The 114,579-nt window shown below is 64.5% G+C and carries 98 protein-coding genes, 4 tRNA genes and 1 riboswitch (1 of these 103 only partly in view); of the genes, 65 read left to right on the top strand and 37 right to left on the bottom strand.

Annotated features, from left to right (window positions below):
* The 5 genes from AC1DSF_RS03760 to AC1DSF_RS03740 form a co-directional block, all read left to right on the top strand.
* On the top strand, nt 1-73 hold the 3' portion of the coding sequence (locus AC1DSF_RS03760) for an MFS transporter (protein WP_478144589.1). 1,265 nt of this gene lie to the left of the window's left edge; only the last 73 of its 1,338 coding nucleotides appear in the window; its start codon lies beyond the left edge, outside the window; its stop codon occupies nt 71-73.
* Nucleotides 74-124: 51 nt separating this feature from the next.
* Complete coding sequence (locus tag AC1DSF_RS03755; RefSeq protein ID WP_478123539.1) at nt 125-1,165, top strand: aromatic ring-hydroxylating dioxygenase subunit alpha; 1,041 nt, start codon at nt 125-127, stop codon at nt 1,163-1,165.
* Nucleotides 1,162-2,127, top strand: a complete 966-nt coding sequence (locus AC1DSF_RS03750) for a PDR/VanB family oxidoreductase (RefSeq protein ID WP_478123538.1) — start codon at nt 1,162-1,164, stop codon at nt 2,125-2,127. The genes AC1DSF_RS03755 and AC1DSF_RS03750 overlap by 4 nt, the downstream gene beginning before the upstream one ends.
* Nucleotides 2,128-2,176: 49 nt before the next feature.
* On the top strand, nt 2,177-2,644 hold the full coding sequence (locus AC1DSF_RS03745; RefSeq protein WP_478123537.1) for a MarR family winged helix-turn-helix transcriptional regulator: 468 nt from the start codon (nt 2,177-2,179) through the stop codon (nt 2,642-2,644).
* 70 nt (nt 2,645-2,714) lie between these two features.
* Nucleotides 2,715-4,283, top strand: coding sequence for a fatty acyl-CoA synthetase (locus AC1DSF_RS03740; RefSeq protein WP_478123536.1), 1,569 nt, complete (start codon nt 2,715-2,717; stop codon nt 4,281-4,283).
* Here the strand turns inward: AC1DSF_RS03740 and AC1DSF_RS03735 are convergent.
* From AC1DSF_RS03735 to AC1DSF_RS03715, 5 genes are all read right to left on the bottom strand, one after another.
* The gene (locus tag AC1DSF_RS03735) at nt 4,256-4,447 is read right to left on the bottom strand and encodes a hypothetical protein (protein ID WP_478123535.1); all 192 of its coding nucleotides are present in this window, start codon (nt 4,445-4,447) and stop codon (nt 4,256-4,258) included. The genes AC1DSF_RS03740 and AC1DSF_RS03735 overlap by 28 nt on opposite strands.
* A 117-nt stretch (nt 4,448-4,564) precedes the next feature.
* Nucleotides 4,565-5,371 carry a PPK2 family polyphosphate kinase gene (locus AC1DSF_RS03730; RefSeq protein WP_478123534.1) on the bottom strand — a complete coding sequence of 269 codons (807 nt, stop codon included), beginning with the start codon at nt 5,369-5,371 and terminating at the stop codon, nt 4,565-4,567.
* 59 nt (nt 5,372-5,430) lie between these two features.
* Nucleotides 5,431-5,853: an RNA-binding S4 domain-containing protein gene (locus tag AC1DSF_RS03725; protein ID WP_478123533.1), complete on the bottom strand. Its 423-nt coding sequence runs from the start codon at nt 5,851-5,853 to the stop codon at nt 5,431-5,433.
* Between the two features lie 15 nt (nt 5,854-5,868).
* On the bottom strand, nt 5,869-7,281 hold the full coding sequence (locus tag AC1DSF_RS03720) for a sensor histidine kinase (RefSeq protein WP_478123532.1): 1,413 nt from the start codon (nt 7,279-7,281) through the stop codon (nt 5,869-5,871).
* Nucleotides 7,278-7,958 carry a response regulator gene (locus AC1DSF_RS03715; RefSeq protein ID WP_478123531.1) on the bottom strand — a complete coding sequence of 227 codons (681 nt, stop codon included), beginning with the start codon at nt 7,956-7,958 and terminating at the stop codon, nt 7,278-7,280. Before AC1DSF_RS03715 ends, AC1DSF_RS03720 begins: the two co-directional genes overlap by 4 nt.
* Before the next feature lie 110 nt (nt 7,959-8,068).
* On the opposite strand from AC1DSF_RS03715, the gene AC1DSF_RS03710 reads away from it, so the two are divergent.
* Genes AC1DSF_RS03710 through AC1DSF_RS03700 form a run of 3 tightly spaced genes read left to right on the top strand, consistent with a single transcriptional unit; the run spans nt 8,069 to nt 11,056 of the window.
* A complete protein-coding gene (locus AC1DSF_RS03710; RefSeq protein ID WP_478123530.1) occupies nt 8,069-9,028 on the top strand; it encodes a Bug family tripartite tricarboxylate transporter substrate binding protein in 960 nt (319 codons plus the stop codon).
* Nucleotides 9,029-9,030: 2 nt separating this feature from the next.
* Entirely contained in the window at nt 9,031-9,564 is a 534-nt protein-coding gene (locus AC1DSF_RS03705) for a tripartite tricarboxylate transporter TctB family protein (protein WP_478123529.1), read from the top strand.
* 1 nt (nt 9,565) lies between these two features.
* On the top strand, nt 9,566-11,056 hold the full coding sequence (locus AC1DSF_RS03700; protein WP_478123528.1) for a tripartite tricarboxylate transporter permease: 1,491 nt from the start codon (nt 9,566-9,568) through the stop codon (nt 11,054-11,056).
* A gap of 73 nt (nt 11,057-11,129) precedes the next feature.
* On the opposite strand, the gene AC1DSF_RS03695 is transcribed toward AC1DSF_RS03700, so the two are convergent.
* A complete protein-coding gene (locus tag AC1DSF_RS03695; protein WP_478123527.1) occupies nt 11,130-11,570 on the bottom strand; it encodes a hypothetical protein in 441 nt (146 codons plus the stop codon).
* Nucleotides 11,571-11,747: 177 nt separating this feature from the next.
* On the opposite strand from AC1DSF_RS03695, the gene AC1DSF_RS03690 reads away from it, so the two are divergent.
* Complete coding sequence (locus AC1DSF_RS03690) at nt 11,748-12,452, top strand: Crp/Fnr family transcriptional regulator (RefSeq protein ID WP_478123526.1); 705 nt, start codon at nt 11,748-11,750, stop codon at nt 12,450-12,452.
* A gap of 22 nt (nt 12,453-12,474) precedes the next feature.
* On the opposite strand, the gene AC1DSF_RS03685 is transcribed toward AC1DSF_RS03690, so the two are convergent.
* The 4 genes from AC1DSF_RS03685 to AC1DSF_RS03670 are packed head-to-tail and all read right to left on the bottom strand — an operon-like array spanning nt 12,475 to nt 18,712.
* On the bottom strand, nt 12,475-12,912 hold the full coding sequence (locus AC1DSF_RS03685; protein WP_478123525.1) for a hypothetical protein: 438 nt from the start codon (nt 12,910-12,912) through the stop codon (nt 12,475-12,477).
* On the bottom strand, nt 12,909-16,031 hold the full coding sequence (locus tag AC1DSF_RS03680; protein ID WP_478123524.1) for an efflux RND transporter permease subunit: 3,123 nt from the start codon (nt 16,029-16,031) through the stop codon (nt 12,909-12,911). The genes AC1DSF_RS03685 and AC1DSF_RS03680 overlap by 4 nt, the downstream gene beginning before the upstream one ends.
* Before the next feature lie 12 nt (nt 16,032-16,043).
* The gene (locus AC1DSF_RS03675; RefSeq protein ID WP_478123523.1) at nt 16,044-17,210 is read right to left on the bottom strand and encodes an efflux RND transporter periplasmic adaptor subunit; all 1,167 of its coding nucleotides are present in this window, start codon (nt 17,208-17,210) and stop codon (nt 16,044-16,046) included.
* Nucleotides 17,207-18,712, bottom strand: a complete 1,506-nt coding sequence (locus tag AC1DSF_RS03670; RefSeq protein WP_478123522.1) for an efflux transporter outer membrane subunit — start codon at nt 18,710-18,712, stop codon at nt 17,207-17,209. The genes AC1DSF_RS03675 and AC1DSF_RS03670 overlap by 4 nt, the downstream gene beginning before the upstream one ends.
* 198 nt (nt 18,713-18,910) lie before the next feature.
* Between AC1DSF_RS03670 and AC1DSF_RS03665 the strand changes: the two genes are divergently transcribed.
* The 8 genes from AC1DSF_RS03665 to AC1DSF_RS03630 all read left to right on the top strand — a co-directional run bounded on the left by AC1DSF_RS03665 (nt 18,911) and on the right by AC1DSF_RS03630 (nt 26,978).
* Entirely contained in the window at nt 18,911-20,440 is a 1,530-nt protein-coding gene (locus tag AC1DSF_RS03665; RefSeq protein ID WP_478123521.1) for a sigma-54 interaction domain-containing protein, read from the top strand.
* A gap of 219 nt (nt 20,441-20,659) precedes the next feature.
* Entirely contained in the window at nt 20,660-21,856 is a 1,197-nt protein-coding gene (locus tag AC1DSF_RS03660; protein ID WP_478123520.1) for a substrate-binding domain-containing protein, read from the top strand.
* Nucleotides 21,857-22,010: 154 nt separating this feature from the next.
* A complete protein-coding gene (locus tag AC1DSF_RS03655; protein WP_478123519.1) occupies nt 22,011-22,775 on the top strand; it encodes an ABC transporter ATP-binding protein in 765 nt (254 codons plus the stop codon).
* The gene (locus AC1DSF_RS03650; RefSeq protein ID WP_478182347.1) at nt 22,772-23,497 is read left to right on the top strand and encodes an ABC transporter ATP-binding protein; all 726 of its coding nucleotides are present in this window, start codon (nt 22,772-22,774) and stop codon (nt 23,495-23,497) included. Before AC1DSF_RS03655 ends, AC1DSF_RS03650 begins: the two co-directional genes overlap by 4 nt.
* On the top strand, nt 23,494-24,474 hold the full coding sequence (locus AC1DSF_RS03645; protein ID WP_478123517.1) for a branched-chain amino acid ABC transporter permease: 981 nt from the start codon (nt 23,494-23,496) through the stop codon (nt 24,472-24,474). The genes AC1DSF_RS03650 and AC1DSF_RS03645 overlap by 4 nt, the downstream gene beginning before the upstream one ends.
* A gap of 10 nt (nt 24,475-24,484) precedes the next feature.
* Nucleotides 24,485-25,549, top strand: a complete 1,065-nt coding sequence (locus tag AC1DSF_RS03640; protein WP_478144599.1) for a branched-chain amino acid ABC transporter permease — start codon at nt 24,485-24,487, stop codon at nt 25,547-25,549.
* Nucleotides 25,546-26,421: an alpha/beta fold hydrolase gene (locus AC1DSF_RS03635; protein ID WP_478182346.1), complete on the top strand. Its 876-nt coding sequence runs from the start codon at nt 25,546-25,548 to the stop codon at nt 26,419-26,421. The genes AC1DSF_RS03640 and AC1DSF_RS03635 overlap by 4 nt, the downstream gene beginning before the upstream one ends.
* 50 nt (nt 26,422-26,471) lie before the next feature.
* Nucleotides 26,472-26,978: a DUF1993 domain-containing protein gene (locus tag AC1DSF_RS03630; protein ID WP_478182345.1), complete on the top strand. Its 507-nt coding sequence runs from the start codon at nt 26,472-26,474 to the stop codon at nt 26,976-26,978.
* A 5-nt stretch (nt 26,979-26,983) separates the two neighbouring features.
* On the opposite strand, the gene hemH is transcribed toward AC1DSF_RS03630, so the two are convergent.
* Complete coding sequence (gene hemH, locus AC1DSF_RS03625; protein ID WP_478182344.1) at nt 26,984-28,015, bottom strand: ferrochelatase; 1,032 nt, start codon at nt 28,013-28,015, stop codon at nt 26,984-26,986.
* Between the two features lie 15 nt (nt 28,016-28,030).
* On the opposite strand from hemH, the gene AC1DSF_RS03620 reads away from it, so the two are divergent.
* Nucleotides 28,031-28,771, top strand: a complete 741-nt coding sequence (locus AC1DSF_RS03620; protein ID WP_478123512.1) for an HAD family hydrolase — start codon at nt 28,031-28,033, stop codon at nt 28,769-28,771.
* Between the two features lie 11 nt (nt 28,772-28,782).
* Here the strand turns inward: AC1DSF_RS03620 and AC1DSF_RS03615 are convergent, their stop codons facing one another.
* From AC1DSF_RS03615 to AC1DSF_RS03600, 4 genes are all read right to left on the bottom strand, one after another.
* Entirely contained in the window at nt 28,783-29,352 is a 570-nt protein-coding gene (locus AC1DSF_RS03615; protein WP_478123511.1) for a hypothetical protein, read from the bottom strand.
* Complete coding sequence (locus AC1DSF_RS03610; protein WP_478123977.1) at nt 29,352-30,023, bottom strand: C39 family peptidase; 672 nt, start codon at nt 30,021-30,023, stop codon at nt 29,352-29,354. Before AC1DSF_RS03610 ends, AC1DSF_RS03615 begins: the two co-directional genes overlap by 1 nt.
* Nucleotides 30,024-30,042: 19 nt before the next feature.
* On the bottom strand, nt 30,043-30,411 hold the full coding sequence (locus AC1DSF_RS03605; RefSeq protein WP_478182343.1) for a hypothetical protein: 369 nt from the start codon (nt 30,409-30,411) through the stop codon (nt 30,043-30,045).
* A 92-nt stretch (nt 30,412-30,503) separates the two neighbouring features.
* A complete protein-coding gene (locus AC1DSF_RS03600) occupies nt 30,504-31,904 on the bottom strand; it encodes a hypothetical protein (RefSeq protein ID WP_478182342.1) in 1,401 nt (466 codons plus the stop codon).
* A 566-nt stretch (nt 31,905-32,470) separates the two neighbouring features.
* Between AC1DSF_RS03600 and AC1DSF_RS03595 the strand changes: the two genes are divergently transcribed.
* Together AC1DSF_RS03595 and AC1DSF_RS03590 are read left to right on the top strand one after the other, a co-directional pair.
* Nucleotides 32,471-33,841: an acetate kinase gene (locus tag AC1DSF_RS03595; RefSeq protein WP_478123508.1), complete on the top strand. Its 1,371-nt coding sequence runs from the start codon at nt 32,471-32,473 to the stop codon at nt 33,839-33,841.
* 17 nt (nt 33,842-33,858) lie between these two features.
* Complete coding sequence (locus AC1DSF_RS03590) at nt 33,859-35,361, top strand: sigma-54 dependent transcriptional regulator (RefSeq protein WP_478123507.1); 1,503 nt, start codon at nt 33,859-33,861, stop codon at nt 35,359-35,361.
* A gap of 21 nt (nt 35,362-35,382) precedes the next feature.
* Here AC1DSF_RS03590 and hpnE read toward each other — a convergent pair whose 3' ends face one another.
* The 3 genes from hpnE to hpnC all read right to left on the bottom strand — a co-directional run bounded on the left by hpnE (nt 35,383) and on the right by hpnC (nt 38,684).
* Entirely contained in the window at nt 35,383-36,666 is a 1,284-nt protein-coding gene (gene hpnE / locus AC1DSF_RS03585) for a hydroxysqualene dehydroxylase HpnE (protein WP_478123506.1), read from the bottom strand.
* 268 nt (nt 36,667-36,934) lie between these two features.
* A complete protein-coding gene (hpnD, locus tag AC1DSF_RS03580) occupies nt 36,935-37,774 on the bottom strand; it encodes a presqualene diphosphate synthase HpnD (protein ID WP_478123505.1) in 840 nt (279 codons plus the stop codon).
* Between the two features lie 13 nt (nt 37,775-37,787).
* Entirely contained in the window at nt 37,788-38,684 is an 897-nt protein-coding gene (hpnC, locus tag AC1DSF_RS03575) for a squalene synthase HpnC (protein ID WP_478123504.1), read from the bottom strand.
* Nucleotides 38,685-38,756: 72 nt separating this feature from the next.
* Here hpnC and AC1DSF_RS03570 point away from each other — a divergent pair, with 72 nt between their 5' ends.
* From AC1DSF_RS03570 to AC1DSF_RS03510, 13 genes are all read left to right on the top strand, one after another.
* Complete coding sequence (locus AC1DSF_RS03570; protein WP_478123503.1) at nt 38,757-40,670, top strand: potassium transporter Kup; 1,914 nt, start codon at nt 38,757-38,759, stop codon at nt 40,668-40,670.
* Between the two features lie 117 nt (nt 40,671-40,787).
* Nucleotides 40,788-41,954, top strand: a complete 1,167-nt coding sequence (locus tag AC1DSF_RS03565) for an efflux RND transporter periplasmic adaptor subunit (protein ID WP_478123502.1) — start codon at nt 40,788-40,790, stop codon at nt 41,952-41,954.
* Between the two features lie 10 nt (nt 41,955-41,964).
* On the top strand, nt 41,965-45,147 hold the full coding sequence (locus tag AC1DSF_RS03560) for an efflux RND transporter permease subunit (protein ID WP_478123501.1): 3,183 nt from the start codon (nt 41,965-41,967) through the stop codon (nt 45,145-45,147).
* Between the two features lie 114 nt (nt 45,148-45,261).
* Nucleotides 45,262-45,348: transfer RNA gene (locus AC1DSF_RS03555), tRNA-Leu, on the top strand.
* A gap of 33 nt (nt 45,349-45,381) precedes the next feature.
* A complete protein-coding gene (gene tig / locus AC1DSF_RS03550) occupies nt 45,382-46,695 on the top strand; it encodes a trigger factor (RefSeq protein ID WP_478182341.1) in 1,314 nt (437 codons plus the stop codon).
* A 99-nt stretch (nt 46,696-46,794) separates the two neighbouring features.
* Complete coding sequence (clpP, locus tag AC1DSF_RS03545; RefSeq protein WP_478123499.1) at nt 46,795-47,403, top strand: ATP-dependent Clp endopeptidase proteolytic subunit ClpP; 609 nt, start codon at nt 46,795-46,797, stop codon at nt 47,401-47,403.
* Between the two features lie 104 nt (nt 47,404-47,507).
* The gene (gene clpX / locus AC1DSF_RS03540) at nt 47,508-48,773 is read left to right on the top strand and encodes an ATP-dependent Clp protease ATP-binding subunit ClpX (protein WP_478123498.1); all 1,266 of its coding nucleotides are present in this window, start codon (nt 47,508-47,510) and stop codon (nt 48,771-48,773) included.
* A gap of 118 nt (nt 48,774-48,891) precedes the next feature.
* Nucleotides 48,892-51,333 (top strand): endopeptidase La, encoded by a 2,442-nt coding sequence (gene lon / locus AC1DSF_RS03535; protein WP_478123497.1) that lies wholly within the window; start codon nt 48,892-48,894, stop codon nt 51,331-51,333.
* Nucleotides 51,334-51,395: 62 nt separating this feature from the next.
* A tRNA-Gly gene (locus tag AC1DSF_RS03530) sits at nt 51,396-51,471 on the top strand.
* A 76-nt stretch (nt 51,472-51,547) separates the two neighbouring features.
* Nucleotides 51,548-51,621, top strand: a tRNA-Cys gene (locus AC1DSF_RS03525).
* 85 nt (nt 51,622-51,706) lie between these two features.
* Nucleotides 51,707-51,799, top strand: a tRNA-Leu gene (locus tag AC1DSF_RS03520).
* Nucleotides 51,800-51,821: 22 nt separating this feature from the next.
* Nucleotides 51,822-52,454, top strand: a complete 633-nt coding sequence (locus tag AC1DSF_RS03515; RefSeq protein ID WP_478123496.1) for a DUF6806 family protein — start codon at nt 51,822-51,824, stop codon at nt 52,452-52,454.
* Between the two features lie 95 nt (nt 52,455-52,549).
* On the top strand, nt 52,550-53,848 hold the full coding sequence (locus AC1DSF_RS03510) for an MFS transporter (RefSeq protein WP_478123495.1): 1,299 nt from the start codon (nt 52,550-52,552) through the stop codon (nt 53,846-53,848).
* Here the strand turns inward: AC1DSF_RS03510 and AC1DSF_RS03505 are convergent, their stop codons facing one another.
* The 6 genes from AC1DSF_RS03505 to proV form a co-directional block, all read right to left on the bottom strand.
* Nucleotides 53,849-54,610, bottom strand: coding sequence for a PA3715 family protein (locus AC1DSF_RS03505; protein WP_478123494.1), 762 nt, complete (start codon nt 54,608-54,610; stop codon nt 53,849-53,851).
* Between the two features lie 12 nt (nt 54,611-54,622).
* Complete coding sequence (murI, locus tag AC1DSF_RS03500; RefSeq protein ID WP_478123493.1) at nt 54,623-55,477, bottom strand: glutamate racemase; 855 nt, start codon at nt 55,475-55,477, stop codon at nt 54,623-54,625.
* On the bottom strand, nt 55,474-57,027 hold the full coding sequence (locus AC1DSF_RS03495; protein ID WP_478123492.1) for a fumarate hydratase: 1,554 nt from the start codon (nt 57,025-57,027) through the stop codon (nt 55,474-55,476). The genes murI and AC1DSF_RS03495 overlap by 4 nt, the downstream gene beginning before the upstream one ends.
* Before the next feature lie 73 nt (nt 57,028-57,100).
* A complete protein-coding gene (proX, locus tag AC1DSF_RS03490) occupies nt 57,101-58,069 on the bottom strand; it encodes a glycine betaine/L-proline ABC transporter substrate-binding protein ProX (RefSeq protein ID WP_478123976.1) in 969 nt (322 codons plus the stop codon).
* A gap of 62 nt (nt 58,070-58,131) precedes the next feature.
* Nucleotides 58,132-59,301, bottom strand: coding sequence for a glycine betaine/L-proline ABC transporter permease ProW (proW, locus tag AC1DSF_RS03485; protein ID WP_478123491.1), 1,170 nt, complete (start codon nt 59,299-59,301; stop codon nt 58,132-58,134).
* Between the two features lie 17 nt (nt 59,302-59,318).
* A complete protein-coding gene (gene proV, locus AC1DSF_RS03480; RefSeq protein WP_478123490.1) occupies nt 59,319-60,569 on the bottom strand; it encodes a glycine betaine/L-proline ABC transporter ATP-binding protein ProV in 1,251 nt (416 codons plus the stop codon).
* 410 nt (nt 60,570-60,979) lie between these two features.
* On the opposite strand from proV, the gene fumC reads away from it, so the two are divergent.
* Entirely contained in the window at nt 60,980-62,377 is a 1,398-nt protein-coding gene (gene fumC / locus AC1DSF_RS03475; protein WP_478123489.1) for a class II fumarate hydratase, read from the top strand.
* Between the two features lie 49 nt (nt 62,378-62,426).
* On the opposite strand, the gene AC1DSF_RS03470 is transcribed toward fumC, so the two are convergent.
* The gene (locus AC1DSF_RS03470; RefSeq protein WP_478123488.1) at nt 62,427-63,047 is read right to left on the bottom strand and encodes a YqhA family protein; all 621 of its coding nucleotides are present in this window, start codon (nt 63,045-63,047) and stop codon (nt 62,427-62,429) included.
* A 199-nt stretch (nt 63,048-63,246) separates the two neighbouring features.
* Here AC1DSF_RS03470 and acs point away from each other — a divergent pair, with 199 nt between their 5' ends.
* Complete coding sequence (gene acs / locus AC1DSF_RS03465) at nt 63,247-65,241, top strand: acetate--CoA ligase (RefSeq protein ID WP_478123487.1); 1,995 nt, start codon at nt 63,247-63,249, stop codon at nt 65,239-65,241.
* A gap of 53 nt (nt 65,242-65,294) precedes the next feature.
* Entirely contained in the window at nt 65,295-65,801 is a 507-nt protein-coding gene (locus tag AC1DSF_RS03460) for a LapA family protein (RefSeq protein ID WP_478123486.1), read from the top strand.
* Nucleotides 65,802-65,822: 21 nt separating this feature from the next.
* On the opposite strand, the gene AC1DSF_RS03455 is transcribed toward AC1DSF_RS03460, so the two are convergent.
* Nucleotides 65,823-66,128, bottom strand: coding sequence for a c-type cytochrome (locus AC1DSF_RS03455; RefSeq protein ID WP_478123485.1), 306 nt, complete (start codon nt 66,126-66,128; stop codon nt 65,823-65,825).
* A 103-nt stretch (nt 66,129-66,231) separates the two neighbouring features.
* Here AC1DSF_RS03455 and AC1DSF_RS03450 point away from each other — a divergent pair, with 103 nt between their 5' ends.
* On the top strand, nt 66,232-66,468 hold the full coding sequence (locus AC1DSF_RS03450) for a TIGR04438 family Trp-rich protein (RefSeq protein ID WP_478123975.1): 237 nt from the start codon (nt 66,232-66,234) through the stop codon (nt 66,466-66,468).
* Between the two features lie 148 nt (nt 66,469-66,616).
* On the opposite strand, the gene ilvD is transcribed toward AC1DSF_RS03450, so the two are convergent.
* Complete coding sequence (gene ilvD / locus AC1DSF_RS03445) at nt 66,617-68,311, bottom strand: dihydroxy-acid dehydratase (protein WP_478182340.1); 1,695 nt, start codon at nt 68,309-68,311, stop codon at nt 66,617-66,619.
* A 96-nt stretch (nt 68,312-68,407) separates the two neighbouring features.
* On the opposite strand from ilvD, the gene AC1DSF_RS03440 reads away from it, so the two are divergent.
* From AC1DSF_RS03440 to AC1DSF_RS03410, 7 genes are all read left to right on the top strand, one after another.
* The gene (locus AC1DSF_RS03440; protein ID WP_478123483.1) at nt 68,408-69,352 is read left to right on the top strand and encodes a LysR family transcriptional regulator; all 945 of its coding nucleotides are present in this window, start codon (nt 68,408-68,410) and stop codon (nt 69,350-69,352) included.
* A gap of 16 nt (nt 69,353-69,368) precedes the next feature.
* Entirely contained in the window at nt 69,369-70,196 is an 828-nt protein-coding gene (gene lgt / locus AC1DSF_RS03435) for a prolipoprotein diacylglyceryl transferase (RefSeq protein WP_478123482.1), read from the top strand.
* A 195-nt stretch (nt 70,197-70,391) separates the two neighbouring features.
* Nucleotides 70,392-72,233 (top strand): serine/threonine protein kinase, encoded by a 1,842-nt coding sequence (locus tag AC1DSF_RS03430; protein WP_478182339.1) that lies wholly within the window; start codon nt 70,392-70,394, stop codon nt 72,231-72,233.
* Nucleotides 72,230-73,417 (top strand): OmpA family protein, encoded by a 1,188-nt coding sequence (locus tag AC1DSF_RS03425; RefSeq protein WP_478123480.1) that lies wholly within the window; start codon nt 72,230-72,232, stop codon nt 73,415-73,417. Before AC1DSF_RS03430 ends, AC1DSF_RS03425 begins: the two co-directional genes overlap by 4 nt.
* 119 nt (nt 73,418-73,536) lie before the next feature.
* Nucleotides 73,537-74,967: a malonyl-CoA decarboxylase gene (locus AC1DSF_RS03420; RefSeq protein WP_478123479.1), complete on the top strand. Its 1,431-nt coding sequence runs from the start codon at nt 73,537-73,539 to the stop codon at nt 74,965-74,967.
* Nucleotides 74,968-75,005: 38 nt separating this feature from the next.
* A complete protein-coding gene (locus tag AC1DSF_RS03415; RefSeq protein WP_478123478.1) occupies nt 75,006-75,791 on the top strand; it encodes an enoyl-CoA hydratase/isomerase family protein in 786 nt (261 codons plus the stop codon).
* Between the two features lie 7 nt (nt 75,792-75,798).
* Complete coding sequence (locus AC1DSF_RS03410) at nt 75,799-77,355, top strand: malonate--CoA ligase (protein ID WP_478123477.1); 1,557 nt, start codon at nt 75,799-75,801, stop codon at nt 77,353-77,355.
* A gap of 41 nt (nt 77,356-77,396) precedes the next feature.
* Here AC1DSF_RS03410 and AC1DSF_RS03405 read toward each other — a convergent pair whose 3' ends face one another.
* The 3 genes from AC1DSF_RS03405 to AC1DSF_RS03395 form a co-directional block, all read right to left on the bottom strand.
* Complete coding sequence (locus AC1DSF_RS03405; protein WP_478123476.1) at nt 77,397-77,822, bottom strand: universal stress protein; 426 nt, start codon at nt 77,820-77,822, stop codon at nt 77,397-77,399.
* Between the two features lie 346 nt (nt 77,823-78,168).
* Nucleotides 78,169-78,507 carry a cell division protein ZapA gene (locus tag AC1DSF_RS03400; protein WP_478123475.1) on the bottom strand — a complete coding sequence of 113 codons (339 nt, stop codon included), beginning with the start codon at nt 78,505-78,507 and terminating at the stop codon, nt 78,169-78,171.
* On the bottom strand, nt 78,507-78,731 hold the full coding sequence (locus AC1DSF_RS03395) for a DUF904 domain-containing protein (protein WP_478123474.1): 225 nt from the start codon (nt 78,729-78,731) through the stop codon (nt 78,507-78,509). Before AC1DSF_RS03395 ends, AC1DSF_RS03400 begins: the two co-directional genes overlap by 1 nt.
* Before the next feature lie 35 nt (nt 78,732-78,766).
* A riboswitch (cobalamin riboswitch) is annotated at nt 78,767-79,006 on the top strand.
* A 182-nt stretch (nt 79,007-79,188) separates the two neighbouring features.
* Here AC1DSF_RS03395 and AC1DSF_RS03390 point away from each other — a divergent pair.
* The 8 genes from AC1DSF_RS03390 to AC1DSF_RS03355 are packed head-to-tail and all read left to right on the top strand — an operon-like array spanning nt 79,189 to nt 86,745.
* Nucleotides 79,189-80,970, top strand: a complete 1,782-nt coding sequence (locus AC1DSF_RS03390; protein WP_478182338.1) for a TonB-dependent receptor domain-containing protein — start codon at nt 79,189-79,191, stop codon at nt 80,968-80,970.
* Complete coding sequence (locus tag AC1DSF_RS03385) at nt 80,967-81,539, top strand: bifunctional adenosylcobinamide kinase/adenosylcobinamide-phosphate guanylyltransferase (RefSeq protein WP_478182337.1); 573 nt, start codon at nt 80,967-80,969, stop codon at nt 81,537-81,539. Before AC1DSF_RS03390 ends, AC1DSF_RS03385 begins: the two co-directional genes overlap by 4 nt.
* Nucleotides 81,536-82,399, top strand: a complete 864-nt coding sequence (locus tag AC1DSF_RS03380) for an ABC transporter substrate-binding protein (RefSeq protein ID WP_478123471.1) — start codon at nt 81,536-81,538, stop codon at nt 82,397-82,399. The genes AC1DSF_RS03385 and AC1DSF_RS03380 overlap by 4 nt, the downstream gene beginning before the upstream one ends.
* 16 nt (nt 82,400-82,415) lie before the next feature.
* Entirely contained in the window at nt 82,416-83,420 is a 1,005-nt protein-coding gene (locus tag AC1DSF_RS03375) for a FecCD family ABC transporter permease (RefSeq protein WP_478182336.1), read from the top strand.
* Nucleotides 83,420-84,208, top strand: a complete 789-nt coding sequence (locus tag AC1DSF_RS03370; protein ID WP_478182335.1) for an ABC transporter ATP-binding protein — start codon at nt 83,420-83,422, stop codon at nt 84,206-84,208. Before AC1DSF_RS03375 ends, AC1DSF_RS03370 begins: the two co-directional genes overlap by 1 nt.
* A 17-nt stretch (nt 84,209-84,225) precedes the next feature.
* The gene (gene cobO / locus AC1DSF_RS03365) at nt 84,226-84,795 is read left to right on the top strand and encodes a cob(I)yrinic acid a,c-diamide adenosyltransferase (RefSeq protein WP_478182334.1); all 570 of its coding nucleotides are present in this window, start codon (nt 84,226-84,228) and stop codon (nt 84,793-84,795) included.
* Between the two features lie 19 nt (nt 84,796-84,814).
* A complete protein-coding gene (cbiB, locus tag AC1DSF_RS03360; protein ID WP_478182333.1) occupies nt 84,815-85,759 on the top strand; it encodes an adenosylcobinamide-phosphate synthase CbiB in 945 nt (314 codons plus the stop codon).
* Nucleotides 85,756-86,745, top strand: a complete 990-nt coding sequence (locus tag AC1DSF_RS03355) for an aminotransferase class I/II-fold pyridoxal phosphate-dependent enzyme (RefSeq protein WP_478182332.1) — start codon at nt 85,756-85,758, stop codon at nt 86,743-86,745. The genes cbiB and AC1DSF_RS03355 overlap by 4 nt, the downstream gene beginning before the upstream one ends.
* Nucleotides 86,746-86,862: 117 nt before the next feature.
* Here AC1DSF_RS03355 and iaaH read toward each other — a convergent pair whose 3' ends face one another.
* From iaaH to AC1DSF_RS03335, 4 genes are all read right to left on the bottom strand, one after another.
* A complete protein-coding gene (gene iaaH, locus AC1DSF_RS03350; protein WP_478144626.1) occupies nt 86,863-88,386 on the bottom strand; it encodes an indoleacetamide hydrolase in 1,524 nt (507 codons plus the stop codon).
* A 96-nt stretch (nt 88,387-88,482) separates the two neighbouring features.
* Nucleotides 88,483-89,259 (bottom strand): alpha/beta hydrolase family protein, encoded by a 777-nt coding sequence (locus tag AC1DSF_RS03345; protein WP_478123464.1) that lies wholly within the window; start codon nt 89,257-89,259, stop codon nt 88,483-88,485.
* The gene (locus AC1DSF_RS03340; protein WP_478144627.1) at nt 89,243-90,400 is read right to left on the bottom strand and encodes a DUF3182 family protein; all 1,158 of its coding nucleotides are present in this window, start codon (nt 90,398-90,400) and stop codon (nt 89,243-89,245) included. Before AC1DSF_RS03340 ends, AC1DSF_RS03345 begins: the two co-directional genes overlap by 17 nt.
* Nucleotides 90,401-90,519: 119 nt before the next feature.
* Nucleotides 90,520-91,434 (bottom strand): LysR family transcriptional regulator, encoded by a 915-nt coding sequence (locus AC1DSF_RS03335; protein ID WP_478123462.1) that lies wholly within the window; start codon nt 91,432-91,434, stop codon nt 90,520-90,522.
* Between the two features lie 180 nt (nt 91,435-91,614).
* Between AC1DSF_RS03335 and AC1DSF_RS03330 the strand changes: the two genes are divergently transcribed.
* The 8 genes from AC1DSF_RS03330 to AC1DSF_RS03295 all read left to right on the top strand — a co-directional run bounded on the left by AC1DSF_RS03330 (nt 91,615) and on the right by AC1DSF_RS03295 (nt 102,682).
* Nucleotides 91,615-92,475 (top strand): alpha/beta hydrolase, encoded by an 861-nt coding sequence (locus AC1DSF_RS03330; protein WP_478123461.1) that lies wholly within the window; start codon nt 91,615-91,617, stop codon nt 92,473-92,475.
* Between the two features lie 244 nt (nt 92,476-92,719).
* Nucleotides 92,720-93,961, top strand: a complete 1,242-nt coding sequence (locus AC1DSF_RS03325) for an efflux RND transporter periplasmic adaptor subunit (RefSeq protein WP_478123460.1) — start codon at nt 92,720-92,722, stop codon at nt 93,959-93,961.
* A gap of 25 nt (nt 93,962-93,986) precedes the next feature.
* Complete coding sequence (locus AC1DSF_RS03320; protein WP_478123459.1) at nt 93,987-97,229, top strand: efflux RND transporter permease subunit; 3,243 nt, start codon at nt 93,987-93,989, stop codon at nt 97,227-97,229.
* Between the two features lie 2 nt (nt 97,230-97,231).
* The gene (locus AC1DSF_RS03315; RefSeq protein ID WP_478182331.1) at nt 97,232-98,707 is read left to right on the top strand and encodes an efflux transporter outer membrane subunit; all 1,476 of its coding nucleotides are present in this window, start codon (nt 97,232-97,234) and stop codon (nt 98,705-98,707) included.
* A gap of 54 nt (nt 98,708-98,761) precedes the next feature.
* Nucleotides 98,762-100,231 (top strand): cobyric acid synthase, encoded by a 1,470-nt coding sequence (locus AC1DSF_RS03310; RefSeq protein WP_478182330.1) that lies wholly within the window; start codon nt 98,762-98,764, stop codon nt 100,229-100,231.
* A gap of 4 nt (nt 100,232-100,235) precedes the next feature.
* Nucleotides 100,236-101,279 (top strand): nicotinate-nucleotide--dimethylbenzimidazole phosphoribosyltransferase, encoded by a 1,044-nt coding sequence (gene cobT / locus AC1DSF_RS03305; protein WP_478123456.1) that lies wholly within the window; start codon nt 100,236-100,238, stop codon nt 101,277-101,279.
* Nucleotides 101,276-102,073 (top strand): adenosylcobinamide-GDP ribazoletransferase, encoded by a 798-nt coding sequence (locus tag AC1DSF_RS03300; protein WP_478123455.1) that lies wholly within the window; start codon nt 101,276-101,278, stop codon nt 102,071-102,073. Before cobT ends, AC1DSF_RS03300 begins: the two co-directional genes overlap by 4 nt.
* A 12-nt stretch (nt 102,074-102,085) precedes the next feature.
* Nucleotides 102,086-102,682: a histidine phosphatase family protein gene (locus AC1DSF_RS03295; RefSeq protein ID WP_478123454.1), complete on the top strand. Its 597-nt coding sequence runs from the start codon at nt 102,086-102,088 to the stop codon at nt 102,680-102,682.
* On the opposite strand, the gene nth is transcribed toward AC1DSF_RS03295, so the two are convergent.
* Both nth and AC1DSF_RS03285 read right to left on the bottom strand, forming a co-directional pair.
* Entirely contained in the window at nt 102,655-103,293 is a 639-nt protein-coding gene (gene nth, locus AC1DSF_RS03290; protein WP_478123453.1) for an endonuclease III, read from the bottom strand. The genes AC1DSF_RS03295 and nth overlap by 28 nt on opposite strands.
* A 219-nt stretch (nt 103,294-103,512) precedes the next feature.
* The gene (locus AC1DSF_RS03285; RefSeq protein WP_478123452.1) at nt 103,513-104,217 is read right to left on the bottom strand and encodes a response regulator; all 705 of its coding nucleotides are present in this window, start codon (nt 104,215-104,217) and stop codon (nt 103,513-103,515) included.
* Between the two features lie 395 nt (nt 104,218-104,612).
* Here AC1DSF_RS03285 and AC1DSF_RS03280 point away from each other — a divergent pair, with 395 nt between their 5' ends.
* The 3 genes from AC1DSF_RS03280 to AC1DSF_RS03270 all read left to right on the top strand — a co-directional run bounded on the left by AC1DSF_RS03280 (nt 104,613) and on the right by AC1DSF_RS03270 (nt 110,577).
* Complete coding sequence (locus AC1DSF_RS03280; protein ID WP_478123451.1) at nt 104,613-106,958, top strand: type I secretion system permease/ATPase; 2,346 nt, start codon at nt 104,613-104,615, stop codon at nt 106,956-106,958.
* The gene (locus AC1DSF_RS03275) at nt 106,955-108,199 is read left to right on the top strand and encodes an HlyD family type I secretion periplasmic adaptor subunit (RefSeq protein WP_478123450.1); all 1,245 of its coding nucleotides are present in this window, start codon (nt 106,955-106,957) and stop codon (nt 108,197-108,199) included. Before AC1DSF_RS03280 ends, AC1DSF_RS03275 begins: the two co-directional genes overlap by 4 nt.
* 1,058 nt (nt 108,200-109,257) lie before the next feature.
* Nucleotides 109,258-110,577 (top strand): TolC family protein, encoded by a 1,320-nt coding sequence (locus AC1DSF_RS03270; RefSeq protein WP_478123974.1) that lies wholly within the window; start codon nt 109,258-109,260, stop codon nt 110,575-110,577.
* 397 nt (nt 110,578-110,974) lie between these two features.
* Here AC1DSF_RS03270 and AC1DSF_RS03265 read toward each other — a convergent pair whose 3' ends face one another.
* Nucleotides 110,975-111,538, bottom strand: coding sequence for a hypothetical protein (locus AC1DSF_RS03265; protein ID WP_478123449.1), 564 nt, complete (start codon nt 111,536-111,538; stop codon nt 110,975-110,977).
* A gap of 28 nt (nt 111,539-111,566) precedes the next feature.
* On the opposite strand from AC1DSF_RS03265, the gene AC1DSF_RS03260 reads away from it, so the two are divergent.
* Complete coding sequence (locus AC1DSF_RS03260; RefSeq protein ID WP_478182329.1) at nt 111,567-114,293, top strand: hypothetical protein; 2,727 nt, start codon at nt 111,567-111,569, stop codon at nt 114,291-114,293.
* Nucleotides 114,290-114,579, top strand: a 290-nt coding sequence (locus tag AC1DSF_RS03255) for an Ig-like domain-containing protein (RefSeq protein ID WP_478182328.1), incomplete at its 3' end; no start/stop codon positions are given. The genes AC1DSF_RS03260 and AC1DSF_RS03255, both read left to right, overlap by 4 nt.

Raw genomic sequence — 114,579 nt, 5'->3', positions numbered from 1 at the left:
GACGGTCTCGGTGCTTGCACTTCGGCGCGGTGCCGCGCCGCGCCAGCCGGGCGACGTGATCCCCGCGCACTGAAGCCGCGCTCCGAACGCTTTTCCCGTACCCCACAGCACAAGGAGTTCCCACATGTTCCCCAAGAACAACTGGTACGTTGCCTGCTCGGGCAGCGAAATCGATGACAAGCCTCTGGGTCGCAAGATCTGCGGCGAAAACCTGGTTCTCTACCGCGCTATCGAGGGCAAGGCCACGGCGCTGGAAGATTTCTGCCCCCACCGCGGCGCTCCGCTGTCGCTGGGTCAGGTGGTCGAAGGAAAGCTCGTCTGCGGCTATCACGGCCTCGAAATGGGCTGTGACGGCAAGACCATTGCCATGCCCGGGCAGCGCGTTCGCGGATTTCCCGCGATCCGGACTTTTCCGGTGATCGAGCGCTATGGCTTCGTCTGGGTGTGGCCGGGCGATCCGGCACTCGCCGATGCGGCCAAGCTGCATCACCTCGAATGGGCCGAGAGCCCCGATTGGGCGTACGGCGGAGGACTGTTCCACATCAATTGCGACTACCGCCTGATGATCGACAACCTGATGGATCTGACGCACGAGACTTACGTGCATTCCACCAGCATCGGCCAAAAGGAAATCGACGAGACGCCCACCACGACCAAGGTCGAGGGCGACATGGTCGTCACCAGCCGGTTCATGGAAAACATTTCCGCGCCACCCTTCTGGCGGATGGCCCTGCGCGGCAATCACCTCGCCGACGACGTGCCGGTCGATCGCTGGCAAATCTGCCGCTTCACGCCGCCGAGCCATGTCATGATCGAAGTCGGCGTCGCGCATGCGGGTAAGGGCGGCTACAACGCGGACCCGGCGCACAAGGTGTCCAGCATCGTCGTGGACTTCATCACGCCCGAAACCGAGACTTCGCACTGGTACTTCTGGGGCATGGCGCGCAACTTCCAGCCGCACGACAAGGCGCTGACCGCCTCCATCCGCGACGGCCAGCACAAGATCTTCAGCGAAGACCTGGAGATGCTCGAATCGCAGCAACGCAATCATCTCGCCTACCCGGATCGGCAGTTGCTCAAGCTCAACATCGACGCCGGGGGAGTGCAATCGCGTCGCGTGCTCGATCGATTGATGGCGGAGGAACGCCAGGCGGTGACGTCATGAATGCCGCTGAACTGGAGGTGCGCATCGCGCGCAAGCAGACGGAGGCGGTCGACATTTGCACTTTCGAACTGGTGCAAGCGGATGGTCGACCGCTGCCGGCGTTTTCGGCGGGCTCGCACATTGACGTGAATATGCCCGGCGGCGTCACGCGACAGTATTCGCTGTGCAATGACCCGCGCGAAAGCCATCGCTACCTGATCGGCGTTTTGCGCGATCCCGCTTCGCGGGGCGGCTCGCGGACCATGCACGACGCGATGCAAGAGGGCGCTTCTCTGCGTATCAGTGCGCCGAAGAACCACTTTCCGCTTGCCAACGGTGCCACGCACAGTGTGCTGATTGCAGGCGGGATCGGCGTGACGCCCATTCTGTGCATGGCCGAGCGGCTGGCCATGACGGGTGGCTCTTTCGAGATGCACTATTGCACCCGGTCGCGCGAGCGGACGGCGTTCGTCGACAGGATCGGGCAATCGAGTTTCGCCTCGCAGGTTCAGTTTCACTTCGACGATGGCGATGCTTCGCAGAAGCTCGCACTCGGGCCCTTGGTCGGCACGCCGAAAGCGGGCGTACACCTGTATGTCTGCGGCCCAAAGGGATTCATGGATTGGGTACTCGACGCCGCACGCACCGCGGGATGGCCGGCCGAGCAACTCCACTATGAATTCTTCTCGGCCGAGATCGCCAAGTCGGATGCCGACGCGTCGTTCGAAGTCAAGCTGGCGAGTTCGGGTCGCGTGGTGACCGTGCCCAAGGACCAGACGGTGGTACAGGCGCTGGCTGCCATCGGCGTGGAGGTCGCGACTTCCTGCGAGCAGGGCGTGTGCGGCACCTGCCTCACACGAGTCCTCGAAGGGGAGCCGGACCACAAGGACATGTACCTCACGCCGGAAGAGCAAGCGGCCAACGACCAGTTCACGCCCTGTTGCTCTCGGTCCCGTTCGCCGATGCTGGTGCTCGATTTGTAGAGCAGAAACAGCATTCGATAATGGCGAGTTAAGTACTACGTTCGCCATCATGCAGTGCAAAGTATCCAATGCTGTCGAGATCGATCTGAATGACCAGCCGGGCCATCTGATCCGTCGCGCGCACCAGATCTCGGTGTCGGTCTTCTACGAAACGCTGGGGCGTGAAGTGACCCCGGTGCAATACGCGGTGATGCGCACCCTGCAGAACAACCCCGGCATCGATCAGGTCACGTTGGCCCAGCAGGTTGCGCTGGACACGTCCAGCGCCGCCGATATCGCGGTACGTCTCGAGGGCAAGGGCTGGATCTCGCGCAAGTTGCTGGCGCGAGGCCAGCGCGAACTGCGGCTGACCGAGCTCGGCGAAAGTCTCCTGGCCCAGATGGTGCCGGGCATGCAGGAGATGCAGAACGAACTCCTTGGCATGCTCACCGAAGAAGAGCGGCGCGACTTCATGCAGCTCCTGAGCAAGTTCGTCACGGTCAACAACGACCGAAGCCGCGCGCCGATGCGGACCTAGCAATACACCTATCTGGCGATGGCGTCGAACGGGCACTATCCTCGCGGTGACCCGCCCAAGGAGACGCCCGATGACTCATGAGACAGCCCGCCGCCAGACGCTGGCCGACCTTTTGCGACGCAGCGCGAGGCGCGAGCCCGGCAAACTGGCGATTGCCTGCGGCACCACGCGGTGGACCTATGCGGAGTTCGATGCCATTTGCAGCCGGGTGGCCAGCGGCCTCGCACAACAAGGGGTGGGCAAGGGTGCCCGTGTGGCGGTCCTCGCCCGAAACTCGCACGCATTCGCGGCCCTTCGCTTCGCGCTGGCACGACTCGGCGCGGTGCTGGTGCCGATCAACTTCATGCTGAAGGCCGATGAAGTGGCGTACATCCTGCGGCATGCCGGGGCCTCTCTTCTGGCCACCGATTCCGGCTTGGCCGGCCTGGCGCGCGAAGCCGCGGCGCTCGACACCTCCGTGGGTGAGTTTCTCTGGTTGCCCTCCGAAGACCCAAGCGATCCGGCGCCGGGCATGCTGCGATTCGACCAGCTCGCCGAAGCGGGTTCCGAGCCGCCCGATGTGGATTTGCAAGGCAGCGACCTCGCGCAGATCGTCTACACCAGCGGCACCGAATCCACACCCAAGGGCGCGATGCTCACGCACGACGCAGTGATCTCGCAATATGTCAGTTGCCTCGTCGATGCCGAAATCAGCGCCGGCGACTTGACCTTGCATGCATTGCCGCTCTATCACTGCGCGCAACTCGATGTGTTCCTCGGGCCCTCGCTCTACGCCGGCGGCACCAACGTCATCACGGCGAAGCCCACGCCAGACAACCTGCTTCCGCTGATCGAGCGCTTTCGGATCGGCTCTTTCTTCGCGCCGCCCACCGTGTGGATCTCGCTGCTGCGCTCGCCGAAATTCGACAGCACCGATCTCAGCAGCTTGCGAAAGGGCTACTACGGCGCGTCCATCATGCCGGTCGAGGTGCTGCGCGAACTCAGTCGCCGACTCCCGCAGGTGCGGCTATGGAACCTCTACGGCCAGACGGAGATCGCGCCGCTCGCGACGATGCTCGGCCCCGACGATCAACTGCGCAAGCCAGGCTCCGCGGGGCGCGCCGTGCTGAACGTCGAGACTCGCGTGGTCGACGACCGGATGAAGGATGTCGCGGTGGGCGAAGTCGGGGAGGTGGTGCACCGTTCGCCGCACCTGATGCTTGGCTATTTTCACGACGATGAACGCACCAAGGCCGCGTTCGAAGGCGGCTGGTTTCATTCGGGCGATCTCGCGGTGATCGACGACGAGGGCTTCATCACGATCGTCGACCGCAAGAAAGACATGATCAAGACCGGTGGCGAAAACGTCGCGAGCCGCGAGGTCGAGGAAATGATCTACCGTCTGCCGCAGGTGTCGGAAGTCGCCGTGGTCGGCGTGCCGCATCCGCGCTGGGTCGAGGCTGTCGTGGCTGTCGTGGTCGCCAAGGCGGGCCACGCGCTCGACGAGGCGGAGGTTCTCGCCCATTGCGCGAAGCATCTGGCCGGCTTCAAGGCGCCCAAGCGGGTGGTGCTCGTCGAAGCCCTGCCCAAGAATCCGAGCGGAAAGCTACTGAAGCGCGAATTGCGCAAGGCTCACGAGGGCCTTTTCGCGCGGGAGTGAGGATTGCATTCGTCCAGCACCGCGATCGACTGCTCGACACGCTCTGCGATTTCGTTGCTGAGGAGCCGCAGCGGCCGTCCCACGTTCACCAACAGCATGCCGGCGCCCAGGATCAGAAGGTAGAAACCGGCAATGAGAGCCATCGGTGTCAAGAAAATGCTCATCAAGATTCTCCGAAAACGTGGCGGCGTGAGCCGAACGAGAGGCACTCTCGTGGCGGCTGCTCAACGCTGAAGTACGTTTTTGGGAGAGACGGCAGTCGGACGCGGCCTACAGAACCTTTATTCGACGATGAGTCCTTTCAGCGCCGGGTCGAACGGCGGCGTCGAAAGGCCCATGTCCTTCAGCGACTTCACGAGCAGTTCGGCGACCATGAGATTGCGGTGGCGCTTGCTGTCCGCCGGCACGACGTACCAAGGCGCGTGGTCGGTCGAGGTCGCAGCTAGCGCATTTCCGTAGGCGCGTTCGTAGGCGTCCCACTTCTTGCGAACGTCGAGGTCGCCCATGGCGAACTTCCAGTTCTTGCCCGGATCGTCGACGCGCGCCTGCAGCCGCGCGCGCTGCTCGTCTTTGCTGATGTGCAGCATGCATTTGATGATCACGGTCCCGGTCTCGGAAAGCATCCGCTCGAAGTCGTTGATCTGCGCATAGCGGCGGCGCGTTTCGGCCTTGTCGATCCAGCCTTCGACCACCGGAACGAGTACGTCTTCATAGTGGCTGCGGTTCCATACGCCGATTTCTCCGGACCGCGGCACGTTGGCGTGGCAGCGCCACAGGAAGTCGTGGTCGCGCTCTTCCTCGCTCGGCGCCTTGAAGGCCGTCACCCGGACGCCCAAGGGCGAGGTGCGAGAAAAAACCCAGCGGATCGTGCCGTCCTTGCCGCTCGTGTCCAGGCCCTGCAGCACGAGAAGCAACTTGCGCCTGCCTTCGGCGTGGAGCAGGTTCTGCAGGTCGTCCAGCCGCCCGGCCAGGGAGTCCAGTGCCTCGCGTTGTACTTCTTCGGCGCCTTTCTGAAAAGGCACGGCGGCCGGATCGATGTCCGCGAGCTTGAACTTCTTGCCCACGCGGTATTTCTTGAAGCTGGCCATGAGTTGGGATTCCTCGCGCAAAGCCCGCAGCGTACGCGATGGCGCCCCGGCAAGTGGGCCTATTCGTCCGTATCGATCGACGCGCTCCAGCGGTTGTCCCAATCACCCCGGCGGGCGCCGTCCAGTTCGCGGCGATCGCGCTTGGTCGGGCGTCCCTGCTCAATGCTGAGCGCCGGCTCGCTGCCCAGGCGCCTTTGCTCGCGCGCGGCCGCCTGCGCGGCAAGGCTTTCTGGCGTCTCTTCGTAGAGTTGCTGTGCGACTGGCGCCGGTCCGCGCTGTCCGCTGATGCCCAGAACCCGTACCACTCGCGTGACCGGGCCCAGCCGGATCGCCACCGTGTCGCCGGGCTTGACCTCCCGCGACGCCTTGGCCACATCGCCGTTGAGTTGCACGCGGTGCTTGCCGATCTCATCAGCCGCCAGCGAGCGCGTCTTGAAGAAGCGCGCGGCCCAGAGCCATTTGTCTATGCGAAGACGATCCATGTATGCATCCACGTATCAATGATTGTCGCGCGCCAGCGGCAGATGCACGAGAGCATCCAGCCCGATCTTGTGTCCGCCGGATTCCCGGTTGTCCAGCGCAATGTGGCCCCCGAGCGCCAGCACGATTTCGCGGCAGATGGCGAGGCCGAGGCCTGAGCCGCTGGCGAGGTCGCCGGCAGCGAAAGGCGCAAACAGCCGCTGCCGCAGTTCGTCCGAAATGCCAGGCCCGTGGTCACTGACGGTCAGGACCGCGAAACCTTCGGCGGCTTCGACACGGACCACCAGCGCGGCCTCCTGCGGACTGTGCTTGATCGCGTTGTGCAGCAGGTTGCGCGCAAGCTCCTGCAGCATCCAGCGGTGCGCCCGCACCGGTACCGGCGCCGGCGCGTAGAGCTCGAAATCGAGCGCCTTGTCGGCCACCAGCGGCGACAGGTCGAGCGCTATCTCGCGCACCGTCTGCGCCAGGTCGAGCACCATCGATTCGGGTTGCTGCCGCAACTGCTCGACCTTGGCGAGCGACAGCATCTGGTTGGCGAGCGTGGTCGCGCGTTCCACTGTCTGGCCGATTTCGGCGTAGGCCTGCTCGGGCGGCACATCGCCGCGGCGGGCCGACTGCACCTGTGCCTTCAACACGGCCAGCGGGGTGCGCAACTGGTGGGCACTGTCGCGCACGAAGCGCTTCTGATGGTCCAGCAGCCGTTGCAGGCGTCCCATGACTTCGGTGGTCGCGTCGATCAGCGGTCGGAGTTCGCGCGGCGCATCGGGCGCATCGATGGGGGACAGGTCGTCGGCCGGGCGCGCCTCGATCGCCTCGCCGAGTTCACGCACCGGCCGCGTCGCGCGTTGGACGACGATCACGGTGACCGCCGCGATGACCGATATCAGCACCAGTTGCCGCCACAGCGTGTCGAGCAGCAGTTTGCGCGCGAGCGTCTGGCGCAATTCGAGCGTCTCCGCGACCTGCACAACGGCCATGCCGCGGCCGTTCGCACTCGCAACGGGCTGCAGCAGGACCGCAACTCGTACCGGCATGCCCCGGAATTGCGCGTTATAGAAATCCACCAGCGCGGCGTAGGGCGGTCGGTCCGGCAGCTTGCCGGTCCAGAACGGAACCTCGTCGAATCCGGAAACCAATTCACCGTCGAGCGTGGACACCCGGTAGTACATCCGGCTCTGGTTGTCTGCCTCGAAGGCTTCGAGCGCCGAATACGGGACGATGGCACGCAGCGAAGCCGCTTCGTCATAGCCGACCACGTCGAGCTGCTCGCCGATGGTCTTGGCGGAAGCGAGGAGGGTGCGGTCATAGGCGGTCGTCGCCGCCGCGAGGCTCTGGCGATACAGGCTGACGCTGTTGACGATCACGAACAATGCGATCGGCGCGAGGATGCCGACCAGCAGCCTCGCTCGCAGCGAGCGGACTCGGCTCATGCGTCTTCACGCAAGAGATAGCCCAGTCCGCGCAGCGTCATCAGCGTGACGCCGGTGCCGGCGAGTTTCTTGCGCAGCCGATACACCACGACTTCCACCGCCTCGTACTGCACGTCCATCTCGCCGGGAAAGACCAGCTCGAAAAGGCGTTCCTTGGACACCGCATGGCCCGGCTTGACCATCAATGCCTTCAGCATTGCAAGCTCCCTGGGCGTCAGTTCGAGCACGTCGGCGCGGTGGTAGATCGCGCCGCTGTCGGGGTCGTAGCGAAGGCCGCCGACTTCAGGCAGCTTGGCCGGCAGATCGGTGCCGGCATTCTGCTGCCTGCGATGCAGGGCGCGGATGCGGGCTTCGAGTTCATCGAGGTCGAAGGGCTTGGGCAGGTAGTCGTCAGCGCCCGCGTTCAGGCCCATGATCCGGTCGCCGACCGTGCCGCGCGCAGTCAGCAGCAGCACCGGCGTGCGCAGCCCAGCGGCGCGCGCCTGCGCCAGCACCTGCAAGCCATCGAGGTTGGGCAGGCTGAGGTCGAGCGCGACGACATCGGGCTCCAGCGCCTGCCATTGGGCAACGGCAAGCGCGCCATCGCCGCACAGGCGCACGTCGATCTGCCGCCGGCCCAGCGTGCGCTGCAGCGTGGTTTGCATCGACGGATCGTCTTCGACCAGCAGCAACTTCATCCCTGGATTTTCGGTGTTTACCCCAGTTCGGTGGACAGCCAACTGACAGCGGGGCGGCGCATCATAGCGAAGTCAGGTCCTAATCAGCTTTCAGCATCAAGGAGACATGCATGCGTCGAGATACCTTTTTGAAGTCATTGGCCGCGATGGCCGCCACCGGTGCCCTGCCGCTTTCGGCATGGGCCGCGACCAACGTCAAGATGATGATCCCGGCCAATCCGGGCGGCGGCTGGGACACCACCGGGCGCGCGCTCGGCAAGGCGCTGACCGAGGGCAAGCTCGCCGACACGGTGACTTACGACAACAAGGGTGGCGCGGCCGGTGCGCTGGGGCTGGCCCAGTTCGTCAACGGCTCGAAAGGTGACCCGAACGCGATGATGATCATGGGGGCGGTGATGCTGGGCGGCATCATCACCGGGAAGCCACCGGTCAGCCTCTCGCAGGCCACGCCGATCGCCCGCATCACGAGCGAATACAACGTCTTCGTGCTTCCGGCGAATTCCCCGCTGAAGACCATGAAGGACGTGGTCGACCAGCTCAAGAAAGACCCGGGCAGCGTCAAATGGGGCGGCGGCTCGCGCGGATCGACCGAGCACATCGCGGCGGCCATGATCGCCCAGAAGGTCGGCGTCGATCCGTCCAAGATCAACTACGTTGCTTTCCGCGGAGGCGGCGAGGCAACGGCAGCCATCCTTGGCGGCAATGTCACCGTCGGCGGCAGCGGCTTCAGCGAATTCGCCGAATACATCAACGCCGGCAAGATGAAGGCGATTGCGGTCACGTCCGCACAGCGCCTGCCCGGCATCAACGTGCCGACGCTGAAGGAGCAGGGCATCGACGTCGAGATCGGCAACTGGCGCGGCGTCTATGGCGCGCCCGGCATCACGCCCGAGCAGCGCAAGGCGCTGACCGACATGGTTCTGGCGGCGCTGAAGACGCCAAGCTGGGCCGAGGCGGTCAAGAAGAACGACTGGACGCCTGCCGTCCTGTCGGGCGACGCCTTCGCCAAGTTCGTGGACGATGAGTTCGCGAGCCTGCGTGCGACGATGGTCAAGTCCGGAATGGTCTGAACGTGTCCTCGATCGATATTGCAGTCCCGAGGAGGCCGGCGATCTGGCCCCAGACGCTGGTCGGCGTAGGCGTTCTGGTTGCCGGGCTGGCCCTGGCATTCGGCGCGATCGGCATCTCGTCCGAAGCGGGCTATGGGGGCGTCGGCCCCAACTTCCTGCCTTGGCTGGTATCGATCGCGCTCACGGCCTGCGGCGCGTGGATCATCTGGGAATCACGCACCGGCGGCTTTCGCGAGATGGAAGAACCCTCCGGCGCGGTCCAGCCGTACTGGGGCGGGTTCGTCTGGGTTTCTGCCGGGCTGCTGCTCAACGCGGCGCTCATCACGACCATCGGATTCATCTTCAGCTGCACGTTGTGCTACCTGCTCGCCGTACAGGGTCTGCGGCGCGCCAGCGGGCAGGGCGGGGTCAATGCGCCTCGCACCTGGCTGATCGACATCGTGACCGGCCTGCTGATCTCTGCGCCTGTGTTCTGGATGTTCACGCAGTTCCTGGCCATCAACCTGCCGGGTCTTACCAACACAGGGTGGCTCTAGGATGGAAATCTTCAACGCATTGATGCACGGCTTCGCGCTGGCGATCACGCCCGTGAACCTGCTGTGGTGCCTGGTGGGCTGCGCCCTCGGCACGGCTGTCGGCGTGCTGCCCGGCATCGGCCCCGCGGTTGCGGTAGCGATGCTGCTGCCGATCACGGGCAAGGTCGACGTCACGGCTTCGATGATCTTCTTTTCGGGGATCTATTACGGCGCCATGTACGGCGGCTCGACCACCTCCATCCTGCTGAACACGCCCGGCGAGACCGCCAGCATGGTGACGGCGATGGAGGGCAACAAGATGGCGAAGAGCGGCCGCGCAGGCGCCGCGCTCGCGACCGCGGCGATCGGTTCCTTCGTGGCCGGCACCATTGCGACGGTCATCGTCACGCTGTTCGCGCCCTTCGTGGCGGACTTCGCGGTCAAGCTCGGGCCACCGGAGTATTTCCTGCTGATGCTGCTGGCCTTTACCACCGTCAGCGCGGTGCTCGGCAAGAGCACGCTGCGGGGCATGACGGCACTGTTCATCGGGCTCGCGGCGGGATGCATCGGGCTCGACCAGATCTCGGGACAGGGGCGTTACACGGGGGGCATTCCCGAGCTGCTCGACGGCATCGAGATCGTGTTGGTCGCCGTCGGTCTCTTCGCCGTGGCCGAAGTGCTCTACGCGGTTCTCTACGAAGGCAAGGTCGTCGAAGACCAGAACAAGCTCAGCCGCGTCCACATGACGGCGCGCGACTGGAAGCGTTCGATTCCTGCGTGGCTGCGCGGTACCGCGATCGGCACGCCCTTCGGCTGCATCCCGGCCGGCGGCACGGAGATCCCGACCTTCCTGAGCTACGCCGCCGAAAAGAAGCTCGCCAAGGATGCCGATGCCAAGGCGGAGTTCGGCACCAAGGGTGCGATCGAAGGCGTCGCCGGCCCGGAGGCAGCCAACAATGCAACGGTGACCGCGGCGCTGATCCCGCTGCTGACGCTGGGCATTCCGACATCGAACACCACAGCGATCCTGCTCGGGGCGTTCCAGAACTACGGCATCCAGCCCGGTCCGCAACTCTTCACCACGTCGGCGGCGCTCGTGTGGGCGCTGATCGCGTCGCTCTATATCGGCAACGTGATGCTGCTGGTGTTGAATCTTCCAATGGTGGGCCTGTGGGTCAAGCTGCTCAAGATTCCGAAGCCGCAGCTTTACGCGGGCATCCTGATCTTTGCGACGGTGGGCGCCTATGGCATGCGCCAAAGTGCGTTCGACCTGCTGCTGCTCTATGCCATCGGTGTGCTGGGCGTGGTCATGCGCCGCTTCGATTTTCCGACCGCGCCGGTGGTGGTCGGGATGATCCTCGGGCCGCTGGCCGAGGCGCAATTGCGCAACGCAATGTCGATCGGCGAAGGCAGCGCGGCGGTGTTCTTCCAGCGTCCGATGTCGATCGTGCTGATCGTCATCGTGCTCGGCGTGCTCATCCTGCCGCGACTCGCAAAGCGAATGGGCAAGTAGCTCCTTGATCTGGGCAATCGCCTCGGTCCGGCTCAACCGGCTCCGAGGTGTTTGTCATCGGCTTCATCGGCCGTCAATTCCCGGCCGGCGCGGGCTCCATCTGCGCGGTCGTCGCCGTCTTACCTTGCTTGCGCTGGACTTCCGCCAGGAACTGCGGGCCATTGCGCATCCGCTGGTAAGACGCAAACTGCGCACGATACGCCGCGCTCGTCGGATCGAAGCTGTCCGAATTGGCCACCTGGCTCATTCCAGACTTGATCCACAGGCTCAGGTCGGCTGCGACTTCTGCGCGGCTTTCAGCGCCGGGGACAGGGTCTGCAGGGCCGACGCGCAATTCCGGCGCGGCAGCCGTGAACGAGCGACTGGTGTTGAAATCCGCCGCGACCTCGGCGCGAGTGAAATGACTCGCCGTCGGGATCGCCGCGCCGACCCATTGCTCCGCAGGCACGGTTTGCGCGGACACGGCGCCAGCCAACGCGAGTGCGGACAAGCCGACAAATAGCTTCGCATTCATGATGAAATCTCCTTGAGGCTACGGGTGTGTGACAGCGGAAATCGCGGACATCACGGGGTGCAACTGTGGCGATTCATCTGCTTTCACGCTGTGCGTTTGCGCACAGGTTTTCTCAACGGCTTTTCAACGGCTCTTCAACGCTGTTCTCAACCGCTTTCCGGGCGTGAGAGGTCGAGCATGACAGTCCATCGTTCCAGTCTTGCCCTGCGGCACATTGCGCTGCTGGAAGGCTTGTCGCAAGAGCGCCTGGACGACATCGCCCAGCGTTGCGCGTGGCAGAGCATTCCGGCGGCCAGGCCGCTGCTGCTTCGCTCGGAAGAAAAGAGCGATGTCTTCTTCCTGGTGTCGGGCCAGTTGCGCGTGACGACCTATTCACCGAACGGGCGGCAGGTCACGTTTCGCGACTCGAATGAAGGCGACTATTTCGGCGATCTGTCCGCCATCGATGGCAAGCCGCGGTCCGCCGACGTCGTGACCCTCAGGCCCAGCGTGGTCGCCAGCCTGGATCGCACCGCTTTCATGTCGCTGCTGCGCGAAGAGCCGATCGTTGCCGAACGCGTGATGCGCGGCTTGGTCGGGCTCGTGCGGCAACTGTCAGAGCGCGTGATCGACCTCAGCACCATGGGCGTTCAGAACCGGGTACATGCCGAACTTCTTCGACTGGCGCGAGCGGCCGGTATCGCCGACAACCAGGCTCGCCTGGAGCCCGCGCCGACGCACGTCGAGCTTGCAAGTCAGGTCAGCACGAACCGCGAGCAGGTGACGCGTGAACTCAATACGCTTCGTCGCGATGGAGTGCTCGCGCGCGACGGCAAGGCGCTCGTGATCTTGAACGCACGCCGGCTCGAAGCCATGGTGGCGGCGGTGCGGGGCGTCGCCTGAAGACGAACGAACCCTGTTCTGATCAGCGCGAAGGCTGGTTGGCTGGGGGCACCACCGTCGACCGGCCTTCGGGCGACCTCGCCGAGGCCGTGCCGCTGGAGGGCACCTGCGAGCCGTCGGGTGACACCACCGTCGATCGGCGATCAGGAGTCCGCTTGGTCGTGGTTCCGCTGGCAGGCACCGGGGCGCCTTCAGGGGTCACGACGGTAGAGCGCCGATCGGGTGTCCGGGTGGTGACATGGCGCGGAGGACCTCCGCGCGCGCGATCGAGGTCGTGGCCTGCCTTGCGCACGCAGGCTTCTCGCTCGGGTGCCGGGAGCTTTCCGCTATTGCACTCGGCGATTTGCGCGTCGAAGCGCTGCTGCGCATCGGCGTGGCCGGTGTGAGTCTGTGCGACAGACGCCGACGAGAGGCCCAGGATCGCGCTGGAAATCGCAGCAAGCCGAAGAATTCTGATCACGGTGTACCCCTGTCGATCGACGATTCGCCAAGTCTATCGCGCGGCTCATGAGTGCCGATGGAGCCGCGGATGCGCCGCGTCGTCTTGCGAATCCAATGCTCGATGTCGTCGATGTAGGTGAACACCGCCGGCACCACTAGCAGGCTCAACACCGTCGATGTGATGAGTCCGCCGATCACGGCCATCGCCATCGGCGAGCGGAAACTGGAGTCGGCAGCGCCAAATCCGAGTGCGATGGGCGTCATGCCCGCACCCATGGCGAGGGTGGTCATGATGATCGGGCGGGCGCGCTTGTGGCAGGCGTCCCGCAGTGCGTCCCAGCGGCTCATGCCATGGTCGCGGCGCGCGACGATGGCGTATTCGACCAACAGGATCGAGTTCTTGGTTGCAATGCCCATGAGCATGATCAGCCCGATCAGCGAAGGCATCGACAGTGCCTTCTGGCCGATCAGCAGCCCCACGAAGGCGCCGCCCAGTGCCAGCGGCAGCGCGCAAAGAATCGTGATCGGATGCAGGAAATCCTTGAACAGCAGCACCAGCACCACGTAGATGCAAAGCACGCCGGTCAGCATCGCCAGCCCGAAGCTCTGGAACAGCTCGGTCATGACTTCGGCGTCGCCCACCTCGGCCACGCGGACGCCGGGCGGCAGATGGCGAATCGAGGGCAGCTTCATCGCGGCGTCTTTTGCATCGCCAAGGCCGACGCCTGAGAGTTCGATCTCGAAATTGACGTTGCGCGACCGGTCGTAGCGGTCGATCACGGCCGGGCCGCCTTCCACCGTGAGCTGTGCGACCTGCTCGAGCATCACTGGTCCGTTGGTGCCCGGCAGCGCAAGGCGTCCGAGAAGTGCGAGATCTTGCCGCGCGGAATCTTCCAGCTTGACGACGATCGGCACCTGGCGCTGTGCAAGGTTCAGCTTGGGCAGGTTCTGGTCGTAGTCGCCGAGCGTGGCGACTCGCAGGGTGTCGGCGATGGCTGAACTGGTCACGCCGAGATCGGCTGCGGCCGCAAAATCCGGGCGCACTGCGATTTCCGGCCGGATCAGGCTTGCGGTCGAAGTGATGTTGCCAAGGCCGGGGATCGTGCGCAGGTCGCGTTCGACGGCGCGCGCGGCCTGGGTCAGCGCGGCCGGATCGTCGCCGCTCAAGGCCAGGATGTACTTTTCACCTGAGCCGCCGAGGCCCACGGTGCTGCGCACGCCGGGCAGGGTTTCAAGCGCGGCGCGGATCTTGTTCTCGATGACCTGCTTGCGCGGGCGATCGCCGCGAGGGTCGAGTTGAACCGTGAGCGTGGCCCTGCGTGTTTCCGGCGTGCCGAAATTCGCGAACGGGTCGCCGCCCGCGCTGCCACCGCCCACGGTGGTGTAGACGCTGCGCACATGCTCGATCGCCATCACGCGTCGCCGGGTTTCCTCGGCCGCGGCCGTGGTCTGCGCCAGCGTCGAACCCGGCGCCAGAGAGAGATACACCTGCGTCTGCGAGTTGTCGTCTGGCGGAATGAATCCGGTCTTGAGCAACGGGATCATCGCCACCGAACCGAAGAAGAAGAGGGTGGCCAGCACCATCGTCGTGAACCGATGCCTGAGGCACCACTCGGCCATGTGCATGTAGGCCGCGAGCCAGCGGGGCTCCTTCTCGGCCGTGACGATCGGCTTGAGGATGTAGGCCGCCATCATCGGCGTGAGCATCCGCGCCACGACCAGTGAAGCGAACACCGCGAGCGCAGCCGTCCACCCGAATTGCTTGAAGAACTTGCCAGCCACGCCGCTCATGAAAGCCGTCGGCAGAAAAACGGCGATCAGCGTGAAAGTGGTGGCGATCACCGCGAGCCCGATCTCGTCGGCCGCTTCCATCGCGGCCTGGTACGGCGTCTTGCCCATGCGCAAGTGGCGCACGATGTTCTCGACCTCGACGATGGCGTCGTCCACCAGGATGCCGACCACGAGAGACAACGCCAGCAGCGAGACCACGTTGATCGAAAAGCCGAGCAAATACATCCCGATGAATGCCGGAATGGCCGACATGGGCAGCGCCACCGCCGACACGAAAGTCGCGCGCCAGTCACGCAGGAACAGCCACACCACGACCACCGCCAGGATGGCGCCTTCATAAAGCAGATGCAGCGAGCCTTCGTATTCCTCGCGCACGGGCTCCACGAAATTGAAGGCTTCGGTGAGTTGAATGTCCGGCCGCTCGACACGCAACTGCTCAAGCGACTTCTGCACCGCCGCACCGACCTCGACCTCGCTCGCGCCGCGGCTGCGAGCGACCTCGAATCCGACCACCGGCTTGCCGTTCAGGAGGGCTGCCGCGCGTGGCTCGGCGATGGTGTCGCTGATGCGCCCGACCTGGTCGAGCCGTATGCGCCGGCCGTCCGAAAGCGCGATCTGCATGTCGGCGAGTTCGTCGGCAGACTGCACTGTCGCGAGCGTGCGCACCGGCTGCTCGCTGCCGCCCACGTCCGTGCGACCGCCAGCGCTTTCGGTTTGCACCTGGCGCAATTGGCGCGAGATGTCAGCGGCAGTGGCGCCCAGCGCTTGCAGCTTGCCGGGGTCGAGGTCGACGTGTACCTGCCGCGTCACACCGCCCACGCGGTTGACTGCGCCCACCCCGCTGATCGCCAGCAGCCGCCGCGTCACGTCGTTGTCGACGAACCACGACAGCGCTTCGTCGTCCATGCGGGTCGATGCGATGGTGAACGCAAGCACCGGTTGCGCCGCCAGGTCGAGTTTGGTGACGACCGGATCCCGCACATCGGCCGGCAAGTCGGCCCGCACGCGTTGCACGGCCGATCGCACGTCGTCTACGGCTTCCTGAACAGGCTTTTCGAGGCGGAACTCGACGATCAGCGTGACCGCGCCGTCCTGCACCTTCGTCGTGATGTGCTTCAGTCCCTGAACCGTGGCGATCGAGTTCTCGAGCTTGCGCGCGACATCGTTCTCAAGCTGCGACGGGGCCGCGCCGGGCAGCGATGCGGACACGGTCACCGTCGGCAGGTCGATGTCCGGGAAGTTCTGCACCTTCATCGCGTTGAAGGACAGCAGTCCCGCAAAGGTGAGCAGCACGAACAACATCACCGCCGGGATCGGGTTGCGGATGGACCAGGCCGACACATTCATGGTGGCTGCTCCTTACCTGGCGGCTTCGATCGAGGGCTTGACGCTGGCGGATTGCGATGCGGTGCCTTCGACGACGCGCACGAGGTCGCCGTCATTGAGGAAACCGGCGCCTTGCACGACCACGCGCGCGTTCGCGGGCAGCGGCGTCGTCACTTCAACGCGATCGCCCAGGCGCCGGCCGGTTTCGATGCGCACCATCGAGACGCGGTTGTCCGGCTGCAACACCAGCAGGTGATTGAATCCATCGCGCGGCACGACCGAAGCCTGCGGCACGGTGAGCGCACTGCTGTGGCCCAGCAGGAAATCGCCGCGCGCGAACATGCCGGCCTTGATGCCGGTGTTCTGCAGCACGTTGGGGATGTCGACATAGACGAGCGCGGCACGCGTCTTCGGGTCGACGGTCGGCGCCACGCTGCGCACCTTGCCCTCGACCTGCGCACCGCTCGCGCTGACGACGACTGCCGGCGTGCCGACGGCGATGCGGCCCAGTTCCGAGGAAGTGATTTCGGCGCGCCATTCGAGGCGGCCCTGCCGGATGAGCCGGAACAATTCGGTGCCCGCGGGAACCACGCTGCCCACGGTTGCCGTGCGCGAAGAGATCACGCCGTCATCGGGTGCCAGCACCTGGGTATTGCGGCCACGCACCTGCTGCGCTGCGAGCACCGCTTCGGCCGCCTCGACGCGCGCTTTCGCGGTCTGCTCTGCCGTCTGGTACTGGTTGATCTGCTGCTGGCTCATCGCGCCCGTGGCCTGCAGCGTGCGTGCCCGCGCGGCGGTGCCGGCCGCATCGGCGGCAGTGACGCGCGCCTCCGCCAGCGAGGCGCGCGCCTGGGCGACGTCGGCCTGCACGGTGTCGGCCGAGAAGACGGCCAGGACTTGGCCCTTCTTGACCACGTCACCCACGTTCACCCGCACTTCCGCGAGCTTCAAACCGGCGGATTCGGACCCGACGCTCGCTTCCTGCCATGCTGCGACATTGCCGTTGGCGGAGAGCGTGGCGTTGAGTTCGCTCGTCTCCGGCTTGGCGACCGTCACGGTCAAGGTCGGGCGAGCGGTCGCGGCTTCGCTGGGCGGGGGTCGGTCGGCTTGCTTGGCGCGCACGAGCCAGAAGGCCGCGCCGGCAAGGACCAGCACGATGACCAGTGCGGCAATGAGGGTGGAACGCTTCATTCTTTTCATGGTGACGGGGCAGCGGAAGATGTCGTGGTTGCCATGGATTCGGGGCGCGACCAGCCGCCGCCCATGGCGCGATAGAGCGCAACCCAGGCGTCGGCGCGCTCGCGCTGCAGCGCCACGCGCGCGGTCTGCGAGGTGAACAGCGTACGCCGCGCGTCCTCCAGGTCGAACAGGCTTGCAAGGCCGGTCGCGTAGCGTGCCTGCGTGGCATTGAAGGAGGTCTGGTAGTTGCTGACCGCGACGTCGGCATCGTTGGCGCGTTCGTTCGTGCTCTGCAGGTTGATCAGCGCTTCCTCGACTTCGCGCACGGCCTGGCGCACCTTGGCGCGGTAGAGGGCAGCGGCTTCGTCATACCGCACCTTCGCGGCCTCGGAATTGGCGGCGAGGGTGCCGCCGTCGAAGATCGGAACGGTCAGCGCCAGCGGCCCGATCGTCCAGGTGTCGAAACTTTCCCGGAAAACGCCGGCGCGCACTTGCAGGGTCGCAATGGAGCCCTGCAGCGTCAGCCGCGGAAAGCGTTGCGCCAGGGCAGCGCCGGCATCGGCGCTGGCGGCTGCAACAGCCTGCTGGGCGGCAAAGACATCGGGACGCTGCGCGAGCGCTTCGGCCGGCACGCTGTGGACCGCCTGCACTGCCGGAAGCGCGACGTCGATCGGAGCGGCATCGAGCCGGACCTTGAGCGTGGCGTCCTCGATGCCGGTCAAGGCGACCAACGCCTGCTGCTGCACCGCGCACAGGGCGCGCTGCTGCGTGAGGCGCCCGGATGCCTCGGCGGCGCTCGCACGCGCCAGCGCGGCATCCGCCGGTGCCGTGAAGCCGGCCCGCATCGACAGGTCGGTCAGCCGTGCCGTTTCGGCGCGCGATTGCGCATCGGACGTCGACACGACGAGCTGACGCCGGCAGGCGCGTTCGGCGAGGTAGCTGTTGGCCGTCTCGGCCGCGACCGAGACTCGCGCGTCGTCCCAATTGGCATCAGCGCCCATGAGCCGCGCCTGGCTCGCATCGCGGCTGGCACGCAGGCCTCCGAACAGATCGATTTCCCAGTTCGATTGCAGTCCCGCTTGCAGGGTGGTGATCGCGGGCAGCGTGGTGCTGAGGCCATCCGTTGCGGTGCCTGACGTTGGCGCGGTGAGGCCGCTGGTCGGCGAGTTGCCGCGGCTGGCCGAAGCGGTGCCGTTGAGATTCGGCACGAGCGCTGCGCCCGCTGCGACGCGCGTGGCCCGCGCTTCGGCGATTCGCGCACCGGCGCTGGCGACGGTCGGAGCAGCGGCTTCGGCTGCGAAGATCAGGTCGACCAGCAACGGATCGTTCAGTTGGCGCCACCATTCCGCGAGGCTCGGGAGCGAACCGCCGTGAGGCAGGGCGGCCGTGGAAGCGGGCAGTGGCGTGCTCCACTGGGCCGGTGTCGGTGCCTCGACCTTTTCAGGCGGGCGTGGGACTGCGCAGGCGGTGAGCAGCAGCACAGAGGCGACGAGCGTGAGCGCCGGAAGCCGGGGATTCCTCATGAGTTCGGGGTTCCGCAAAAAAGGAGGCGTGTCGGGCGAGCCGGTAAGGACGGGCGTGAACCGGTGGATTGCCCGCGCGCCGCCATGGGCCGATGAGCCCTGCAAGGGGCGGAGCATAGCAAGCCGGCACGCCGCAAATCGTCGGTGCCCGCCGCGTGACAAAGGGCATCGGCCGAAGCCGCGCGCTACGATCCCGCCATGCCATCCGCCACCGCCGCTCCACCCGCATTGCCGCTCGATGCCGAAGGCATCCTTGCGCTCGCCGCGCGATCGATGTTCCATCTGTTCTCGAGCATCAGCCAGGGGATGTTCCTCGTCGATCGAGGCGGCCGCATCGTCTGGGTCAACGAGGGCTACCGCCGGTTTTTGCCGGCGCTCGGCTTTTCATCGATCGACCAGTTTCTCGGCCATCAGGTGGAAGACGTGATCCCGAACACGCAGATGGGCCGCGTGCTGGAAACCGGCGAGCCGATCCTGATCGACCTGCTGACCAACAAGGCCGGCACCTTCGTCGTCAGCCGCATTCCGCTGCGTGAGGAAGGCGAGGGCGCCGCGCTCGGGGACGTCATCGGCGCGATCGGCATCGTGCTGTTCGATCATCCTGAAACCACCCTGCAGCCGCTCATCAGCAAGTTTGCACTGCTGCAGCGCGACCTGGACGACGCACGCCGCGAGCTGGCGAGCCAGCGCAACAACCCGCTCTATCAGCAGTCACCCGACGGCCAGCGGCGCTCCAAATACACCTTTGCCAGCTTTATCGGCAGCAGCCCGGCTGCGGTGGAGGTCAAGCGCCATGCGCGACGCGCGGCGCAGTCGTCCAGCCCGGTGCTGCTGCTCGGCGAAACCGGCACGGGCAAGGAACTGCTCGCCCATGCCATCCACGCGGCATCGACCCGGGCCAAAGGTCCCTTCGTCAGCGTCAACATTGCGGCCGTGCCCGACACGCTGCTCGAAGCCGAATTCTTCGGCGTCGCGCCCGGCGCTTTCACCGGCGCCGACCGCAAGGCGCGCGAGGGCAAGTTCAAGCTGGCGGACGGCGGCACCTTGTTCCTCGACGAAATCGGTGACATGCCGCTCGGGCTGCAGGCCAAGCTGTTGCGTGCACTTCAGGAAGGCGAGATCGAGCCATTGGGATCGAACAAGCTGGTGCCTTTCGATGCCCGCGTGATTGCCGCGACCTCGCGTGATCTGGCGGCGCTGGTGCGCGAGGGCCGCTTTCGTGAAGACCTGTACTACCGCCTCAACGTGCTGCCGGTGCGCGTGCCGCCCTTGCGCGAGCGGCGCAGTGATATCCCCGCCCTCGTCGAAGCATTGGGCGAGGACATGGCCTTTCGCAGCGGCGAGGCGCCGCCCGAACTCACGCCCGACGCCATGGCGCTGCTCGCCGCGCAGCACTGGCGCGGCAACATCCGCGAACTGCGCAACGTGCTGGAGCAGGTGACCATGCGCAGCGATTCGCAGCGCATCGACGCAGCGCAGCTCGAACGCATCCTGCGCGAAGCCGGCCAGGAGCAGATCGCCGCACCGACAAAGATGCAGGCCGAACCCTCGAGCGCCGAGGAAGAAAGCGCCGCCTTGCTGCGACCCCTCGCCCAGCAGGTCGCCGAACTAGAGCGCAAGGCAATCGCCGCCGCCATGTCAGCCACCGGCGGCAACAAGCTAGCAACCTCGCGCCTGCTCGGCATCTCCCGCGCGACCCTGTACGAACGTCTGGAAAACCCTGAATAAACAAAATACAAATGTCTGAAATAAAGACATAAACACCGTCTGAATTTCAGCCATTCCCATCGGGTACCAGAAACCCCGCGGAACCGGCTTCGCCGGGCCGCTGGGGTTGCCCCCGGTAGGGGGTTGGCGAAGCGACACGAAGTGCGCGCAGCCTGGGGGCGAGCAACAGCATGGCATGAACTGTGCAATATTCAGCCACACATTTTCAGGAGACAAAGAATGCAACGTCGTTACCTCGTCGCGCTGGCAACCCTTGCCATCGCGGGAGCCTCCGCCTTGACCGCTCCGGCCTCGGCCCAGCCCAACGAGATCCGCATCGCCCACATCTACAGCAAGACCGGTCCGCTCGAAGCCTATGGCAAGCAGACGCAGACCGGCCTCATGATGGGCTTCGATTACGCGACCGGCGGCACGATGGAGGTCAACGGCAAGAAGATCGTCGTGATCGAAAAGGATGATCAAGGCAAGCCCGATCTTGGCAAGTCGCTGTTGGCCGCGGCCTACGCCGACGACAAGGCCGCGCTGGCGATTGGCCCGACGTCATCCGGCGTCGCGCTGGCAATGCTGCCGGTCGCTGAGGAATACAAGAAGATCCTGCTGGTCGAGCCCGCGGTGGCCGATTCCATCACTGGCGACAAGTGGAACAAGTACATCTTCCGCACCGGCCGCAACAGCTCGCAGGACGCCATCAGCAATGCGGTCGCGATCGACAAGCCCGGTGTCACAGTCGCCACGCTGGCGCAGGACAACGCCTTCGGCCGCGACGGCGTGAAGGCTTTCAAGGACGCCCTCAAGAAGGCCAAGCTCGCGCATGAGGAATACCTCCCGCCCGCGACGACCGACTTCACCGCGGGTGCGCAACGCCTCATCGACGCGCTCAAGGACAAGCCGGGCCGCAAGATCATCTGGATCGTCTGGGCGGGCGCGGGCAATCCGTTCAAGATCGTCGACCTCGACCTGAAGCGCTACAACATCGAGATCGCGACAGGCGGCAACATCCTGCCGGCCATGGCGGCCTACAAGGCGCTGCCGGGGATGGAGGGTGCGGCCTACTACTACTTCGGAATCCCGAAGAACCCGGTCAACGACGCGATGGTGTCGATGCACTACAAGGAATTCAAGTCGCCGCCGGACTTCTTCACCGCTGGTGGTTTCTCTGCGGCAATGGCGGTGGTGACTGCGCTCAAGAAGACGGGCGGCGACACCAACACCAACAAGCTCATCTCGACCATGGAAGGCATGAGCTTCGACACGCCCAAGGGCAAGATGACTTTCCGCAAGGAAGACCATCAGGCGATGCAGAGCATGTACCACTTCAAGATCAAGGTGGACCCAGCATTCGCGTGGGGCGTGCCTGAACTCGTGCACGAGATCAAGCCCGAAGAGATGGACATCCCGATCCGGAATAAGCGGTAGAGCGCTACCCCCAGGCTGCGCGCACTTCGTGTCGCTCCGCCTACCCCCTTTCAGGGGGCAACACCAGCGGCCCGGCAAAGCCGGTTCCGCGGTGTTTCACGAACTGGCTTCGCTGCGCTTGCCGGGAGACGGGGCGCGGTGTGCGGAATACTTGATGCTCGAAACTCGAAATCTCACGATTCGCTTTGGCGGACACGTGGCGGTGAATGCCGTCAGCTGCGCTTTCGCGCCTGGCACATTGACTGCGATTGTTGGCCCGAATGGAGCTGGCAAGACGACGTACTTCAATCTCATCTCCGGGCAGTTGAAGGCTACGGAGGGGACTGTCTCGCTCGACGGGCAATTGCTGTCCGGATTGCCGGCTTCGGCTCGCACGCGGGCGGGGCTGGGGCGTGCTTTTCAGCTGACCAATCTTTTTCCGAACCTCACGGTTCTGGAAAACGTGCGGCTGGCCGTGCAGGCGACGCGCGAAGGTGCGCATCGACGGGGCCTCAATCTCTGGAGCATCTGGAGTGATCACCGGGCGCTGACCAAGCGGGCCGACCAGATCCTGGCGGACGTCGCGCTGAAGTCGAAGGAGCACGCGAGCGTCGCGAGCCTGCCGCATGGCGATCAGCGCAAGCTCGAAGTCGCACTGCTGATGGCGCTGGAGCCGAAGGTGTTCATGTTCGATGAGCCGACCGCTGGCATGAATGCAGCGGAGGCGCCGGTCATCCTCGACCTGATCCGCGCGCTGAAGAAAGACAAGACAAAGACGATCCTGCTGGTGGAGCACAAGATGGATGTGGTGCGCGAACTGGCCGACCGGATCATCGTGCTGCACAACGGCCAGTTGGTGGCCGATGGCGAACCGGCCGAGGTCATTGCGTCGCCGGTGGTGCAGGAAGCCTATCTGGGCGTCGCGAAGGAGGGCGCATGAGCGACAACCTGCTGGAGATGACCGGCGTGCACACGCACATCGGCGCGTATCACATCTTGCACGGCGTTGAACTCGCGGTGCCGAAGGGGCAGCTCACGATGCTGCTGGGCCGCAATGGCGCGGGCAAGACCACGACGCTGCGGACCATCATGGGCCTGTGGCATGCGTCGCAGGGCGCCGTTCGCTTCGGCGGCAAGGACATCACCGCGCTGCACACGCCGCAGATCGCCGAGCTCGGCATTGCCTATGTGCCGGAGAACATGGGCATCTTCTCGGATCTGACGGTCAAGGAGAACATGCTGCTTGCCGCACGCGGTGCGAAGAACGCCGAGCAGATGGACGACAAGCGCCTGCAGTGGATCTTCAAGCTGTTCCCGGCCGTCGAGAAGTTCTGGAATCATCCCGCAGGCAAGCTGTCGGGTGGGCAGAAGCAGATGCTGGCGGTGTCGCGTGCCATCGTCGAGCCGCGTGAGTTGCTCATCATCGATGAGCCGAGCAAGGGTCTTGCGCCGGCCATCATCAACAACATGATCGATGCTTTCAGCGAACTGAAGCGCAGCGGCGTGACGATCCTGCTGGTCGAGCAGAACATCAACTTTGCGCAACGTCTCGGTGACACCGTGGCCGTGATGGACAACGGCGTCGTCGTGCACAGCGGAAGCATGGCGGCGTTCTCTGCGGACGAGCAGTTGCAGCAGTCGCTGCTGGGGCTGGCTTTATGAAGATGGATTTTGACTGGAAGCCGCTGGCTCTGGTGCCAGTGCTTGCGCTGATCGCGCTGCCGTTGACGGGCTCCTTCTCGACCTGGCTCACGCTGACGGTTGCGGGGCTCGCAATGGGCATGATCATCTTCATCATCGCCTCGGGCCTCACTTTGGTTTTCGGGCTGATGGACGTGCTGAATTTTGGCCACGGCGTGTTCATCGCACTCGGCGCCTTTGTCGCCAGCAGCGTGCTTGGCGGCATGAGCGACTGGACCGGTTCGCAGGAGCTCTGGCGCAACCTCGTTGCCGTGTTCCCTGCGATGCTGGTTGCGATGGCCGTCGCGGGCGCGGTCGGACTGGCGTTCGAACGCTTCATCGTGCGGCCCGTGTACGGACAGCACCTGAAGCAGATCCTCATCACGATGGGCGGAATGATCATCGGCGAGGAGATGATCAAGGTCATCTGGGGCCCTGGGCAGATTCCGCTGCCCTTGCCCGATGCACTGCGCGGTTCGCTGCTCGTGGGAGACGCGGCCATCAGCAAATACCGAATCCTCGCGGTCATCGTCGGTGCTTTCGTATTTGGCCTCTTGGCCTGGACGCTGGGCCGTACCAAGATCGGACTGCTGATTCGCGCGGGCGTGCAGGATCGCGAAATGGTCGAGTCGCTCGGCTATCGCATCGGACGGCTTTTCATCGGCGTCTTCGTGGTGGGCAGTGCGCTCGCGGGCCTCGGCGGCGTGATGTGGGGGCTCTTCCAGCAGAACCTGGTTCCGCAGATGGGTTCGCAGGTCAACGTGCTGATCTTCATCGTGATCATCATCGGTGGCCTGGGCTCGACCACTGGCGCGCTGATCGGCGCCTTGCTCGTCGGGCTGATGAACAACTACACGGGGTTCTTGCTGCCGGCGTTGACGCAGTTCGCCAGCATCTTCCTGATGGTGGCCGTGCTGCTGTGGCGTCCGCAGGGTGTGTACCCGGTGGCGAACCGTTGAAGGGACGATCATGCTGACCCGTCTTCTTTCCAACGACCTGCCGCGCAGCCGGCTGCTGGCAGTGTTGCTCGCGGTGCTGGTGCTCGGCCTTGCATTCGCGCCCTTCATCTTCCCGGGCGTCAAGGCGCTCAGTGTTGCCGCCAAGGTGCTGGTGTTCATCGTGCTGGTCGCGAGCTTCGACCTGCTGCTGGGCTACACGGGCATTGTGAGCTTTGCGCAGACGATGTTCTTCGGCATCGGCGCCTATGGCATTGCGATCTCGGCGAGCCGGCTCGGCGCAGGGTGGGGCGCGCTGCTCATCGGGCTGGGTGCGGCGCTTGCGATCTCGCTCGTGCTGTCGCTTGCAATCGGGCTCTTTTCGCTGCGTGTGCGCGCAATCTTCTTCGCGATGATCACGCTGGCGGTGGCTTCGGCGTTCCAGACGCTGGCCTCGCAACTGTCGGATTTCACCGGCGGGGAAGACGGGCTGACCTTCAAGCTGCCTGAACTGATCTCGCCGAGCTTCGAGTTTTCGGAAGAGCCGTTCCTCGGTGTGTCACTCGACGGGCGCTTGCTGTGCTACTACCTGCTCTTTGTGCTGGCGGTAGTGCTCGTGCTGGCGCTGCTGCGCATCGTGAATTCGCCGTTCGGCCGCGTGCTGCAGGCGATCCGCGAAAACGAGTTCCGCGCCGAGGCGATCGGCTATCGGGTGGTGGTCTATCGCACGACAGCATCCGTGCTGTCCGCGCTGTTCGCCACGCTGGCGGGCGCGATGCTCGCGGTCTGGCTGCGCTACAACGGGCCGGACACTTCACTGAGCTTCGAAATCATGATCGATGTGCTGCTGATCGTGGTGATCGGCGGCATGGGCACGATCTACGGCGCAGTGATCGGCGCTGTGATCTTCGTCATCGCGCAGAGCTATCTGCAGGACCTGCTCCGCCTCGGGAGTGAAGCCGTGAGCGGCGTGCCTTTGCTCGCCGCGCTGCTGTCGCCTGACCGCTGGCTGCTGTGGCTCGGCGTTCTGTTCGTGCTCTCGGTCTACTACTTTCCGACCGGCATCGTCGGCCGTCTCCGTGCAAGGGCATCGCGATGAAATCACCGACTTCGAACTACGCGCAACTCGCGGGCCGCGAGATCCACTGGATGGATTGGGGCCACGCGGACGGCCAGGTGATCGTCGCCTGGCATGGTCTCGCGCGCACCTGCCGCGACATGGACGAACTCGCGGCGCATTTCGCCGAGCGGGGCTTTCGCGTGATCTGCCCGGACACCATCGGCCGTGGTCTGAGCCAATGGAGCCCTGCGCCGGACGATGAATACCAGTTGTCCTTTTACGCGCGGGTGGCGACGGCGTTCTTCGATGAATTGAAGCTCACGAATGTCCATTGGGTCGGCACGTCGATGGGCGGGGCGATCGGCATGGTTTGCGCGGGCGGGATCGCCGAACCTTCGATGAAGCCGCGCATCGCAAGCCTGGTGCTCAACGACAACGCGCCCCAGATCGCCGATGCGGCGGTCGAACGCATTCGCTCGTACGCCGGCAAGCCGCCGGCCTTCGACACGGTGGCCGAGCTCGAAACCTTCTTTCGCATCGTCTACAAGCCTTACGGTTGGCTCAGCGATGCGCAGTGGCGGCGGCTCACCGAGACGTCGACACGCCGGCTGCCCGATGGCCGGGTGACGCCGCATTACGACCCCGCCATGGTTCGGCAGTTCACCGCGCATCCCGACGACTACCTGCTGTGGTCGCACTACGACGCGATCGACGTGCCCGTGCTGTGCCTGCGTGGTGTCGATTCGGATCTGGTCCTGCGTGAGACGCTGGACGAGATGCGCGGCCGAGGGCCCGGCGTGAAGGGGCGGCTGCAGATCATCGAGGTGCCGGGATGCGGCCATGCGCCAGCGCTCAACGTGCCGGAGCACCTGGCGCCGATCGAAGCCTTTATTCGCGCCGCCAGCATCTGAGCGCCGGGGGCCGCACAATCGTGCCGCCTCTTTCAACTCGGAGTCATTTCATGGCGCTCTCGCTCTACGACGTTTCCGTCCCGGTGTTCATTCGCGGACTCGGCCAACTCACGCACATCCTGGACAAAGGCCTTGCACACGCGCAAGAAGCCGGCATCGATCCTTCGGAACTCGTCAGCGCGCGTCTCGCGCCGGACATGTTCACGCTGGCCGGGCAGGTCCAGAGTGCGAGCGATGCCGCGAAGTTCGGCACCGCGCGCCTCGCGGGCGTTACCGCGCCGAGCTTTGCGGACGACGAAACGACCTACGCACAACTGCAGGCGCGGATCGCGAAGACGGTCGACTATCTGCAGACCGTGGATCGGTCATTGATCGATGGCGCCGAGGAGCGCGAGATCACGATGAAGGTGCGCGGCACTGAACTGAAGTTTCCGGCCCAGCGCTACCTGCTGCAGTTCTCGCTGCCCAACTTCTTTTTCCATGTCACCACGGCGTATGACGTGCTGCGTCACAGTGGCGTACCTGTGGGCAAGCCCGACTATCTGGGACGCCTCTGATCCGCTCAGGCTGCCCGAGTGGGCCAGCCCGCCAGGTGGCGGTCAGCGATGGCTGCCAGCGCCGTGATCCAGACGGTGCTGTCGTTGAGACAGGGGATGTAGTGAAAGGTCTTGCCCCCGGCTTGGAGGAATGCATCGCGACCTTCCATCGCGATTTCTTCCAGGGTCTCGAGGCAGTCCGCCGGAAAGCCGGGACACATCACGTCGACGCGCGAAACACGCGCGCTGCCGAGTTCGCGCAGGGTGGGCTCGGTGTAGGGCTGTAGCCATTTCGCGCGGCCGAAGCGCGACTGAAAGGTGACGCGATATTGAGCCGGCGTCAGGCGCAAGCGTTCGGCCAGGAGCCGCGCCGTGGCAAGGCATTGCGCCTGGTAGGGGTCGCCCAGTTTGATATTGCGCTCCGGAATGCCGTGGAAGCTCATCACGAGCTGGTCGGGCCGGCCGTTCTGCTGCCAATAGCGCATCACGCTCTGCGCCAGCGCGTCGATATAGCCGGGGTCGTCGTGATAGTCGTTGACGAAGCGAAATTCCGGCAAGCGGCGCACGCGTGCGCTCCACGCATTCACGGCGTCGACCACGCTCGCGGTGGTGGTGGACGAATACTGCGGATAGGCCTGCAGCACGAGCACCCGGGTCACGCCTTGCGCCTTGAGCTCGTCCAGCCGGCTTGCGATCGAAGGCTGGCCGTAGCGCATCGCGTCTCGAACCGACACGCGATGCCCGCTTTCGCCGAGCCAGCCGTTCAAGAGAGTCGCTTGCTTTTTCGTCCAGACCTTGAGGGGCGAGCCCTCCGGTGTCCAGATGCTGGCGTACTTGGCGGCTGACTTCGCGGGCCGTGTGCGCAGAATGATTCCGTGCAGGATCAGCGCCCAGACTGCGCGCGGTATCTCGACCACGCGCGGGTCGCCGAGAAAGTCTGCAAGGTAAGGGCGCACCGCCTGCGCCGTAGGCTCGTCGGGGGAGCCCAGGTTGCACCAGAGCACGGCAGTGCGATCCTGGGCATTCTCGGCAGCGGGCGGTTCGTCTCGAAAGGGCATGCGATATTCTCGACCATGGCCCACGCGACCCCCGATTCCATCACCCTCGACGTGAAGCGCATCGCCGCGATTTCGCTCGATCTCGACGACACGCTGTGGCCGATCTGGCCCACCATCGAACGCGCCGAGCGCGTCTTGCACGAATGGCTGCTGCGTGAAGCGCCCAAGACCGCCAACCTGCTCATCACGCCGGGCATCCTGCGCGAACTGCGCGAAGCCACTGAAAAAGAGCGTTCCGATCTGGCGCACGATCTCAGCGCAATGCGACGCGAATCGATTCGAGCGGCGTTGCGCCGCTCGGGTGAAGACCCTGCGCTGGCGGAGCCGGCCTTCGATGTCTTCTTTGCCGAGCGCCAACGCGTCGAGCTCTACGACGACGCCTTGCCCGCGCTCAAATGGCTCAGCGAGCGCTATCCGCTGGTAGCGATTTCCAACGGCAATGCCGACGTGCATCGGACCGGCGTCGGGCGCTGGTTTCGTGCCGCGTTCAACGCACGTGAATTCGGCAGTGGCAAACCGCATGCCGCGATCTTCCGCGCTGCGGCCGCGTCCGTCGCAGTGCAACCCGAAGCCGTGCTGCACGTCGGTGATGACGCGGCGCTGGACGTGGTCGGCGCGCTCGGCGCCGGTATGCAGGCCGCATGGCTGGTGCGCGACGAGCGGCCGTGGGAGCACGACGCGCATCCGCAGCTCATCGTGCCGAACCTGCACGCACTCTGCGTGGCGCTGATGCCCGGCAGCAGCCGCGCGGATTGAGGTCGAGTCGCTCAGCGCGAGCCGACGGCGCGCAAGAGGCTGTCGTTCAGTGTCGACAGTGTGTTCAGGTTCTTGACCATTCCGGCTGAGTTGCTGCTCGCGTTGATGACCGTCTGATTCACGATGTGCTGGTTGTCCAGCGTGTTCTGGATCACGGTGCCGAAGGCGACGCCGCCTTGCTGCGCCTGAACGGTGTTACCGGGGCCGTTCTGGACCAGGTTCAGGCTCGCCATCTGCTTGTTGAGCTGCGTGGCCTGGGCCGGAGTGAGGTCTCTGACATGGCTGAAGTCGAGCGTCGTCTGTGTCACGAGGCTGCCGTTGATGTAGGTCGCGCGCGAGATTCCGAAGCTCACCAGCAGGCCGGTGCCCGGGTCGAAGCCGCCGCGCATGTGGTCCAGTTTCTGGTCGCTGACGGTCATCCATACGCCGGCGCTGGGTTCTTCGGGATCGGGTCCGGCCGCTTGTGCCGGCAGCGCTGGCAAAAGGGCGCTGCCGAAAAGCAGGCACAGGCCGAGCCGCAATCCGGCGCGGGCAAAAGGGAAGCCAGAAGGCAAGCCAAAAGGGAAGCGGATGTCGTTCATCAGAATTCCCCGGGTCCCAGCTTCGGCATCGTGACCTGCCAAAGCCCGTCGCGGCTGATGCCTTGCTGCCCGATGGGCGCATGCGGAGCGACGCGCCAGTCAGCGGCCAGGTTGAACTTGGCCGTGTCCATGCGGTTGTGAATGACGAAGAGCAGCCCGTTTTTCCAGCTCTCGTCGAAAGCCTTGCGCGCCACCGCCCGTGTGCCCTGGGCGGGGTCGCCGACAAGTACGCGACCGTCCTGCAGGCCCTTGACCACGACGAAGTGGTGATAGCCGTTCGTGTTGATCAGGACGATGGCGGGGATGCGCGCTTGGCTCAGCCTCTCGAGCGGCTGTTCGAAGCCGTCGGCGTCGAAGCCGTGCGCAGCGAGATATCTCTTCATGTCGAGCAGCGAGAAGCCTTCCTTGTGGATCTTCTCCTGGTCGCCGTTCTCGTACATCTCCTTGAACACCGCCTCTTCGGTGACTGGATAGTTGTAGTGGTGCGTGAGCAGGGTGGCAACAGCGGCCGATCCACAACTGAAGTCGTACTTCTGGATCAGCGTGCGCCCCGTCTTCGCCTGCTTCAGGCTCGTGATGGGCATGGTGACGTCGCCCATCCCCAGCGACAGATAGGCCCGCTGGGCCGGCGCTGCGGTGGCTGCAGCGAGCAGTGCGACGGAAAGCAGCATGCGGCGCACGGCGCTCTCCTCAGTTCATCTGCAGATGAAGAATCACCGCGTTCTGTATGAGCACATTCGCGCCGCTGTTCTGGATCACGACCGGCAAGCCGTTCATGTTCGCGAACGAGCCCGCGCTGATGGTGTTGTCGCCCGTGTTGACGTTGCGTGCCGAGTTGTCGGCGGTGGTGCCGTTCAGGGTCATGTCGTTGCGAACCATGTCGGTGCCGCCCCGATAGCCCGACAGCTTGTCAGGGTCGACCGGCGTTGCGACGAAGGCCACGCGCTCGGCCTTGACCGGCGCATCGCCGACCGGCTCGATGCCCTGCGCCGTTGCAAGCGTCGGCAGCAGGAACCCCAGGGCCGCGCAAGCGGTCCCGCAGAGAGTGATGAATTTCATGGCGTCTCCCCCTTGGCCAGCTATTAAGGCGAGCCGACGCGCGCCCGCGCAGCCGTCACGCTGCACAGGCGCTCATCGGACTTCGCTGTCGATCAGCGACCCACGCTCAGGTTCGCCTGGACGTTCACGCTCTGCTGCACCAGCGACGACACGCCGCTGTTCTGGTTCGCGACCATGATGCCCGCTGCTGTTTGACCGACGCTCGTCATGGTGTTGGACATGTTGAACGTGCCGGCATTGACCGTCACCGTTCCGCCGCCGCCACCGACGCCGCCATTGCCCACGCCGCCGGTTCCGCCGTTGCCGGTGTTGGTTCCGCCTGCGCCGCCGGCGCCGCCCGTCCCGCTACCGCCTGCTCCGCCAGCGCCGGCAGTGTTGTTGCCGTTGCTCGCGCTGCCGTTGGTGGCGCTGCCGTTCGTGCTCGAGCCGCCTGCTCCGCCTGTCCCTGCGCCGCCGGTCTGGGTGCTGGTTGCGGTGCTGGTGGCCGCTCCACCGCCGCCGMCTGAACCGCCTGCTCCACCGGCACCTGTGGCGCCGCTCGCGCCGCCTGCGCCTGCCGTGCTGGTCGATGTGCCGGCTCCGCCTGCACCGCTCGCGCCGCCTGCGCCTGCCGTGCCGCTGGCACCGCCCGCACCGCCTGCGCCGCCGGCTGCGCCCGCACCGCCAGAGCCGCCAGCGCCCAACCCGCCGAGTCCACCTGAACCACCGCCGCCGCCGTTGCCACCCGAGCCTGCCGAGGTGCCGCCGGAGCTTCCGCCACCGCCGCCACCGCCGCTCCTGCCGCCCAGCGCAGCGGACAGGCTGCCGCTGCTTCCGCCACGGCCGCTGTCGCCGCTCGAGCCGCCGCGTCCGCCGTCGCCGCCACTGGATGAGGCGCGTCCGCTGTTGGCGAAGCCAGCCGCGATGCCGCCGAGGCCGTTACCGCCGTCACCCGCTGCCGAACCGCCGTTCGTGGCGCTGCCATGCGTGATGGCGCCGTTGGATGCGCTCCCTCCCACCGCACCGACTGCGCCGGCGCCAGTGGCGCCGTTGCCGCCCGTGCCCGAGGCCGTGCCGCCCCTGCCGGTGCCGCCGGTGCCGCCCGCGCCGCGTCCACCAGCCGCGGAACCCAGGTTGTAGGCCACGTTGCCGATGCCGGAGACGGAGTTGTTCGACACCGTACCGCTGAGATTGCTGCTCGCCGTCGCGGTCGTCTTGTTGAAGTTGAAAGCGTTGTCGAACGTCCCCGTCGAGCCGTTGTTCAGCGCTGCGGAACGAGCGGCACTGGCCTCTGCATCACCGGTCCGGGTGCGCGAATGCGTGCTGCTGTCAGTGCGGGTTCGCGTACTGCTGTCCGTGTAGGTACTGCTGTCGGTGTACGAATGCGTGCTGCTGTCCGTATTCGTATTGGTGTCCGCGCCGCGCCCTGATGGTCCGGCCGTCTGATCGGCCCACACTGCCCCGCTGAACCCGAAGGCAAGCGCAATGGCCGAAGCCAAAAGTGTCTTTTTCATGAACCCTCCAAAAAGTTGAACAAGCTTGGTATTGACGTGCGTCGCCGCAAATCAGAGGCCGCGGTGCAACTTCGGTGCCAGCAAATTACGGCTTGTTGCGCGCAGGCGCTCCCTCATTGGGACAAGCATGCACGCGACGATTCGGGCGACTTGCGTACCGGGCGTTTCACGTGTCCCAAAGGGGCTGTTTTTCACTGGGGGTGTCACATCCGCTTGACGGCAAATCGTGCGCGAATCGGCGCGGCGAGGGCGCAGCGCCAGCGCTGACCGCGCTTGCGCCGGAATGCATCGAGAGTCGTGCTGTGTCTCAACCATGGGACACGGGCGCCGGACCTTATCGCGCGCTCTCGCGAGTGCTGCGATAGACGCGCGGAAGGCTGCCAAGTCGTGCCGTCGACCCCGTCCGCGAACGCTTTCGTGTCTCGACTGCAACACCTTCGAGACACCACCACGGCTGCCCCTCGGTCGCTTACCTTTGTTTTCAAATTCGCCTTGGCGAAAAGTTAACAAAACGTATACGCTGCCGCCGGGACCTCGCGTACGAAGAAGCAGAACGAGAGGGAAAGATGGAGACAATTCGCCCGCACAGGGCGCTGGTGCTACTTGCATGCTCTTCCGTGGCATGGTCGAGCGCCATCGCGCAATCACAAGGTCAAGGCACATCGGCTGCCCGTAATGCCAACAAGCGCATAGAGACGCTTCAGCATCAGGTGACAGAGCAGGGTCGCCAGATCGACGCCTTGCGGCAGCAGGCTGCAGAGCAGGAGAGCCGCTACAAGGAACTCTCCGATCGTCTCAATGCCCAGGCGCAGACGGTCAACCAGGTTGCCCAGGAGCCGCGCGTGCTGCGTGCTCCGGGCTCGAAGCCGGAGCTGGAGAGCGCCGCCGCACCCAATGCAGCCAATGCAGCCGGCCAGGCCGCTGAGGACACGTCGACGAGGCCCGTGCGCGTCGGCGTCGCGCCCAGCGAGGAAATCCAGGCACCGCCGGTGGCGCAGATCTTCGAGGAACCCGGCATCCTCACGCCGAAGGGCAAGTTCGTCTTCGAGCCATCGCTGCAATACGGCTACTCGTCAAGCAATCAGGTGGCGCTCGTGGGGTACACAGTCATCCCGGCGATCCTGATCGGCTTGGTCGACGTGCGGCAATACAAGAACAACACCTTCGTTGCCGCACTGACCGGTCGCTGGGGCGTGACCAACCGCACGGAGCTTGAATTGAAGCTCCCATACCTCAACCGTTCGAACAACACCATCAGCCGCGAAATCTTCACCGGCTCTGCTTTCGACAACGTGTTCGATACACACGGCAACGGCATGGGCGACCTCGAGGCTGCGGTGCGCTATCAGATCGCGGATGGGCGAGACAACAACAAGCCCTACATCGTCGGCGGCCTGCGCTTCAAGGCGCGCAACGGCAAGGACCCCTTCGAGGTAGCGACCGATTGCGTGACGCGCTGCATCGGCAACACCACGGGCACGGGGCTGCCCCTCGAACTCCCGACAGGCTCCGGCTTCTATTCATTGCAGCCGAGCCTCAACTTCCTGCTGCCATCCGATCCGGCCGTCTTCTTCGGCGGACTCAGCTACACCTACAACTTCGCGCGCAAGGATGTCAGCCGCACCGTGCTGAACGGCCAGACCGAGTTTCTCGGCGACGTGCAGGCGGGTGGCGTGTTCGGCATGAATTTCGGGATGGGCATGGCACTCAATGAGCGCTCGTCCTTCAGCCTCGGCGTGGAACTCTATTCCGTCGCGCCCACGAAGCAGAACGGCCAGACGGTGCTCGGCTCGGTACGCACGCAGCTCGCATCGCTGCTGCTGGGTTACTCGTATCGCTACAGCGACAAGACAGTCTTCAACGTGAGCGTGGGTGCGGGCCTGACGCGCGACACCCCGGACCTCCAGCTGACCGTCAGGCTGCCGATGTCGTTCTAACCGTCTGGTGCCTCGCGATGCAACCCGGGAGCATTCTCTGCGTGACGCTGGGTGGCGGCGCGGCCGACGTGGTGGATCGGCTGGTCGCGCGCGGATGGGACGTGACGCAGGTCGGCGACCTGGTGGCGGCCGGCCGCATGCAGGCGCACCGGCATTTCAAAGTCGGCATGTTGATCGTGGGGCCGACGCTGAATGCGCCCGAGGCCGCCGTTGAAGCCTGTGTCAATGGCTCGCCGGGTTCCGAATGGGTGAGCGTGTGCGACCCGCATGCGCTGGAGTCCGCCGGATTTCGCGAACTGGTGCTCGGATGCTTCTTCGACCATCAGGTGATGCCAGTCGATCTTGAGGAGCTGGAGCGAACCTTGGCGCATGCCAGCCAGCGCGCGATGCTTCGCCATCGGCACGACGCGGCGCACAGCCACGCGATCGACGCGCTCGGCATGGTGGGGCAGGGGCCCGCGATCACGCGCTTGCGCCAACAGATCCGCAAGGTCGCGGCGACCGATGCGCCGGTCCTGATCGGCGGCGAAAGCGGCAGCGGCAAGGAGCTTGCCGCGCGCGCGATCCATCAATGCTCGCAGCGATCGGCCGGACCTTTCGTCGCGGTCAACTGCGGAGCCATCTCGCCGTCATTGATCCAGTCGGAACTGTTCGGGCATGAGCGCGGCGCATTCACGGGGGCTTCGTCGGAGCGGCGCGGGCTGATCGAAGCTGCGAACGGCGGCACGATCTTCCTCGACGAGATCGGCGATCTCCCGCTCGAGCTGCAAACCAATCTGCTGCGCTTCCTGCAAGAGAAGACCATCAGCCGGGTCGGGGCTGTTCGCAACCTGCATGTCGATGTGCGCGTGGTGGCCGCGTCGCACGTGGACTTGGCGGAGGCCGTGGCTGTCGGGCAGTTTCGCGACGATCTTTTTTATCGGCTCAACGTTCTTTCGATCGAAGTCGCGCCATTGCGGCGGCGCATGGAAGACGTGCCGATCCTCGCGGAGTATTTCTTTCAGCGCTGTGCCGCCAAGAGCAGGGCACGCGTGAAGGGGTTCAGCCGCCAGGCGGTCGCGGCCATGCTGGCGCACGCCTGGCCGGGCAATGTACGGGAGCTCTTCAACCGTGTGCAGCGCGCCGTCGTCATGACGGACCGTCGTCTGATCGGGCCGACCGATCTAGGCCTCATGCCAGCGGACAACCCGGTCGGCATGGGATTGGATGCGGCGCGCACGGCGGCCGAGCGCGACGTCATCGTGCTCACGCTGACGCGCGTTGGCCGCAACGTCACGCATGCGGCGCGCGAACTCGGCGTCTCGCGAATGACCTTGTACCGGCTGATGGACAAGCACAGCATCGCGCTCGACACGCAGCCGCGTCCGCACGTGACGCCGCAGTGGCCATCGCCTCCGCCAATGCGAACGGCGCCGGCCACCGCGGTTCGGCCGATCGATGCGATCCTGAACGTGAACCCTCCGGCCAGTGGCTTTCTGGCTGACTGGGAGGGGGCAGGCAAGCCAGTCGGCCGAGCTTGAATCGGCGCAGATGCTGCGCGATCAGATCGTTGCAGCAGCGGCAATGGCGCTGCGAACGGCGCCTTCGAGCGTTCCGGGATAGCCGCTTTCGACATAGTCGCCGCAGGCAACAAGACCCGGCGCCACATGCATCGATGGCCTGACCAACCCCGGCGTGCATGCGAAGGTCGCGCGCCGTTCGATCACCGTCAACACCGGCTGCAATCCGTCTTGCCCCAACTGAGAGCGCGCCTGTGCCTGCACCTGCCACTGAAGTGCCTCGCGATCGTCGGTGCTCGCGCTGATCACGAAAGCGAGCAGGCCACGCGGACCACCGAGCCGGCCGCGATCGAACGCGAACTGCGCCGGCGCCTCGGGCGTGCTGCGCAAGGCAAGAAAGGGTGCGGAGAGCGCCGCCCCTTCGCCATAAAGATAGACCGTGGTGATCGCTTCGTGCGTCAGCGCCTCGGCCACGGCGGACCAGCGCGGCGCGAGGTCCGCCGCAAGACGCGCGGCTTCCCAGGGCGCGCAGGCGAGCACGACCCGATCGAAGGGCTCATCGTCAACCAGCCAGCCGTCGCCTTGCCGAGTGATGGCGCGCACGCGGCGTCCAAGTTCAGTCCTCGCCCCTTGCCGGCGCAACCAGCGGTCCGCGGCATCCGGAAAGATCGCCCCGAGATCGACCCGCGGCAGCAGCAAGTGCGAGCCGCCCGGCGTGCGAAACAGCGCCTGCTCCAACACGTGCAGGAAGACCTTGCCGCTGGCCTGATCGGCCGGCGTGTTGAGTGCCGAGACGCACAGCGGATCGGTGAGTTCGGCGCGCACTCGCGGCGTGAGCGTGGCGCAAAGGCCGGCCACCGTTTGCCGTTCATCGCAGACAAAGCCTTGCCGCTGCCATTGCAAGGAGGTCCTGAGCAGCGACAACTTGTCCTGCCAGGACCACCCGCGCGCGCCGACGACGCCCGCCAGCACATCCAGCGGCGCGATCCGTCGCGTTGCCCGATCGAGCCAGCGGGGCAGTAGCGGCAGCGAGAGCCCTGTGCCGTCCGGAAACCGAAGCGTGAGCGGCATCCGCTGCAAAGCGGCATCCACGTCCACGCCAACACGCGCCATCAGACCCAGCGAATCGGTATAGGCACCAATCAGGATGTGCTGCCCGTTGTCCAGCATCACCCGTTCCCCGTCGGGCAAAGTCGCCGCGAGTGCGCGCGCCCGCCCGCCCCAATTGCGCGCCGCTTCAAAGACACTGACCGAATGCCCCGCACGCACCGCCTCCACGGCGCACGCCAACCCAGCCCATCCCCCGCCCACGATAAGGACATTCAAGGCTCGCCCCCAGGCTCGCTCACTTCGTGTAGCCGCCCACCCCCTACCGGGGGCAACACTGGCGGCCTGGCGAAGCCAGTTCCGCGGTGTTTCACCAACGGGCCTGGCTGCGCCGGCCTCGGGGAACGCGCGCTGCGGTTGTCTGTGGGCTGCGCGCAGCGCGCCTGTTCGTGGGCCGCGGCGGAACCGGCTTTGCCGGGCCGCAGCGCGGCGCCCCCGGCAGGGGGTGGGCGCCCGGACACGAAGTGCCGGGCAACCTGGGGGGGAGTCATAACTTGCCTAGCGCCTGGACGCGCCATGCCAGCCAGAGTTTGCGTACGGGGGTCAGGCTCACACGCTGGTTGAGCACCTGGAAGTTGTCGCGCTCGATCTCCGTCAACAACGTGCGGTAGATGCTCGCCATCATCAGTCCGGGCTTCTGCATGCGCCGGTCCGCTGGGGGGAGCAGGGCGAGGGCTTCGTCGTACGCGGCCTGCGCGCGATCCGCCTGGAACTTCATCAGTGCGACGAAGCGATCCGAGTGCACGCGGTTGAGGATCTCATGCGCCTTGACGTCGAACTGCTGCAGTTCATTGACCGGCAGGTAGATTCGTCCGCGCAAGGCGTCTTCTCCGATATCGCGAATGATGTTGGTCAACTGAAGCGCAAGGCCGAGCTTGTGCGCGTATTGCGTGGTTTGCGGATCGGTCTGCCCGAAGATGCGCGCCGCGCCTTCTCCGACCACGCCGGCCACCAGATGGCAGTAGCGCCGCAAGGCTGGAAAGTCGAGATAGCGCGTCTGGTCGAGGTCCATCTGGCAGCCGTCGATCACTTCGTGCAACTGGCGTTCCTCGATGCCGTAGGCCGCCGCATGCGGCATCAGCGCCTGCATCACCGGATGGTGTGGCTGGCCTGCGAACGACTGCGCGACTTCGGTGCGCCACCAGGCGAGCTTGGTGGCGGCGACACCCGGATCGCTTGTTTCGTCGACCACGTCGTCGACTTCCCTGCAGAACGCATAGAAGGCGGTGATCGCCGCACGGCGCGGCTTCGGGAGAAACAGGAACGCGTAATAAAAACTGCTGCCCGACGCAGCGGCCTTGTCCTGGACGTACTGCTCGGGGGTCATCGTGCGGGCCTCTTCATGCGGGCGATTGTCTCCGCATCCGCAGGGCCCGCCATGCGAGCAGCGGCACATCGGACTTGCCGATGGTAGGGCGATGCGAGAAGGTGTCGCAGCCCAGCGCCTCGATCTTGTCGAGGATGCGGCTGCCACCCTGGACGACGAAGCGCAGTTCCCATCCGGCGCGGCCGGGCAGGCGATGAACGAGCGGTTTGCCTTCATGCATCAGTTCGCGTGCCCAGGCGACCTGCTCGGCGACCAGCGAAATCGCACCCGGCGGTGCGGGCGCAGGCGCCAGTGGCCGGAAGGCATTGAAGTCGTGCGCATTCAGCCCGTGCGCGGTGACGTCGCTGCGCGGCAGGTAATGGCGGCCGCGCGGCAGATCGACACTCAGGTCCTGCCAGAAATTGATCAGTTGCAGCGCCGTGCAAATCGCATCGCTCTGGCCGAGCGCGTGCGCGTCGTTCACGCCATACAAATGAAGCAGCAATCTGCCGACGGGGTTGGCCGAGCGGCGGCAGTAGTCGAGCAACTCGGCGCGGTCGGCGTAGCCCGCGCCGTCGCGGGTCTTCTGGATGTCCTGCATGAAGGCCGAGAGAAGATCGGCGAGCAAGCTCTCAGGGAGCGCGAAGGCATGCATGGCGTGCGCGAGCGGGCCGAAGACTTCGGGCCAGCGATTCGAGGGTGCTGCCTTGCGCGCGACAGCGGCCAGATCAGCGCGAAACGCCCGAAGATCGTCCAGGCGCTGCGCGGCGCTGGCGTCGCCTTCGTCGGCAATATCGTCCGCCGTGCGTGCGAATTGGTAGATGGCGGCAATCGGCGGCCGCAAGCGGGGCGGACACAACCACGAGGCGACGGGGAAATTCTCGTAGTGGGCCGGCGAGGCGGCGATAGCGGGAGGCGGGATGGATGACACGCCGCGGATTGTGCGACACGGCCAAGGGGGCGGGCACGGGTACGATCCGCCCCTGGGGAGATTCCACTCATCATGAACACAACGTCGCAGAACCTCGGCCTTTCGGATCCGGGATCTCATCCCAAGGCGGGGCCGGTCGTGATGATTGCGGCGCTAGGCGTGGTCTTCGGCGACATCGGCACGTCGCCGCTGTATGCCTTCAAGGAGACGCTCAACCCGGAGCACGGCATTCCCTTTTCACCTGAAACGGTGCTGGGGCTGTTGTCGCTGATCTTCTGGGGGCTGATGTTCGTGGTCACGCTGAAGTACGTGGTTTTCGTGCTGCGCGCGGACCATGACGGTGAAGGCGGCATCCTCGCGCTGCAGGCGCTGGCGCGCAATGCGGTGACCGGCACGCCGACGCGCGCGTGGGTCTCTTCCTTGATCGCGCTGCTGGGTCTGGTTGGAGCCGCGATGTTCTATGGCGACAGTCTCATCACTCCGGCGATTTCGGTTCTTTCCGCGGTCGAGGGGCTGGAGGTGGAGGCGCCCGGGCTTCAACCCTTCGTGATTCCGATCACCATGGCGATCCTGGTCGGCTTGTTCGCCGTGCAGCGCCATGGCACCGGGCTGGTCGGTCGGGTTTTCGGGCCGGTCATGCTGTTGTGGTTTGTCGTGATTGCCGCGGGAGGCCTGTTGCAGGTGCTCAAGCAACCGGAGGTGCTCGCCGCGCTCGATCCGCGCCACGCAGCCAACTTCCTGGTCACGCATCGAACGCAATCGCTTGCCGTGCTGGGCGCTGTGTTTCTCGCGTTTACCGGTGGCGAGGCGCTTTACGCCGACATGGGGCATTTCGGCGCGAAGCCGATTCGCTTCGCCTGGATATTCATTGCTTTGCCGGGGCTGGTGCTGAACTATTTCGGCCAGGGCGCGCTGGTGCTTTCCAATCCGGCAGCGATCGACAACCCCTTCTTCAGGCTCTTTCCGTCGTGGGCGGTGCTGCCAATGGTCATCCTCGCCGCGATGGCGACCGTGATTGCATCGCAGGCAGTCATCTCCGGCGCCTTTTCGCTGACGGCGCAGGCGATTCGCATGGCCTATTTGCCGCGCATGCGCGTCGTGCAGACTTCGGGCGAAGCCATCGGGCAGATCTATATCCCGACGGTGAACTGGATGCTGATGGTCGGCGTGCTGCTGCTGGTGCTGGGCTTCCGCAGTTCGAGCGCGTTGTCGGCGGCGTACGGCATTGCCGTCTCGATCACGATGGTGACGACGACGCTGCTCGCCGGCATCGTCGCTTACAAGCTCTGGCGGTGGAATCGGCCGGCCGTCGTGATCGGCGTGCTGATCTTCGCATCGGTCGATGTGATGTTCGTCGTCGCCAACAGTTTGAAGATCGCCGAAGGAGGCTGGCTTACGCTCGCTGTCGCCGTACTGGTGATGGTGATCTTCACGACTTGGGCCAAGGGCCGGCGCCTCGGCTTGCGGGCAGCGGAAGCGGAGCGCCTGCCGCTCGTGCCTTTCGTGCAGTCGCTCGCCGAAGGCATGCCGCACCGGGTGAGGGGCACGGCGGTGTTCCTCAACCCCGACGCTGAATCCGTGCCGCATGCGCTGCTGTTGAACCTCAAGCACAACCAGGTGCTTCACTCGAAGGTCATCGTGCTCAGGGTGTTGTCGTGCGACACGCCACGCGTTGACGCACGCCAGCGAATCGAAGCCGAAACCCTGGGTGAAGGCATATGGGTCGCTACTGCGCGCTACGGTTTCATGGAGCGCCCTGACGTGCCCGAATTCATCCGCATCCTGGCCTATCAGAAGGGTCTGGCTTGCGACTCGATGACGACCTCGTATTTCGTCTCGCGCGCTTCTGTCGGCGATGAGCATCTGCCGAACATGAACCCGTTGCGGCGGGCGCTCTTCGGCTGGCTGCAGCGCAACGCGGGCCGCGCATCCGACTACTTCGTGCTTCCCGACAACCGGCTCGTGGAAATGGGACAACGCACCTGAGGCGCCTGGATCCCGGATCGCCGCTTCGCTGGCGAATTCGTTGACAGCGATTGGCGTTTACCCTAGATTACTAACCCGCTGGTCAGTAATGACCCCGCTGGTTTTGAAGGGTGATTCATGTCCGCCTCATCTGTATCGCGCGTCCGTACTCGTGCCGGGCTGCTGCTCGCCGTGGTCCTCATTGCCGGATGTTCTCGTCCGCCGCCAGCTGAGGAGCCCATCCGTTCCGTCAAGGTCATCGCCGTCGGCGTCAGCTCCTACGACACCGAGCCCGAGTTCTCCGGCGAAGTGCGGGCAAGAGTCGAATCGCGCCTGGGCTTTCGAGTCGCCGGAAAGATCACGCGGCGCCAGGCCGAACTCGGCCAGCACGTTCAGGCTGGCCAGGTGCTCGCGCAGCTCGATCCCCAGGATTTCCGCCTCGCAGCGGAGGGCGCCCGGGCGCAATATGCCGCGGCCCTGACCAATCGCGATCTGGCGGCGGCGGATCTCAAGCGCTATCGCTCGCTGCGCGACCAGAACTTCATCAGCGGCGCCGATCTGGAGCGTCGCGAAAGCACGTTCAAGGCGGCACAGGCGCAACTCGAACAGGCGCAAGCGCAACTCAGCGCGCAGGGAAACCAGGCGAACTACACGACGCTCGTGGCGGACGTGCCGGGCATCATCACAGCGATCGAGGCCGAACCGGGGCAGGTGGTCGCTGCGGGTACGCCGGTCGTGCGCATCGCCCAGGACGGCGCGCGCGATGTGGTGTTCGCGGTGCCGGAAGATCGCGCGGGGCAGGTCAAGGCGGACTCCCCGGTTGCGATACGCGGATGGGCCGGCGGAAGCGAATTCGAAGGCAAGGTGCGCGAGGTCGCCGCCAGCGCCGACGCAGTCACGCGCACCTACACCGTCAAGACCACGATCGATCCGGCCAAGGCGCCGGCGCTGGGTGCCACGGTCTACGCCCGGCCGAAGGCACTTTCGCACAGCGGCACGCCGGTGCTCAAGGTTCCGACCAGCGCCTTGCGCCAGGAAGGCAAGGGCAGTGCCGTCTGGGTGTTGGACAAGTCCAGCATGACCGTGCGCTCGCAAGCGGTCGAAGTGGTGACGGCAGACGGCAACGAAGCTGTCATCGGCAAGGGCCTCCTGCCGGGCGAACTGGTCGTCGCCGCAGGCGTGCATGTGCTCTCGCCAGGGCAGAAGGTCGCCATCTATCGCAATCGGGCGGCAGCGACTGCAGGCGGGCGTCAGGACGCAGTTGCTGTACCAGCAGCGCCCGTAGCGCCTGTGGCAACGCGCTGAGGACGCCCGCATGACGTCACAGAACGCCGACACCGGCAGGGCCGGATTCAACCTGTCGAAATGGGCACTCGAGCACGCGGCGCTCACGCGCTACTTGATGCTTGTGTTGATGGTCCTGGGCTTTGCGTCGTACTTCCAGCTGGGCCAGGACGAAGACCCGCCGTTCACCTTTCGCGCGATGGTGGTTCGCACGTACTGGCCCGGGGCCACGGCGCAGCAGGTGGCGGAGCAAGTCACCGACAAGCTCGAACGCACCCTTCAAGAGGCGCCCTACGCCGACAAGATCCGCAGCTATTCGAAGCCCGGCGAATCGCAGATCATCTTTCAGATCAAGGATTCGTCCAAGGCTGGCGAAGTCGCGAACGTCTGGTACACGGTCCGCAAGAAGATCAGCGACATGCGCTCCACCTTGCCCGCTGGCGTGCAGGGGCCGTTCTTCAATGACGATTTCGGCGATGTCTATGGCGTGATCTACGCACTGGAGAGCGACGGATTCAGCTACGCCGAGCTGAAGACGTTTGCCGATGACGTGCGCCAGCGCTTGCTGCGCGTGAAAGACGTGGCCAAGGTCGAGCAGTTCGGCGTGCAGGACGAGAAGGTCTACATCGAGGTATCTCAGAAGCGCCTCGCGCAACTTGGCCTCGACTTCAACACCGTGATCGGGCAACTCGGTTCGCAAAACGCCATCGAGAGCGCCGGGACCATCCAGGCGCCGCAGGACGTGGTGCAGGTCCGGGTGGGCGGCCAGTTCACGAGCGTGGAGCAATTGCGCGCCATGCCGATTCGCGGCAGCTCAGGCAACCACCTTCGCCTCGGCGACATCGCCGACATCCACCGCGGCTATGTCGATCCGCCAGCCGTGAAGGTGCGGCATCAAGGCAAGGAAGTGATCGCACTCGGCGTCTCGATGGCCAAGGGCGGCGACATCATCGCGCTCGGAAAGGCGCTGCATGCTGCCACGGCCGAGATTGACAAGCAGTTGCCGCTCGGTGTGCAACTCGTGCAGGTGCAAGACCAGCCCGTCGCGGTCGCCAATTCGGTCAATGAATTCGTGAGCGTGCTGATCGAAGCCGTGGCGATCGTGCTGGCGGTGAGCTTCATATCGCTCGGGCTGCACAAGGGCGGCCGCTTTGGCTGGTATGTGGACATTCGACCGGGGCTCGTTGTCGCAATCACCATCCCGCTCGTGCTGGCGGTGACCTTCCTCGCGATGAACTACTTCGACATCGGCCTGCACAAGATATCGCTGGGCTCGCTGATCATCGCGCTGGGCCTGCTCGTCGACGACGCCATCATCGCCGTCGAGATGATGGTGCGAAAGATGGAAGAGGGCTATGACAAGGTCCGAGCCGCCACCTTTGCCTATGACGTCACGGCCAAGCCGATGCTCACCGGCACGTTGATCACAGCGGCGGGCTTTTTGCCCATCGGCATTGCGAAGTCCATCACGGGCGAGTACACGTTTGCGATTTTCGCGGTCACGGTGATTGCGCTGGTGCTGAGCTGGCTCGTGTCGGTTTATTTCGTGCCTTATCTCGGCACGCTGCTGCTCAAAGTCAAGCCGCACGACCCCGACGCACCCCCGCACGAACTGTTCGACACGCCGTTCTACAACACCTTTCGCCGCACGGTGAACTGGTGCGTGGCGCATCGCTGGATCACCATTGGCGCTACGTTGCTGATGTTTGCGCTCGGCATCGTTGGCATGGGCAAGGTGCAGCAGCAGTTCTTTCCGGATTCGAGCCGGCCGGAGATTCTGGTCGAGTTGTGGTTCCCGGAAGGTACGTCCTTCGCGGCCAATGAAGAAGTCGCCAAGCGAGTGGAGGAGCGGCTGCGCACCGAAGAGGGCGTCACGACTGTCACGAGCTGGATCGGATCGGGCGTGCCGCGCTTCTATTTGCCGCTCGACCAGGTGTTTCCACAGACCAACGTGTCGCAGATGATTCTGCTGGCAAAGGATCTTCATTACCGCGAAAGCCTGCGCCTGAAATTGCCCGCGCTGCTGGCGCAGGAATTCCCCGAAGCACGTGGCCGCGTCAAGCTGCTGCCCAATGGGCCGCCGGTGCCGTATCCGGTGCAGTTCCGCGTGATCGGCACGGACCCGGCGGATCTGCGCGCGCGCGCTGACGAGGTCAAGGCTGTGATGCGCGACAACCCGAACATGCGCGGCGTCAACGACAACTGGAACGAATCAGTCAAGGTGATCCGGCTCGGAGTCGATCAGGACAAGGCGCGTTCGCTCGGCGTGACCAGCCAGGCCATCGCGCAGGCCTCCCGGACCATGTTCAGCGGCACGACGGTAGGCCAATACCGCGAGAACGACTTGCTGATCGACATCGTGCTGCGCCAATCGCCCGACGAACGTGGGGCGATTTCGGACATCGGCAACGCTTATCTGCCCACGAGTTCAGGCCAGGCGATTCCGCTGACGCAGATCGCCAAGCCGGTCTTCACCTGGGAGCCCGGCGTGATGTGGCGCGAGAACCGCGACTATGCGATCACCGTCCAGGGCGACATCGTCGAGGGGCTTCAGGGCGCGACGGTGACTGATCAGCTACTACCAAAACTGCGCGCACTCGAAGCGAAGTGGCAAGCGGCGGGGCAGAGCGCGTATCGCATCGAAGTGGCCGGCGCGGTGGAAGAAAGCAGCAAGGGCTCGGCGTCGATCGTCGCCGGGGTGCCGATCATGCTGTTTCTGGTCTTTACTTTGCTGATGCTGCAACTGCACAGTTTCAGCCGCTCGGTGCTTGTCTTCATCACGGGCCCGCTGGGCATTGTCGGAGTGGCGGGTGCGCTGTTGGCGCTGAACCGGCCTTTCGGCTTCGTGGCGCTGTTGGGCGTGATTGCGCTCATGGGCATGATCCAGCGCAATGCGGTGATTCTGGTCGACCAGATCGAACACGACCGTGCGGCCGGTGTGCCGGCCTGGGATGCGATCGTCGAATCGGCGGTGCGGCGGCTGCGGCCGATCGTGCTGACCGCTGCAGCGGCCGTGCTGGCGATGATCCCGCTGTCGCGCAGCGTCTTCTGGGGGCCGATGGCCGTTGCCATCATGGGTGGCCTGATTGTCGCCACGGTGCTCACTTTGCTGGCGCTGCCAGCCATGTACGCGGCCTGGTTTCGGGTAAAGCGTGAGCCGGCCGGGAGCACGGATGCCCCGCCGCCGCATGCGGCCGAAATGCTTTCGGCGTGACGGTGCATGAGTCGCTGGAGCGGCTTTCGTTCCAGCATAAAATACGTGGTTGACCGATTTCGAGCGGGTGGTCTGCATCAAGGACCGCCCGTTTTTCGTTGAATTCTTCGGACCGCGCGGGTGGCGAAATTGGTAGACGCACCAGGTTTAGGTCCTGACGCCAGCAATGGCGTGCCGGTTCGAGTCCGGCCCCGCGCACCAGCCCAATAAGACCTCTCACCAGGAAGACAGAAAATGACCGTGAACGTTGAAACCCTCGACAAGCTCGAACGCAAGATCACGCTGACCTTGCCGGTCGGCACCATCCAGTCCGAGGTCGATTCGCGCCTCAAGAAGCTGGCCCGCACCGTCAAAATGGACGGCTTCCGGCCCGGCAAGGTGCCGATGAACGTCGTGGCCCAGCGCTATGGCTATTCGGTCCATTACGAAGTCATGAACGACAAGGTGGGCGAGGCCTTCTCGCAGGCTGCCAACGAGGCCAAGCTCCGAGTGGCCGGCCAGCCCCGCATCACCGAAAAAGAGAATTCGCCCGAAGGCGAGCTTGCCTTCGACGCCGTCTTCGAAGTCTTCCCCGAAGTCAAGATCAACGACCTGTCCAACGCCGAAGTCGAGAAGCTCAGCGCTGACGTGGGCGACGACGCCATCGACAAGACGCTCGACATCCTGCGCAAGCAGCGTCGCACCTTCGCACAGCGCGCGCAAGACGCCGCTGTCCAGGACGGCGACCGCGTGACCGTCGATTTCGAAGGCAAGATCGAAGGCGAGCCCTTCCAGGGCGGCAAGGCCGACGACTTCCAGTTCATCGTGGGCGAAGGCCAGATGCTCAAGGAATTCGAAGACGCCGTGCGCGGCATGAAGGCAGGCGACAGCCGCACTTTCCCGCTTTCGTTTCCTGCCGACTATCACGGCAAGGACGTCGCCGGCAAGCAAGCCGACTTCATGGTCACCGTGAAGAAAATCGAAGCTTCGCACCYGCCTGAAATCAACGAGCAACTCGCCAAATCGCTTGGCATCGCTGACGCAACGGTCGAAGGTCTTCGTGCAGACATCAAGAAAAACCTCGAGCGGGAAGTCAAATTCCGCCTCCTCGCCCGCAACAAGACCGCGGTCATGGACGCACTGGTCGCCAACGCCGAACTCGACCTGCCGAAGTCCAGTGTCCAGGCAGAAGTCGATCGCATGATCGAAGGCGCCCGCGCCGAACTCAAGCAGCGCGGCATCAAGGACGCCGACAAGGCGCCGATCCCCGACGACGTGTTCCGCCCCCAGGCCGAGCGCCGCGTGCGCCTTGGCCTCGTGGTGGCCGAGCTGGTCCGCGCCAACAACCTGCAAGCCAAGCCCGAGCAGATCAAGGCCCACATCGACGAACTGGCCGCCAGCTACGAGAAGCCCGCTGACGTGGTTCGTTGGTATTTCAGCGACAACCGCCGTTTGGCCGAAGTCGAGGCCGTCGTGATCGAAAACAATGTGACCGACTTCGTGCTCGGCAAGGTCAAGGTCAACGACAAGTCTGTATCCTTCGACGAACTGATGGCCCAACAAGGCTAAATCAGGGCCGCCAGCCGGCAAGCAATCCATGGGGCTTGTGCTTTGTGGCACGAGCCCCATTTCGTCTGGGTAAAGTACAAACCCCTCTGGAGAGCAAACATGAGCGCACAGGAAATTCAAGGCCTCGGCATGGTTCCGATGGTCATCGAGCAGTCAGGCCGCGGCGAGCGTTCGTATGACATCTATTCGCGCCTGCTCAAGGAGCGCGTGATCTTCCTGGTCGGCGAAGTCAACGACCAGACCGCCAACCTCGTGGTGGCGCAGTTGCTGTTCCTCGAGAGCGAAAACCCAGACAAGGACATTTCGTTCTACATCAACTCCCCCGGCGGCAGCGTCAGCGCCGGCATGGCGATCTACGACACCATGCAGTTCATCAAGCCGGACGTGTCGACGCTGTGCATCGGCTTTGCGGCGAGCATGGGCGCATTCCTCCTGGCTGCAGGCGAAAAGGGCAAGCGCTTTTCGCTGCCGAATTCCAAGATCATGATTCACCAGGTCCTGGGCGGTGCACGCGGACAAGCGACGGACATCGAGATCCACGCACGCGACATCCTCAAGACCCGTGAGCAAATGAACCGCATCCTGGCGGACCGGACCGGCCAGTCACTCGAGAAAATCGCCCGTGATACCGAGCGCGACTACTTCCTGACTGCCGACGAATCCAAGGATTACGGCCTCATCGACCAGGTGATCGCCAAGCGCACCTGACCGCCGCCATTAAGGCGCCCGAGCAACGACGGCGTTTTCCCACACGGGAAACGCCGTTTTTGTTTCGCTATCATTGTTAAACCCCAGTTACGAGGCATTTGTCCATGGCCGAGAAAAAAGGCTCCTCCAGCGAAAAAACGCTCTACTGCTCGTTCTGCGGGAAGAGCCAGCACGAGGTCAAGAAGCTGATCGCGGGGCCTTCGGTATTCATTTGCGACGAATGCATCGATCTTTGCAACGAGATCATCCGTGACGAGCTTCCAGCTGGCGAAGAATCGCGCGAAGCGCGCAGCGACCTGCCCACGCCGCTGGAAATCAAGTCCAACCTCGACAACTACGTGATCGGACAGGAGCCGGCAAAGCGAATGCTGTCGGTTGCGGTCTACAACCACTACAAGCGTCTGCGCCACAAGGAAAAATCCAAGGGCGAGGATGTCGAACTCAGCAAGAGCAACATCCTGCTGATCGGACCGACCGGCTCGGGCAAGACGCTGCTGGCGCAAACGCTCGCGCGCATGCTCGACGTTCCTTTCGTCATGGCCGATGCAACCACGTTGACCGAAGCCGGCTATGTTGGCGAAGACGTCGAGAACATCATCCAGAAGCTGCTTCAAAGCTGCAACTACGAGGTGGAGCGCGCGCAGCGCGGCATCGTCTACATCGACGAAATCGACAAGATCTCGCGCAAGTCCGACAACCCCTCGATCACCCGCGACGTGTCGGGCGAGGGCGTGCAGCAGGCTCTGCTGAAGCTGATCGAAGGCACCATGGCCAGCGTGCCGCCGCAGGGCGGCCGCAAGCATCCCAACCAGGATTTCCTGCAAATCGACACGACCAACATCCTCTTCATCTGCGGAGGTGCTTTCGCCGGCCTCGAGAAGGTGATTGAAAACCGGACCGAAGCCTCGGGTATCGGCTTTGGTGCGTCGGTCAAGAGCAAGAAGCAGCGCAGCCTCACCGAGGTATTCCGCGAGGTCGAGCCCGAAGATCTGATCAAGTTTGGCCTCATTCCCGAATTGGTCGGTCGCATGCCGGTCGTGGCGTCGCTCGCTGAACTCAGCGAGGACGCGCTCGTCCAGATCCTCACCGAACCCAAGAACGCTGTCGTCAAGCAGTTCACTAAGCTGCTGCAGATGGAAGGCGTCGACCTCGAGATCCGCCCTGCGGCGCTCAAGGCGATCGCGCGCAAGGCGCTGGCGCGCAAGACTGGCGCGCGAGGCTTGCGTTCGATCCTGGAGCAGTCGCTCATCGACACCATGTTCGAGCTGCCGAATGCGACCAATGTCGACAAGGTGGTGGTCGAAGAATCGACGATCGACGAGAACAAGCCGCCGCTGCTCGTCTATCGCGAAGCCGCGAAGAAGGCTTGATGACCTCGGACCCGGCCGCTTTCAGACAGGCGTCCGGCGTCTTCGGCGAATACTCTGCCCGCGGGCTTGAAAAGCGCGCGCGGCCGACCATCTTTCCATGATCAATTAAAGGATTTCCATGTCCGGTCATACCCCCCTGCCTGCTACCGAACTCGACTTGCCGCTGCTTCCGTTGCGCGATGTGGTCGTGTTTCCCCACATGGTGATTCCGCTGTTCGTGGGACGTCCCAAGAGCATCAAGGCGCTCGAACTCGCCATGGAAGCGGAACGCCGCATCATGCTTGTGGCCCAGAAGGCCGCCGCCAAGGATGAGCCTTCGGTCGAAGACATGTTCGAGGTCGGTTGCATCTCGACCATCCTGCAGATGCTGAAGCTGCCCGACGGCACCGTCAAGGTGCTGGTCGAAGGCCAGCAGCGCGCACGCGTCAACCGCATCGACGACAGCGAAACGCACTTTTCCGCAAACGTGACACCCGTCGAACTGGCCGATATTGCGCCGCAGAAGGGCACCGAAGTCGAAGCACTGCGCCGCGCGGTAATGCAGCAGTTCGACCAGTACGTCAAGCTCAACAAGAAGATCCCCCCGGAGATCCTCACGTCGATCTCGAGCATCGATGATCCGGGCCGTCTTGCGGACACCATTGCCGCGCATCTGCCTCTGAAACTCGACAACAAACAGGCTGTGCTCGACCTCGACGACATCAAGTCGCGGCTCGAAAACCTGTTTGGCCAGTTGGAGCGCGAGGTCGACATCCTCAACGTCGATAAGAAGATTCGCGGGCGTGTCAAGCGCCAGATGGAAAAGAACCAGCGCGACTTCTACCTGAACGAACAAGTCAAGGCGATCCAGAAAGAACTTGGCGAAGGCGAAGAGGGTGCCGACATCGAGGAGATCGAGAAGAAGATCAAGCTCGCCAAGATGCCGAAGGAAGCGCTCAAGAAGGCTGAAGGCGAGCTCAAGAAGCTCAAGCTCATGTCGCCGATGTCAGCCGAAGCGACCGTCGTGCGCAACTACATCGATGTGCTGATCGGCCTGCCGTGGAGCAAGAAGACAAAGATCAAGCACGACCTGGCGCATGCCGAAGAAGTGCTCAACGAGGACCACTACGGGCTCGAAAAGGTTAAGGACCGCATTCTTGAATATCTTGCAGTGCAGCAACGCGTGGACAAGGTCAAGGCGCCGATTCTGTGCCTCGTCGGGCCACCCGGGGTGGGCAAGACCTCGCTCGGGCAGTCGATTGCCAAGGCGACCGGCCGCAAGTACACGCGCATGGCGCTGGGCGGCATGCGAGACGAGGCCGAGATTCGCGGCCACCGCCGCACCTACATCGGCGCGCTGCCGGGCAAGGTGCTGCAAAGCCTGAACAAGGTCGGCACGCGCAACCCACTGTTCCTGCTGGACGAAATCGACAAGCTGGGCACCGACTTCCGCGGCGATCCGTCGAGCGCTCTGCTCGAAGTGCTGGACCCGGAGCAGAACCACACGTTCGGCGATCACTACGTGGAGGTCGATTTCGATCTGAGCGACGTGATGTTCGTCGCGACCTCTAACTCGATGAACATCCCTCCGGCCCTCTTGGACCGAATGGAAGTGATTCGACTCGCGGGCTACACCGAAGACGAGAAGACGCACATCGCGCTGAAGTATCTGCTGCCCAAGCAGATGAAGAACAACGGCGTGAAGGATGACGAACTGCTCATCTCCGAAGAGGCGGTGCGTGACATCGTGCGCTACTACACGCGCGAGGCGGGCGTTCGTTCGCTCGAACGCGAACTCTCCAAGATCTGCCGCAAGGTGGTCAAGGGACTGCTGCTCAAGAAGATGGTGCCGCAGGTTGTCGTGAACGGCGAGAACCTCAACGATTTCCTGGGCGTGCGCAAATACACGTTCGGCCTTGCAGAGAAGCAGAACCAGGTCGGGCAGGTCGTTGGGCTCGCGTGGACGGAAGTCGGCGGCGACTTGCTCACGATCGAAGCCGTCACGATGCCCGGCAAGGGTGTGATCAGTCGCACGGGTTCGCTCGGTGACGTGATGAAGGAGTCCGTCGAAGCCGCACGCACTGTGGTCCGCAGCAGGTCTCGTCGACTTGGTATCAAGGACGAAGTGTTCGAGAAGCGTGACATTCACATCCACGTACCGGACGGCGCCACCCCCAAGGACGGCCCGAGCGCGGGTGCTGCAATGACGACGGCTTTCGTGTCGGCGCTCACAGGCATCCCGGTGCGTGCTGATGTCGCCATGACGGGCGAGATCACTTTGCGCGGCGAAGTCACGGCCATCGGCGGCTTAAAGGAAAAGTTGCTGGCTGCCTTGCGTGGCGGTATCAAGACCGTGCTGATCCCGGAAGAGAACGCCAAGGACCTGCAGGATATCCCCGAGAACGTGAAGAACGGCCTCGAGATCGTGCCTGTGAAGTGGATCGACAAGGTGCTGGAAATTGCTCTCGAGAAGTCGCCAACGCCGCTGTCGGACGAAGAGGTTGCCGCCTCAGCGGCGGCAGTCGCCGAGCTGGCCAAGCAGCGCGCTGCGCAACCGGCGGAAGGTTCGATCAAGCACTGACACGTCGATGCGTTCGAGTTGCGAGAGACTAAAAATATGCTCTATAATTCGAGGCTCGAAACGCGGGAATAGCTCAGTTGGTAGAGCGCAACCTTGCCAAGGTTGAGGTCGAGAGTTCGAGACTCTTTTCCCGCTCCAGTTTTGAAAAAGGGAAGCGCAGGCTTCCCTTTTTTTCGCTGATTTCTTACGACTTCAAAATCTCGGCAACGAGAGTGGCGCGATAGCAAAGCGGTTATGCAACGGATTGCAAATCCGTCTAGCCCGGTTCGACTCCGGGTCGCGCCTCCACCGATTCCAATGCCAAAACACAGTCCCGCCAAACAACGTTGTCGGGACTGTTTTCGTTTGGGGTATCGTCGACGTTCGACGGGAAGCCCGGATGGTGAAATTGGTAGACACATCGGACTTAAAATCCGCCGCTTCCTGCATAAGGGGCGTACCGGTTCGACCCCGGTTCCGGGCACCACCACACTACAAGGGAGCAAGACATGCCTCGCTATAACGCTCCGTTCGAAATCCATGTACACGGCGATGTGCCGCTGCGCTCGGATGCGAATTTCGAGCAGATCCAGGAAGCGCTGAAGCCGCTGTGGAAATATGCCGGCGCACGATCGCTCGCCGACGGCGCGACCAGCGTCTATGAAGAAGAGCCCGGGATCCGCTTCGAACAGAAAGAGCACATGCTCCAGATCTGCTGGACCGTGGCCGGGGACGACGATTTCCGTCAGGCGCTCGACGAAATGTGCATGGCTCTCAATGAGCTCGCTGAGCAGGGCGCCGCGCTCGAAGTCACCTTCTACGACACCGACTTCGACGAAGAGGAAGGCGACCCCGACCAGGAGTCGCGTGATGACTTCCTGATGCTGTTCGTCGGCCCCAACCCTGCCGCGATCATGCAGGTCCAGCGCGACCTGCTCGTGGAAGATGTGGTGAACCTGATGGAGCGTCACTTCGATGGTGCTGAACTCGGCGGCGTCGTGGCGGAGATCGACAAGCTCTTCGGCGATCGGTTCGACGCACTGGTCAATTCGCTCGAAATCGGAAAACGGCCGCGTGGCGGCACCGGTGGCGCCGGCAGCGGCGGACACGGCGGTGGTCGTCGTCCGCGTCATCTGCACTAGCCCAGAGCGCGCTAGCGAGCCAACAAGCGTTCGCGACACGGAGCGGTAAGGTCGCTCCGCTATGCTCGGCGACGATCTTTGCAGAGGAACGTCGCTTGGCTCTATTTCCCCAGTCCGCCCTCCGACCCGGCGTGCGCAAGCGCGAAGTGTTCGGCTGGGCCATGTACGACTTCGCAAACTCCGGCTATACGACCGTCGTCATCACAGCCGTGTTCGCCGCCTACTTCGTCGGCGGCATCGCGCAGGGCGCGGCGTGGGGCGCATTGGCGTGGTCGGTGGCGCTGAGCATTTCGTACGCGCTCGTAATGTTGACCATGCCGGCGATCGGTGCCTGGGCCGACATGCGAGCGGCCAAGAAGCGCGTGTTGATCCTGTCCACCGTCGGGTGTGTGATCGGCACCGCTGCGCTTGCCTTTACGCCACGCGTCGTCGGAATGCAGGGGGTTCTCGTGGCCATGGCGCTGGTCGTCGTCTCCAACACGTTCTATTCGTACGGCGAATCCATTACCGGTGCATTCCTGCCAGAGCTCGCGACTGTCGAAGGCATGGGCAAGGTGAGTGGCTGGGGCTGGGCCTTCGGCTATCTGGGAGGCATGCTTGCGCTGGGGCTGTGCCTGGCGTACGTCCTGTGGGCGCAAGCCAGGGGCTTGCCTGCTGCGCACTTCGTGCCGGTCACGATGCTGATCACCGCCGCCCTCTATGGCGTAGCCGCTTGTGCCACGTTCGTCCTGCTGCCGGAGCGAGCGATGCCTCGGGCGAACGAGACTGCGCCCAGCGCATGGCGGCAGTTGCAGAGCACCTTCCGCGAGGCTCGCGCGTACCGCGATTTCATGTGGCTCCTTGCGTGCACTGTTTCTTACCAGGGGGGCGTGGCCGTGGCGATCACGCTTGCCGCCATCTATGCCGAGCAAGTGATTGGCTTCGTGCCGAGCGAAACCATGGTGCTGATTTTTGTGCTGAACATTGCCGCGGCGCTCGGCGCCTTCATTTTTGGCTATTGGCAGGACAGCCTGGGGCACAAGCGTTCGCTGGCGGGAACGCTTGTAGCTTGGATCCTTGTCTGTCTGATTGCTGCGTCCGTGACGACCAAAAGCGGGTTCTGGTTGGCGGCCACCATCGCAGGACTTGCGATGGGATCAAGTCAATCGGCGGGCCGTGCGATGACTGGCGTGTTGGCCCCGCCGCGCCAACTCGCGGAGTTCTTTGGCTTATGGACTTTCGCGACCCGCCTCGCCAGCATCGTGGGGCCGCTGAGCTACGGTGTCATCACCTGGATGTCCGGCGGCAACCAGCGAATTGCGATCCTCGCGACCACGGTCTTGTTCGTCGCCGGCCTCGTCATGCTGCTGCCGATCGATATGCGGCGCGGCCGCGAGGCGGCCTTGCGGGCCTGACTAGCCCGCTGCAGCCCGTTTCGACGCGCGGTAAACGGCGCCATCAAAGCGCAGCAGGGTCGATTTGAATTTCGTCGGGAGTTGCTGCGACACACATTCCTCGCCCTGGAGGAGCGACTGGCTTTCCGAGCGCGCCTCACGCAGCATCAGGTCCGCGCTCCCGTTCGTCGCCGTGTGCATGACCGACAGCGTACCGCGGACGGTCTCGAAATCGCCCGTGCAGTTGGTGTCCCATTCGCCGCGCTCGAGCGTTGTCTCAAGTCCATCGAGCACCTTGGCGAGCTTTGCGCCTTGCGGCAGGTACAGCGACAGCGTTTCGCTCGCGTATGGATTCGCTCGCGAAGAGCCCTGCCGCAGGATCCTCAAGCCGAACGCGCGCGCATCCGGGGCCAGTGTGTAGCGCGCCGTATCGACCCGGATCTCGGCAATACGTACCGCGTCTTCGGTGAGAGCGTCCTCGTCGAGGAGTCTGCTGACGATCCTTGCGCGTTCGGTGTTCCCGTTGTCCGCCTGCTGGACGACCAGAACGTCCAGGTCGAACTGCGTGGCGTCGGACTCCGAACCAGTTCGCGGCATGGGCAGCACGACGATAAAGCGGCCGGGAAAGCCTCTCCAGGGCTCGCACACAGCGCGTTCATGGTCAAGGATGCGCTTGGGATGCAGCTTGGCGTGCATGCGTTCGGCCAGGCCGGTGTCGCAAGCGGCATGCGCAGCGATGCTGAAGAAGCCGAGGAGCCAGGCAATGACGAACGCGCGGCGCATGCTTGGGGCGGCTCAGGCGGTTGCTGCGTCTTGGGTGCGGGCAAGGCTTGCTCGGCCGCCCGGTCGCGCAAGCCAGCGCGCGGCAGCGGCCTCGAGCGATTCCGGTGCGTCGCTGCTGAGCAGTCTGACGGCACCTTCGCCATCTTCGGCAAGCTGACCGGACCGTTCCAGCAAACGGCGTGTCTGCTGCGCCACCGGAGCACCAGTGTCGATGAAGCTCACCGAATCGCCTGTCACTCGCCGCAGGGCGCCAGCGATGAAGGGGTAATGCGTGCAGCCGAGAACCAGCGTGTCGATTTCCCCTGGCTCTCCGCCGAAACGGCCGACATCGCCAAGATATTTTTGGCACAGTTCGGCGATTCGGGCGGCGTCACCGCGTTCGATGGCACCTGCAAGCCCATCGCAGGGGACGATGCTGAAGGTCGCTTGTGCATCGAGAGAGGATCGCAGCGCCTCGAACTTGCGACTCTCGAGCGTCACGCGTGTCGCAATCACGGCGATGTGCCTCGTGCTGCTGCGCGCGACCGCCGGTTTGAGAGCGGGTTCGACGCCAATGATCGGGAGCGTTGGGTGGTCGGCGCGCAACAGGTGGATCGCAGCCGCCGTCGCTGTGTTGCAAGCGACGACAAGCGCCTTGATTCGATGACGTTCGAGCAGGTGGCGTGTGACAACGCGGCTGCGGTCGCCGACGAATGCATCGCCCCGCTCCCCGTAAGGTGCGTGAGCGGTGTCGGCGAAATAGACGAATCGTTCGCGCGGCAACTCGCCGCAGAGCGCATTGAGAACGCTCAGTCCTCCGATCCCGCTATCGAAAACGCCGATCGGCCGATCGGCGCCATCGCCCACGTCGACCGCCGTCGCGCTCAAGCCGGTTCCAGCGTGATCGTCTTGAATTCGCCGCTGGCGATTCGCTTCTGCCATTCGGCGGGGCCGGTGATGTGGGCACTCGTGCCGCCGGAATCGACCGCCACCGTCACCGGCATGTCGACGACGTCGAACTCGTAGATCGCTTCCATGCCGAGGTCCGCAAAGCCGACGACCTTGGCGGTCTTGATCGCCTTGCTCACGAGGTACGCCGCACCGCCAACGGCCATGAGGTAGGCGCTCTGGTGCTTCTTGATGGCCTCGATGGCGACCGGGCCTCGCTCGGCCTTGCCGATCATGGCGATCAGGCCGGTCTGGGCCAGCATCATTTCTGTGAAGCCGTCCATGCGCGTTGCCGTTGTCGGGCCGGCAGGGCCGACGGCCTCGTTCTTGACCGGATCGACCGGTCCGACGTAGTAGATCACGCGGTTGGTGAAGTCCACCGGCAGCTTCTCGCCCTTGGCGAGCATGTCGGCGATGCGCTTGTGCGCGGCGTCGCGGCCGGTCAGCATCTTGCCGTTGAGCAACAGCGTGTCGCCGGGCTTCCAGCTGGCGACTTCCGCCGGCGTGAGTTTGTCGAGGTCGACACGCTTGCTCTTGTTGTAGTCGGGCGCCCAGTCGATCTTCGGCCAGAGGTCGAGTGATGGTGCTTCCAGGTAAACGGGCCCGGAGCCGTCGAGCACGAAGTGCGCGTGCCGCGTCGCCGCGCAATTCGGAATCATCGCGACCGGCTTGCTCGCGGCATGCGTCGGGTACATCTTGATCTTGATGTCGAGCACGGTCGAAAGCCCACCGAGGCCTTGTGCGCCGATGCCCAGCGCATTTACTTTCTCGTAGAGCTCGATGCGCAGCGCTTCGACCTTCGTGAGCTCGGCGCCGGAAGCCTTCTTGGCTTGCAACTCGTGCATGTCGAGGTCGTTCATCAGGCTTTCCTTGGCCATCAGCGCGGCCTTCTCGGCGGTGCCGCCAATGCCGATGCCCAGCATGCCTGGCGGACACCAGCCGGCGCCCATCGTCGGCACAGTCTTCAGCACCCAGTCGACGACGCTGTCGCCCGGGTTTAGCATGGCCAGCTTGCTCTTGTTTTCGCTGCCGCCGCCCTTGGCCGCGACGGTGACTTCGACGGTGTTGCCCGGAACGATCTCGGTGAAGATCACAGCCGGCGTGTTGTCCTTGGTGTTCTTGCGATCGAACTGGGGGTCGGCAACGACCGATGCGCGCAGCGTGTTGTCCGGATGGTTGTAGCCCTGGCGCACACCTTCGTTGACGGCATCTTCGAGGCTTCCCGTGAAGCCGCCCCAGCGCACATCCATGCCGACCTTGAGAAACACGTTGACGATGCCCGTGTCCTGGCAGATCGGGCGATGACCGGTGGCGCTCATCTTGCTGTTGGTCAGGATCTGCGCCATTGCATCCTTGGCGGCGGGGCTTTGCTCCCGCTCGTACGCCTTGGCGAGGTGAGCGATGTAGTCGGTGGGATGGTAGTAGCTGATGTACTGGAGCGCAGCGGCGACCGATTCGATCAGGTCGCCCTGCTGGATGGTGGTGGTCATGGTGGGAAGGTTCTTGGAATTGGGGACGCCCGCCGATTATCTCAGCCCCACCAACGGCGGACGGATGCCCGGCTCAGGTGTCGCCAGCGAGCGCCTGTTCGATCCAGCCGTCGAACTGCTGCTGGTGAACCCTGATCCAGCCGTCGACGTGGCGCTCGATGTCCCTCTGCGTGTTCGCGCCCTGGCTCATGCGCAAGTTCTGGGCGTTGATGTCGGCGATCGGGAGGCTCATCACTTCGAACAGCCGGCCTGCAACGGGGTTCGCCTCGGCGAACTGGCGGTTGGCGACGATTTGTTGCTGGTCGGCGGGAAAGCCATAGTCCTTCCCGTTCGGAAGGCGGGTTTCGCTCGGCTCACCTTGCGCGTTCGATGCGGGCACCTGGAGCCACACCACGTCGATCCCGGGTCGCAGCACCGCGCTCACCCAATAAGGAGTCCAGGTGTAGTAGATGACCGGCTGACCCTCCTTGAAGCGGGCGATGGTGTCGGCCATCAGGGCGGCATAGCTTCCTTGCTTGTGCGTGACGGCGTCATGCAACCGGTAGGCCGACAGGTGCTTTTCGATCGCGAGCTCGCATCCCCATCCGGGGTTGCAGCCGGTCAGGTCCGCCTTGCCATCGCCGTCGGTATCGAACAGCTTTGCAATCTCGGGGTCCTTCAGCTGCCCGATGTTCGTGATGTTGTATTGATCGGCAGTCTTTTTGTCGATCAAGTAGCCCTGGACCGCGCCGTCTGCATAGACACCCTTGCGCAAGAGCTTGGCGTCACCGCCGCTGTTCTTGTAGAAGTCGGCATGCAGGGTGTGCCAGTGACTCGCCATGAAGGTGGCGTCGCCATTGGCGATCGCCAGGTGCTCGGTGGCGGGTTCGAGATCCTTGACCGGTGCCACCGTGTAGCCCAATTTTTCGAGCGCCCTGGACACCAGAAGTGTCTGGAACATCTCTTCTGCCAGTGAACTCTTGAGCGGTTGCACCGTAATGCCTTTGCCCGGCAGGTTTTCGGCACGGGCTTGAACGCCCAGACCGAGACCGAGGACCAGCATGCCGGTGGCCCACAAGGCGAGCGCGAAAGGGCGCTTGAACGAATGCGTAAGGTGTGTTCTCTTCATGCCTTGAATCCTTGGGTCGAGAGTTCCGGCGCCGCTGAGTCGGCGGTGCGCGGCCCGGCCATGGTTCTTTGCAACAGGCGCAGCGCGGAGCCGACCGGGCCTGCCTGCCACCAGTGGCGTGCGCTGCTCCGGCGCGACCGGCCCATCGCCTGGGTGAGGCGGTCCAGCGAAATCGCCAGCAGCACGATGCCCAAGCCGCCCACCGTTGCCAGACCCATGTCGAGCCGGCCGATGCCGCGCAGCACCATCTGGCCGAGTCCGCCCACAGCGATCATCGAAGCGATCACGACCATCGAGAGCGACAGCATCAGCGCCTGGTTGATGCCCGCCATGATCGATGGCATGGCCAGCGGCAATTGCACTTTCACGAGCATCTGCCAGGGCGAAGCGCCATAGGCGCGCGCCGCTTCGATCAGGTCGGGCCGCACCTGCCGGATGCCCAGGGTGGTCAGGCGCACCAGTGGCGCCAGCGCGAAGATGATGGTCACGATCACGCCGGGCACATTGCCAATGCCGAAAAGCATCACAACCGGTACCAGATAGACGAAGGCGGGCGTGGTCTGCATGGCATCGAGCACCGGCCGCATGACCCGCTCCGCGCGATCACTGTTCGCCAGCAGCACGCCCAGCGGCAGGCCAATGAGCAGGCAGAACAGCAGCGAGGTCAGCACCAGGGACAGCGTCACCATGGCTTCCGGCCAGATGCCGAGCATCGCCACCGCGAGCAGCGACAGCATGGTTCCGACCGCGAGTGCGCGGCCCGCAAACTGCCAGGCCAAGAGGCCGATCAACACGATCATCGCAAGCGCGGGCATTCCGTTGAGAAGACCCTGCATCCACGTCAACGTGCCGTCGATGGGCAACCGCACGCTCTGGAAAAACGGTCGGAAGTTCTGGACGACCCAGCCCAATCCTTGATTGATCCACGATTCGATTGGCAAAGAGCCGTCCCAGAGTTGATGCAATTGAAAGCCGCTCGCGGCGGAGTCCGCCGAAGCCGCCAGTGTGTGGACCGAATCTGCTGGAGCATCGAGCCACGCGCTTGAAGATGAAGGGTCGGGCGCAATCGACAACGCGGCCCAAGGATCGGTCGGAGTTTCCGGTGGTAGCGACGTCATGGCATCGTTCAGCGGAGCAAGTTCAGTCGGAAGTGCTGTGTCGTTCATGGCGAGATCCTTCGCAATCAGAGGGCTTCAGCGATGGCCGCAAGCGGTGTGGCCGGCACCGGCTCCACCGGCGGCGTATCGCGATCGAGGAATTTCAGCAAGGTGGTCTTGCTGATGGCGCCGCAGAAACGGCCGTCGCCAGCCACGACGGGCACGGCGCAGGGCGCTTGCGCCACTTGGCCGAAAAGGCCGGCGACATGCGCATCCGCGGCGATCGGCGCCAGCGCGGGCAGGAATGCGTGATGCAAGCCGAGGGGGCCTGAGTGGCCCTCCAGGGCAGAGCGCAGCGCGTCGGCCGATACCGTTCCGAGGTATTTCTTGCCGGGTGACACCACGTAGGCGAAGTCGCGGTCCTGTTCTTCGAGCAACTTGAGCGCTGCGCGCGCCCCGCGGTCGGTATGTTCCGAGACCACGGTGAGCGATTTGCGCGCGATATCCGCCGCCTTGAACACAGCCGCCGCATCGACCCCGCGCACGAAACTGCGGACGAAGTCGTCGGCAGGGCTGCGAAGGATTTCATCGGGCGTGCCCACCTGGATCACGCGCCCGTCTTTCATGATCGCGATGCGGTCGCCGATGCGCATGGCTTCGTCGAGATCGTGCGAGATGAAGACAATGGTCCGGCGTCGCACCTGTTGGAGACGCAGCAATTCAGACTGCATCTCCGTGCGGATGATCGGATCGAGCGCCGAAAAAGCCTCGTCCATCAAGAGGATCGAGGGGTCTGAAGCGAGTGCGCGCGCCAGTCCGACACGCTGTTGCATGCCCCCCGACAACTCGTCCGGATAGCTGTCGCCCCAGCCGGCCAGGCCGACTTGCGCCAGCGCCTGTTCGGCTTGCTCCAGCCGTTCCTTCTTGCTGGCGCCCGCGAGTTCCAGCCCGAAGGCGGTGTTCTCGCGCACTGTCATGTGCGGCATCAGTGCGAACGACTGGAACACCATGCTGATGTCCTTGCGCCGGAGGTCGCGCAGTTTCGCGTCCGAGTGGCCGTTGATGTCGGCACCGTTGATGACGATGCGCCCGGACGTCGGTTCGATCAGGCGATTGAGCAATCGCACCAGCGTGGACTTGCCTGAGCCCGACAGGCCCATGATGACGAAGATCTCGCCCGCATGAATATCGAAGGTCGCGTCGAAGACGCCGATCGACTGCCCTGTGCGAGCCAGGATTTCTTCTTTGGAAAGTCCTTGCTTGACCAGGTCCAGTGCCTGTTCCGGCTGGTCGCCGAATACCTTGAACACATGATCGATGAGAATTCCTTTGGCCATACGCCCGGGCTCCTTTGTTGAGTTTGAAAAGAGCGCCCTCGCGAGGGCGACCCGCAGCCGCGCCGTCGGTCAATAGGATCAGTCGGCGACTGCGCTGGAGTCGTCGCGAACCTGAGTGAGCTTGGCTTGGCAGTGGGGCCGGAACAGGCCGGCCGTGGCTCGGGCCGAGGCCCGGAGCCGAACCTCCACCGCGACGGGATTCGAAAATGATCCGCGAGTAGTGGAGGGGACGATCGACATGACTCGTCGATCGATTGAAGGGTTAAGACTATAACCGCATCGAATAAGCGCTGCCGCGCTTGCCGCCAATTGCCCGCACGGTGCGAGTCATTTGCGCTGCGGCCATACTTGACGAATCACTCCGAAGTCCCGCCGGGGGCTTCGCCATCCTTTCGAACATGGAGCCCCGAATGACCTCACCCCCCCAGACACGCGTCGAACGCGACACCTTTGGCCCGATCGAGGTGCCAGCCGGCAAGCTGTGGGGGGCGCAGACCCAGCGTTCGCTGCAGAACTTCGACATTTCCGGGGAGCAGCAGCCGCGCGAAATCATCCGGGCCCTTGCTCAAGTCAAGCGCTCTTCGGCCGTGGTGAACCATGCGCTCGGACTGCAGGACGAGAAGAAGACCCAAGCCATCGTGGCCGCGGCCGATGAAGTCATCGAAGGCAAGCACGCCGGCGAATTTCCGCTCGTGGTCTGGCAAACCGGCTCCGGCACCCAGACCAACATGAACGTGAACGAGGTACTGGCAAATCGCGCGAGCGAACTGCTCGGCGGCGAACGAGGCGAAGGGCGGATGGTGCACCCTAACGACGATGTGAACCGGAGCCAATCGTCCAACGATGTGTTTCCGACCGCCATGCATGTGGCGGCGGTAGAGGCGATCACGCACAAGCTGTTGCCGGCCATCGCGAAGCTGCGCGCGACGCTCGACAAGAAATCCAGGGATTTTGCGGAGATCGTGAAGATCGGCCGCACTCATTTGCAGGACGCGACCCCGCTCACGCTGGGCCAGGAGTTTTCGGGCTACGCCGCGCAGCTTGCCCATGGCGCCGCGCATGTTCGCGCCGCGCTGCCGCACCTGTGCGAACTTGCGCTTGGCGGAACGGCGGTCGGCACCGGCCTCAACGCGCCCAAAGGCTACGCCGAGCAGGTCGCAGCCGAGCTGGCAAGGCTCACCGGGCTGCCCTTTGTGACGGCTCCGAACAAGTTCGAGGCCATGGCGTCCGTCGATGCGCTGGTGCATGCGCATGGCGCGCTGAAGACCCTTGCCGCCAGCATGAACAAGATCGCCAACGATGTTCGCTGGCTCGCGAGCGGCCCTCGCAGCGGCATCGGCGAGCTGAGCATCCCTGAAAACGAACCCGGCTCGTCCATCATGCCGGGCAAGGTCAACCCCACGCAGAGTGAAGCTGTCACAATGCTTGCCGCGCAGGTGTTCGGCAATGACGTCGCAATCAACATCGGCGGCGCGTCAGGCAACTTTGAACTGAACGTTTTCCGCCCGATGGTGGCGCACAATTTCCTGCAGAGCGTTCGGCTGTTGGCCGACGGCATGGTGAGCTTCAACGATCATTGCGCCGTCGGCATCGAGCCGAACCGCGAGCGCATCACCGAATTGGTTCAACGCTCATTGATGCTCGTGACCGCGCTCAACACCCACATCGGCTACGACAAGGCCGCCTTCATCGCGAAGAAGGCGCACAAGGAAGGCTCCAGCCTGCGCGAAGCGGCGATTGCCTCGGGGCACTTGACGGCGGAACAGTTCGACCAGTGGGTGGTGCCTGAGCAGATGACCGGAAGGTGACGGCCAGTGTTCTGCTGTCCTGCTGTTCAGCTTCGCCGGAGCGGCGCCGTCAGTGGTCGTCGCCCGATGGCGGCCGCATCATCAGCCGGTCGGTCACGGCGATAGCCATGGCTGAAAGCAGGAAGGTGATATGAATCGCGGTCTGGGCTATCAGCACGCGGTCGGTGTAGTTGTCCGCGTTGATGAAGGTCTTCAGCAGATGGATCGAGCTGATGCCGATGATCGCCGTCGCCAGCTTGACCTTCAGCACCGACGCATTGACGTGGCTCAGCCATTCCGGCTGGTCGCGATGGCCTTCGAGGTTCATGCGGCTCACGAAGGTCTCGTAGCCCCCGACGATGACCATGATCAGGAGGTTCGAGATCATCACGACGTCGATCAACGCCAGCACGACCAGCATGATGACCGTCTCGTTGAGCGATGTGACGGGCGCGCTGGTCTTGTAGCCGATGCTGTTGATCAGTGCCTCGAGCGCGTCTGTGCTGCCGAAGGCGGCCTGCACGAGGTGCGACAACTCGACCAGGAAATGCACCACATACACCGCCTGTGCGACTATCAGCCCCAGGTAGAGCGGAAGCTGGAGCCACCGGCTCGCAAAGATGATGTTTGGCAGCGGGCGAAGCGGCGAGGTCCTGCCTGCGGCCGGGGGGAACTGGTCGGTGTTTGACATCGGTTGCGTTCGGTTGGCTTCGTTAACGACTGCAAAACGCGCGATTCTAGGGGGCGATGCAGCCGTCCTGGCGGCGATTCCTCCGCCGGCCTGTGGCATCTGCCGTCAGTCATCCGTAAGTGCGCGGGCAGACATTCGAAACTTGATGACCGGAGCAGGTCGCAACAGCAGTCGGTAAGTCGGTAAAGGAGACAAAGAGATGAGCAGCGCTTCCACGATCGAATCCGTCCTGGTAGAAAACAGGGTGTTTCCGCCTGACGCCCGCGCCAGCAAAGGCGCGCGCATCGGCAGCATGGCCGCCTATGACGCACTGTGCAAAGAAGCCGCCGACGACTTCGATGGCTTTTGGGCTCGGCAGGCGAAGGCCAACGTGGTTTGGACCAAGCCCTTCACGCGTACGCTGGACGAGTCGAACGCGCCTTTCTACAAGTGGTTCGAAGACGGCGAACTCAACGCGTCGGCCAACTGCCTCGACAAGCACATTGGCACGCCCGTCGAGAACAAGACCGCCATCGTGTTCGAAGCCGACGACGGCGCGGTCACCAAGATCACCTACAAGGAGCTGCTGGCGCGTGTGTCGCAGTTTGCCAATGCGCTGAAGGCGCAGGGCATCACGAAGGGCGACCGCGTCATCATCTACATGCCGATGACCATCGAGGGTGTGATCGCCATGCAGGCCTGCGCCCGCATCGGCGCCACGCACAGCGTCGTCTTCGGCGGCTTCTCGGCCAAGGCGCTCCAGGAGCGCATCATCGATGCCGGCGCGGTGGCAGTGATCACAGCCAACTTCCAATTGCGCGGCGGCAAGGAACTTCCGCTGAAGGCCATCGTTGACGACGGCATTGCGTTGGGCGGCTGCGAGTCGATCAAGACCGTGCTGGTCTTCCAGCGCACCGCGAGCCCCTGCAACATGGTGGCCGGGCGCGACAAGACTTTCGACGAGGCGCTCAAGGGTCAGAGCACCGAATGTCCGCCGGTTCCGGTCGGTGCCGAGCATCCCCTGTTCATCCTCTACACCTCGGGTTCGACGGGCAAGCCCAAGGGCGTGCAGCACGCGACGGGTGGCTATCTGCTGTGGGCCAAGCTCACGATGGACTGGACCTTCGACATCCGTCCCGAGGACGTCTTCTGGTGCACCGCCGACATCGGATGGATCACCGGGCACACCTATGTCGCCTACGGGCCGCTCGCCGCGGGCGCAACACAGGTGGTGTTCGAAGGCATCCCGACCTTTCCGCACGCGGGCCGGTTCTGGCAGATGATCGAGAAGCACAAGGTGTCGATCTTCTACACGGCGCCCACGGCGATCCGGTCGCTCATCAAGGCAGCCGAGAGCGACGAAAAGGTGCACCCGAAGAATTGGGATCTTTCGTCATTGCGCATTCTTGGTACGGTGGGCGAACCCATCAATCCGGAAGCCTGGATGTGGTACTACCGCAATGTCGGCGGGGAGCAATGCCCGGTCATCGACACCTTTTGGCAGACAGAGACAGGCGGCCACGTCATCACGCCGCTGCCAGGGGCGACGCCACTGGTGCCGGGTTCGTGCACGTTGCCGTTGCCAGGCATCATGGCGGCGATCGTCGACGAGACCGGCAAGGACATCCCGAACGGCGGCGGCGGCATGCTGGTCATCAAGCGCCCCTGGCCATCGATGATCCGCACGATCTGGAATGACCCCGAGCGCTTCAAGAAAAGCTACTTTCCCGAAGAGATGGGCGGCACCATCTACCTGGCCGGCGACGGCGCCGTGCGCAGCACCGACCGCGCCTATTTCCGGATCACCGGGCGCATCGACGACGTGCTCAACGTGTCCGGCCATCGGCTTGGCACGATGGAGATCGAATCGGCTTTGGTCGCCAAGACAGATCTGGTGGCCGAGGCCGCCGTGGTTGGCCGGCCCGACGACCTGACGGGCGAGGCGGTGTGCGCCTTCGTCGTGCTCAAACGCGGCCGTCCCAGCCCTGAAGAAGCCAAGCAGATCGCGGCGGACTTGCGCAACTGGGTGGCAAAAGAAATCGGCCCGATTGCCAAGCCCAAGGACATCCGCTTCGGCGAGAACCTTCCGAAGACGCGCAGCGGCAAGATCATGCGGCGCCTGCTGCGCAGCATTGCGAAAGGCGAGGCGATCACGCAGGACACATCGACGTTGGAAAACCCCGCCATCCTCGAGCAGTTGGGGCAAGCCTATTGACTCCGCCGCGCATGCGGTACAAACGACCTCTCCAATCACAACGGGAGTAGGTCATGGGAGTCAGAACAGGTGTATTGCTGGTAGTCGTGCTGCTGATCGCAGCGCTGGCTGCATTCAACTGGGGCATCGTCGTCTCCCCGACGACGATGTCCATCGGCTTCATGCAGGTCACGGCGCCTTTCGGGCTGATCATGCTGGGGCTGACGGCGCTGTTGGGCGTTTTCTTCGTGGTGTATGTGGTCTACCTGCAAAGCTCGATCCTGATCGAGACGCGGCGGCATACCAAGGAAATGCAGATGCAGCGCGACCTCGCGGACAAGGCGGAGGCATCGCGCTTCACCGAGCTGCGCAATTTCCTCGAGGCGCAAGAAAACGCGCACATGACACGCAATGCCGAACGGCACGCCGCTTTGCTCGCGCGGGTCGAGCAGCTCGAAACGGCAATCAAGACGCGATCCGACCAGACGGACAACACGCTGGCGGCTCACATCGGCCAGCTGGAAGATCGCTTCGATCGCCGAAGCGGAGCTTCCGCAGCCGGCATGCCGCCAGCCGTCTGAGTTCTAGCGTCTGAAGGGTGCTTACTTGGTCGTCAGGATCCAGGCGGCCAGCTTCTTCGCATCCGCTTCGCTGACCTGATTGTTCGCGGGCATGGGCACCGGGCCCCACACGCCCGAGCCGCCCTTGATGATCTTGCTCGCGAGCAGGTCGACGGCGTCCTTGTTGTCCTTGTACTTGACCGCGATGTCCTGGAACGAAGGGCCCAGCACCTTGCGATCGACGGCATGGCAACTCATGCAGTTCTTCGATGTGGCCAGAGCCAGGTCCGCCAGGGCGGGGGCCGCGCAGCCAAGGCTGAGCACGGTGACGACGAGCGCTTTTTTCATGGGGTCCAATCGCATCGGTGCGTTAAAGTCGATCCAGCGCGATTGTAGGGAGAGCGAAGACGCTCTTCACCCCCGCGCCATGACAACGACGGAGGAGTTCGCGATGTGGTTCCTGATGCTGGGCGTGCTGGGTGTGGCGCTCAAATGGCTCGAGGTCGGCTTTGTGGCGGCCCTGAGTTGGTGGATCGTGTTGATCCCTTTCGCGCTTGCGGTCGCGTGGTGGGCTTGGGCTGATGCCTCGGGCTATACCAAGCGCAAGGTGATCGAGAAGGAAAACGCGCGCAAGCAGGAGCGCATCGATCGGCAGCGCAGTCGGCTCGGCATGTTGAAAAAGAAATAGCTCGCCCCCAGGCTCGCGCACTTCGTGTCGCTCTCCACCCCCTGACCGGGGGCAACACCAGCGGCCCGGCGAAGCCGGTTCCGCGGTGTTTCTGGAAGGGCAGGGTGGCGGGGCGGTTTTGGGCCGACGGGGCTTCCTTTTTCCCTTTTTAGAACTTGTCGAGGACGGCGCCGGAGCTGGCGCTGGAGGCGTTGAAGGCGAACTTGGCTTGGACGCCGCGGGTGTAGCGGGGGGCGGGCGCTTTCCAGCCTTCGCGGCGCTTGGCGATTTCGGACTCGGGGACGTTGAGGTCGAGCTTGAGTTGGTGCGCGTCGATGGTGATCGAATCGCCCTCTTTGACGAAAGCGATGGTGCCACCCGCGGCTGCTTCGGGGGCTACGTGGCCTACGACCATGCCCCAGGTGCCGCCGGAGAAACGGCCGTCGGTGATGAGGCCTACGCTTTCACCGAGGCCTGCGCCGATCAAGGCGCCGGTGGGAGCCAGCATCTCGGGCATGCCAGGGCCACCCTTGGGTCCCAGATAGCGCAGAACCATGACGTCGCCGGCCTTGATCTTGCCGTCGAGGATGGCTTGCAGCGCTGACTRTTCGTCGTCGAACACTCTCGCAGGCCCGGTGATGACGGGGTTCTTCAGGCCAGTGATCTTTGCGACTGCGCCTTCGGGCGAAAGGTTGCCCTTCAAAATCGCCAGGTGCCCTTCGGCATACATTGGATTGTCGATGGGGCGAATCACGTCCTGGTCGGCGCGTGGCTGGTCGGGCACGTCCTTCAGCACTTCGGCAATGGTCTGGCCGGTGATGGTGATGCAGTCGCCGTGCAGCAGACCGGCGTTCAGGAGAACCTTCATCACCTGCGGGATGCCGCCGGCCTGATGCAGGTCGACGGCGAGGTACTTGCCACTGGGCTTGAGGTCGCAGATCACTGGGACCTTCTTGCGCATGCGCTCGAAATCGTCGATGGACCATTTCACATCCGCAGCGTGCGCGATGGCGAGGAAGTGCAGCACCGCATTCGTCGAACCGCCCGTTGCCATGATGACTGCAACGGCGTTCTCGATGGCCTTCTTGGTCACGATGTCGCGCGGCTTGATGTCCTTCTTGATGGCTTCGATGAGCACCTTGGCCGATTCCTTGGCCGAGTTCTCCTTTTCGTCGTGCGGATTGGCCATGGTCGACGAATACGGCAGCGACATGCCCAGCGCCTCGAACGCGCTCGACATGGTGTTGGCGGTGTACATGCCGCCGCACGAGCCGGTGCCGGGGATGGCGCGCATCTCGATTTGCTTGAGGTCCTCGTCGCTCATGTTGCCGGCGGCGTTCTGGCCTACCGCCTCGAACACGCTGACGATGTTCAGGTCCTGGCCCTTGTAGCGGCCCGGCAGGATCGTCCCGCCGTAGACGTAGATCGCCGGCACGTTGGCGCGCAGCATGCCCATCATGCCGCCGGGCATGTTCTTGTCGCAGCCGCCGACCACGAGCACGCCGTCCATCCACTGGCCGCCCACGCAGGTTTCGATGCAGTCCGAAATGACTTCGCGGCTCACCAGCGAGTACTTCATGCCTTCGGTGCCCATGGCCATGCCGTCGGAGATGGTGGGCGTGCCGAACACCTGCGCGTTGCCGCCCGCTTCCTCGATGCCGGCGATGGCCGCGTCAGCCAGCTTCTGCAGGCCCGAGTTGCACGGCGTGATGGTGCTGTGGCCGTTGGCAACACCGACCATCGGCTTCTTGAAATCGCCTTCTTCGTAGCCCATGGCGTAGAACATCGACCGGTTGGGCGCGCGGCTCTTGCCTTCGACGATGTTGGCGCTGCGGCGGTTGATCTGGATCGGTTTGGTGTCCATCGTGTCTCTCGTGATCGGAATCGGGGAGGTCAAGTATCGGACGATTAATTGATTGGTTCCAATCCATTTTTTGTGTCCGATTGATATGCTGTGCATATGAATGATGCGTCGATCGACCTGCGGGTCTGGCGGCAGTTCCTCGCCGTCGCGGAGGAACTGCACTTTGGCCGCGCCGCCGTGCGCCTGCACATGACGCAGCCGCCCGTCACGCAGGCGATCGCGCTGCTCGAGAAGACGCTGGGCGTGGTGCTTTTCGATCGGACGCGCCGCCGCGTGGCGCTCACGCCGGCCGGCGAGGCCTTGCTGCCCGACGTGCGGGATTTGCTGGCCCGGGCGCAATCGTTGCCAGCGCGCGCTCGTGCGGCCGCGGCGGGGGAAGTCGGACGGGTGCGATTGGCCTTTGTATCGACCATCGGATTCGAGCGGCTCCCGCTGTGGGTGAAGGAGTTTCGGGTGCGGTGCCCGCAGGTCGCCCTCGAACTGGTCGAGGCGACGGGAGACGTGCAACTGGAAGGCTTTTCCCGCGGCGAGATCGATGCCGGGCTGATGCTGCATTCGCCCGGTTTTGCGCCGCCTGGCCTGGAGCGGCTGACGATCTCGGAAGAGCCTTTGGTGCTGGCGCTGCCGGCCGGACATCCGCTGGCCAAGGTCGACAAACTGCCTCTGCAGGCGGCGCTCGCCGAGCCCGTGGTGATCTTTCCGCGCCGAATCGTGCCGTCGCTGCACGATGCGATCTTTGCGCTCTATCACGCCACTGGCCGCACACCGCAGATCGCTCAGGAAGCCATCCAGATGCAGACGATCGTCAACCTCGTCTGGGGCGGCCTGGGAGTCGCCTGGGTGCCGCGGAGCGTCATGCAGTTTCGGCGCACCGGCGTGGTGTACCGGACCGCGAGCGAATTCGAGCCTTCGGGCCGTCGCCGAAGCGCCGCGCCGCTTCCGAGTTGCGAAACCAGCCTGGTCTGGCCGGCCGACGCAGACAACCCCGCGCTGGCGCGCTTCGTCGACTTCATCAGGGCCCAAGGCGTGGCACCGCATTGAGGCGAGAATCGCGTCCATGTTGATGTATCCGCAGATCAATCCGATCGCGCTCCAGCTGGGGCCGATCGCGATTCACTGGTATGGGCTGACCTACCTGGCCGCTTTCGCGCTGTTCTACTTCCTGGGCACGCGCCGGCTGCGGCACGAGCCTTACCGTTCCATCACCGGACCGGGCGCGTGGTCGCGCAAGGACCTCGAAGACATCCTCTTCCTCGGTGTAATGGGCGTAATCGTCGGGGGTCGCCTGGGCTACTGCTTTTTCTACAAGCCTGGTTTCTATCTCACCCATCCGCTGGAGATTTTCTTCGTCTGGCAGGGTGGCATGAGCTTTCATGGCGGGCTGCTGGGCGTGATTGCCTCGATGGTGTGGTTCTCGCACTCGCGGGCGCGACCGTTCTGGCAGGTCATGGATTTCGTTGCGCCTTGCGTGCCGACCGGGCTCGCGGCCGGCCGGGTCGGCAACTTCATCAACGGCGAACTCTGGGGGCGTTTTTCGAGCCCCGATCTTCCGTGGGGCATGGTCTTTCCCCAGAGCGGCTCGATGCTTCCGCGCCATCCGTCGCAGGTCTACCAGTTCCTGCTCGAAGGCTTGCTGCTCTTCGCGTTGCTTTGGCTCTACGCCCGCAAGGAGCGCCGCGAACGCCGCGTCTCGGCAGTGTTCCTGGTCGGATACGGGCTCATGCGCTTCATCGCCGAATACTTCCGCGAACCCGATGACTTCCTCGGTTTGCTGGCGCTCAACATGAGCATGGGGCAGTGGCTTTGCGTCCCGATGATCGTCTTCGGAATCTGGCTCTACGTGAGCGCGCCCGCGCAGCGCCGCGCTGCGACCGCGACGGCATAAGGGGATTAGCGGCTGCGCCTGACCCCTACAGCGTATGGTCAGCCTTGAGCACAGGCTGGACGGAGCGTCCTTTCGGCTAGTGCTTCTGGTGAATGCGCCGCGGTGTCGTGCGCTGTAGAGTGGGTGCTCACGACAGGGGATTCGACGTCATGTCAATGCTGGTTTGTATCGTGCGCAGCACGCAATGAGCTCGCGATGGCACTCGACCTGCATACAGTGCCTGGCTCGGTCACCGGCCGCGATGCGGAAGCGGCATCGGCGCTGGAGTGGAGCGACGCCGACAGATCCACCGCGCACACGCTGCCCGAAGGCCTGCGGCTCCTCGACTACGAAATCGTCGGCCCGATCGGCGAGGGCGGCTTCGGCATCGTGTACCTCGCTTGGGATCACGCGCTCGAACAGCACGTCGCGATCAAGGAATACCTGCCGGCCATCCTCGCTTCGCGCGCCAGCGTATCGCCGGCAGTGGTCGTCAAGTCGCAGCGGCACAGGGAAGGTTTTCGCCTTGGGCTGCGCAGCTTCCTGAACGAGGCGCGAATCCTCGCGCGCTTCGATCATCCGTCGCTGGTCCGGGTGCTGCACTTCTGGGAAGGCAACGGCACCGCTTACATGGCGATGCCTTACTACGACGGCCCGACGCTCGCCCACGCGCTCGAGGATCTGGGGCGTCCACCGAACGAAGCGGAGCTTTGCGGCTGGCTGCGCCCCTTGCTCGACGCGCTCGGCACCATGCATGCGGCGAGCTGCTTTCACCGCGATGTCTCTCCGGACAACATCCTCCTGACCCAGAGCGGCCCGGTGCTGCTGGACTTCGGCGCAGCGCGGCGCGTCATCGACGGCATGACCTCGTCGCCGACCGTCGTCTTCAAGCCTGGGTTCGCGCCGATCGAGCAGTACGGCGAAGTGGCTTCGATGAAGCAGGGCGCGTGGACCGACCTGTATGCGGTGGCGGGTGTGGTCCATGCCGCCATTACCGGCCATCCGCCGACGCCGTCGATCGAACGCTTGATGAACGACCAGTTGAAGCCGCTCACGCAGGTGGCGCGGGGCCGCTACAGCGAACCTTTCCTCGCGGCGGTCGATGCCGCGTTGTCGCTGCATCCGCGGAACAGGCCGCAGAGCGCGGCCGAATTCTGGACGATGCTCAGTTGCGGTGAGCAATTGCAGGACCTGGCACTCGCGCGCGCCGTGCGGCTGGGCGATGCCTCGTCGGGAGTGCAGTCTCCCGTCGATGCAAGGCTGGATGAAGAGGTTTCACTGCCGCCCGATCTGGTGCGAGAAAGCGCAACGTCAACACCAACCCCATCATCGATGCCAGCGCCGCCAGCGCCGACAGAGCGGGCACTCAGTGCGGCCTTGCATTGGGCCGGGCCCGTCAAACGCTGGAACCGCGCGCCCGTTTCGAATTGGCCGCCGTTGCGCGAGGAGCCGAGTCCGGGCGGGCAACCGGGCAGCCGATGGAAAACTTATGCGCTGGCTGCTTCAGTCGTGCTGTTGGGTGCTGCGGCGTACGGCTACTACCGCTTCAATGATCGTCACGGGGCGGCATCGTCGCAGCCTCCGGAGACCACCTTGGCTCCCCAGAAGGCTTCGGCGCCCCCGTCAACTGCGCCAGCCGCACCTGTCGCCCCAGTCGATCCGGATGCACCGGCAGTGAAGCCCGTCGCGCCGACGGTCGCACCCCCTGTGCCGACGCCCCAGCCGCAGCTTTCAGTTTCCAGCGCCGAAGATGAGAAATCAACAGAGGCGATGCCGGCGAAAAGCCAGTCGGCTGAGGCCATCGAACCTGCGGCATCGGCGAAAGCCGCGCCCGCGCGCAAAACGGCATGGCGTTCGCGCAGCGACGCCCAGAAGACCGTGCGTCGCGAGCCGCGCAATGTCGAACCCGAAGCCTCGCTTCCGGCCATGGTGGTGCAGCCCGCGCCGCCGCTGGAGGGCGCGCAAATCCATTCCAACTGCACCGATCTGCTTCAGCGGGCGTCTCTCGGCCCGCTGGCGGCAGGCGAAGCCGCGCTCTTGAGAAAGGGATGTGAATGATGACCTCCACGACCTTCCCGCGTTGGGCGCAAGCCCTGTTCCTATCGGCTGTTGCCGCACTGGCGGCCGGTTGTGCCACGGCCCCAGGTTCGTCCAATGGAGAGCTTCCGTTCGACCAGGCCATCGCCGCGGCCACCGATGGGCTCGCCAGCCAGACGCAGGGCTTTCTGGCTTCGATCAGCGGCAAGCGTGGCGTGGTGGTCGACCCGATGATCGACGCCGGCAGCGCCCAGCAGACGGTGGCAACGCAAATGCTGCAGGAGCGCGTGACCGACCGGATGACTTCGAAAGCCGACTCGCTGGAGATCATGCCGTTTCAGGGGGCGAGCATGGGCAAGGCCCGCTACCTGCTGACGGGCACGATGACCCGGCTGGCTGTCGACAAGCCGCAAGGACCGATCCGGATCGACCTGGCGCTGACCGAGCTTGCCAGTGGCAACGTGGTCGCGCAGTCGTCCGCGGTGACGCGCGACGAGGGTCTCGACCACACGCCGCTGCCGTACTACAGGGACACGCCGATGGCGGTCAAGGACCGTGTGATCGAAGGCTATATCCGCACCACCGCCACGCCGCCAGGCCAGCGCGCTGACGCGTACTACTTCGAACGCATCGCGGTGGCGCCGGCCATCAAGGATGCGACCAGCGCCTACAACGCGCAGCGCTACCAGGATGCTTATGCGCAATACAGCGCCGCCAGCGGTTCGCCCGTCGGCGATCAGCTGAGGGTGCTCAACGGCATGTACCTGAGCTCGGCCAAGCTGGGCCGCACCGCGCAGGCGCAGGACGCATTCGGCAAGCTCGTGGCCTACGGCATCGCGAACCAGCAGCTCGGCGTGAAGTTCCTGTTCAACCCGAACAGCACCGTGTTCTGGTCGGAGACGCAGATCAGCGGTCCGTATCCGATGTGGTTGCATGAAATCGCCAAGGCGAGCGCCGATGCGAAGGTGTGCCTGGACATCATCGGCCACACCAGCCATACCGGGCCTGTGGCCTACAACGACGTGCTTTCGATGCAGCGCGCACGCTACGTGCAGCAGCGCCTGGTCGCCGAATCCACTTCGCTGAGTGAGCGCACCACGCCCAGCGGCCGGGGATTCCGCGAGAACATCATCGGAAGCGGCACCGACGACGCCGTCGATGCGCTGGACCGCCGAGTCGAATTCAAGATCGTCAATTGCAGCTGATCCGGCGACGAGCACGCGGGTAATATTCCGGATTGCCGTCCGCCCGCCCCCTTTTCCGCCCCGCGCCCCGGCGCGAGGCCGTGCGGGCCTTTGCGCTTCACAAAAGGCCAAGCTCATCCATGAATGCCAGCGACTGGATCACGCGCAGCGTTTCGCGCCTGCGGCCGACCCACACTGCCGAAGGCGGCAAGTCCGCGACTGCGCCCCGACCCCTTTCAGAGCGTCTGGAAGCCACGCTGCGCCGACCGGGCGAAGCACTCGCGCCGCGCGCCTTGCGGCGCGCGCTGGTGGAGTTGCAGGCGGTGGTCGACCCCAGCATCAGCGACGTCGAAGCCGGCCGCCGCGCACACGCCGTCGTGCAGTGGTATGCCGGGCGCGAACTCGACGAGCGGCGCGACATCTGGCTGCTGATGAGCGAGCGTTTCGCGCCCGACGTGCAAAAGCTCAGTAGCGCGCGCGACCTGCATGAGGCCGCGGTCGGCACGCCCGACGAAGGGCAGGCCGAGATCGACCTGCGCCGCGCGCTGGTTTCGCCGCGCGCACGCCTGCTGCAGCGATTCGCGATCGATCCGGACGGCATGCGCTTCCTGGTCGAGTTGCGCGCACAGCTTCTGCCGCACCTGAAGGGCGACCGCCGGCTGCTTCCGCTGGACGCCGAACTCGAACATCTGTTTTCGACCTGGTTCGACGTCGCTTTCCTCGATTTGCGGCGCATCAGCTGGGATTCACCGGCCTCACTGATCGAGAAACTGATCCAGTACGAAGCCGTGCACGACATCAAGAGCTGGGCCGACGTCAAGAACCGGCTCGACAGCGACCGCCGCTGCTACGGATTCTTTCATCCGCGTCTGCCCAACACACCGCTGATCTTCGTCGAGGTGGCACTGGTCGACCGCATCAGCGAAGGCATCGTTCCATTGCTGGACGAAGCGGCGGCGGTCGTCAAGCCGGACAAGGCGACGACGGCGATCTTCTATTCGATCAGCAATACGCAGACGGGCCTGCGCGGCGTGAGCTTCGGCGATTCGCTGATCAAGCGCGTGGTCGAAACCCTGCAGGACGAGCTTCCGCGTCTGAAGACCTTCGCAACCTTGTCGCCGATTCCCGGCTTTCGCGCCTGGCTCGGCAAGAACGCGGCGGCGATGGTGGAACGACTCGATGAAAAGCGCGCGACGGAACTGGGCCGCGTGGTCGGTTCGTTGCCGCCGACGGGGGAGCGGTTTCTCGCCGCCGCCGAAGACGCGGGGTCGCTGGATGCGAAGTCGCCGGTGCGGCAACTGCTGCTGCAATCGGCCGCGGAGTATCTCGGTCGAGCCACGGCGGACGGCAAGCCGATCGATCCGGTTGCGCGTTTTCATCTCGGGAACGGCGCGCGCGTCGAAAAACTCAACTGGGCCGGTGATCCATCCTCGAAGGGGCTGAAGCAGTCCTACGGTCTCATGGTCAATTACCTCTACGATCTCAAGCGGCTTGACAAGCACCGCGCACTGCTGGCGCAGGGCAAAGTGGCGGTGTCGGGCGAAGTCGACGATCTTTTTCTCAAGAGCTGAGCTCCATGCAGTCCGTTCAAAACAAGGAGACAAGCCGGATGGCAAGTTCGATCACGCTGCGCGGCGAGGGTCCGATCGCGGTCGTGACGCTGACGAACGCAGGACGCCTGAACGCCATGTCGCGAGCGATGTGGCGCGAACTGCGCGCCGTGTTCGAAGGATTGGCGCAAGACGCATCCTTGCGCTGCGTGATCGTGCGTGGGGAGGGCGGGGCCTTCTGCGCAGGGGGCGATATTTCCGAATACCCGTCGTTCCGCTTCGACGAAGGCAGCCTTCGCGAATTCCACGAGAACGAAGTCTGGGCTGCATTGGCGGCCATGCTCGCTTGCGAAGTGCCGCTCATCGCACAGATCGAGGGTGCCTGCATGGGTGCGGGCGTCGAAATCGCAAGCTGCTGTGACATTCGGCTGGCTGGCGAATCGGCGAAATTCGGCGCGCCGATTGCGAAGCTGGGTTTTCCGATGGCGCCGCGCGAGGCTGCGCTGGTCAGCGGCGCGCTCGGCGATGCGCTCGCGCGAGACATGTTGCTCGCGGCGAGCGTTCATGGTGCAAAACGCCTGTATGAGGCGGGGTTTCTTCTCAGCGTGGTGCCCGACGCGGAGTTGCCGGCGGCAGCGCTCGCGCATGCGAAACGTGTCGCGGCTCTCGCGCCGGAAGCCGCCCGCCTCAACAAACGCACCTTGTCGGCGCTTCGGCGCTCCGCTGCCGTGGATGGGGAAGACCCGATGGCGCCGTTGGTGGCGGTCGCTTATGACTACGCCGACTCCGACGAACATCGCGAAGGCATTGCTGCCTTCCTTGCCAAACGCAGCCCCGCTTTTTGAACCCGCCATGACCGAAACGACGACAAACGCCAATCTCTACGCCGCATTGCGCGCCGCTTTCCCCTCCGATCTGGACAAGATCGCGGTTGAAACCGACGACGGCCTTTTCTATTCATGGCGCGATCTCGTGCGGGCAAGCGCGATGATTGCGAATCTGCTCGATTCGCTCAAGCTCGAGAAGGGCGCTCGCATCGCGGTACAGGTCGAAAAATCGGTCGAGGCCATGCTGCTCTATCTCGCGAGCCTGCGCGGGGGCTATGTCTTCGTGCCACTCAACACGGCCTATCGCGCTGCGGAGATCGAATATTTCATCGGCAACTCGGGGCCGGCAGTGGTCGTCTGCAGCAGCGCCAATGCGTCGTGGGTCGCGCCCATCGCAAAGAGGGCCGGCACGCGCCACGTCTTCACGCTCAACGACGACCGCACCGGCACGCTGCTCGAAAAAGCGGCGCAGTGCGGCGACCAGCACGCCGTGGCGCCAAAGAGCGCCGACCACATCGCGGCCATCATCTACACCAGCGGCACGACGGGCCGCAGCAAGGGCGCGATGCTTTCGCATGGCAACCTGCTGTCGAATGCGCAAGTGCTCAAGGACTACTGGGGCTGGCGGAGCTCGAGGCAGGGCGGCGACGTGCTCATCCACGCGCTGCCGATCTTTCATGTGCATGGGTTGTTCGTCGCCATTCACGGCGCGCTGATCAGCGGAAGCCAGATGATCTGGCTGAACCGCTTCGACGCGCAGCGGGTGGTGGCGCGCCTGCCCGATGCGACTGTGTTCATGGGCGTGCCCACGCTCTACGTGCGCATGCTGGCCGAGCCGGGCCTGACGCGCGACGCGTGCAGCAATATGCGTCTTTTCATTTCGGGATCGGCACCGCTGTTGATCGAGACCTTCAACGAATGGCGTGACCGGACCGATCACACGATTCTGGAGCGCTATGGAATGAGCGAGACGGTCATGCTCACCTCCAACCCTTACAGCGCGGTGCAAGGCGAGCGCCGAGGCGGGACGGTGGGCTTTCCGCTGCCCGGCGTCGCATTGCGCGTGCACGATGATCGTGGAGAGCCTTGCGCGACTGGCGAGATCGGCAACATCGAAGTGGACGGTCCCAATGTGTTTTCCGGCTATTGGCGCATGCCGGAGAAGACGAAGGAAGAGTTCACCGCCGATGGCTACTTCAAGACCGGTGACGTCGGCAAGATTGACGGCCTGGGCTACGTCACCATCGTGGGACGCAGCAAGGATCTGATCATCAGTGGGGGCTACAACGTCTACCCGGCGGAAGTCGAGGGCTACATCAACGAGATGCCAGGCGTCGCCGAAAGTGCCATCGTCGGCGTGCCGCATTCGGACTTCGGCGAGGTGGGCGTTGCGATCGTGATTCCGCGCCCTGGCGCTTCGGTCGACGGTGAACGTGTCATTGCCGAATTGAAAGCGAAGCTGGCCAATTTCAAAATTCCCAAGCGCTGCTTCGTGGTGCCCGAGCTGCCTCGCAACGCGATGGGCAAGGTGCAGAAGGCGCTGCTGCGCGAACAGCACAAGGACCTGTTCGGCAGCGCCTGAAGCCGTCGCGCTGGCTCGCGCTGAATCGCGGTAGCTTTCGCTTATTGCACCAGCAGCACCGAGACGTCAGTCTCCGACACCACCTTGGTCGCGACGGAACCCATGAGTGCGCGGCCCAGGATGCCGTGGCCATGCGTGCCCATCACGATCAGCTCGGCCCCCAAGCTGGTGGCCGCGTTGATGATCTCTTCCGCGGCATGGCCATGGCGCCGGTCGATCGTGTAGTTCGTGATGTTGTGTTCGGCGAGCTGTGCTTCGAGCGGCTCGACCACCTTCGCGGTTTCTTCGGCGTAGTAGTCGGAGATCACGCCCTTGCTGAGATGCCGCGCCACGTGTCCGGGCACACCGACGCAGACGTGCACCATGACGAGCTCGTTGCCTTCGACGAACATGCCGCGATGCCGGGCCAGGTAGTCGATGGCCTTCCTGGTGTGCGAACTGCCGTCGACGGCGATCAGGATTTTCATGCTGTTCCTTTGGTTGTGAGCTCTACACGCGACGGCCATCGATGGCGACGGCATGCGCTGCGTGCCGACTTTATACGGCACGTCGTGAACGACCAAAAAAAAGCCACGATCCCGAACAGGGCCGTGGCTTTCTCAAATGAGGTGTCTGCGAGTGAGGCCGGACTCGCATCCTGAACCGGGGTTCAGGTGGGCGAGGGCAGCAAGGCTTCGGGTTCATCTGACGCGAGATGATCACACCCGCCAAGCGATATACCAAGCCCTGCTCGGTAGAGCATTGGAACAAGGACATATAGAGCCCGACACGCACCGCAGACAAGGTGGATTTTACGCCTCTCGGGCGCTGTGGCTAGAGCAAATGTCCATCGCCCGCGAGGGCCTGATCGAGCCGCTGAATCAATTGCGCGGCACGGGCCTCGTCGGCAGGGTCGTCGGCTGCATCTCCCGCGACGGCGGGGGCGGGCGCCGGAGCCGTAGCTGGTTGTGCCTCTCGTTGCACGAGGTCGAACGCCAGATTGAGCGAAGCCAGCACGGCGATGCGGTCGCGGGCCTTGACCTTTCCTGCATCGCGAATCTTGCACATCGCGGCATCGACGCGTTCGACGGCTTCACGCAATTGCGCTTCGCCGCCTTCGGGGCAGCCGAGCAGATAACCCTGGCCCATGATCTGGACTTCGATTTGTTTCATCAACGTGAGCTTGCGTCTTGAGTGGGATCAGCCGGTAGCTGTTCGAGCAGCGCATCGAGCCGCGTGCGCGCGGCGGCAAGCCGCGATTTGAGCGCGTCGCGTTCGCGCGTGAGCGCGTCCACCTGGTCCTGAAGCAAAGCGTTGGTGCGCTGTACTTCTTCGTGGCGCACGAGCAGGCGTTCGACGCGCTCGGCGATCTGGTCAATACGGCTCGGTGCGGGCATGGGGTGCGATTGTAGTTTCCGGGGCAGGCGGACACCCTACAATTCCACGCGTTGGTGCTCGCTGCGTGGTTCACGCGCCGCAGTTCAACGGGAAGCAGGAGTCGAGGTCCCCCGGGACCGAGCCAGCCTGCGCTGCCCCCGCAACGGTCAAGCAGTCGGCGCCCATCGGGCGCCACCTTCGTCAATCAGCCACTGGGTGCCCTGAAACAGGCATCTGGGAAGGCGACGAGGGCCGTACTGCCAGCCCGGATACCGGCCAACGAGGCGGCTGCCGCATGCGCAAGCGTGCAGCAGCCATGACGTCCAAGCGTTGGCGGGGAAGCCGGCGAAGGACATTGATCTTTGTTGTCTCCTCATGAATCACTGCGTTTTTTCCGCGCCCGCCCAGAGGTGTGCTCGTCCGTGGCCGCTCGCGCGCCTTCGTTCGGTTTCCCTGGCTGTCGTCGCCTTGACGGGCATGACATCGACGGCCATGGCCCAGAGCGCCAATCCCACGCTCCCCGAAACCGTCGTGACAGCGACGCGCACGCCCACTCGCACCAACGATCTGGTGTCGGACACCGTCGTCATCGACCGCGCTCAAATCGAAGAGCAGTCGAACCGCACGCTGCCCGAAATCCTCGCGCGAATTCCGGGCATCCAGATATCGTCGACCGGCAGCGGACCCGGCAAACAGACTGGCGTGCTCATCCGCGGGGCCGAGAGCCGTCACACCATCTTGCTGATCGATGGTGTGCGCTACGGCTCCGCGACGCTCGGAACACCGTCCTGGGACAACATCCCGGTCGAGATGATCGACCACATCGAAGTGGTGAAAGGCCCGGTTTCCGCGCTCTACGGCAGTGACGGGGTGGGCGGCGTGGTGCAGATCTTCACGCGCAAGTCCACTCGGGCCGAGGACCTGTTCGTCCCCCGCGTGTCTTCGACGATCGGCACGGACAGCTACAAGCAGATCGCCGGCGGCTTCAGCGGCGCGTCCGGGGCCGCGACCTACGCGCTCGATGTTCAGCGCACCTTGGTCAACAGCATTTCGGCGACGAACAGTCGCGTGCCGTTCAACAACTACAACCCCGACCGCGATCCCTTCAACCAGAGCGCCGCGAACGCATCGTTCGGCTATCAGTTCAACCCGGACTGGAAGTTCGATGCCGGCCTGCTGTATTCCGATGGCCTGAACCACTACGACGACGGCCTGGGCCGCGACACGCGCGGCGTGCAGCGCACGCAGAACGGCTACGCCGGCGTGCGCGGGGCTGTGACATCGAACTGGACCACGCAGCTGCGATACGGCCGCAGCGACGACGACACGCACGCCATCGTGGCTGCGCCGGGGAACGTTCCGGGTCTTTTCGAGACGACGCAAAACCAGTACCTGTGGCAGAACGACATCATCACGCCCATCGGCACGGTGCTCGCGGGCTTCGAGCGTCTCGAACAAAAAGTGAACAGCGACACACCCTATACCGTGATCGATCGCGACATCGACTCGGTCTTTGTCGGCCTCAATGGCAACGCGGGTCCGCACAGTTGGCAGGTCAACGGGCGGCACGACAGCAACTCGCAGTTCGGCGACCATGACACGTGGTTCGCGGGCTACGGGTACCGCTTCACCGAGAACTGGCGCGTCAACGTCTCGCATGGCACCAGCTTCGTCGCGCCGTCTTTCAATCAGCTCTACTACCCGGCGTTCGGCAACCCCAACCTGAAGCCGGAAGAGGGCGAGAACACCGATCTCGGAATCACGTGGACACAGGGCGCGCACACCGTGAAACTGGTGGCGTATCAGAATGACATCGATGGGTTCATCACGAACACCACGCTGCCCCAGAACATTCCCCGGGCACGCATACAGGGTGCGACGCTGAGCTACGATGGCCAATACGGCGACCTTGGATTGCATGCAAGCTACGACTCCCTCGATCCGAAAAACGAGATCTCCGGCAAACAACTGCCGCGCCGCGCGAAGGATGTTGCGACGCTTGGCGCTGACTACGCCGTCGGCCCGTGGAAGTTCGGCGGCTCGGCGCTCTACGTGGGCAAGCGCTATGACGATGCGGCCAACAAACTGGTGCTCAACGCCTACACGACGGTCGACCTCTATGCCGAATACCGCGTCTCGAAAAACTGGTCTGTGCAGGGACGCATCGTGAACGTCGGAGACGCAACCTACGAGACCGCCTATGGCTATAACCAGCCCGGACGCGGCTTCTTCCTCACGGTGCGGTGGCAACCCAAGTGACCACGGCTTGCCGCGAACTGATCCTCGGCGGCCAGCGCAGCGGCAAGTCGCGCCGCGGCGAGAAACTCGCTGCGGCGTGGCTCTCTTGTTCGGTGGCGCATCGCGCTGTCCTCGTCGCGACGGCACTGCCGCGCGACGATGAAATGCAGGACCGCATTGCGCGGCATCGCAGCGATCGCGCAGTGCGCGTGCCGGCAATGGTCACCATCGAGGAGCCATTCGCGCTTGCGGAGGCGATTCGGGCGCACAGCACGCCTGAGACCTTGGTGCTCGTCGATTGCCTCACGCTCTGGCTCACCAATCTGCTGATGCCGGCGGACACTGTGGTCGGCCTCGATGAGGCTGCGGCGGAGCCTGCCAGTGCGGCGCTCGTGCGAGAAATCAGCGCGGCGCGAGGTCCGCTGGTGCTCATCGGCAATGAAATCGGCCTCGGGGTGATTCCGCTCGGACGCGACGTCCGCGCTTTTGTCGATGCACTCGGGCGCCTCAACCAGGAAGTCGCGGCGGCTTGCGATCGCGTCACGTTCATGGCGGCCGGGCTGCCGTTGACCTTGAAGGAGCCCGCGTGAATTGCCTCGCGAGACTGTCTATTGCCGCGTTCCTCGCCGTCTTTGTGGTGACGGCGCAGGCTGTCATCGTGACGGACGAGCGCGGCGTGGGCGTCGACATCCCGAAGCCGCCACAACGCATCGTGACGCTGCTGCCATCATTGACCGAGTCCGTCTGCACGCTCGGCGCATGCGATCGACTGGTCGGCGTGGACCGCTATTCGAACTGGCCCGCATCCGTGCGGCTCTTGCCGCAGGCGGGCGGAGGCATCGATCCGAATGTCGAGGCCATCGTCGCGCTCAAGCCCGACGTCGTGCTGCTCGCAAAATCTTCGCGTGTGACCGAACGACTGGAAGCCTTGGGGCTCAAGGTGGTGGTGCTCGAACCCAAGAACCATGCCGATGTGCGGCGCGTGCTGGAGGCGCTTGCCCGATTGCTGGGCGCTGGCGATGCGCAACAGGTCTGGCGCACCATCGACGCCAGCGTCTCCGCGGCGGCGCAGTCGCTGCCAGAGGGCGTGAAGCACACGCGTGTGTACTTCGAAGTGAACAACGGGCCCTATGCGGCCGGCGAGTCTTCATTCATCGGCGAGACGCTCACGCGGCTCGGTGCAAGGAACATCGTCCCTGCATCGCTCGGTCCGTTTCCCAAGCTGAATCCGGAGTTCGTCGTGCGCGCCGATCCTGACCTCATCATGGTGGGCGAGCGCAGCGGGCAAGGCATGGAACAGCGGCCGGGCTGGGGCCATATCAAGGCCGTTCGCAGTGGGCGTATCTGCCGCTTCACCGCGGATGAATCGGACGTGCTGGTGCGGCCCGGACCGCGCATGGGCGAAGCTGCAAGGCTGATGGCGCAATGCCTGTTGGCGAAGGCGCCGTGATGCGGGCGGAGGGCCGATGAAAAGCCAGCATCGCCGCGCGCTCGCGCTCGGCATCGCCTTGCTGGTCCTGGGCGCCGCCGTATTGATGCTCGGCGCGGGTGTCGGGAGCACGGGATTCGAAAGCGTCCTCAGGGCCTGGGGCGATCCGGTTGCGCTGCAGATCGTCTGGGACATCCGGCTTCCGCGAACCCTGGGTGCGTGGCTCGCGGGCGCGCTGCTCGGGTTCTCGGGCGCCGTGGCGCAAGGGCTCTTCCGAAATCCCCTGGCCGATCCCTACTTGCTGGGCAGCGCGTCCGGCGCATCGCTCGGCGTGGCGCTCGCGCTGTGGATGTTCGGTGCTTCGCCGACCAGCATGCAATGGGTGGCACGCCTCGGGGTGACGGGCGCTGCCTTCCTTGGCGCCGTCCTGGCGGTGATGTTCACGCTGGTGCTGGCGCGAGGCGTTCAGCAAACGCTCCGGCTCTTGCTCGCAGGGGTGATCGTCGGCGTGGTGCTCGGCGCGGTGAAAGACTTGATCACCATTGCATCGACCGATGTCCTGCAGGCGATCCAGGGCTTCATGCTCGGCAGCACCGGCCTGGTGGGCTGGAGTGCCTGCGCGGTGATGGGCGGCGTGGGGGTGATCTGCCTTCTGCTCGGATGGGCGCTCGCGCCCGTGCTCGATGGCCTGGCGCTTGGCGAGTCGACGGCGAGCAGTCTGGGGCTTCCGCTCGGAGCGATGCGAGCCGCACTCGTCGCCGTGCTGGCGCTGGCAACGGGTGCAGCTGTCGCGCAGACGGGGCTGATCGCTTTCGTCGGGCTGGCGGCGCCGCATCTGGTGCGCTCCGCGGTCAAGACGACGCATGCGCGGCTGATCCTGCTGTCGAGTGCGATGGGCGGTCTGCTGCTGATGTCGGCCGATCTGCTCGCGCGCTGGCTGGTGGCGCCGCAGGAACTGCCCGTCGGTGTGCTGACGGCTGTGCTCGGCGGGAGCTATCTGCTCTGGCTCATGCATCGGCGGCGCGCGCGGGGGGGCATGTGATGGCGCAGGTCGCGATTGGCGAACTGGCGCTGGAGGCGCGGCATCTCAGTGCGGCGCTCGGCGGCAACGAGGTGTTGCACGGCATCGATCTCGCCCTGGCTCAGGCTCGATGGACGAGCATCGTCGGACCGAACGGTGCCGGAAAGTCGACCTTGCTCAAGGCCATTGCGGGGCTCTTGCCCTGCGAAGGCGAAGTGCGCTTGCTGGGTCAGCCGCTTTCGGCAGTCACCGGCCGCGCGCGCGCGCGGCGGATGTCCTGGCTCGGCCAGGGCGGTGCGGGCGAGGGCAGCGCGGACGACCTCATGGTGTTCGACGTCGCGATGCTGGGCCGCCTGCCGCATCAGCGATGGCTCGCGACTCCGAGCGAAGCCGATCGCGCAGCGGTCGAACACGCATTGCGCAGCACCCAGGCTTGGGAGTGGCGCGACAGGCCGCTCGGGCACCTGTCGGGCGGTGAACGCCAGCGGGTGTTGCTGGCCCGCGCGCTGGCCGTCGAGGCCGACGTGCTGCTGATGGACGAACCGCTCGCCAACCTCGATCCGCCGCACCAGGCGGACTGGATCCAGACCACCCGCAGTCTCGTCGCCAGTGGCCGAACCGTGATCAGCGTGCTGCACGAACTCAACGTCGCACTGGCCGCCGACGACATGGTGCTCATGGCGCAAGGGCGGGTGATCCATCATGGGCGTTGCGGCGAGGCGGCCACGCACAGCGCACTGGAATCCGTATTCGATCGCCGCGTGGCCGTTCACAGCGTGGCGGGCCACTGGATGGTCATTCCCCGCTAGCAAACTTCCGAGAACTCATGCAAATCGAAACACCTCCCAGCGAAAAGCCGTACGAAAAACCCGAAGGCGAGCGCCGCGGCATCGTCATCGTCAACACCGGCGACGGCAAAGGCAAGAGCACTGCGGCTTTCGGCTTGGCGCTGCGGGCGCATGGCCGCGGCAAGGCGGTGAAGATCTTTCAGTTCATGAAGGTGCCCAGCGCGCGATTCGGCGAACACCGCATGTTCGAGCAGATCGGCATCCCGATCGAAGGTCTGGGCGACGGCTTCAGCTGGAAGAGCCAGGACCTGGAGCACTCCGCCCAGCTTGCGCGTGACGGATGGCAGAAGGCGAGGGCGGCCATCCTCTCCGGCGACTACTTTCTCGTGGTGCTCGACGAGATCACCTATCCGCTCATCTACGGCTGGTTGCCACTTGATGGCGTGCTCGAAACACTTCGTACGCGGCCCAAGGAAGTGCATGTGGTGCTGACTGGCCGGCGCTGTCCGCCGGAGATCATCGAACTGGCCGACACCGTGACCGACATGCAGATGGTCAAGCATGCGTTCAAAGCCGGCATTCCGGCGCAGCGAGGCATCGAGGACTGACGAGGGAAGAAGGCGCGGGATGTCGGCCTTGATCTCGATAGCGGCCCTCTGGCTTGCGCTCGCCATCGATCGCTGGCTCGGCGAGCCGGCTGCACGCTGGCATCCGGTGGTCTGGATGGGGCGCTATCTGGACGGCGCCGGAAAACGCATCGCGCCGATGGCTGGTACGCCCGAGCGCAAGTTCGCGGCATTTGCCGGAGGTGCGATCGGCTGGTGTGTGGGTGCCGCCCTGGCCCTGGCCGTCGCGTGCCTGTTGAATCGGATTGCGAGCAAGGTTCCAGTTTGGGCCGCAATATTGCTGATCGGAATTGCCCTGAAGCCGTTGCTTGCGTGGCGCATGCTGTGCGACGAAGTGCTGGCCGTCGAGGCCGCGCTCGGCACATCGCTTGAGGCGGGCCGCGTACAGCTTGCGAGACTGGTGAGCCGCGACGCGAGTGCATCGAGCGGCACCGAGGTTCGAGAAAGCGCCATCGAGTCCTTGGCGGAGAACCTCAACGATTCCGTGGTCGCGCCGCTCTTCTGGTTCGTGCTCTTCGGCCTGCCGGGCGCGGCGGTCTATCGCTTCGCCAACACTGCCGACGCGATGTGGGGCTATCGGGGTGATCGCGGCGGCCGGCAGTGGGAGTGGGCGGGCAAATGGGCAGCTCGCGCGGACGACGTTCTGTCTTGGATTCCTGCGCGACTCACGGCGATGCTGCTGTGGGGTCGGGTCGGCTTCTCGGCTTGCCGGCGAGAAGCGGCCAGGACCCCTTCGCCGAACAGTGGGTGGCCGATGGCGGCGATGGCGCTGCGGCTGGGCGTGCGGCTTGCCAAGCCGGACGTCTATGCACTCAACGCGGCGGGCCGGGAAGCAACTGCGAGCGACACCGTCGACGCCATCGCCTTGGCTTCGCGCGCAGTCGTGCTGGCTGCCGTATGCGCCACGGTCGTGGCGTGGGGCAGGGCGGCATGGAGCCAAGGATGAGCATGGTTGAAGCGATCGAGCCAATGCATGGAGGCCCGGACGCGCGCGGCACGGTGCCGCATGATTTTTCGACCAACAGCAATGCTTGCGGACCCTGCCCGGAGGCACTGCTGGCGGTGCGACGGGCGGATGCCAGCCGCTATCCGGACCCGCTCTATGCGGCGCTGCGCGAACGACTGGCGCGCTTTCACGGCGTCGAGGCCGGGCGCATCGTGATTGCTGCGAGCGCGAGCGAGTTCATCGGCCGCATCACCGCGGCGGTGGCGCGTCGCGGCGGACGGTGCGTGCGCGTACCGGCGTATTGCTATGGCGACTATCTTCGTGCGGCGAGCGCATGGGGACTTGAAGCGGTCAAGGCCGATCGTGCAGACCTGGTCTGGTATTGCGATCCATCGAGCCCGCTGGGCCAGCCGTGCACTGAATTGGCTGAAGTCGTCGAAATGCCGACCTGCAACGCGGTCCGCGTGCTCGATCTCGCCTACGAACCGCTGCGGCTGGAGGGCGCGTTGTCGCTCACCGCCGAGGGGCTGGACGCGGTATGGCAACTATGGACGCCCAACAAGGCGTTCGGCCTGACCGGCATTCGCGCCGCCTACGCAATCGCGCCCGTCGTCGCGGACGAAATGGTTTTGGACATGAACCGGCTCGCGCCTTCATGGCCGCTGGGTTCGCACGGCATTGCGTTGCTTGAGTGCTGGACCAGCGACACGGCGCAGCATTGGCTCAACGAGAGCCGGACCACGCTGCGGATGTGGAAGTCAGCGCAAATTGCCCTGTGCGAATCGCTCGATTGGCATTGCCTCCCCGGCGTCGCCAACTATTTTTGTGCGCAGCCAAATATCCCGTATTCGATGGATCGGGTTGAAGCGCTCAGAGCGGTGGGCATCAAGCTCCGGGACACGGCTTCGTTCGGCTTGCCCGGACATGTGAGGCTCGGCGTCCTGCCTCCGGCCAGCCAGGAGGCGCTGCGCCGCGCCTGGTGTTGATTGGGCGGCGCCGGGCCACGGCGACGGTACGGACCTACCTGCGACGCATCTTCGACAAGCTGGGCATTGAAAGACGCTCGGCGCTTTCGGGCTGGGCGAGGCGCTGAGCCGCAGGGTCTACTTCGCCTTCGGCGGCGGCAAGCGGCCCAGCTCGCGTTCAACCGCCAGCCCGATGGCCAGAAGCTTGCGGTCGCTGCCTGCCGGCCCGTCCAGTTCCAACCCCACCGGCAAGCCTGTCGTGGCGCCCAGGCCGGCGGGCAGTTGTATGCCCGGGATGCCTGCATTGCTGCCCGGGTCGGTGTTCTGGATCAGCGCACTGAAGTTCTCCGGGCTGCTGGCCTCGGGCGTCGCCGCCAGCGCCACACGCGGCACGGTCGGAAAGATCAAAGCATCGAGCTTGTTCCTCGCGAACGTCTCGGCGTAGAGCTTCTGCAATTGCGGTCGAGCGACGCGCATTGCGTTGTCGTAGGCGGGCTTGGCGTCGACTACGCCATTGGCGGCCGGCAACTTGCGCGGCATCACCAGTCCTTCGAATGTGCCCTTGACGTCCGGGCTGGCGATGCCCGCCGTCAGCTTGGCAATGTCGATCCCTGTCGGGTACCTGGCGAGGTAGGCCACCATGTCGTCGTGTGCTTCGTAAAGCGCCACGGGGAAGCCGACTGCTCCGTTGATTTCCATGAGATGGGGCATGTCCACGTCCACCAGCGTCACGCCGGCGGCGCGCAGCTTGTCCAGCGCGGCATCGGTGGCGGCCTTGGTGTCGGCATCCAGATTGGCGTAGAAGGCCGGCACCACGCCGAGACGCACCCGCTTCAAACTGGCGGCCTCGATAGGCTTGCCGCCAGCGATCACCCGATCGAGAAGCGCAACGTCGGCCATGGACAAAGCCATCGGGCCCGCCGTGTCGCGCGTGTGCGAAATGGGCGCGATGCCCTGCTGCGAGTAGCGTCCGACCGTCGGTCGCAGCGAAGCGCAGCCGTTGAAGGCGCATGGGATGCGCACGGAGCCGCCCGTATCGGTGCCGAGAGCGGCCGGTGCCATGCGGGCGCCGAGCGCCGCGCCGTTGCCGGAAGACGAGCCGCCGGCGATCCGTGTCGGGTCGTAGGCATTGCGCACGCCGACCTCGGGACCGCTCTGGAAAGTGGGGTTGTAGCCAGTCACCCCAAAGGCGAGCTCGTGCATGTTCGTCTTGCCCATGATGACTGCGCCGGCCGCCCGCAGCTTGGCGACCACGGGCGCATCGGAGGTGGGCACGAAGGACTTCAGCGCTGGCGTCCCGGCCGTGGCGGGCAAGCCCTGCACCTGGATGTTGTCCTTGATGACGATCGGCAGCCCCGCCAGCGGCTTGCACGGACCGCCGCGTTTTCTGGCCGCATCGGCAGCCTTGGCAGCCTTCAGGGCGCCGGCTTCGTCGAGCGTGACGAAAGCGTTGAGGTTTGTTCTGGCCTTGGCCCGCGCCAGATAGGCGGAGACCAATTGCTCGCTGCTCAGCGAACCGGCGCACAGTTGCCGCACGGCTTCGCTCGCAGTCAGCGTGGCGATGTCCGGAGTGCCGGATGCGGCGCGCGCCGTCGGCGACAGGGCAGCAACGCACAGCAAAGGAAGGGCCAAGACTGCAGATGCGGATTTGGGGATGAACATTGGCGATCTCCGATAGAGGGTTCGCCATGCTGCGCCCTTTGCGCTGCGCCGTCTGTCATCGAAATCGATGACACGCCAATTCCCGCTACGCAGCGCTCAGGCGGGGCTGTCCGGCGCGGGTCGCAGCAGCCCGGCCGCGGCACGGGCGCCCAGCGTCATCTCGGTCATCCATGAGACCAGGAGCATGCCGTAGGCCTGGCGGCTTCGCTCGTCAGACAGCGCATGATCGGCTCCGGCGATGCATCGATAGGTGACCGATTTGACATGCTTGAAGGCGCCCAGATAGCTCTCGATCACGGCGTGGGGCACGGTCTTGTCGTTCTCGGATTCGACGATGAGCGCGTCGCCTCGGAATTGCGCACAAGCGGCCAGCGCGCGGTTGTCCGGCGGCGCCACGACGGACCTTCGGTACTCCGCCAGATCGCTGCGGCTCAAGTCTCCCTTCGGAACGTTCCAGTCGGCGTCCCGGTAGAGGGCCGGAACGCGAAGCGCCAGCCACCGGACAGGCCGAAGCGTCGTGGCGATGGCCGCGAGGTAGCCGCCGTAGCTGCTCCCGACAATGGCGATCGATTCCGGATCGACAGTGGGATGGTGAACGAGAACATCGTAGGCGGCGAGCACGTCCCGCAGGTTCTCCTCGCGGCTCACCGATTGCCGTTGGGCGACATGCCGGGCGTGGCCGCGCAGGTCGAACGTGAGGCAGACGCAACCCAGCGCGGCGATCTCGTGCGCGCGCGCCTTGTATTGCTCCTGGCTGCCGTCCCAGCCATGCACGAGCAGCACGCCGGGCACGGCGTTCGAGGCAGCGACCAGCGTGCCCTCGATGTGCTGCCCGTCCACGGCGATCTCGACCTGTTTATGCCGGGTCGCCATGGGCTTCTACAAAGCTGTATTTCATCAATCGGCCCACGTCCGGGTCATGGCCGCTGTAGTTGACGCAGGCTCCGGGCGGAAGCTCGGCTTCGCCGAACACCTCGAAGCACGATGCGCGCACCAGCGAGCGCTCGGGCTGCGTCTTGAAGACTTCGAGCGCTGCCACTTCCGCGCCGGTCGCGCCGCCGAGACGCCATGACTGCTCCAGCACGCCCGAACGCCATTGGCCTGCATCGTCATGGCCTTGTGCGACGTCGTAGTTGATGCGCGACGCCATGAAACCGGGAAAGCTCTCGACCACGGCTGCGTGATAGACCGCTGCCTGCTCGATCGCCAATTGCAGCGAGGGTTGAAGCTGCAACTGGTCGAGCGCATCGAAGCCGCCTCGCACGGCGGTCAGGTCGGAGCCTCCGTAGACCCAATGTCCACGATGGTTCTGCGTGAGCCGCTGCAGGCCGTAATAGCTGATGGTCAGCCCGCCGATCTTCACCTGACCGACGCTGAGGGTGCGCGGGTCGTGGAGATTGCGCTCGAGGACGACGCCGTCCGTCGCGATGTCCGGAATGTTGGCCAGCGTTCGGTCGAGAGAAGCGGCGTCCCTCACCACTGTCTGCCCATTGCCGCCCGTGGCTCGCACCGGTTTCAGCCTGACATCGCCTTTGGACAACAGCACACGGCCGGCGCGGCGCGCATCGGCTTCGCTGAATGCGGTCGTGCCGGGCAAGACGCACTTGCGGACGCGCGGTGCAAACGATTCGACCCAGTCACGCGGGCCTTCCGCGCTGTCATCGTGCAGCGGATGGCTGATGGCCTTGGTCGCGACATAGCGGAAGGGCACCGCGCCGCCGAAGAAATCGTCTTCGCTGCGAATGCCGATGGCCTGCGCCCGGTGGGTTTCCACGGTATCGCTCGGTACGAAGTACAGGGGGCCCGGCGGCGGCGGACGATGGCTCACCAGCCCGTAGTACTGCAGCCCCCGCAATGCGGCGATGCGTTCGGCGAGAGCGCGTCGCGTGAGGCGCTCGTGTTCGCCGCAGTAGTTTGCCGAATCGATGACCCACTCCATCACATATCCGGCTTCCCCAAGCGCAGGGTCGCCAGATGCCTGGCGCGGGATCTGCTCGTTCCGCAAGCTGTTCATGTCGCCTCCTCACGGGCAAACTGCTCGCCAAGTGCACACCGCCGTGTCGGAGGAAGGCGCATGACACTGCGCGACAAGGCTGCAATGCGCGCCTTCCGCCGCTACTTCCTCCGCCGACTTCAAATGCGCTGCAGTTGCGGATGCTTCGCGAACAGTTCCGCGGCCCAGTCGACGAAGGCGCGAACCTTGGCGCTCAGGTGCCGGTTGGGCGGATACACCACATGCACCGGAAGCGGCGGCCGGGTCCAGTCCGGCAGGATCTGAACCAACTCGCCGCTGGCAATGTAAGGCTCCGCCATATAAGTAATGACCTGTGAGAGGCCGAAGCCCCCCAGCACGGCCGTCATGTGCGCATTGCTGTCGTTGACGGAGACGCGATAGGGCCCCGCGATCTCCAGTTGCTCTTCGCCGCGATGGAATTCATGTGGATACACGCGGCGGGTGCTGCCGGAGAAGAAGCTCACCACGAGGTGGCGCTTTTCGATGTCCGAAGGGTGCTGCGGCACGCCATAGCGCTTGATGTATGCGGGCGAGGCCACGGTCATCCAGGGCAGGTTGCCGATGCGCCGGGCCACCAGTGACTGGTCGGTCAAATCGCCGCCCCGAATCACGCAGTCGACGTTGTCCGTAATGAGGTCGACGGGCCGATCGCTGACCCCCACGTCGACCTGAATGTCCGGATAACGGTCGCAAAAGGTTGCAAGCGACGGCAGGATGACGAGCCGCGCCATTGACGAGCCGACATCGATCCGCAATCGCCCCGTGGGATTGGCCTGCGCGTTGGTCATGCTCGACTCGATGTCGTCGAAGTCATTCAGCAGCCGGGCGGTGCGTTCGTAATAGGCGGCGCCGTCAGGCGTGACAGTGACGCGCCGCGTCGTGCGATTGAGCAGCTTCACGTGCAGGCGCGACTCCAGCGCCTGGATCTGCTTGGTGACGGTGCCTTTGGGCAGGCCGAGCGAATCCGCTGCGCGGGTGAAAGTGCCTGCCTCGACGACGCGGACAAAGATCCGCATGGCCTGGATCTGATCCATCTATGCTGCTCCTGGGATGGGACGGGCGCCAGTTGGCGGGGGGGCCGGGGGAGCGGGATTCTCACACGGCCTCTCAGGTCGATTGTTCTTCCAATGGAAACAGAGTGGGGTCCGGTGTCTGGTTGCAGCAACGGACCAGAGACTTATATTCCACCTATCGTCCATCCACAGAGGTCGTCCATGTCAACCCCAACATCCCCGTCGATCGCCGAAGGCTCCCCGGCCACCGTGCGGGATGCCGAAAAGGACATCCGCATCGAACTGCCCGGCCGCGAGGCGGTACGGGCCCGCGTCTACGGCGAGCGCGCCAGGGGTGCCACGGTGCCGCTGGTGCTGCATTTCCATGGCGGCACCTTTGTCTGCGGTGACCTGGACAACGGCCGCAATGTGGCCCGGCTGCTGGTCGGCGCCGGTGCGGTGGTGGTGTCGCTGGACTATCCACTCGCCCCGAAGGCTCCGTTCCCCGAACCCATCGAAGTCGGCTTCGCGTCGCTCGAGTGGCTTTACAAGCAGCGGACCAAACTGGGCGGCAAGGGCGCGGAGGTGTTTCTTGCTGGCGAAGAGGCTGGCGGCAACCTGGCCGCGGCGGTCGCCCTGATGGCGCGCGACCGGTCACATCCTCCGCTGGCCGGGCAGATCCTGCTGTCGCCGATGCTTGACCCGTGCACGGGAACGGCATCGCTGCGGCAGGCGAAAGGCGATGCCGTGCAGTGCCGCTGGGCGTCGGGCTGGCAGGAGTACCTGAGCCGACCCGTCAATGCGACGCACCCCTATGCGGTTCCGGGCGGCTCGCTCAGGCTGGCCCAGGTGGCGCGAACGCTGGTGCTGGTCGGCAAGGACGATCCGATGCGCGACGAAGCCCTGGCCTTTGCGCAGCGGCTGGGCGGGGCCGGCATCGACGTCAGCGCCAATGTGCTGCCCGCCGCTTCGAACTGGCCCGAAGCACTGTTCAAGCCCGACGACCCCGGCTGCGCGGCCTGCGAAGCTGTCGTTCAGAAACACTTCCGCGAGTTTTTCAGCGCGGCACCGCCGCCTCACTGAGCGGCGACGCACGGCAGACGTGCGCCGAGATCCCGTTGCGCGGGATGGACCCCGAAAGCTGAGGTGACCTCACCTCGATCGGTGCGATGAACGACCGTCGCACCGGTGACGCTTTCGTCTGCGCAACGCTATTTCGGCACACGCCCCCGCGCTCCCAAGTCGATCCCCATGTTTTTCCCGCTGTCCTGCGCTACCCGCGCGGGAGGGCGATTTGCATCCCAAGAAGTCTCCAAAAGGACGAACCATGTCGAACTCCAAGCTTTCTTCCCTGACCCGGCGCGGTCTCTGGCCGGCAGTGACCGGCGTCACCGCCATCGTCGCCATCGCGTCCGCAGCGCTCGGCTTTCACAGCCTCAATGCCCAGGCCAACAGCCCGAGCGCTTCGGCGCCACAGGCGGTGCCTGTGTCCGTGGCAACGGTGGCGGCGAGCGACATCAACACCTGGGACGAGTTCTCGGGCAGGCTCGAAGCGGTCGAGCGGGTGGACGTGCGATCCAGGGTCGCCGGTGCGGTGCAGGCCGTGCATTTCCGCGAGGGCGCGTTGGTCAAGTCGGGCGAATTGCTGATCACGATCGATCCGGCGCCGTACGCCGCCGAGGTGGACCGCGCCGAAGCGCAAGTCGCTTCGGCTCAGGCGCGGGTGGCCTTCACCCGCAGCGAGCAGGAGCGTGCACGCCGTCTTTGGGCCGAGCAGGCGATTGCCCAGCGCGAGCTCGACGAACGCACCAATGCCGGTCGCGAGGCCGAGGCCAGCCTGCGCGCGGCGCAAGCATCCCTGCAAAGCGCGCGGCTCAATCTCGGCTACACGCAGGTCCGAGCGCCGGTCGCCGGGCGCATCGGCAAGCTGGAGGTGACGGTGGGCAATCTGGTGGCGGCCGGCCCCGGCGCACCGGTGCTGACGACGCTGGTTTCCGTCAGCCCCATCTACGCGAGCTTCGACGCTGACGAGCAGATCGTGGTGCGCGCGCTCAAGGACTTGCCGGGAGGCTCGAGCGCCCGTTCGACCATCGAGGGCATCCCTGTGCAGATGGGCACCGCCGGCACGGACGGCACGCCCTACGTCGGCCGCTTGCAGCTCATCGACAACCAGGTCGATGCAAAGAGCGGCACCGTGCGGGTGCGCGCGGCCTTCGACAACAAGGACGGCGCGCTCATCCCTGGACAGTTCGCGCGCATCCGCATGGGCCAGGCGCACAGCGACATGGCCTTGCTCGTGAACGAGCGCGCGGTCGGCACCGACCAGAACAAGAAGTTCGTGATGGTCATCGGCGAAGACAACAAGGCCGAGTACCGCGAAGTCGCGCTCGGTGCGCCCGTCAACGGCTTGCGCGTCGTGACCAAGGGGCTCAAGCCAGGCGAGCGCGTGGTGGTCAACGGCCTGCAGCACATCAGGCCCGGCGCGATCGTGACGCCGCAGACCGTGACGATGGACGCCAAGTCCGAGATAAGCCCGCAAACACAGCGCGTCGCGGACGCGAAATCCTGATCCCGGCCATGACGGGGGAATCACCATGAATCTTTCCAAGTTCTTCATCGACCGGCCGATCTTTGCCGGCGTGCTCTCGCTCCTGATGCTGATCGCGGGCCTGATCGCGCTGCGCGGGCTGCCGATCTCCGAGTATCCCGAAGTGGTGCCGCCATCGATCGTGGTGCGGGCCAACTACCCCGGCGCGAACCCGAAGGTGATCGCCGAGACCGTGGCCACGCCGCTTGAGGAATCCATCAACGGGGTCGAAGGCATGCTCTACATGAGCAGCCAGGCCACTACCGATGGCCTGCTCACGCTGACGGTGACCTTCAAGCTCGGCACCGATCCCGACAAGGCGCAGCAACTGGTGCAGAACCGCGTCTCGCAAGCCGAGCCCAGGCTGCCCGAAGAAGTGCGCCGGCTCGGTATCACGACCATCAAGAGCTCGCCAGATCTCACGATGGTGGTGCACCTGCTGTCGCCCAACGGCCGCTATGACATGACCTACCTGCGCAATTACGCGGTGCTCAACGTCAAGGACCGGCTGGCGCGCGTGCAGGGTGTCGGCGACGTGCAGCTGTTCGGCTCCGGTGACTATTCGATGCGCGTCTGGCTCGATCCGCAGAAGATGGCGCAGCGCGGACTTTCGGCAAGCGACGTAGTGCGAGCCATCCGCGAACAGAACGTGCAGGCAGCCGCGGGCGTGGTCGGTGCATCGCCGGGCCTGCCGGGTGTGGACATGCAGATTTCGATCAACGCACAAGGCCGCCTGCAGACCGAGGACGAGTTCGGCGACATCATCGTGAAGGCCAGTTCGGACGGCGCCGTGACGCGGCTGCGTGACGTGGCGCGCCTCGAGCTCGGTGCGTCGAGCTATGCGCTGCGCTCGCTGCTCGACAACAAGGATGCCGTCGCGGTCCCGATCTTCGCGGCGCCAGGCTCGAACGCGATTCAAATCTCGAACGACGTGCGCGCCACGATGGCCGAGCTGAAGAAGAACATGCCCGACGGCGTGGACTACAGCATCGTGTACGACCCGACGCAATTCGTGCGCGCCTCGATCGAATCGGTGATCCACACGCTGCTGGAGGCCATCGCGCTGGTGGTGCTCGTGGTCATCCTGTTCCTGCAGACGTGGCGCGCGTCGATCATTCCGCTGCTTGCAGTGCCCATTTCGGTGATCGGCACCTTCGCGGTGATGCATGTCTTCGGCTTCTCGATCAACGCGTTGAGCCTGTTCGGTCTGGTGCTTGCGATCGGCATCGTGGTGGACGACGCGATCGTGGTCGTCGAGAACGTGGAGCGCAACATCGAGGCTGGCCTGAGTCCGCGCGAAGCGACTTACCGGGCCATGCGCGAGGTGTCGGGGCCGATCATCGCGATCGCGCTGGTGCTGGTCGCGGTGTTCGTGCCACTGGCTTTCATCAGCGGCCTGACGGGGCAGTTCTATCGACAGTTCGCGCTGACGATTGCCATCTCGACCGTGATCTCGGCGATCAACTCGCTGACCTTGTCACCGGCGCTCGCGGCATTGCTGCTGCGCGGCCACGATGCGCCCAAGGATGCGCTGACGCGCGGCATGGACCGTGTGTTCGGCCGCTTCTTCCGTGGCTTCAACCGGGTGTTCCACCGCGGCGCCGAGGGCTACAGCAGCGGCGTGAAGGGGGCTATCTCGCGCAAGGCGCTGATGATGGTGATCTATCTCGCGCTGGTGGGCGTGACCTTCGGGCTCTTCAAGGCAGTGCCCGGCGGCTTCGTGCCCGCGCAGGACAAGCAATACCTGATCGGCTTCGCCCAGTTGCCTGATGGCGCCACGCTCGACCGTACGGAAGAAGTCACGCGCCGCATGAACGACATCGTGATGAAGCAGCCGGGGGTGGAGCACGCAATCACCTTCCCGGGCTTGTCGATCAACGGCTTCACGAACAGCTCGAACTCCGGCATCGTCTTCGTGAGCCTGAAGGACTTCGACGAGCGCAAGGCTGCGAACCTCAGCGCAGGTGCCATCGCCGGGCAGCTCAACGCGCAGTTCAGCCAGATCCAGGATGCATTCATTGCGATCTTTCCGCCGCCGCCGGTCCAGGGGCTGGGGACCACCGGCGGATTCAAGCTGCAGTTGGAAGACCGGGGCTCACTGGGCTACGCGGCCATGGATGGCGCGGTGAAGGCGTTCATGGCCAAGGCCTACCAGACGCCGGAACTCGCGGGCATGTTCACGAGCTGGCAGGTCAACGTGCCGCAGCTCTACGCCGACATCGACCGCACGAAGGCGCGCCAGCTGGGCGTCTCTGTGACGGACGTCTTCGACACCATGCAGATCTACCTCGGCAGCCTGTATGCGAATGACTTCAATCGCTTCGGCCGCACGTACAGCGTGCGTGTGCAAGCCGATGCGCCGTACCGGGCTCGCGCCGAGGATGTCGGCCTGCTCAAGGTGCGTTCGGCCAGCGGCGAGATGGTGCCTTTGTCCGCGCTGATGAACATCCAGCCGAGCTATGGGCCGGAACGCGCGATGCGCTACAACGGGTTCCTTTCGGCCGACATCAACGGGGGACCGGCGCCCGGCTTCTCGTCGGGGCAGGCGCAGGCCGCCATCGAGCGCATCGCCGCGGAGACGCTGCCCAAGGGCATCAGCTTCGAGTGGACGGAGCTGACCTACCAGGAGATCCTTGCAGGCAACTCCGCGCTGTGGGTGTTTCCGCTCGCGATCCTGCTGGTGTTCCTGGTGTTGGCCGCGCAGTACGAGAGCCTCACACTGCCGATTGCCATCATCCTGATCGTGCCGATGGGCTTGCTCGCGGCAATGACGGGTGTGTGGCTGTCGAAGGGCGACAACAACGTCTTCACGCAGATCGGACTGATGGTGCTCGTCGGGCTCTCGGCGAAGAACGCGATCCTGATCGTGGAGTTCGCGCGCGAGCTGGAGTTTGCCGGGCGCTCGCCGATACAGGCAGCGGTCGAGGCAGCCCGGCTACGGCTGCGGCCCATCCTGATGACTTCGATGGCGTTCGTCATGGGTGTGCTGCCGCTCGTGTTGTCCACGGGTGCGGGCGCCGAGATGCGCAAGGCCATGGGCATCGCGGTGTTCTCCGGAATGATCGGCGTGACGGCTTTCGGTTTGTTCCTGACGCCCGTCTTCTATGTGCTGCTGCGGCGCATGACGGGCAATCGCCCGCTCAGGCTGCACGGCGAGGTGCCGCATGTCGACGCATTCGCTACCGCGCCGGCTGGCGGCGGACCGCTGCGGCCGATGCCCGCCGCACCCCTGAAGTCTTTGGAAAGCTGATCATGAAAAACAAGACACAAGGAAACGCAAGTCCTTGGCGCGCGGCATTGCTGCCGCTTCTCGCGGCACTGGTGCTCGCCGGTTGCGCGAGCACGCCGGCCGAGCCGCCATCCTTCACGCCGCCAGCGCAGTTCAAGGAGTTGGCAGCCAAGCCCGGCGAAGGCGCCTGGACGCGCACCCAGCCTGCGGAGGCGCAACCACGCGGTGAGTGGTGGCGCGCCTTCAACGATCCGGTGCTGGACAAGCTGATCGAAAGCGCGAACGCCCGCAACACCAACATCCAGGCTGCGGCTGCGCGCCTTGCCGAAGCGCGTGCCTTGGCTCGCAGCACCGATGCCGATCGGTCGCCGCAGCTTCGCGCAGTGGCGGGCGGAGTGCGCAGCGCCGGGCTGGACCGCAACCTGAGCCCGAAGCCCTCGTCGCTCATCACCGCGGGGGCCGATCTGTCGTACGAGGTCGATCTGTTCGGCAAGCTCTCGCGAGCAAGCGATGCAGCGCGCCTTGATGCGGATTCGCGCGAGGGACTGCTGCAGAGCACGCGGCTGCTGATCGAGGCCGAAACGGCTCAGACCTATCTGCTGCTGCGCTCGGTCGACGCTGAACGCGAGTTGGTGCGCGACACGGTCGAGGCTTACCGGGACACGCTGAAGCTCACCCAGAGCCGCCAGCGAGCGGGCGACATTGCCGAGCTCGATGTTGCGCGTGTGGAGACCGAAGTCGCTTCCACGGAGTCCGATGGCCTCACGCTCGATCGCCGTCGGGCCGAACTGGAACACGCGCTCGCCGTCCTCGCCGGAGACAACGCCTCGGAGTTCGGCGTGACGACCGAGAGCTGGTCGACGGCATTGCCGACGATCCCGGCTGGTGTGCCCGCGACGGTGCTGACCCGCCGGCCGGACATCTCCGCCGCGCAGAAGTCGGTGCTGGCAGCGCAGGCGCGCGTCGGCGTCGCGCAAGCTGCGTGGTTCCCGAACATTGCACTGACGGCCGGCGGCGGTTATGCGTCGTCCGACTTCAGCGATCTGCTCAATTGGTCGGCGAAATCGTGGGGAATCGGTGCGCTGCTCGCCTTGCCGATCTTCGATGGTGGACGGCGCGAGGCGGGGGTGCAGAACGCGTCAGCGCAACTCGATGGTGCGCTCGTCAGCTATCGGGCCCAGGTGCTGGAGGCTTTCAGGGAAGTCGAAGACCAGCTCTCGTCACTGCGCATTCTTTCGGAACAGTCCCAGGTGCAGGGCAGGGCGGTGACGTCCGCGACCAGGGCGACGGCGCTGTCGAATTCGCGCTATCGCAATGGGCTGGTCAGTCAGCTCGATTTGCTCGACGCCCGCCGCCAGGAACTGCAGAACCGTCGGCAGGCATTGCAAGTGCGCTCGGCGCAATACCAGGCGACGGTCAGCCTGATCCGCGCCTTGGGCGGGAGCTGGGATACGCAAGTCGCTGCAGGGGATTCGAGCGCGCACGTCGCGACGCGCTGAGACGGGCCATGGGCCGATGAGCCTGCGCGGCTCGCGTGAAGGACAATCGCGCCCATGATTTCCAATGTGCCAGGGCCTCGAGCCCGCTGCGTCATGGTGCTGGGCACCACCAGCGGCGCTGGCAAGAGCTGGATCGCGACTGCGCTGTGTCGCTGGTATGCGCGGCAGGGGCTCAAGGTGGCGCCTTTCAAGGCCCAGAACATGAGCAACAACGCGCGGGTCGTGCAGGGTGGCGAGATCGGCAGCGCCCAGTACTTCCAGGCGCTTGCCGCTCGCGCCGAGCCTGACGTGCGCATGAATCCCTTGCTGCTGAAACCCGAGCGGGATACCCACAGCCAGGTCGTGCTGCTGGGGCAGGTCAGCCCCGAATTGACCGCGCTTCCGTGGCGCGGGCGCAGCGAACGCGTCTGGCCGCAGATCGCCGGTGCGCTCGATGAGCTTCGCGCGGAGAACGACGTCGTCGTCATCGAAGGCGCGGGCTCGCCGGCCGAGATCAACCTGATGGCGAGCGACATCGTCAACTTGCGCGTTGCCCGCCACGTGAATGCGCGCTGCCTGCTGGTGACCGACATCGACCGCGGCGGTGCTTTCGCGCACCTCTACGGCACCTGGGCGCTGATGCCGCCCGCTGAGCGTGACCTGCTGGCCGGCTTCGTGCTCAACAAATTTCGCGGCGATGAATCGCTGCTCGCGCCGGCGCCGCGGCAACTGCAGGATCTGACCGGTGTGCCGACCGTTGCGACCCTGCCGATGTGGTGGCAGCACGGGTTGCCGGAAGAAGACGGGGTGTTCGATGACCGCAGCACCGCCAGCGGCGAGGTGACGCGCACGATCGCCGTGGTGGCCTATCCGCGCATCAGCAACCTCGACGAGTTCCAGCCGCTCAAGAACATTGCCGGCGTGCGACTGCAATGGGCGCGCAGCCCTGCCGATGTGGCGGGCGCGGACTGGATCATCCTGCCCGGCTCCAAGCACACCAGTGGCGACTTGGCCTGGATGCGCCAGCAGGGCCTGGACCGCGCGGTGACCGCACATGCGGCGCGCGGCGGCGCGGTGCTCGGTGTCTGCGGCGGACTGCAGATGCTGGGCGAGGCGCTCATCGATCCGCACGGCGTCGATGGCAACGGGCCGGGGCTCGGACTGCTGCCGGTGGTCACGCTGTTCGCGTCGGACAAGACCGTGCGCCATCGCGAAGCCACCTTCGCGTCAGTGTCTGGCGAATGGGCTGCGCTGTCGGGCATCATCGTGCGCGGCTATGAAATTCACCACGGGCAGACGGCCGAGCATGCGGCCATGGCTGCGGCGGGCGATCGCGCCGTCGCCGTCATGCCTGACCAACTGGCTTGGCAGAATACGGCGGGCAATGTGCTCGGGCTCTATCTGCACGGCCTGTTCGAGGATCCGAAGGTGCTGCAGGCGCTTTTCGGTGTCGCTGCCCGCACCCTGGACACCGTGTTCGATGGCCTCGCCGACCATGTCGACGCCCACTTTCAACCGGGTGTGCTCCGTTCCCTGATCGAATGACCGAATGACGTTAAACCTTCCCCCCGTCGAAGACATCGCCGACACCGCCCTGGCCGAGCGCCTGCAACACCTTCTGGACAGCAAGACCAAGCCGGTCGGCGCGTTGGGCGCGCTGGAGGCTTTGGCCGTGCGGCTGGGGTCCATCCTTGGCACTTCAGAGCCGGTGCTCGATCGGCCACAGATGCTGGTCTGCGCTGCAGACCATGGGCTGGCGGCTCGGGGGGTCTCGGCCTACCCGAGCGACGTGACATGGCAGATGGTCGAGAACTTCCTGGCCGGCGGCGCGGCCGTGAGCGTGCTCGCGCGGCAGCACGGCCTGGCGTTGACCGTGGTGGACTGCGGCGTCCGACACGATTTCGATCCGCGCGAGGGTCTGCTCATTCGCAAGATCGCCTCTGGCACGGCGGACGCCTCCGTCGGCCCGGCCATGACCGCGGCGCAGTGCGGACAGGCCATCACCAACGGCATGGCTCTCGTGCGAGAACTTCCCGGCAACGTGGTGCTGCTGGGTGAAATGGGCATCGGCAACTCGTCGGCCGCCGCCATGCTGCTGGCACGCCTGACCCACCAGGACATCGACGCCTGCACCGGCGCCGGCACCGGGCTCGATGCCGCCGGCCGAGCCCACAAGCGGCAGGTGCTGCGGAGAGTGCTTGAACTGCATGCAGAGGCCACCGATCCGTTTGGTGCACTGGCGGCGCTGGGCGGATTCGAGATCGCCACCCTCGTGGGCGCCGTGTTGCAGGCGGCCGATGAGCGACGGGTGATCGTGCTCGACGGCTTCATTGCCAGCGCTGCGGTTCTGGTCGCGCAGGCGCTGCGCCCGAATGTCGTGCAGCGTTGCGTGGCGGCTCACGAGTCCGCGGAGCCGGGCCATCGCCTGCTGTTGCACTTCCTCGGGCTTCAGCCTTTGCTGAAACTCGATTTGCGGCTGGGCGAAGGCTCGGGCGCGGCACTCGCTTGGCCGTTGCTCGAATCCTCCTGCCGCATCCTGCGTGAGATGGCCAGTTTCGAATCCGCGGGCGTTTCGCGGCAGGACGCCTCATGAACGGCGTGCGCCACTTCTTGCTGGCGCTGCAGTTTTTCACGCGCGTTCCGGTCACGGGACAGCTGGCGGGATGGGTCGGTTTCAGTCCCGCGATGCTGCGGGCGAGTGCCGCGCATTTTCCGGGCGTCGGCTGGCTGGTGGGCGCGGTCGGCGCGGGCGTGTTCTGTGTCGCGCAGGTCGGGCTTCCGGGCTTGGCGGGTGCGTTGGTGGCAGCGGTGCTCTCGACGGCGGCAACCGTGTGGATGACGGGCGCGTTCCACGAAGATGGCTTGGCCGATGGCGCGGACGGACTCGGCGGGTCGGTCGATCGTGTGCGGGCGCTGGAGATCATGAAGGACTCGCGCATTGGCGCCTTCGGCGCGATCGCGCTGGTGCTGGCGCTGGGCCTGAAGATCGCACTGCTGGCGGCGCTGGCGGGGCAGGGCATGCCCACGGTGGCGCTGGCGCTCGTCTGCGCCCATGTGCTTTCGCGCCTTGCGCCCCTGTTCCTGATTCGCTGGCTGCCCTATGTCGGCGATGAAGGCGCGGCGAGCAAGTCCAAGCCGTTGGCCGATGCGATCGGCAGCGGTGCGTTGCTGGCCGGTGTTGCGTGGTCGCTGCCTGCGGCGGCGTGGCTGCTGGCGGCGCTCGGATGGACGCGGGGATTGGCGGCGATGCTCTTGTGTGCGCTGGCTGCGCTGTACATCGCGCGCTTGCTGAAGCGTAGGCTTCGTGGCTTCACGGGCGATGGCCTGGGCGCTACCCAGCAGGTTTGCGAACTGGCGATCTATCTCGCGCTGGCCTGGCAGGCATGAGGTTCTGCAGGCATGAGGCTTCTGCTCGTGCGCCATGCGCAAACCACTGCCGCCGAGGGCCTTTGCTATGGACGCACCGATGTTGCGGTGCTGCCTGAAGTGACGCGCGCCACGGCCGAGCGCGTTGCGCAGCACTTGCCTGTCGGCGCACCGATGATTTGCTCGCCGTTGTCGCGTTGCGCCGAACTCGCGGAAGCCATCGTCGGGTTGCGGCCCGACTTGCGAGCCAATCACGACTCGCGCCTCGCCGAGATGGACCTCGGCGATTGGGAGGGACGTCCCTGGTCCGCCATTGACGCCGCCGAGTTCGAGGCGTGGACCCGCGATTTCGCGGATACGCACGCCGGCGGCACCGGCGAAAGCACGCGCCAATTCATGCAGCGGGTGGGGCACGCCTTCGATGCATGGCGCGCAGGCGGGCGCGACGCCATCTGGATCACGCATGCCGGCGTAATTCGCGCGGTGTGGCTGCTGCAAGTCGGCATGCGATGCGTCGAGCGATCGGATCAGTGGCCCGCGCAACCGATCGCGTTCGGCGAGTGCGTGAGCATCGAACTCGGCGAACCTGGCGAAATGGATCTTCAGGGCGGCGGCGTCTTGGGCTTGTAGTCGCAGTAGGGCGCCACCGCGCATTTCCAGCACATCGGCTTGCGCGCCACGCAGACGTAGCGTCCGTGCAGGATGAGCCAATGGTGAGCGTGCAAACGGTATTCGGCGGGCACCCGCTTCTCCAGCTTGAGTTCGACCTCCAGCGGCGTCTTGCCCGGCGCCAGCCCTGTGCGGTTGCTGACGCGAAAGATGTGCGTATCGACCGCCATGGTCGGTTCGCCAAACGCGACATTGAGCACCACATTCGCCGTCTTGCGGCCGACGCCCGGCAGCGCTTCGAGCTCGGCGCGTGTCCTCGGGACTTCACCGCCGTGATGCTCCACCAGCATGCGGCAGGCTTCCATCAGATGCTTCGCCTTGCTGCGATAGAGGCCGATGGTCTTGATATAGCTCTCGAGCCCTTCGATGCCGAGGTCGAGAATGCCTTGCGGCGTGTTGGCGACCGGAAAAAGCTTGCGCGTCGCCTTGTTCACGCCCACATCCGTCGCCTGCGCCGACAGCAGCACGGCGGCGAGCAACTCGAAGGGCGTGCTGTATTCGAGTTCGGTTTCGGGGGTGGGATTTGCGGCCTGGAGCGTCGCGAAGAAAGGTTCGATCTCGGCTTTTTTCATGTGGCCGAAGTTTAGGGCGAGTACGACAAACTCCCGGTGCGTTGAAACCGCTGAGGCAAGGCTGTCCGGCGCGTGTGAGGCTCACACTGCCTGTCACGGAGCGTCTGCTCGACCAAGCAGCGAGCCCTGGATTTGTGCACATTTCGAAGAGGGGATCGATTGCCTCGCGTTGACCTGTCGGCAGGCGGAATCGTCCGTTCCGCCCCTCGCCTGCACGCGTTAAGCCCCGTGTGACTGCGCCGTGTCTGGCGGCTCACGCGGGCCGTCGTCCGGTATGGCGGCAAGCGCCGTGCCAATAGAGTGCTTGATCAATTCAGTGTCGTTCGCCACCCCGAGCTTACGCATCGCGTTGGATTTCTGTGAGCTGATGGTCTGTTTGCTGCGCTTGAGCTCAGCCGCGATCTCGTTGACCGAACGCCCTGATACGAAGAGCCGGATCACTTCGGATTCGCGATGAGTGAGCGCCCGGCTACTGGAGGTTTGCGTTTCGACGTCGAGTTGCCAGACGATTCCCGAAATACTGGGAGAAAAATAACGACCCTGCGCATACGCGCCGTGAATCGCAGCGAGCAAATGGCTCAGCCCGTCGGCCTTGCTGAGAATGCACTGAATGCCAAGCTTGAGTAGGGAGCGGATGGTCCCCGCGTTGTCGACCATCGTCAGCACAACAATCCGCATGGCCGGAAATCGGCGCCGCAGAAAAGAAAACAGAGTAATGCCGTCACCGTACTCACCGCCCGGCATGGAGTAATCGGACACCAGCACATCGCATGGCTGGGTGCCGAGTGCCGCGATCAGTTCGGTCGAGTTCGCGCAGGTGCCAACGATCTTCAGGGTGCGATCTTCTCTAAGCAGGTGGAGCAGTCCGGCAACGATGAAGGGGTGATCATCGGCAAGCATGACGCGGATGGAGAGATCGTCCATTTCGGGGCGTCCTTTATCTGTCGAGCATAACGACCTGTTTTTGCAACGTGCCCGCAATCAGAAGACATCGGACTTGACGGACTTGAACCGTATTGCATTGGGTGGGGGGGTATGAACGTAACGGGTAAAAAACCCGCTGGGCACTGGAATCAGCACAGGGGAGACAGACGCAAGGCAAATTCGTACTGGTCCTGCCCCGCCGTTGCCGTTGTCTGATTTCGCCGGGTGACTGATCTTCCGACAATTGGGGCCCTTACGAAATTTCATGCTTCGTTCATCAAGTCACGCGAATTTAGCCGAAACCCTTTGAACGACGAATCTTATTTCATTGTTCTGCGTGGCCGGTTTCGGTTCAATCATCGCGCCACATACGAGCAATCTAACCGGTTCCGATTATGACTCAAGACGTTTTGCCTGACATGCAGGCCGCGGCCCAGGCGCTCACCAACGAGGATGGCCTCCTCGGTTCCGTGATGTGGATCTGCGAGCGCTACGGCTGTGGCAGGACGGCGGAGGCACTGACCGCCGGGCTGCCGAAGAGCGGCATGCTTGCGCCGTCACTGGCGCTGGATGCCCTGTCAAATGCGGGCCTTACGGCGGGCCTGGTGGAGCGCCGCCTGCAATTGCTGCCGGGGCACGTGCTGCCGGTCATTTTGCTGCATCGCCGCATGGGCGGCTGCGTTCTGCTAGGCCGTCGGGCGAACCCGGACAACGAAGCCAAAAGCCGCGTTCTGTATCAGGTGATGGTGCCGGAATTCGGCCCCGAGCCGGTGGAGTACACCCAAGAAGAAATGGATGAGATCTATGCGGGCTACGCCATTCTGGTCAAGCCGACGGCTCGGGTCGAACTGCGCGAGGGAGACAACGGCGAGCCGGCCGGTCACTGGCTGCTGGGCACGCTGTGGCGTTATCGGCGCTACTACGCGAGTGCGGCGCTCGGCGCGTTGCTGATTAATGTGCTGGGTCTTGCCACCGTCTTTTTCACGATGAATGTGTACGACCGCGTGGTACCCAACCAAGCCTACGTCACGCTCTGGTCGCTGGCGATCGGGGTGGGCATTGCGATGCTGTTCGAAGGGATCTCGCGGCATGTCCGCAGCCATTTGCTGGACGTGGCCGGCAAGAAGGCTGACCTCGTCATGGGCACGCGTCTGTTCCGGCAGGCGCTCTCGATCCGAATGGAGCACAAGCCGGCGTCGGCGGGTTCATTCGCCAACCAACTGCGCGAGTTCGAGTCGGTGCGCGACTTCGCGTCCTCCGCGACGCTCTCGGCGATCTCCGATCTGCCGTTCGTGCTGGTCTTCGTGGGCGTAGTGTTCGCGGTTGGCGGTTCGCTCGGCTGGGTGCCATTGCTGATGATCCCACTGATCATCGGGGCGAGTCTGTTCGTGCAGTGGCCGCTTGCCCGGATCATGAAAGATAACCTCAATGAGGCGTCGCTCAAGCAGGGCGTGCTGATCGAGTCGGTGGAGGGCCTGGAAACCCTCAAGGCGGTGGGTGGCGAAGGCCACATGCAAAAGCGTTGGGAGACCTTTAGCGCCATGGCTGCGTCCTCGTCGATGAAGTCGCGCCAGATTTCCAGCAAGGCCACGAGCTTCATCACTTTCTTGCAGCAGCTGCAGACGGTGGTGCTGGTTGTGCTAGGCGTGTACTTGATTGATGCAGGCGAGCTGACGCAAGGTGCGCTGATCGGTACCGTGATATTGGCCGGCCGTATTACTGCACCGCTGAGCCAAGTGATGGGACTGGCCTTGCGCTTCCAGCAGGCGAAGGCCGCGCTGCATTCGTTGAACAGCCTGATGGCGATGCCCGTCGATCGAGATCCGTCACGCACGTATCTACCCAAGCCGCCGCTCTCGGGGCAAATCACCTTGAAGGACGTCTGCTTCTCGTACCCCGCGCAGACGACGCAACCGAGTCCGCCGGTTCTGAAGGACGTCAACCTGAGCATCGAGGCCGGGGAACGGGTTGCCGTCCTGGGCCGCATTGGTAGCGGTAAATCGACCTTGCTGCGTGTGATGGCGCGTCTTTACGCACCGGTCGGAGGTCAGATGTTCACGGGCGGTCTGGACGTCGAGCAGATTGATCTGGCCGACTGGCGCAAGGCCGTGGGCTACGTGGGCCAAGACGCGCGTCTCTTTCACGGCAGCCTGCGCGAAAACGTGATGATCGGCCGACCAGAAGCGAGCGCCGACGAGTTTCTGCGCGTGATCCGTCTGACCGGACTTGACCAGATCGCCAGCCGCCATCCCCAGGGCATCAATCTTCCAATCGGAGAAGGCGGACAGGGCATCTCAGGGGGCCAGCGTCAACTGGTGTCGTTGGCACGCAGCCTGCTCGCCCGGCCGCAGCTTCTGCTGCTCGATGAACCGACAAGCGCGATGGACACCCAGACCGAGGCGGTCTTCCTTGAGCACCTGGCGCGCGCAACCGCTGGGCAGGCGATCGTTGTGGTGACACATCGGCCCTCCCTGCTGGCGCTGGTAGACCGGATTGTCGTGGTCGAGGAAGGCAAAGTCGTGGCCGACGGTCCGAAGGACAGGATCCTCGCCGCACTGTCGGGTACGAGCGGGCCGGCACCGATGGATGGAGCGCAGACGCGCGCAAAGCCGCGCGCCGCGCCAAGCGTCGTGGCCGCCACTACGGGTATGAGGATCATGGCCGGCAAAAAAGTAGTGCCGGCCACCGCGGCGCAAGCGGGTAACTCGCAGGCAGGCATGCCGAACAAGGGATTGCAATGAACTTCAACATTTTCAGACGCGGCGCCAAAAAGGCGAAGCTGGGCAAAGCCGACGCCGCATTCATGAGCGACATCCAGGAATCGCTGCTCACTCAGTCGACGCCGGGCTCGATGATCGTGCTTTACTTAATTCTCGCGGTCCTGGCTGGTGGTCTGACCTGGGCGTACTTTGCGCGCGTGGAAGAGATCACGCTTGGCGAGGGCACCATCATTTCGAAAAGCCGCGAACAGGTCATCCAGAGTCTCGAGGGCGGGATTCTCGAACAACTGGATGTACGCGAAGGCGATATCGTCAAGAAGGGCCAGGTGCTGGCAAAGATCGATCCCACGCGTGCCCAGACAAGCTATCGAGAAGCGTGGTCCAAATCAGTCGGCCTGAAGGCGACGATTGCGCGTTTGCGCGCCGAGGCGTACGGCCAACCGCTGACGTTTCCGGACGACGTGAAAGCAGTGCCTGCGGTCGTGAAGCAGGAGACGCTCGCCCACAACGCGCGACGTCGTGCGCTCGACGACAGCGTGGCGGCGCTGGAAAAGAGCTATTCGCTCTCGGGCAAGGAAATTGGTCTGGCCGAGCCGCTGGCGGCCAAGGGACTGCTGTCCGAGGTCGAACTGCTTCGCATGCGCCGTCAGGCAAACGACCTGCGCTCGCAGATGGTCGAGCGGCGCAACAAGTTTCAGGCCGATGCGAACTCGGAGCTGACGAAGCTGGAACTGGAACTGGCGCAAACCAGCGAAACCGTAGTGGGACGCGCCGATGTCCTGCAGCGCACGACGGTGGTGGCACCGGTGTACGGCACGGTGAAGAACGTGCGCTTCAATACGATTGGTGGGGTCATCCAGCCGGGCGAGCACATCATGGAAATCGTTCCGCTGGAGGACCAGTTGCTCGTGGAGGCCCGCATTAAGCCTGCGGACGTGGCGTTCCTGCATCCCGGTCAACCGGCCACGGTGAAGATCACCGCCTACGACTACGGCATTTATGGTGGCCTGACGGGCAAGGTTGAGCACATCAGCCCCGACACCCTCAAGGACGACCAGAAGGCCGCGGCGGGCCGAGCCGATGCAACCTATTACCGCGTGCTTGTGCTGACGGACTCGAGTGTGTTGCAGGCAGGCGGGAATAGTCTGCCCATCCTGCCGGGGATGGTGGCGACGGCCGAGATCCGTACCGGTGAAAAAACCATTCTTGACTACATTCTGAAGCCGATTTTCAAGGCTCGTGAAGCGTTCCGGGAGCGCTAATCGAGGTGTAGCCGTGCCGCGTTGCTGCGGCGGGGCACCCTTGAACGGAGCGGCTCGCTGCTGTGCAGATTTCCGAAAGACGATTTCGTGGTGTGCAGTCGTCGAGTTCGACCGGCGTCAACTGGTCGCGGTCCGTCAAGGGGCGCAATATTCGCGCGGCTGCTTTTCGGGACCACGACGTGCGCGTTGTCTTAGACCTTCCCTGAGAGGTCATCAGGTCAAGCACGAGGCAATGCACTCCGTCGTCGTCGCTTCGTCACGCAGATCCTCGAGGTAGACAAGCCCTTCGTGTAGTCGGGCGTCGGTGCGCCAGCCGTAGCGCTGCAGACCCGTTCCTTGACCGCCATCCAACTCGCGGGACCGCGTCCGGTTCCGCAAAGGCGGCCATCATTTTTCTATATCGAACAACTCCCGTCTGCGACGGTTTGTTGCGGTCAGGATTTTTTGCAGCCTGATACCGCACCAAAGGTCACTTTCAGAACACTGGCTTCGCAATCCTCTATTTCGTTAGGAAGGCAATGCAAATTCGTACTGGTCTTGCCATGCCGGTGAGGCCGTCCGATTTCGCGGCATGACTGATTTTTCGAAAATTGGAGCCGGTACGAAATTTCGTGTTTCGTTCATCAAGTCACCGCGAAGTAGCCGAATAGACCCTTAAACGAGATTTGCTTCATCGTTCTGTGAGTCGAGATTCCGGTTCGGCTACCGCGCCACACACAATCAATTAACCGGTTCCGATCATGACTCAAGACATTTTTCCTGAGATTCAAATTACGGGGCAAGCCCTCACCCACGAGGACGGCCCCCCTGGTTTGCCCACCCGTCCCGTGGCATGGCTGGTTTCGTCACTCTTGGTGTTGCTCGCCCTGGCAGGGAGCGAAGCCGCGCAGGCTCAGGCCAGCCTCGCTGGCGCACCGGGACGTGCTGAAGATCTGCGTTCTGTACAGCAGGGCGCGCCCCGGCCACTGGTGCCGCCGCAAGCGGCACAGCCGACGAAACCGCCAACGCAGGCGCTGGGGAGCGATGCCACCAGTGCGCTGAGATCGACTTTGGCCGAGGTGAAGCAGCCGTCGACGCCGGTAAGCCGCACGCCCCCGGCGACGTTCGCACAGTGGCTTGACACGCAACCGTCCCGTACCGGTAGCGGGTCGATGGATTCCGCCACGCTGCGCCGCATCTTCCTGCGCGCCGTCGAGGAGGCAGAGAAGCGCAGTCCCGAAGTGGGGCAGGCGTATGCCACCTACCAAGCCGCGAATGCAGACGTCGACGAAGCCAAAGGCCTGCGGTGGCCACAAGTGGACATCGGCTCGCAAACGCAGGGTTTGCAATTCGGTCCCAATCGAGATGGCAGCAACAACGGCAATGCGGTGGCGGCGACGGTAACTACGACGGTGTACGACTGGGGCCGCACCAAGAACACGATTGGAAGCCGTGAGCAGCTCTCGGACGCTGCGCGCAGCAACTACACCGTGGCCCGCGACCAGAATGCGTTCGAGGTGACGGGCACGCTGGTCGAGCTGGGCAAGCAACGCGAGATCGTTGAGCTGAGCCAGCAATTCGTCGAGCGCATGGCCACGCTCGTGAAAATGCTGGGTGAAATTGTGGCAGTCGATCGCGGTCGCGGCAGCGAACTCACGCAGGCCAAGGCGCGTCTGCTGCAAGCTGAAGCCGCGCGCGATTCCGCAGAGGCCAGGGTGCGCGATGCGGAACTGAAGCTGCAAAAACTGGTGGGCGAGAACGCACCGCCGATTCCACGCGCGCGCAACTGGCCGATACGGCCGGGCAATCTGCCGCAACTCCTGCAGCAGGCGGATGCTCACCCTAGCCTGGCTCAGATTCAGTCCGAAGCCAGTGCGGCCGACCTGAATGCCAAGGTGGTGAAAGCGTCGGGTCTCCCGACGGTGAACTGGGTTGTCAGTGCGAATACCGGCTTCGGAGGTGGGAGCGCGGGACAACGGGGCGCCCAGACCATGCTGACGCTCAACTGGGCGGCATTCCGCGGCGGTTCGACGAAGGCGGCGACGGCTGCCGCCGGGTATCGGGCACAGGCCACGTGGCAGCGCCTCGATCAGCAGCGGCGTGACCTCGAATATGGCATTCGTGCCGCGCATCAGGATGCGCACACCATGCTCAGCCGCGCGGACCAGTACGAACGACTTTCCGGCGAGACCGATCAGGTGCGCAAGGCCTTCTTCGAACAGTGGTACCACCTGGGCAAACGGACCCTGCTCGATGTGTTGACCGCGGAGAACGATCACTACGGCAACGGCGTGAATGAAGTGACGAACCGTTTCGATGGCTACGCGGCGGTGCTGCGCGAATACGCGACTGCGGGTGCGCTGGTTGACTGGCTGACGACGGGCCGCACCAGCGATTAAACCGACGAATCAAACCGCACGTGTGCAGAGCTTCGTGATGGGCCGCCTTCCTTTCTGGCTGGCGGCCTTTTTTGAGCGTGACGCCCGCTCTGGCCATCGACGGCTGAGAGGCGAAATCCCAGATGCCCGCCTGTTTCGCCAATCGAAATAACGCGTGAGCACTATTGCTCGCGACTCTCAACCGACGCCCGCAATAGACCCGGATTTCGTTCCAGTCCTATCCAGAACCAAACCGGTCCCATGCCGTTTCCAGGGCCCCTCGTAAAAAATACAGGTAGATCAGCAGCCCGGCGGCTGCCGTGTCGTTTTCATACCCATTTCTTACCAATTTCTATCCATACGCTGGCAAAACTCGCCGGCACATGCACTCTAAAAAGGATCATCTGTGAGTTCGAATTCAGTGAAGCTGGCCGTCGTTGACGGTAGCACCATCAAACAAACGGTCGAATTGCGCGGTTCCGCGCAAGGCGCCCCGGTTCGTATTGCCGCCATCAAAGGTGGCAAATTCATTCTGGCTCAGGCCAATACCGGCCACGCTCCGGAAAACATTACCGTGCGCCGTTCCGGCAAGAACCTTCTGGTCAGCCTGGAAGGGACTGAGCTCGACCAGCCGCAATTGATCATCGAAGACTTCTACGGCAATGAAGGCGAGCTGGTTGGCCTGGGTGAAGACGGCTCGTACCACGAATATGTTGCCGCAGACGGCGAGCATGACCACGAAGCGGCTTTCCTTGCGGAGGGCGCGGATTCGCCTCTGGTTCTGGGCGCAGAGCAACTGAATGGCTTTGGCGCCGGCCTTATTGCGGCACCTGGTGTTGGTCTGGCGGGCCTCGGCCTCGTCGGGCTGGGTGCGTTGGCGGCGCTCGGTGCAGGGCTTACCGCCAGCGGTGGCAATGGTGGCGGCCCAGGGATCGCTATCCCTGTCCTGGATGAAAAGGCGCCATCGGGTGCGGTTGACCACTGGGACTCGGATGCGGATTCCGACTCGGATGCGGATGCCGACTCGGACGCTGATGCCGATGCAGACGCCGACGCGGATGCAGATGCGGATGCGGATGCGGACGCTGACGCCGATGCCGATGCAGACGCTGACTCGGACGCTGATGCCGATGCCGATGCCGATGCTGACTCGGATGCAGACGCCGACGCAGACGCAGACGCTGACTCGGACGCTGATGCTGATGCTGATGCTGATGCTGATTCAGATGCCGATGCCGATGCCGATGCCGATGCCGATGCTGACTCGGATGCAGACGCCGATGCAGACGCAGACGCAGACGCGGACGCCGATGCTGACTCGGACGCGGACGCCGATGCCGACTCGGACGCTGACGCTGACTCGGATGCTGACGCTGACGCTGATTCAGACGCTGATGCTGACTCGGATGCAGACGCGGACGCCGATGCTGACTCGGATGCTGATGCTGATGCTGATGCTGACGCCGATGCTGATTCAGACGCTGATGCCGATGCCGATGCTGACTCGGATGCAGACGCTGACTCGGATGCAGACGCCGATGCTGATGCCGACTCGGATGCGGACGCCGACGCCGACGCCGATGCGGACGCTGACTCGGACGCGGACGCCGATGCCGACTCGGACGCTGATGCCGATGCAGACGCTGACTCGGATGCAGACGCCGATGCAGACGCAGACGCGGACGCCGATGCTGACTCGGACGCTGACGCTGACGCTGATGCTGACGCCGATGCTGATTCAGACGCTGATGCAGATGCCGATGCAGATGCGGATGCGGATGCCGACGCCGATTCAGACGCGGATGCGGATGCGGATGCCGACGCCGATTCAGACGCGGATGCGGATGCCGATGCCGACGCCGATGCGGACGCTGACTCGGACGCGGACGCCGATGCCGATGCCGACTCGGACGCCGATGCGGACGCAGACGCTGATGCCGATGCCGATGCCGACTCGGATGCGGACGCTGACTCGGATGCTGACGCCGATGCGGATGCTGACTCGGATGCGGATGCCGACTCGGATGCGGATGCCGACTCGGATGCTGATGCTGATGCTGATGCAGACGCTGACTCGGACGCAGACGCAGACGCAGACGCCGACGCCGACTCAGACGCCGATGCCGATGCCGATGCCGATGCCGATGCAGACGCTGACTCGGATGCTGACGCCGATGCGGATGCTGATGCGGACGCCGATGCCGATGCCGACTCGGACGCTGATGCCGATGCCGATGCCGATGCCGACTCGGATGCGGACGCTGACTCGGATGCTGATGCAGACGCTGACTCGGATGCTGACGCCGATGCGGACGCTGACGCTGACGCAGACGCCGATGCCGACTCGGACGCTGATGCCGATGCCGATGCCGATGCCGACTCGGATGCGGACGCTGACTCGGATGCTGACGCCGACTCGGATGCTGATGCTGATGCAGACGCGGATGCTGACGCGGACGCCGATGCCGACTCGGACGCTGATGCCGATGCTGATGCTGATGCTGATGCTGATGCTGATGCTGATGCTGATGCTGATGCCGACTCGGACGCCGATGCGGACGCAGACGCTGATGCCGATGCCGATGCCGATGCCGACTCGGATGCGGATGCTGACGCCGATGCGGATGCTGACTCGGATGCGGATGCCGACTCGGATGCTGATGCTGATGCTGATGCTGATGCTGATGCTGATGCTGATGCTGATGCTGATGCTGATGCTGATGCAGACGCTGACTCGGACGCAGACGCAGACGCAGACGCAGACGCCGACGCCGACTCAGACGCCGATGCCGATGCCGATGCCGATGCCGATGCCGACTCGGACGCCGATGCGGACGCAGACGCTGATGCCGATGCCGATGCCGATGCCGACTCGGATGCGGACGCTGACTCGGATGCTGACGCCGATGCGGATGCTGACTCGGATGCGGATGCCGACTCGGATGCTGATGCTGATGCTGATGCTGATGCTGATGCTGATGCAGACGCTGACTCGGACGCTGACGCAGACGCAGACGCAGACGCAGACGCAGACGCAGACGCCGACTCAGACTCAGACTCAGACGCCGATGCCGATGCCGATGCCGATGCAGACGCAGACGCTGACTCGGATGCTGACGCCGATGCGGATGCCGATGCCGACTCGGATGCGGACGCTGACTCGGATGCTGACTCGGATGCGGATGCCGACTCGGATGCTGACTCGGACGCTGACGCCGACTCAGACGCCGATGCAGACGCTGACTCGGATGCTGACGCCGATGCTGATGCCGACTCGGATGCTGATGCTGATGCTGATGCTGATGCTGACGCCGATGCAGACGCTGACGCTGACGCAGACGCAGACGCAGACGCAGACGCAGACGCAGACGCAGACGCCGATGCTGACTCGGACGCTGATGCTGACGCTGACGCCGATGCGGACGCAGACGCCGATGCCGATGCAGACGCTGACTCGGATGCGGATGCGGATGCGGATGCGGATGCCGATGCCGATGCCGACTCGGATGCTGATGCTGATGCAGACGCTGACTCGGATGCCGATGCGGACGCAGACGCAGACGCAGACGCAGACGCAGACGCAGATGCCGATGCAGACGCTGACGCTGACGCTGACGCCGATGCCGATGCCGATGCCGACGCCGATGCCGACGCCGACTCAGACGCGGATGCCGATGCCGATGCCGATGCGGACGCCGATGTTGAAGCACCGGGCCAGCCAGTCGTTGGCGAAGTGACTGACAACRTGGGCCCGATTCAGGGTCCGGTGGGCARTGGCGAGAGCACGGACGACACGACACCGACGCTGGTGGGCAAGGGCGAGCCGGGCGACACGATCGTCGTGATCGACAACGGCACGCCCGTTGGCGAGACGAAGGTCGACGAGGACGGCAACTGGAGCTTCACGCCTGATACGCCGCTGGRCGAAGGCARGCACGAGTTCACGGTGGTCGAGCGTGATSAGGCGGGCAACGAAAGCAAGCCGTCGGGTCCGCACGTGGTGATCGTGGACACAACCCCGCC

Source organism: Variovorax sp. 01N429 (assembly GCF_056399425.1).
Note: the sequence above shows the minus strand (reverse complement) of the source record. Positions and strands in the feature narration are given on the sequence as shown.

What these genes read in the sequence shown, in the direction of transcription:
- AC1DSF_RS03755 (WP_478123539.1), top strand. Translation starts at nt 125, where the DNA reads ATGTTCCCCAAGAACAACTGGTACGTTGCCTGCTCGGGCAGCGAAATC.
- AC1DSF_RS03750 (WP_478123538.1), top strand. Translation starts at nt 1,162, where the DNA reads ATGAATGCCGCTGAACTGGAGGTGCGCATCGCGCGCAAGCAGACGGAG.
- AC1DSF_RS03745 (WP_478123537.1), top strand. Translation starts at nt 2,177, where the DNA reads ATGCAGTGCAAAGTATCCAATGCTGTCGAGATCGATCTGAATGACCAG.
- AC1DSF_RS03740 (WP_478123536.1), top strand. Translation starts at nt 2,715, where the DNA reads ATGACTCATGAGACAGCCCGCCGCCAGACGCTGGCCGACCTTTTGCGA.
- AC1DSF_RS03735 (WP_478123535.1), bottom strand. Translation starts at nt 4,447, where the DNA reads ATGAGCATTTTCTTGACACCGATGGCTCTCATTGCCGGTTTCTACCTT.
- AC1DSF_RS03730 (WP_478123534.1), bottom strand. Translation starts at nt 5,371, where the DNA reads ATGGCCAGCTTCAAGAAATACCGCGTGGGCAAGAAGTTCAAGCTCGCG.
- AC1DSF_RS03725 (WP_478123533.1), bottom strand. Translation starts at nt 5,853, where the DNA reads ATGGATCGTCTTCGCATAGACAAATGGCTCTGGGCCGCGCGCTTCTTC.
- AC1DSF_RS03720 (WP_478123532.1), bottom strand. Translation starts at nt 7,281, where the DNA reads ATGAGCCGAGTCCGCTCGCTGCGAGCGAGGCTGCTGGTCGGCATCCTC.
- AC1DSF_RS03715 (WP_478123531.1), bottom strand. Translation starts at nt 7,958, where the DNA reads ATGAAGTTGCTGCTGGTCGAAGACGATCCGTCGATGCAAACCACGCTG.
- AC1DSF_RS03710 (WP_478123530.1), top strand. Translation starts at nt 8,069, where the DNA reads ATGCGTCGAGATACCTTTTTGAAGTCATTGGCCGCGATGGCCGCCACC.
- AC1DSF_RS03700 (WP_478123528.1), top strand. Translation starts at nt 9,566, where the DNA reads ATGGAAATCTTCAACGCATTGATGCACGGCTTCGCGCTGGCGATCACG.
- AC1DSF_RS03695 (WP_478123527.1), bottom strand. Translation starts at nt 11,570, where the DNA reads ATGAATGCGAAGCTATTTGTCGGCTTGTCCGCACTCGCGTTGGCTGGC.
- AC1DSF_RS03690 (WP_478123526.1), top strand. Translation starts at nt 11,748, where the DNA reads ATGACAGTCCATCGTTCCAGTCTTGCCCTGCGGCACATTGCGCTGCTG.
- AC1DSF_RS03680 (WP_478123524.1), bottom strand. Translation starts at nt 16,031, where the DNA reads ATGAATGTGTCGGCCTGGTCCATCCGCAACCCGATCCCGGCGGTGATG.
- AC1DSF_RS03675 (WP_478123523.1), bottom strand. Translation starts at nt 17,210, where the DNA reads ATGAAAAGAATGAAGCGTTCCACCCTCATTGCCGCACTGGTCATCGTG.
- AC1DSF_RS03670 (WP_478123522.1), bottom strand. Translation starts at nt 18,712, where the DNA reads ATGAGGAATCCCCGGCTTCCGGCGCTCACGCTCGTCGCCTCTGTGCTG.
- AC1DSF_RS03665 (WP_478123521.1), top strand. Translation starts at nt 18,911, where the DNA reads ATGCCATCCGCCACCGCCGCTCCACCCGCATTGCCGCTCGATGCCGAA.
- AC1DSF_RS03660 (WP_478123520.1), top strand. Translation starts at nt 20,660, where the DNA reads ATGCAACGTCGTTACCTCGTCGCGCTGGCAACCCTTGCCATCGCGGGA.
- AC1DSF_RS03655 (WP_478123519.1), top strand. Translation starts at nt 22,011, where the DNA reads ATGCTCGAAACTCGAAATCTCACGATTCGCTTTGGCGGACACGTGGCG.
- AC1DSF_RS03650 (WP_478182347.1), top strand. Translation starts at nt 22,772, where the DNA reads ATGAGCGACAACCTGCTGGAGATGACCGGCGTGCACACGCACATCGGC.
- AC1DSF_RS03645 (WP_478123517.1), top strand. Translation starts at nt 23,494, where the DNA reads ATGAAGATGGATTTTGACTGGAAGCCGCTGGCTCTGGTGCCAGTGCTT.
- AC1DSF_RS03640 (WP_478144599.1), top strand. Translation starts at nt 24,485, where the DNA reads ATGCTGACCCGTCTTCTTTCCAACGACCTGCCGCGCAGCCGGCTGCTG.
- AC1DSF_RS03635 (WP_478182346.1), top strand. Translation starts at nt 25,546, where the DNA reads ATGAAATCACCGACTTCGAACTACGCGCAACTCGCGGGCCGCGAGATC.
- AC1DSF_RS03630 (WP_478182345.1), top strand. Translation starts at nt 26,472, where the DNA reads ATGGCGCTCTCGCTCTACGACGTTTCCGTCCCGGTGTTCATTCGCGGA.
- hemH (WP_478182344.1), bottom strand. Translation starts at nt 28,015, where the DNA reads ATGCCCTTTCGAGACGAACCGCCCGCTGCCGAGAATGCCCAGGATCGC.
- AC1DSF_RS03620 (WP_478123512.1), top strand. Translation starts at nt 28,031, where the DNA reads ATGGCCCACGCGACCCCCGATTCCATCACCCTCGACGTGAAGCGCATC.
- AC1DSF_RS03615 (WP_478123511.1), bottom strand. Translation starts at nt 29,352, where the DNA reads ATGAACGACATCCGCTTCCCTTTTGGCTTGCCTTCTGGCTTCCCTTTT.
- AC1DSF_RS03610 (WP_478123977.1), bottom strand. Translation starts at nt 30,023, where the DNA reads ATGCTGCTTTCCGTCGCACTGCTCGCTGCAGCCACCGCAGCGCCGGCC.
- AC1DSF_RS03605 (WP_478182343.1), bottom strand. Translation starts at nt 30,411, where the DNA reads ATGAAATTCATCACTCTCTGCGGGACCGCTTGCGCGGCCCTGGGGTTC.
- AC1DSF_RS03595 (WP_478123508.1), top strand. Translation starts at nt 32,471, where the DNA reads ATGGAGACAATTCGCCCGCACAGGGCGCTGGTGCTACTTGCATGCTCT.
- AC1DSF_RS03590 (WP_478123507.1), top strand. Translation starts at nt 33,859, where the DNA reads ATGCAACCCGGGAGCATTCTCTGCGTGACGCTGGGTGGCGGCGCGGCC.
- hpnD (WP_478123505.1), bottom strand. Translation starts at nt 37,774, where the DNA reads ATGACCCCCGAGCAGTACGTCCAGGACAAGGCCGCTGCGTCGGGCAGC.
- AC1DSF_RS03570 (WP_478123503.1), top strand. Translation starts at nt 38,757, where the DNA reads ATGAACACAACGTCGCAGAACCTCGGCCTTTCGGATCCGGGATCTCAT.
- AC1DSF_RS03565 (WP_478123502.1), top strand. Translation starts at nt 40,788, where the DNA reads ATGTCCGCCTCATCTGTATCGCGCGTCCGTACTCGTGCCGGGCTGCTG.
- AC1DSF_RS03560 (WP_478123501.1), top strand. Translation starts at nt 41,965, where the DNA reads ATGACGTCACAGAACGCCGACACCGGCAGGGCCGGATTCAACCTGTCG.
- clpP (WP_478123499.1), top strand. Translation starts at nt 46,795, where the DNA reads ATGAGCGCACAGGAAATTCAAGGCCTCGGCATGGTTCCGATGGTCATC.
- clpX (WP_478123498.1), top strand. Translation starts at nt 47,508, where the DNA reads ATGGCCGAGAAAAAAGGCTCCTCCAGCGAAAAAACGCTCTACTGCTCG.
- lon (WP_478123497.1), top strand. Translation starts at nt 48,892, where the DNA reads ATGTCCGGTCATACCCCCCTGCCTGCTACCGAACTCGACTTGCCGCTG.
- AC1DSF_RS03515 (WP_478123496.1), top strand. Translation starts at nt 51,822, where the DNA reads ATGCCTCGCTATAACGCTCCGTTCGAAATCCATGTACACGGCGATGTG.
- AC1DSF_RS03505 (WP_478123494.1), bottom strand. Translation starts at nt 54,610, where the DNA reads ATGCGCCGCGCGTTCGTCATTGCCTGGCTCCTCGGCTTCTTCAGCATC.
- AC1DSF_RS03495 (WP_478123492.1), bottom strand. Translation starts at nt 57,027, where the DNA reads ATGACCACCACCATCCAGCAGGGCGACCTGATCGAATCGGTCGCCGCT.
- proX (WP_478123976.1), bottom strand. Translation starts at nt 58,069, where the DNA reads ATGCTGGTCCTCGGTCTCGGTCTGGGCGTTCAAGCCCGTGCCGAAAAC.
- proW (WP_478123491.1), bottom strand. Translation starts at nt 59,301, where the DNA reads ATGAACGACACAGCACTTCCGACTGAACTTGCTCCGCTGAACGATGCC.
- proV (WP_478123490.1), bottom strand. Translation starts at nt 60,569, where the DNA reads ATGGCCAAAGGAATTCTCATCGATCATGTGTTCAAGGTATTCGGCGAC.
- fumC (WP_478123489.1), top strand. Translation starts at nt 60,980, where the DNA reads ATGACCTCACCCCCCCAGACACGCGTCGAACGCGACACCTTTGGCCCG.
- AC1DSF_RS03470 (WP_478123488.1), bottom strand. Translation starts at nt 63,047, where the DNA reads ATGTCAAACACCGACCAGTTCCCCCCGGCCGCAGGCAGGACCTCGCCG.
- acs (WP_478123487.1), top strand. Translation starts at nt 63,247, where the DNA reads ATGAGCAGCGCTTCCACGATCGAATCCGTCCTGGTAGAAAACAGGGTG.
- AC1DSF_RS03460 (WP_478123486.1), top strand. Translation starts at nt 65,295, where the DNA reads ATGGGAGTCAGAACAGGTGTATTGCTGGTAGTCGTGCTGCTGATCGCA.
- AC1DSF_RS03455 (WP_478123485.1), bottom strand. Translation starts at nt 66,128, where the DNA reads ATGAAAAAAGCGCTCGTCGTCACCGTGCTCAGCCTTGGCTGCGCGGCC.
- AC1DSF_RS03450 (WP_478123975.1), top strand. Translation starts at nt 66,232, where the DNA reads ATGTGGTTCCTGATGCTGGGCGTGCTGGGTGTGGCGCTCAAATGGCTC.
- AC1DSF_RS03440 (WP_478123483.1), top strand. Translation starts at nt 68,408, where the DNA reads ATGAATGATGCGTCGATCGACCTGCGGGTCTGGCGGCAGTTCCTCGCC.
- lgt (WP_478123482.1), top strand. Translation starts at nt 69,369, where the DNA reads ATGTTGATGTATCCGCAGATCAATCCGATCGCGCTCCAGCTGGGGCCG.
- AC1DSF_RS03430 (WP_478182339.1), top strand. Translation starts at nt 70,392, where the DNA reads ATGGCACTCGACCTGCATACAGTGCCTGGCTCGGTCACCGGCCGCGAT.
- AC1DSF_RS03425 (WP_478123480.1), top strand. Translation starts at nt 72,230, where the DNA reads ATGATGACCTCCACGACCTTCCCGCGTTGGGCGCAAGCCCTGTTCCTA.
- AC1DSF_RS03420 (WP_478123479.1), top strand. Translation starts at nt 73,537, where the DNA reads ATGAATGCCAGCGACTGGATCACGCGCAGCGTTTCGCGCCTGCGGCCG.
- AC1DSF_RS03415 (WP_478123478.1), top strand. Translation starts at nt 75,006, where the DNA reads ATGGCAAGTTCGATCACGCTGCGCGGCGAGGGTCCGATCGCGGTCGTG.
- AC1DSF_RS03410 (WP_478123477.1), top strand. Translation starts at nt 75,799, where the DNA reads ATGACCGAAACGACGACAAACGCCAATCTCTACGCCGCATTGCGCGCC.
- AC1DSF_RS03405 (WP_478123476.1), bottom strand. Translation starts at nt 77,822, where the DNA reads ATGAAAATCCTGATCGCCGTCGACGGCAGTTCGCACACCAGGAAGGCC.
- AC1DSF_RS03400 (WP_478123475.1), bottom strand. Translation starts at nt 78,507, where the DNA reads ATGAAACAAATCGAAGTCCAGATCATGGGCCAGGGTTATCTGCTCGGC.
- AC1DSF_RS03395 (WP_478123474.1), bottom strand. Translation starts at nt 78,731, where the DNA reads ATGCCCGCACCGAGCCGTATTGACCAGATCGCCGAGCGCGTCGAACGC.
- AC1DSF_RS03390 (WP_478182338.1), top strand. Translation starts at nt 79,189, where the DNA reads ATGACATCGACGGCCATGGCCCAGAGCGCCAATCCCACGCTCCCCGAA.
- AC1DSF_RS03375 (WP_478182336.1), top strand. Translation starts at nt 82,416, where the DNA reads ATGAAAAGCCAGCATCGCCGCGCGCTCGCGCTCGGCATCGCCTTGCTG.
- AC1DSF_RS03370 (WP_478182335.1), top strand. Translation starts at nt 83,420, where the DNA reads ATGGCGCAGGTCGCGATTGGCGAACTGGCGCTGGAGGCGCGGCATCTC.
- cobO (WP_478182334.1), top strand. Translation starts at nt 84,226, where the DNA reads ATGCAAATCGAAACACCTCCCAGCGAAAAGCCGTACGAAAAACCCGAA.
- cbiB (WP_478182333.1), top strand. Translation starts at nt 84,815, where the DNA reads ATGTCGGCCTTGATCTCGATAGCGGCCCTCTGGCTTGCGCTCGCCATC.
- AC1DSF_RS03355 (WP_478182332.1), top strand. Translation starts at nt 85,756, where the DNA reads ATGAGCATGGTTGAAGCGATCGAGCCAATGCATGGAGGCCCGGACGCG.
- iaaH (WP_478144626.1), bottom strand. Translation starts at nt 88,386, where the DNA reads ATGTTCATCCCCAAATCCGCATCTGCAGTCTTGGCCCTTCCTTTGCTG.
- AC1DSF_RS03345 (WP_478123464.1), bottom strand. Translation starts at nt 89,259, where the DNA reads ATGGCGACCCGGCATAAACAGGTCGAGATCGCCGTGGACGGGCAGCAC.
- AC1DSF_RS03340 (WP_478144627.1), bottom strand. Translation starts at nt 90,400, where the DNA reads ATGAACAGCTTGCGGAACGAGCAGATCCCGCGCCAGGCATCTGGCGAC.
- AC1DSF_RS03335 (WP_478123462.1), bottom strand. Translation starts at nt 91,434, where the DNA reads ATGGATCAGATCCAGGCCATGCGGATCTTTGTCCGCGTCGTCGAGGCA.
- AC1DSF_RS03330 (WP_478123461.1), top strand. Translation starts at nt 91,615, where the DNA reads ATGTCAACCCCAACATCCCCGTCGATCGCCGAAGGCTCCCCGGCCACC.
- AC1DSF_RS03325 (WP_478123460.1), top strand. Translation starts at nt 92,720, where the DNA reads ATGTCGAACTCCAAGCTTTCTTCCCTGACCCGGCGCGGTCTCTGGCCG.
- AC1DSF_RS03320 (WP_478123459.1), top strand. Translation starts at nt 93,987, where the DNA reads ATGAATCTTTCCAAGTTCTTCATCGACCGGCCGATCTTTGCCGGCGTG.
- AC1DSF_RS03315 (WP_478182331.1), top strand. Translation starts at nt 97,232, where the DNA reads ATGAAAAACAAGACACAAGGAAACGCAAGTCCTTGGCGCGCGGCATTG.
- AC1DSF_RS03310 (WP_478182330.1), top strand. Translation starts at nt 98,762, where the DNA reads ATGATTTCCAATGTGCCAGGGCCTCGAGCCCGCTGCGTCATGGTGCTG.
- cobT (WP_478123456.1), top strand. Translation starts at nt 100,236, where the DNA reads ATGACGTTAAACCTTCCCCCCGTCGAAGACATCGCCGACACCGCCCTG.
- AC1DSF_RS03300 (WP_478123455.1), top strand. Translation starts at nt 101,276, where the DNA reads ATGAACGGCGTGCGCCACTTCTTGCTGGCGCTGCAGTTTTTCACGCGC.
- AC1DSF_RS03295 (WP_478123454.1), top strand. Translation starts at nt 102,086, where the DNA reads ATGAGGCTTCTGCTCGTGCGCCATGCGCAAACCACTGCCGCCGAGGGC.
- nth (WP_478123453.1), bottom strand. Translation starts at nt 103,293, where the DNA reads ATGAAAAAAGCCGAGATCGAACCTTTCTTCGCGACGCTCCAGGCCGCA.
- AC1DSF_RS03285 (WP_478123452.1), bottom strand. Translation starts at nt 104,217, where the DNA reads ATGGACGATCTCTCCATCCGCGTCATGCTTGCCGATGATCACCCCTTC.
- AC1DSF_RS03280 (WP_478123451.1), top strand. Translation starts at nt 104,613, where the DNA reads ATGACTCAAGACGTTTTGCCTGACATGCAGGCCGCGGCCCAGGCGCTC.
- AC1DSF_RS03275 (WP_478123450.1), top strand. Translation starts at nt 106,955, where the DNA reads ATGAACTTCAACATTTTCAGACGCGGCGCCAAAAAGGCGAAGCTGGGC.
- AC1DSF_RS03260 (WP_478182329.1), top strand. Translation starts at nt 111,567, where the DNA reads ATGCGGATGCCGACTCGGACGCTGATGCCGATGCAGACGCCGACGCGG.